General features: G+C 67.1%; 108 protein-coding genes and 1 tRNA gene (1 of these 109 only partly in view). 36 read left to right on the forward strand and 73 right to left on the reverse strand.

The features are described 5' to 3' along the window. The 7 genes from AC07O0_RS09765 to AC07O0_RS09795 form a co-directional block, all read right to left on the reverse strand. A partial coding sequence (locus AC07O0_RS09765) for a DNA translocase FtsK (protein WP_494622397.1) occupies positions 1–1,082 on the reverse strand: 1,082 nt, incomplete at its 3' end. A gap of 206 nt (positions 1,083–1,288) precedes the next feature. Next, the gene (locus AC07O0_RS09770) at positions 1,289–2,623 is read right to left on the reverse strand and encodes a YncE family protein (protein WP_494622399.1); all 1,335 of its coding nucleotides are present in this window, start codon (positions 2,621–2,623) and stop codon (positions 1,289–1,291) included. Positions 2,624–2,666: 43 nt separating this feature from the next. Continuing rightward, entirely contained in the window at positions 2,667–5,600 is a 2,934-nt protein-coding gene (locus tag AC07O0_RS09775) for an FAD-binding and (Fe-S)-binding domain-containing protein (protein ID WP_494622401.1), read from the reverse strand. After that, positions 5,597–7,126, reverse strand: coding sequence for a tripartite tricarboxylate transporter permease (locus tag AC07O0_RS09780; protein WP_494622403.1), 1,530 nt, complete (start codon positions 7,124–7,126; stop codon positions 5,597–5,599). Before AC07O0_RS09780 ends, AC07O0_RS09775 begins: the two co-directional genes overlap by 4 nt. A 10-nt stretch (positions 7,127–7,136) precedes the next feature. Then, entirely contained in the window at positions 7,137–7,637 is a 501-nt protein-coding gene (locus AC07O0_RS09785) for a tripartite tricarboxylate transporter TctB family protein (protein ID WP_494622405.1), read from the reverse strand. 161 nt (positions 7,638–7,798) lie between these two features. After that, on the reverse strand, positions 7,799–8,782 hold the full coding sequence (locus AC07O0_RS09790; RefSeq protein ID WP_494622407.1) for a Bug family tripartite tricarboxylate transporter substrate binding protein: 984 nt from the start codon (positions 8,780–8,782) through the stop codon (positions 7,799–7,801). Between the two features lie 208 nt (positions 8,783–8,990). Then, on the reverse strand, positions 8,991–9,692 hold the full coding sequence (locus tag AC07O0_RS09795; RefSeq protein WP_494622409.1) for a GntR family transcriptional regulator: 702 nt from the start codon (positions 9,690–9,692) through the stop codon (positions 8,991–8,993). 148 nt (positions 9,693–9,840) lie between these two features. Here AC07O0_RS09795 and AC07O0_RS09800 point away from each other — a divergent pair, with 148 nt between their 5' ends. Beyond that, positions 9,841–11,028, forward strand: a complete 1,188-nt coding sequence (locus AC07O0_RS09800) for a pyridoxal-phosphate-dependent aminotransferase family protein (RefSeq protein ID WP_494622411.1) — start codon at positions 9,841–9,843, stop codon at positions 11,026–11,028. A 144-nt stretch (positions 11,029–11,172) separates the two neighbouring features. Here AC07O0_RS09800 and AC07O0_RS09805 read toward each other — a convergent pair whose 3' ends face one another. Further along, on the reverse strand, positions 11,173–11,661 hold the full coding sequence (locus AC07O0_RS09805) for a MarR family winged helix-turn-helix transcriptional regulator (protein WP_494622413.1): 489 nt from the start codon (positions 11,659–11,661) through the stop codon (positions 11,173–11,175). 148 nt (positions 11,662–11,809) lie between these two features. On the opposite strand from AC07O0_RS09805, the gene AC07O0_RS09810 reads away from it, so the two are divergent. The 7 genes from AC07O0_RS09810 (at position 11,810) to AC07O0_RS09840 (ending at position 18,980) form a co-directional block, all read left to right on the forward strand. Continuing rightward, positions 11,810–12,226 carry an organic hydroperoxide resistance protein gene (locus AC07O0_RS09810; protein WP_494622415.1) on the forward strand — a complete coding sequence of 139 codons (417 nt, stop codon included), beginning with the start codon at positions 11,810–11,812 and terminating at the stop codon, positions 12,224–12,226. 81 nt (positions 12,227–12,307) lie between these two features. After that, positions 12,308–13,330, forward strand: coding sequence for an alpha/beta fold hydrolase (locus tag AC07O0_RS09815; protein ID WP_494622417.1), 1,023 nt, complete (start codon positions 12,308–12,310; stop codon positions 13,328–13,330). 130 nt (positions 13,331–13,460) lie between these two features. After that, positions 13,461–13,967 (forward strand): cupin domain-containing protein, encoded by a 507-nt coding sequence (locus tag AC07O0_RS09820; protein ID WP_494622419.1) that lies wholly within the window; start codon positions 13,461–13,463, stop codon positions 13,965–13,967. 312 nt (positions 13,968–14,279) lie between these two features. Next, the gene (locus tag AC07O0_RS09825) at positions 14,280–14,756 is read left to right on the forward strand and encodes a Csu type fimbrial protein (protein WP_494622421.1); all 477 of its coding nucleotides are present in this window, start codon (positions 14,280–14,282) and stop codon (positions 14,754–14,756) included. Between the two features lie 66 nt (positions 14,757–14,822). Then, complete coding sequence (locus AC07O0_RS09830; RefSeq protein ID WP_494622423.1) at positions 14,823–15,584, forward strand: fimbrial biogenesis chaperone; 762 nt, start codon at positions 14,823–14,825, stop codon at positions 15,582–15,584. Between the two features lie 10 nt (positions 15,585–15,594). Further along, the gene (locus AC07O0_RS09835) at positions 15,595–18,018 is read left to right on the forward strand and encodes a fimbria/pilus outer membrane usher protein (RefSeq protein ID WP_494622425.1); all 2,424 of its coding nucleotides are present in this window, start codon (positions 15,595–15,597) and stop codon (positions 18,016–18,018) included. Beyond that, the gene (locus AC07O0_RS09840) at positions 18,009–18,980 is read left to right on the forward strand and encodes a Csu type fimbrial protein (RefSeq protein ID WP_494622427.1); all 972 of its coding nucleotides are present in this window, start codon (positions 18,009–18,011) and stop codon (positions 18,978–18,980) included. Before AC07O0_RS09835 ends, AC07O0_RS09840 begins: the two co-directional genes overlap by 10 nt. A 155-nt stretch (positions 18,981–19,135) precedes the next feature. On the opposite strand, the gene AC07O0_RS09845 is transcribed toward AC07O0_RS09840, so the two are convergent. The 7 genes from AC07O0_RS09845 to AC07O0_RS09875 form a co-directional block, all read right to left on the reverse strand. Next, a tRNA-Lys gene (locus AC07O0_RS09845) sits at positions 19,136–19,211 on the reverse strand. A 194-nt stretch (positions 19,212–19,405) separates the two neighbouring features. After that, on the reverse strand, positions 19,406–20,683 hold the full coding sequence (locus AC07O0_RS09850) for a solute carrier family 23 protein (protein ID WP_494622429.1): 1,278 nt from the start codon (positions 20,681–20,683) through the stop codon (positions 19,406–19,408). A gap of 106 nt (positions 20,684–20,789) precedes the next feature. Beyond that, positions 20,790–22,160, reverse strand: coding sequence for a methyl-accepting chemotaxis protein (locus tag AC07O0_RS09855; RefSeq protein WP_494622431.1), 1,371 nt, complete (start codon positions 22,158–22,160; stop codon positions 20,790–20,792). 101 nt (positions 22,161–22,261) lie between these two features. After that, positions 22,262–24,481: a tetratricopeptide repeat protein gene (locus AC07O0_RS09860; protein WP_494622433.1), complete on the reverse strand. Its 2,220-nt coding sequence runs from the start codon at positions 24,479–24,481 to the stop codon at positions 22,262–22,264. Positions 24,482–24,649: 168 nt separating this feature from the next. After that, complete coding sequence (locus AC07O0_RS09865; RefSeq protein ID WP_494622435.1) at positions 24,650–27,079, reverse strand: tetratricopeptide repeat protein; 2,430 nt, start codon at positions 27,077–27,079, stop codon at positions 24,650–24,652. A gap of 225 nt (positions 27,080–27,304) precedes the next feature. Continuing rightward, positions 27,305–28,867 carry a 2-isopropylmalate synthase gene (locus tag AC07O0_RS09870; RefSeq protein ID WP_494622437.1) on the reverse strand — a complete coding sequence of 521 codons (1,563 nt, stop codon included), beginning with the start codon at positions 28,865–28,867 and terminating at the stop codon, positions 27,305–27,307. Between the two features lie 329 nt (positions 28,868–29,196). Beyond that, entirely contained in the window at positions 29,197–29,682 is a 486-nt protein-coding gene (locus tag AC07O0_RS09875; protein WP_494622439.1) for a hypothetical protein, read from the reverse strand. Positions 29,683–29,834: 152 nt separating this feature from the next. Between AC07O0_RS09875 and AC07O0_RS09880 the strand changes: the two genes are divergently transcribed. The 3 genes from AC07O0_RS09880 to AC07O0_RS09890 all read left to right on the forward strand — a co-directional run bounded on the left by AC07O0_RS09880 (position 29,835) and on the right by AC07O0_RS09890 (position 31,733). Continuing rightward, positions 29,835–30,476, forward strand: coding sequence for a YoaK family protein (locus AC07O0_RS09880; RefSeq protein ID WP_494622441.1), 642 nt, complete (start codon positions 29,835–29,837; stop codon positions 30,474–30,476). An 83-nt stretch (positions 30,477–30,559) separates the two neighbouring features. Then, positions 30,560–30,889, forward strand: coding sequence for a hypothetical protein (locus AC07O0_RS09885; protein ID WP_494622443.1), 330 nt, complete (start codon positions 30,560–30,562; stop codon positions 30,887–30,889). A 109-nt stretch (positions 30,890–30,998) separates the two neighbouring features. Next, complete coding sequence (locus AC07O0_RS09890; RefSeq protein WP_494622445.1) at positions 30,999–31,733, forward strand: YbaY family lipoprotein; 735 nt, start codon at positions 30,999–31,001, stop codon at positions 31,731–31,733. 10 nt (positions 31,734–31,743) lie between these two features. Here the strand turns inward: AC07O0_RS09890 and AC07O0_RS09895 are convergent, their stop codons facing one another. The 7 genes from AC07O0_RS09895 to AC07O0_RS09925 all read right to left on the reverse strand — a co-directional run bounded on the left by AC07O0_RS09895 (position 31,744) and on the right by AC07O0_RS09925 (position 38,576). Further along, a complete protein-coding gene (locus AC07O0_RS09895; protein WP_494622447.1) occupies positions 31,744–33,816 on the reverse strand; it encodes a M3 family metallopeptidase in 2,073 nt (690 codons plus the stop codon). A 172-nt stretch (positions 33,817–33,988) separates the two neighbouring features. Continuing rightward, on the reverse strand, positions 33,989–34,708 hold the full coding sequence (locus tag AC07O0_RS09900; RefSeq protein WP_494622449.1) for an NUDIX hydrolase: 720 nt from the start codon (positions 34,706–34,708) through the stop codon (positions 33,989–33,991). Continuing rightward, a complete protein-coding gene (locus AC07O0_RS09905) occupies positions 34,705–35,604 on the reverse strand; it encodes a PhzF family phenazine biosynthesis protein (protein WP_494622451.1) in 900 nt (299 codons plus the stop codon). The genes AC07O0_RS09900 and AC07O0_RS09905 overlap by 4 nt, the downstream gene beginning before the upstream one ends. Further along, the gene (locus AC07O0_RS09910; RefSeq protein ID WP_494622453.1) at positions 35,601–36,722 is read right to left on the reverse strand and encodes an endonuclease/exonuclease/phosphatase family protein; all 1,122 of its coding nucleotides are present in this window, start codon (positions 36,720–36,722) and stop codon (positions 35,601–35,603) included. Before AC07O0_RS09910 ends, AC07O0_RS09905 begins: the two co-directional genes overlap by 4 nt. A gap of 5 nt (positions 36,723–36,727) precedes the next feature. Next, on the reverse strand, positions 36,728–37,576 hold the full coding sequence (pdxY, locus tag AC07O0_RS09915) for a pyridoxal kinase PdxY (RefSeq protein ID WP_494622455.1): 849 nt from the start codon (positions 37,574–37,576) through the stop codon (positions 36,728–36,730). A gap of 99 nt (positions 37,577–37,675) precedes the next feature. Next, on the reverse strand, positions 37,676–38,083 hold the full coding sequence (locus AC07O0_RS09920; protein WP_494622457.1) for a nuclear transport factor 2 family protein: 408 nt from the start codon (positions 38,081–38,083) through the stop codon (positions 37,676–37,678). Positions 38,084–38,159: 76 nt separating this feature from the next. Continuing rightward, on the reverse strand, positions 38,160–38,576 hold the full coding sequence (locus AC07O0_RS09925; protein WP_494622459.1) for a hypothetical protein: 417 nt from the start codon (positions 38,574–38,576) through the stop codon (positions 38,160–38,162). Positions 38,577–38,812: 236 nt separating this feature from the next. Between AC07O0_RS09925 and AC07O0_RS09930 the strand changes: the two genes are divergently transcribed. Next, positions 38,813–39,658, forward strand: coding sequence for a cupin domain-containing protein (locus tag AC07O0_RS09930; protein ID WP_494622461.1), 846 nt, complete (start codon positions 38,813–38,815; stop codon positions 39,656–39,658). A gap of 160 nt (positions 39,659–39,818) precedes the next feature. Here AC07O0_RS09930 and AC07O0_RS09935 read toward each other — a convergent pair whose 3' ends face one another. Continuing rightward, positions 39,819–40,844, reverse strand: coding sequence for an ABC transporter substrate-binding protein (locus AC07O0_RS09935; protein ID WP_494622463.1), 1,026 nt, complete (start codon positions 40,842–40,844; stop codon positions 39,819–39,821). Between the two features lie 436 nt (positions 40,845–41,280). Here AC07O0_RS09935 and AC07O0_RS09940 point away from each other — a divergent pair, with 436 nt between their 5' ends. Continuing rightward, positions 41,281–41,613 (forward strand): hypothetical protein, encoded by a 333-nt coding sequence (locus tag AC07O0_RS09940; RefSeq protein ID WP_494622465.1) that lies wholly within the window; start codon positions 41,281–41,283, stop codon positions 41,611–41,613. Here AC07O0_RS09940 and AC07O0_RS09945 read toward each other — a convergent pair. The 4 genes from AC07O0_RS09945 to AC07O0_RS09960 all read right to left on the reverse strand — a co-directional run bounded on the left by AC07O0_RS09945 (position 41,610) and on the right by AC07O0_RS09960 (position 45,297). Further along, a complete protein-coding gene (locus tag AC07O0_RS09945) occupies positions 41,610–42,977 on the reverse strand; it encodes a DUF3592 domain-containing protein (protein ID WP_494622467.1) in 1,368 nt (455 codons plus the stop codon). The two genes, AC07O0_RS09940 and AC07O0_RS09945, sit on opposite strands and share 4 nt — an antisense overlap. A 117-nt stretch (positions 42,978–43,094) precedes the next feature. Continuing rightward, positions 43,095–43,559, reverse strand: a complete 465-nt coding sequence (locus AC07O0_RS09950) for a hypothetical protein (protein ID WP_494622469.1) — start codon at positions 43,557–43,559, stop codon at positions 43,095–43,097. A gap of 80 nt (positions 43,560–43,639) precedes the next feature. Then, positions 43,640–44,431 carry an ABC transporter permease gene (locus AC07O0_RS09955; protein ID WP_494622471.1) on the reverse strand — a complete coding sequence of 264 codons (792 nt, stop codon included), beginning with the start codon at positions 44,429–44,431 and terminating at the stop codon, positions 43,640–43,642. Continuing rightward, positions 44,428–45,297, reverse strand: coding sequence for an ABC transporter ATP-binding protein (locus tag AC07O0_RS09960; RefSeq protein ID WP_494622473.1), 870 nt, complete (start codon positions 45,295–45,297; stop codon positions 44,428–44,430). Before AC07O0_RS09960 ends, AC07O0_RS09955 begins: the two co-directional genes overlap by 4 nt. Positions 45,298–45,511: 214 nt before the next feature. Here AC07O0_RS09960 and AC07O0_RS09965 point away from each other — a divergent pair, with 214 nt between their 5' ends. Both AC07O0_RS09965 and AC07O0_RS09970 read left to right on the forward strand, forming a co-directional pair. Then, complete coding sequence (locus AC07O0_RS09965) at positions 45,512–46,027, forward strand: DedA family protein (protein WP_494622475.1); 516 nt, start codon at positions 45,512–45,514, stop codon at positions 46,025–46,027. A gap of 204 nt (positions 46,028–46,231) precedes the next feature. After that, complete coding sequence (locus AC07O0_RS09970; protein ID WP_494622477.1) at positions 46,232–46,591, forward strand: ComEA family DNA-binding protein; 360 nt, start codon at positions 46,232–46,234, stop codon at positions 46,589–46,591. A 59-nt stretch (positions 46,592–46,650) separates the two neighbouring features. Here the strand turns inward: AC07O0_RS09970 and AC07O0_RS09975 are convergent, their stop codons facing one another. The 7 genes from AC07O0_RS09975 to AC07O0_RS10005 form a co-directional block, all read right to left on the reverse strand. Further along, the gene (locus AC07O0_RS09975; RefSeq protein ID WP_476815753.1) at positions 46,651–46,803 is read right to left on the reverse strand and encodes a hypothetical protein; all 153 of its coding nucleotides are present in this window, start codon (positions 46,801–46,803) and stop codon (positions 46,651–46,653) included. A 25-nt stretch (positions 46,804–46,828) separates the two neighbouring features. Continuing rightward, positions 46,829–47,209 (reverse strand): DUF1127 domain-containing protein, encoded by a 381-nt coding sequence (locus AC07O0_RS09980; RefSeq protein WP_494622480.1) that lies wholly within the window; start codon positions 47,207–47,209, stop codon positions 46,829–46,831. 88 nt (positions 47,210–47,297) lie between these two features. Next, entirely contained in the window at positions 47,298–48,125 is an 828-nt protein-coding gene (locus AC07O0_RS09985; protein WP_494622482.1) for a helix-turn-helix transcriptional regulator, read from the reverse strand. Between the two features lie 281 nt (positions 48,126–48,406). After that, on the reverse strand, positions 48,407–48,628 hold the full coding sequence (locus tag AC07O0_RS09990) for a hypothetical protein (RefSeq protein ID WP_494622484.1): 222 nt from the start codon (positions 48,626–48,628) through the stop codon (positions 48,407–48,409). 26 nt (positions 48,629–48,654) lie between these two features. Continuing rightward, positions 48,655–48,840 (reverse strand): hypothetical protein, encoded by a 186-nt coding sequence (locus AC07O0_RS09995; protein ID WP_494622486.1) that lies wholly within the window; start codon positions 48,838–48,840, stop codon positions 48,655–48,657. A 248-nt stretch (positions 48,841–49,088) separates the two neighbouring features. Continuing rightward, positions 49,089–50,108, reverse strand: coding sequence for a ketol-acid reductoisomerase (gene ilvC, locus AC07O0_RS10000; RefSeq protein ID WP_061966828.1), 1,020 nt, complete (start codon positions 50,106–50,108; stop codon positions 49,089–49,091). 34 nt (positions 50,109–50,142) lie between these two features. Beyond that, a complete protein-coding gene (locus AC07O0_RS10005) occupies positions 50,143–50,793 on the reverse strand; it encodes a TetR/AcrR family transcriptional regulator C-terminal domain-containing protein (protein ID WP_494622489.1) in 651 nt (216 codons plus the stop codon). A 148-nt stretch (positions 50,794–50,941) separates the two neighbouring features. Between AC07O0_RS10005 and AC07O0_RS10010 the strand changes: the two genes are divergently transcribed. Next, a complete protein-coding gene (locus AC07O0_RS10010) occupies positions 50,942–51,496 on the forward strand; it encodes a DUF924 family protein (RefSeq protein ID WP_494622491.1) in 555 nt (184 codons plus the stop codon). Here AC07O0_RS10010 and AC07O0_RS10015 read toward each other — a convergent pair whose 3' ends face one another. From AC07O0_RS10015 to miaA, 9 genes are all read right to left on the reverse strand, one after another. Continuing rightward, positions 51,497–52,222, reverse strand: coding sequence for a haloacid dehalogenase type II (locus AC07O0_RS10015; RefSeq protein WP_494622494.1), 726 nt, complete (start codon positions 52,220–52,222; stop codon positions 51,497–51,499). It lies immediately after the preceding gene. 100 nt (positions 52,223–52,322) lie between these two features. Beyond that, positions 52,323–53,060 (reverse strand): helix-turn-helix domain-containing protein, encoded by a 738-nt coding sequence (locus AC07O0_RS10020; protein WP_494622496.1) that lies wholly within the window; start codon positions 53,058–53,060, stop codon positions 52,323–52,325. A 67-nt stretch (positions 53,061–53,127) separates the two neighbouring features. Further along, positions 53,128–53,346: a hypothetical protein gene (locus AC07O0_RS10025; RefSeq protein ID WP_494622498.1), complete on the reverse strand. Its 219-nt coding sequence runs from the start codon at positions 53,344–53,346 to the stop codon at positions 53,128–53,130. Continuing rightward, a complete protein-coding gene (locus AC07O0_RS10030) occupies positions 53,343–54,617 on the reverse strand; it encodes an FAD-dependent oxidoreductase (protein WP_494622500.1) in 1,275 nt (424 codons plus the stop codon). Before AC07O0_RS10030 ends, AC07O0_RS10025 begins: the two co-directional genes overlap by 4 nt. Positions 54,618–54,637: 20 nt before the next feature. Continuing rightward, positions 54,638–55,174, reverse strand: a complete 537-nt coding sequence (ilvN, locus tag AC07O0_RS10035) for an acetolactate synthase small subunit (protein WP_110489027.1) — start codon at positions 55,172–55,174, stop codon at positions 54,638–54,640. Further along, a complete protein-coding gene (locus AC07O0_RS10040; protein ID WP_494622503.1) occupies positions 55,171–55,884 on the reverse strand; it encodes a glutathione S-transferase family protein in 714 nt (237 codons plus the stop codon). Before AC07O0_RS10040 ends, ilvN begins: the two co-directional genes overlap by 4 nt. Before the next feature lie 103 nt (positions 55,885–55,987). Further along, the gene (locus AC07O0_RS10045; RefSeq protein WP_494622505.1) at positions 55,988–56,695 is read right to left on the reverse strand and encodes an aspartate/glutamate racemase family protein; all 708 of its coding nucleotides are present in this window, start codon (positions 56,693–56,695) and stop codon (positions 55,988–55,990) included. A 138-nt stretch (positions 56,696–56,833) separates the two neighbouring features. Beyond that, positions 56,834–58,597: an acetolactate synthase 3 large subunit gene (locus tag AC07O0_RS10050; RefSeq protein WP_494622507.1), complete on the reverse strand. Its 1,764-nt coding sequence runs from the start codon at positions 58,595–58,597 to the stop codon at positions 56,834–56,836. A 210-nt stretch (positions 58,598–58,807) separates the two neighbouring features. Further along, positions 58,808–59,803, reverse strand: coding sequence for a tRNA (adenosine(37)-N6)-dimethylallyltransferase MiaA (miaA, locus tag AC07O0_RS10055; RefSeq protein WP_494622509.1), 996 nt, complete (start codon positions 59,801–59,803; stop codon positions 58,808–58,810). Here miaA and serB point away from each other — a divergent pair. Then, positions 59,771–60,661, forward strand: coding sequence for a phosphoserine phosphatase SerB (gene serB, locus AC07O0_RS10060; protein ID WP_494622511.1), 891 nt, complete (start codon positions 59,771–59,773; stop codon positions 60,659–60,661). The two genes, miaA and serB, sit on opposite strands and share 33 nt — an antisense overlap. Before the next feature lie 3 nt (positions 60,662–60,664). On the opposite strand, the gene AC07O0_RS10065 is transcribed toward serB, so the two are convergent. The 10 genes from AC07O0_RS10065 to AC07O0_RS10110 form a co-directional block, all read right to left on the reverse strand. Then, positions 60,665–61,006: a DHCW motif cupin fold protein gene (locus AC07O0_RS10065; protein WP_494622513.1), complete on the reverse strand. Its 342-nt coding sequence runs from the start codon at positions 61,004–61,006 to the stop codon at positions 60,665–60,667. 455 nt (positions 61,007–61,461) lie between these two features. Next, positions 61,462–62,505 (reverse strand): hypothetical protein, encoded by a 1,044-nt coding sequence (locus tag AC07O0_RS10070; protein WP_494622515.1) that lies wholly within the window; start codon positions 62,503–62,505, stop codon positions 61,462–61,464. A 178-nt stretch (positions 62,506–62,683) separates the two neighbouring features. Next, positions 62,684–64,225 carry a Do family serine endopeptidase gene (locus AC07O0_RS10075; RefSeq protein WP_494622517.1) on the reverse strand — a complete coding sequence of 514 codons (1,542 nt, stop codon included), beginning with the start codon at positions 64,223–64,225 and terminating at the stop codon, positions 62,684–62,686. A 170-nt stretch (positions 64,226–64,395) separates the two neighbouring features. Beyond that, positions 64,396–64,581 (reverse strand): DUF2065 domain-containing protein, encoded by a 186-nt coding sequence (locus AC07O0_RS10080; protein WP_137879617.1) that lies wholly within the window; start codon positions 64,579–64,581, stop codon positions 64,396–64,398. A 22-nt stretch (positions 64,582–64,603) separates the two neighbouring features. Then, a complete protein-coding gene (gene hflC, locus AC07O0_RS10085) occupies positions 64,604–65,530 on the reverse strand; it encodes a protease modulator HflC (RefSeq protein WP_494622520.1) in 927 nt (308 codons plus the stop codon). Then, complete coding sequence (gene hflK / locus AC07O0_RS10090) at positions 65,527–66,723, reverse strand: FtsH protease activity modulator HflK (RefSeq protein ID WP_494622522.1); 1,197 nt, start codon at positions 66,721–66,723, stop codon at positions 65,527–65,529. The genes hflC and hflK overlap by 4 nt, the downstream gene beginning before the upstream one ends. 167 nt (positions 66,724–66,890) lie before the next feature. After that, entirely contained in the window at positions 66,891–67,406 is a 516-nt protein-coding gene (locus AC07O0_RS10095) for a dihydrofolate reductase (protein ID WP_494622524.1), read from the reverse strand. Positions 67,407–67,410: 4 nt separating this feature from the next. Continuing rightward, the gene (locus AC07O0_RS10100) at positions 67,411–67,893 is read right to left on the reverse strand and encodes a GNAT family N-acetyltransferase (RefSeq protein WP_494622526.1); all 483 of its coding nucleotides are present in this window, start codon (positions 67,891–67,893) and stop codon (positions 67,411–67,413) included. Next, positions 67,890–68,543, reverse strand: a complete 654-nt coding sequence (locus AC07O0_RS10105; protein ID WP_494622528.1) for a CPBP family intramembrane glutamic endopeptidase — start codon at positions 68,541–68,543, stop codon at positions 67,890–67,892. The genes AC07O0_RS10100 and AC07O0_RS10105 overlap by 4 nt, the downstream gene beginning before the upstream one ends. Positions 68,544–68,722: 179 nt before the next feature. Beyond that, positions 68,723–69,730: a LacI family DNA-binding transcriptional regulator gene (locus tag AC07O0_RS10110; protein WP_494622530.1), complete on the reverse strand. Its 1,008-nt coding sequence runs from the start codon at positions 69,728–69,730 to the stop codon at positions 68,723–68,725. 212 nt (positions 69,731–69,942) lie between these two features. On the opposite strand from AC07O0_RS10110, the gene AC07O0_RS10115 reads away from it, so the two are divergent. The 8 genes from AC07O0_RS10115 (at position 69,943) to AC07O0_RS10150 (ending at position 80,282) form a co-directional block, all read left to right on the forward strand. After that, entirely contained in the window at positions 69,943–71,856 is a 1,914-nt protein-coding gene (locus tag AC07O0_RS10115) for an ABC transporter substrate-binding protein (protein WP_494622532.1), read from the forward strand. Between the two features lie 76 nt (positions 71,857–71,932). Further along, positions 71,933–72,919 carry an ABC transporter permease gene (locus tag AC07O0_RS10120; RefSeq protein WP_494622534.1) on the forward strand — a complete coding sequence of 329 codons (987 nt, stop codon included), beginning with the start codon at positions 71,933–71,935 and terminating at the stop codon, positions 72,917–72,919. 7 nt (positions 72,920–72,926) lie between these two features. Continuing rightward, the gene (locus AC07O0_RS10125; RefSeq protein ID WP_494622536.1) at positions 72,927–74,066 is read left to right on the forward strand and encodes an ABC transporter permease; all 1,140 of its coding nucleotides are present in this window, start codon (positions 72,927–72,929) and stop codon (positions 74,064–74,066) included. Next, positions 74,059–75,126: an ABC transporter ATP-binding protein gene (locus tag AC07O0_RS10130; protein ID WP_494622538.1), complete on the forward strand. Its 1,068-nt coding sequence runs from the start codon at positions 74,059–74,061 to the stop codon at positions 75,124–75,126. The genes AC07O0_RS10125 and AC07O0_RS10130 overlap by 8 nt, the downstream gene beginning before the upstream one ends. Continuing rightward, entirely contained in the window at positions 75,119–76,183 is a 1,065-nt protein-coding gene (locus AC07O0_RS10135) for an ABC transporter ATP-binding protein (protein ID WP_494622540.1), read from the forward strand. Before AC07O0_RS10130 ends, AC07O0_RS10135 begins: the two co-directional genes overlap by 8 nt. Further along, positions 76,176–77,009, forward strand: a complete 834-nt coding sequence (locus tag AC07O0_RS10140) for a 5-deoxy-glucuronate isomerase (protein ID WP_494622542.1) — start codon at positions 76,176–76,178, stop codon at positions 77,007–77,009. The genes AC07O0_RS10135 and AC07O0_RS10140 overlap by 8 nt, the downstream gene beginning before the upstream one ends. 47 nt (positions 77,010–77,056) lie before the next feature. Beyond that, positions 77,057–78,895, forward strand: coding sequence for a GH39 family glycosyl hydrolase (locus tag AC07O0_RS10145; protein ID WP_494622544.1), 1,839 nt, complete (start codon positions 77,057–77,059; stop codon positions 78,893–78,895). 157 nt (positions 78,896–79,052) lie between these two features. Further along, entirely contained in the window at positions 79,053–80,282 is a 1,230-nt protein-coding gene (locus AC07O0_RS10150; RefSeq protein ID WP_494622546.1) for an MFS transporter, read from the forward strand. A gap of 49 nt (positions 80,283–80,331) precedes the next feature. Here AC07O0_RS10150 and AC07O0_RS10155 read toward each other — a convergent pair whose 3' ends face one another. The 5 genes from AC07O0_RS10155 to AC07O0_RS10175 form a co-directional block, all read right to left on the reverse strand. Beyond that, the gene (locus AC07O0_RS10155; RefSeq protein ID WP_494622548.1) at positions 80,332–80,811 is read right to left on the reverse strand and encodes a YHS domain-containing (seleno)protein; all 480 of its coding nucleotides are present in this window, start codon (positions 80,809–80,811) and stop codon (positions 80,332–80,334) included. 27 nt (positions 80,812–80,838) lie between these two features. Then, positions 80,839–81,327, reverse strand: a complete 489-nt coding sequence (locus tag AC07O0_RS10160) for a hypothetical protein (RefSeq protein WP_494622550.1) — start codon at positions 81,325–81,327, stop codon at positions 80,839–80,841. 23 nt (positions 81,328–81,350) lie between these two features. Then, positions 81,351–82,736, reverse strand: coding sequence for a tetratricopeptide repeat protein (locus AC07O0_RS10165; protein ID WP_494622552.1), 1,386 nt, complete (start codon positions 82,734–82,736; stop codon positions 81,351–81,353). A 71-nt stretch (positions 82,737–82,807) separates the two neighbouring features. Continuing rightward, positions 82,808–84,004 carry an OpgC family protein gene (locus AC07O0_RS10170; protein WP_494622554.1) on the reverse strand — a complete coding sequence of 399 codons (1,197 nt, stop codon included), beginning with the start codon at positions 84,002–84,004 and terminating at the stop codon, positions 82,808–82,810. Then, positions 84,004–85,653, reverse strand: a complete 1,650-nt coding sequence (locus AC07O0_RS10175; RefSeq protein ID WP_494622556.1) for a thiamine pyrophosphate-binding protein — start codon at positions 85,651–85,653, stop codon at positions 84,004–84,006. Before AC07O0_RS10175 ends, AC07O0_RS10170 begins: the two co-directional genes overlap by 1 nt. An 81-nt stretch (positions 85,654–85,734) precedes the next feature. Between AC07O0_RS10175 and AC07O0_RS10180 the strand changes: the two genes are divergently transcribed. Next, positions 85,735–86,406 carry a sigma-70 family RNA polymerase sigma factor gene (locus tag AC07O0_RS10180; RefSeq protein ID WP_494622558.1) on the forward strand — a complete coding sequence of 224 codons (672 nt, stop codon included), beginning with the start codon at positions 85,735–85,737 and terminating at the stop codon, positions 86,404–86,406. Positions 86,407–86,487: 81 nt separating this feature from the next. Beyond that, on the forward strand, positions 86,488–87,129 hold the full coding sequence (locus tag AC07O0_RS10185) for an NrsF family protein (RefSeq protein WP_494622560.1): 642 nt from the start codon (positions 86,488–86,490) through the stop codon (positions 87,127–87,129). Between the two features lie 93 nt (positions 87,130–87,222). Here the strand turns inward: AC07O0_RS10185 and AC07O0_RS10190 are convergent, their stop codons facing one another. From AC07O0_RS10190 to AC07O0_RS10210, 5 genes are all read right to left on the reverse strand, one after another. Continuing rightward, positions 87,223–87,924: an ABC transporter ATP-binding protein gene (locus AC07O0_RS10190; RefSeq protein WP_494622562.1), complete on the reverse strand. Its 702-nt coding sequence runs from the start codon at positions 87,922–87,924 to the stop codon at positions 87,223–87,225. Continuing rightward, complete coding sequence (locus tag AC07O0_RS10195; protein ID WP_494622564.1) at positions 87,911–88,696, reverse strand: ABC transporter ATP-binding protein; 786 nt, start codon at positions 88,694–88,696, stop codon at positions 87,911–87,913. The genes AC07O0_RS10190 and AC07O0_RS10195 overlap by 14 nt, the downstream gene beginning before the upstream one ends. Further along, entirely contained in the window at positions 88,696–89,649 is a 954-nt protein-coding gene (locus tag AC07O0_RS10200; protein WP_494622566.1) for a branched-chain amino acid ABC transporter permease, read from the reverse strand. The genes AC07O0_RS10195 and AC07O0_RS10200 overlap by 1 nt, the downstream gene beginning before the upstream one ends. A 2-nt stretch (positions 89,650–89,651) precedes the next feature. After that, positions 89,652–90,524 carry a branched-chain amino acid ABC transporter permease gene (locus tag AC07O0_RS10205; protein WP_494622568.1) on the reverse strand — a complete coding sequence of 291 codons (873 nt, stop codon included), beginning with the start codon at positions 90,522–90,524 and terminating at the stop codon, positions 89,652–89,654. A gap of 176 nt (positions 90,525–90,700) precedes the next feature. After that, positions 90,701–91,837: an ABC transporter substrate-binding protein gene (locus AC07O0_RS10210; protein ID WP_494622570.1), complete on the reverse strand. Its 1,137-nt coding sequence runs from the start codon at positions 91,835–91,837 to the stop codon at positions 90,701–90,703. A 236-nt stretch (positions 91,838–92,073) separates the two neighbouring features. On the opposite strand from AC07O0_RS10210, the gene paaG reads away from it, so the two are divergent. The 4 genes from paaG to AC07O0_RS10230 are packed head-to-tail and all read left to right on the forward strand — an operon-like array spanning position 92,074 to position 95,254. Beyond that, positions 92,074–92,859 (forward strand): 2-(1,2-epoxy-1,2-dihydrophenyl)acetyl-CoA isomerase PaaG, encoded by a 786-nt coding sequence (gene paaG / locus AC07O0_RS10215; RefSeq protein WP_494622572.1) that lies wholly within the window; start codon positions 92,074–92,076, stop codon positions 92,857–92,859. Then, positions 92,856–93,302 (forward strand): hydroxyphenylacetyl-CoA thioesterase PaaI, encoded by a 447-nt coding sequence (gene paaI / locus AC07O0_RS10220; RefSeq protein ID WP_494622574.1) that lies wholly within the window; start codon positions 92,856–92,858, stop codon positions 93,300–93,302. Before paaG ends, paaI begins: the two co-directional genes overlap by 4 nt. Positions 93,303–93,340: 38 nt before the next feature. Beyond that, positions 93,341–94,651 carry a phenylacetate--CoA ligase PaaK gene (gene paaK / locus AC07O0_RS10225; RefSeq protein WP_494622576.1) on the forward strand — a complete coding sequence of 437 codons (1,311 nt, stop codon included), beginning with the start codon at positions 93,341–93,343 and terminating at the stop codon, positions 94,649–94,651. A 6-nt stretch (positions 94,652–94,657) separates the two neighbouring features. Continuing rightward, positions 94,658–95,254 (forward strand): TetR/AcrR family transcriptional regulator, encoded by a 597-nt coding sequence (locus AC07O0_RS10230; RefSeq protein ID WP_494622578.1) that lies wholly within the window; start codon positions 94,658–94,660, stop codon positions 95,252–95,254. 28 nt (positions 95,255–95,282) lie between these two features. Here the strand turns inward: AC07O0_RS10230 and AC07O0_RS10235 are convergent, their stop codons facing one another. After that, positions 95,283–98,732, reverse strand: a complete 3,450-nt coding sequence (locus AC07O0_RS10235; RefSeq protein ID WP_494622580.1) for an indolepyruvate ferredoxin oxidoreductase family protein — start codon at positions 98,730–98,732, stop codon at positions 95,283–95,285. A 145-nt stretch (positions 98,733–98,877) separates the two neighbouring features. Here AC07O0_RS10235 and AC07O0_RS10240 point away from each other — a divergent pair, with 145 nt between their 5' ends. Beyond that, a complete protein-coding gene (locus tag AC07O0_RS10240) occupies positions 98,878–99,336 on the forward strand; it encodes an Lrp/AsnC family transcriptional regulator (RefSeq protein ID WP_494622583.1) in 459 nt (152 codons plus the stop codon). A 27-nt stretch (positions 99,337–99,363) separates the two neighbouring features. Here the strand turns inward: AC07O0_RS10240 and paaZ are convergent, their stop codons facing one another. From paaZ to AC07O0_RS10285, 9 genes are all read right to left on the reverse strand, one after another. Beyond that, on the reverse strand, positions 99,364–101,424 hold the full coding sequence (paaZ, locus tag AC07O0_RS10245) for a phenylacetic acid degradation bifunctional protein PaaZ (protein WP_494622585.1): 2,061 nt from the start codon (positions 101,422–101,424) through the stop codon (positions 99,364–99,366). 63 nt (positions 101,425–101,487) lie between these two features. After that, positions 101,488–102,252, reverse strand: a complete 765-nt coding sequence (locus AC07O0_RS10250) for a Phenylacetic acid catabolic protein (protein WP_494622587.1) — start codon at positions 102,250–102,252, stop codon at positions 101,488–101,490. Then, positions 102,242–103,315, reverse strand: coding sequence for a 1,2-phenylacetyl-CoA epoxidase subunit PaaE (gene paaE / locus AC07O0_RS10255; RefSeq protein ID WP_494622589.1), 1,074 nt, complete (start codon positions 103,313–103,315; stop codon positions 102,242–102,244). Before paaE ends, AC07O0_RS10250 begins: the two co-directional genes overlap by 11 nt. Then, a complete protein-coding gene (gene paaD, locus AC07O0_RS10260; RefSeq protein ID WP_494622591.1) occupies positions 103,315–103,818 on the reverse strand; it encodes a 1,2-phenylacetyl-CoA epoxidase subunit PaaD in 504 nt (167 codons plus the stop codon). The genes paaE and paaD overlap by 1 nt, the downstream gene beginning before the upstream one ends. 10 nt (positions 103,819–103,828) lie before the next feature. Further along, on the reverse strand, positions 103,829–104,608 hold the full coding sequence (gene paaC, locus AC07O0_RS10265) for a 1,2-phenylacetyl-CoA epoxidase subunit PaaC (protein WP_494622593.1): 780 nt from the start codon (positions 104,606–104,608) through the stop codon (positions 103,829–103,831). Then, the gene (gene paaB, locus AC07O0_RS10270) at positions 104,608–104,892 is read right to left on the reverse strand and encodes a 1,2-phenylacetyl-CoA epoxidase subunit PaaB (RefSeq protein WP_038360406.1); all 285 of its coding nucleotides are present in this window, start codon (positions 104,890–104,892) and stop codon (positions 104,608–104,610) included. Before paaB ends, paaC begins: the two co-directional genes overlap by 1 nt. A gap of 28 nt (positions 104,893–104,920) precedes the next feature. Beyond that, positions 104,921–105,925 carry a 1,2-phenylacetyl-CoA epoxidase subunit PaaA gene (gene paaA / locus AC07O0_RS10275; RefSeq protein ID WP_494622596.1) on the reverse strand — a complete coding sequence of 335 codons (1,005 nt, stop codon included), beginning with the start codon at positions 105,923–105,925 and terminating at the stop codon, positions 104,921–104,923. Positions 105,926–105,953: 28 nt separating this feature from the next. Continuing rightward, on the reverse strand, positions 105,954–107,159 hold the full coding sequence (gene pcaF / locus AC07O0_RS10280) for a 3-oxoadipyl-CoA thiolase (protein ID WP_494622598.1): 1,206 nt from the start codon (positions 107,157–107,159) through the stop codon (positions 105,954–105,956). 130 nt (positions 107,160–107,289) lie between these two features. Further along, a complete protein-coding gene (locus AC07O0_RS10285; RefSeq protein WP_494622600.1) occupies positions 107,290–108,324 on the reverse strand; it encodes a LacI family DNA-binding transcriptional regulator in 1,035 nt (344 codons plus the stop codon). A 142-nt stretch (positions 108,325–108,466) separates the two neighbouring features. On the opposite strand from AC07O0_RS10285, the gene AC07O0_RS10290 reads away from it, so the two are divergent. The 4 genes in view from AC07O0_RS10290 to AC07O0_RS10305 are tightly spaced (at most 47 nt apart) and all read left to right on the forward strand, a layout consistent with a single transcriptional unit that may run on beyond the window. Beyond that, positions 108,467–109,405 (forward strand): dioxygenase family protein, encoded by a 939-nt coding sequence (locus AC07O0_RS10290; protein WP_494622602.1) that lies wholly within the window; start codon positions 108,467–108,469, stop codon positions 109,403–109,405. 47 nt (positions 109,406–109,452) lie between these two features. Next, positions 109,453–110,259, forward strand: coding sequence for an SDR family NAD(P)-dependent oxidoreductase (locus AC07O0_RS10295; protein ID WP_494622604.1), 807 nt, complete (start codon positions 109,453–109,455; stop codon positions 110,257–110,259). 14 nt (positions 110,260–110,273) lie between these two features. Beyond that, on the forward strand, positions 110,274–111,185 hold the full coding sequence (locus AC07O0_RS10300; protein ID WP_494622606.1) for a beta-keto acid cleavage family enzyme: 912 nt from the start codon (positions 110,274–110,276) through the stop codon (positions 111,183–111,185). 23 nt (positions 111,186–111,208) lie between these two features. Further along, a protein-coding gene (locus AC07O0_RS10305) for a quinone oxidoreductase family protein (protein ID WP_494622608.1) crosses the window boundary here: on the forward strand, positions 111,209–111,708 show its start. 556 nt of this gene lie beyond the right edge of the window; only the first 500 of its 1,056 coding nucleotides appear in the window; its start codon is at positions 111,209–111,211; the stop codon falls past the right edge of the window.

Here is a 111,708-nt window from a genome sequence, read left to right on the forward strand (position 1 = left end):
TCCGCCAGCGAAATCACCCGCGACGACTTCGTCCCAGGCGCAGGCTCAAGCTCGTACAACGTGACCACCGGGCCGGGGCAGGCCTGAACCACCTCGCCACGAACGTTGAAGTCTTCGAGAATCCCTTCGAGCAGGCCGGAATTCTGCTGGATGATCTCGATCGGGATCGCGGTGGCGATCTGCGGCGGCTCGGCCAGGAACTCGATCGGCGGCAATTCGAAGCCCATCGACGCGATCGGCTTCGGCATTGGCATGGCCGCGCGCAGCTTCGGCGCCGCCGGCACGACCGAAACCTTCGGCGCTGCGGCCGCGGGCGCGACCTCCGCCTCGATGGCCTTCGGCACAGAAGCAGCGACCGGCGCGGCGGCGGGAGCGAGCTGGCCCATGATCCTGCGGCGTGGAGCCTGGGCCTTGGGCGCAGGCGCCGGGGCGACCGGCTCAGGAGCGGGCGCGACGACCTGCAGCGCAGGTGGCGTCAGGCTCAGCTCGAAACGATAGGGCTGGGTCCAGCCGAAGGTCATCGTCGCCGACGCAGGCGCGGGAATCGGAGCAGAAACCGGGCGCACCGGCTCAGCCACGACCATCGGCGCGATCGGTCGGGCCGCCTCCAGCGGCGCCCTCGCTGCGAGGACCGGCGGCGCGCTCTCGAACGCCGCCTCGTCCTCCTGCTCGGCGTCCGGGATGAACTCCCAGAAGGCCGCGTCGGAGAGGAAAGCGAATGGGGTCGAAACGGCCTCTGTCGAGCTCTCCTCCGGCAGAGGCGAATCAAGATCCGGCGCGATCAGCGCGTCTTCGCCCTCCCCCGCCATCTCAAGCTCGACCTCCGGCCCCAGCTCAGGCGCCGGCGCTTCGGGAGACCCACTACCCCAGACCTGCTGCAGCATGCGCTGGGGGGTGCGCCAATAGCGGACGCGGCCGGGATCGACAGGAGTTTCCGGCTCGGGCTCAGGCAGCGGAACAGCCACCTCGGCAGCGACGCGCTCGACCTCCTGCCGGCGGACCTTGTCAGGCGTGCGTCCGTAGCGGACGAGCCCTTGCGCGCTCTGTCCCGCGGAGGCGTGGAGATCAACCGGGGCAGGCACCGGAATATCAGCGAAATCAGAGAGTTGATCCGAGATCCGAGCCGTGGGAGAGGCGCTGTTCGTCTGGAGATTGCGATGGATTCGACGCATGATTTACGCAGGCCCGACACTCACTCGACTGGGCATCGAGAGGTACCGGCGCAGGGTTAACAGCCCCTGAATCCGCGCCGGAAATAGCTGTGGATCGTGGCCTGCGCCCTGCCCTCTCAATCGGCCTGGAAGGCGCCGATCATATAGCTCTCATTGCCGATTTCGGTGACGCGGCCCTTCACCTCGTAGCTCGCCAGATCGACGATCCAGACGACGCTGGAATTGGATTTGCCCTTCGGCGCCCCGGTGATCGCCGCATATTTCCCATCCGGCGTGATTGCGATGCCACGCGGTCGCGACGGCTCGCCACCCGGCGTCTTCAGCTCGACGCGCTTGATCGTCGCAGGCTGGCCGGCGAGCGCCTTGGCGACGTCGATGATGTCGATGTTGTTCGAGCGGAACTGCGTCGAGAGAATGCGCTTGCCGTCCGGCAGGAAGGCGGCGACGAAAGGCCGGGTCGGCGTCTTCCCGTCATCAGTACCGACAAGGACACGCGCCACCTCGGCCTTGCCGGGGTCGCTCAGCGCCTTCTCGACATCGACGATGCTGACGGTGTTGCCGGGCGTGTCGGTCTGGGCGTTCTCGCGCGAGGCATGGGCCACGAGCTTGCCATCCGGGCTGGTCGAGATGCCGAAGCCGCCAGCCTGGACCGGGATGCGCGCGACCTCCGCCCCGCTCTCGCCGGCGATCGCCTTAGATAGGCTCATCACCGTGATGTCGTCAGTGCCGCCATTGGCGCCGAAGATCGTGCCGCCGCCGAGCGGACTGATCGTAACGCCGTTGGTGTCGGGGAAGCAGCCGAATTTCGGATCGGGCGCGCGATGCGGCACCGGATTGGGCGGACAGGGGAAGCCCGGCTTGCCATAGGCCTGCTCGACCTTGCGGATGACCTTGTTGGTCGAGAGGTCGACGATGCTGAGATGGCGCCCGCCATCCTCGTCGCCCTCCTGCTCGGCATGGGCGAGGACCGCATGCTTGCCGTCTGCCGCGATGGCGAACCCGGTCGGGCCGAAACCGCCGGTCTCGATGTAGCCCTCGACCGCACCGAGCGTGCCGTTGCTGGCCGGATCGAGCGCCTTCTTGAGATCGATCACCGTCACCGTGCCGGCATGGCCGTGCTGGAAGGCGGCGGCTGCTTCCGGCGCGGTCCGGCCGGAATGATTGACGACATAGGCGCGGCGCTGATCCGGTGCGATCGCGATCGAGATCGGCTGGCCGCTCGACACCACGGTCTTGCCGTCCACCTGGATGTCCGGGGTGACGCGTAAGCGATTGACCACCGCCTTCGCCGTCCCGTCATTGGCCGGATCGATCGCCTTTTCGAGATCGATGACCAGGACGACATTGTCCCAGCGCCCGCTCGCGAGGAAATAGTCTTTCGCCATGGCCTGGTGTGCGCCTCCGATCGCGCAGAGCGCCAGCGTAGTCCCGAGAAGCCTCTTCGATAGCATGATCGTCCTCCCTCGGTGGTCCCGGTTCCGGGTTCGTCGTTCGCTATGTCGGCGTGCTTTGCTCCTTGAGGGCGGCATCCAGCACCCTGACGACATGCACGGCCTCGCGGCCGGCGCCGTCATGGATCTGGTGGCGGCAGCTGGTGCCGTCGGCGACGACGAGGTCGTCCGGCGCGGCCTTGCGCACTGCGGGCAGCAGCGAGAGCTCGCCCATCGCCAAGGAGACATCGATCGTCGCGGCGCCATAACCGAAGGCGCCGGACATGCCGCAGCAGCTCGATTCGATCGGCCTGACCTCGAGCCCCGGCACAGCGCGCAAAGTCTTCTCGACCGCACCCATCGCGTCGAAGGCCTTCTGGTGGCAATGCCCGTGCAGATGCGCGACGCGCCCGCTTTGGTCCTGCAGCGGCAGGCTGGTCCGGCCGGCAGCCATGTCGGCGGCCAGCAGCTCCTCGATCAGCAGCGCCGCCTTGGCCAGCGGCTCGACCTCCGCCTTCGGCAGCAACGCCCCGAACTCGTCGCGGAAGCTCATCAGGCAGGAGGGTTCGAGCCCGACGATCCGCGCGCCCTTGGCGACGAAGGGGGCGAGCGCATCGAGCGTGCGCCTCGCCTCGGCCCGGGCCTCGTCCACCAATCCAGCCGAGAGGAAAGTGCGCCCGCAGCAGAGCGGCCGCCCTCCCCCCGCAGCTTCGACGCGGTGCAGGCGATAGCCGCCGGCCTTGAGCACACGCTCGGCCGCCTCCAGGTTCTCACGCTCGAAATAGCGGTTGAAGGTGTCGCCGAAGAGGACGATGTCGCGGCCGTCGCCTTTAACGGCAGACAGGTTCGAGGGCGGAGCCGCCTCTCGCCAGGGCTTGCGCCAGACCGGCAGCGAGCGCCGTGCCGAGAAGCCGAGCCAGCGTTCGCTGAGCTTCGCCAGCAGCGGGATGCGGTCGCGCAGATTCATCAATGGCGCGAGCCTGGCGGCGAACGGCGCATAGCGCGGCAGATAGGCGATCAGCCGCTCCTTCAGCGGCAGGCCGTGCCTGGCATGGTAGTGATGCAGGAACTCGACCTTCATCCGGGCCATGTCGACGCCGGTCGGGCAGTCGCGCTTGCAGCCCTTGCAGGAGACGCAGAGATCGAGCGTCTCCTTCATCTCCGGCGAGGTGAAGGCGCCCTCCCCGAGTTGGCCGGAAATGGCGAGCCTGAGCGTATTGGCCCGGCCGCGGGTGAGATGCTGCTCCTCGCGCGTCGCCCGATAGGACGGGCACATCGTGCCACCCGCCATCTTCCGGCAGGTACCATTATTGTTGCACATCTCGACTGCGCCACCGAGGCCGCCCCAGTCGGACCAGTCGAGCGCGGTCTCAACCGGGACCGGCGTGGCGTAGCCCGGCGAAAAGCGCATCAGGCTGCGGTCGTCCATATGGTAGGGGCGGACGATCTTGCCGGGGTTGAGATGGTTGCCGGGATCGAAGCCGTCCTTGACCGCCTCGAAGGCGCGGGTCAGCGGCCCCCCGAACATCGGCTCGACGAAATCCGAGCGCGAGATGCCGTCGCCATGCTCGCCCGAGAACGAGCCCTTGAAGCGGCGCACCAGCTCGCAGGCCTCCTCGGCGATGCCGCGCATCGCCTTCACGCCGGCTTCCGTCTTCATGTTGAGGATCGGGCGGACATGCAGGCAGCCGACCGAGGCGTGCGCATACCAGGTGCCGCGCGTGCCATGCCGCTCGAACAGGGCGGTGACCGCGTCGGTATAGTCGGCGAGGTGCTCGAGCGGCACCGCGCAGTCCTCGATGAAGGAGACCGGCTTCCCGTCGCCCTTCATCGACATCATGATGTTGAGGCAGGCCTCGCGCACTTCCCAGACCGGCTTCTGTCTGCTGGGCTCGACGACCTCGACCACCGCATCGGGGAAGCCGTGATCGGCCATGCACTGGTCGAGCCGCTTCAGGTCCCGCTTCAGCTCGGCGAGATCGTCGCCGGCGAACTCGACCAGCAGCAGGCAGTTCGGCTTGCCCTTGGTGATGTCGGCGAGGGTGCGCACGAAGAGCGGGATGTCGGCGCCGAGCACCAGCACATTGTTGTCGACGAGCTCGACCGCGACCGGCCCGAGCGCGACGATGTGCTGCGTCGTCTCCATCGCGGCGCGGAAGTTCGGGAAATGGCAGACGCCCATGACGCGGTGCTGCGGCAGGGTCGAGAGTTTCAGCGTCGCCTGCGTCGTCAGCGCCAGCGTGCCTTCCGACCCGACCAGCAGATGCGACAGGTTCGGCCGCGGCACGATCAGCTCGTCGAGGTTATAGCCGCCGACGCGCCGCTGCACCTTCGGGAAGATCGCCTCGATCTCGTCGCGATGGCCATCAGCGAGCGCCAGCATCTGCTCCATCAGCGCTCGCGCCCGCGGCGAGGCATTGTCGCCGACCGGCCCCTCGCCGAGCGCGAAGGGCTCGCCGTCATGGAACATCGCCTTCAGCGCGATGACATTGTCGACGGTCTTGCCATAGCGCAGCGATCGCGCGCCCGACGAGTTGTTGCCGACCATGCCGCCGATGGTGCAGCGGCTCGCCGTCGAAGGCTCGACCGGGAAGAACAACCCGTCCTTCTTCACGTGGCCATTGAGCGCTTCCAGCACGATGCCGGGTGCGACCGAGACCGTGCGGGCGGCCGGATCGTAGTCACGGATCGCGTTGAAATGCCGGCTCATGTCGAGGATCAGCGCATCGCCGATCGGCTGGCCGTTCTGCGAGGTGCCGCCGCCGCGCGCGATCACCGGCACGCCATGCTCGGCGGCAATCGTCAGCGCCGCGGCGATGTCGGCTTCGCTCTTCGGGAAGGCGACGCCCTGCGGGACGATCTGGTAGATCGAGGCGTCGGTGGCGTAGCGCCCGCGGGTGAAGGCGTCGAAACGCACCTCCCCTTCCAGCGCCTGCGACAGCTTGCGTTCGAAGCCGAGATTGCGGCTGTGCGGGCGCGGCAGCGCGGCCTGCGTCATCGGGTGGCCTCGGCGGTCTCGGCGTTGGCACGGCCGCGGCCCCGCAGCGCGGCAATCGCATCACTGGCCGGCCCCCAGCAGAGCAGCAGCAGAGCGAGCACGACCAGCGTCGCGACCAGCCCGTTTGCCCAGAAGATGCCGAGCGAGCCGCCCGAGCCGAGCAGCGCCTGGCGGAAGGCATCCTCGGCCCTGTCGCCCAGCACCAGCGCCAGGATCATCGGGGCGAGCGGATAGTCGAGCTTCTTGAAGACATAGCCGACCACACCGAAGATCAGCATCAGCCAGATGTCGAAGATCGAGTTCGAGATCGTGTAGGCGCCGATCGCACAGACGATCAGAATCACCGGCGCGACGAAGGAGAACGGGATCCGCATGATCGCGGCAAAGAGCGGCACCGTCGCCAGCACGATGATCAGCCCGGCGAGATTGCCGAGATACATCGAGGCGATCAGGCCCCAGACGAAATCCTTCTGCTCGACGAAGAGCATCGGCCCGGGCTGCAGTCCCCAGACCAGCAGGCCGCCCAGCAGCACTGCCGCCGTCGCGGAGCCGGGAATGCCGAGCGCCAGCATCGGCAGCAGCGCGCTGGTGCCGGCAGCATGCGCCGCGGTCTCCGGCGCCAGCACGCCCTCGATCTCGCCCTTGCCGAAATTCTTGCCCTGCCGGGAGAAGCGCTTGGCGAGGCCATAGCCCATGAAGGAGGCGGCGATCGCGCCGCCCGGCGTCACGCCCATCCACATGCCGACGATCGCTGAGCGCAGCAGCGTCGCCCAATAGCGCGGCAGTCCGGCCCAGGTCCGCAGCACGACCATCAGGTCGATCTTGGCCTGCTTGCCCTTGAACACCAGCCCTTCCTCGACCGTCAGCAGGATCTCGCTGACGCCGAACAGGCCGATCACCACGATCAGGAAGTCGAAGCCGCGCATCAGCTCGGTCGAGCCGAAGGTCATGCGCAGATCGCCTGAGATCGAATCGAGGCCGACCGCCGCGAGCAGGAAGCCGATGCAGAGTGCGGCGATGATCTTGGCGCGGTTCTCCCGGCCCATGCCGATGAAGGAGCAGAAGGTCAGGAGAAAGACGGCGAAGAACTCGGCCGGGCCGAATTTGAGGGCGAACTGCGCGACCAGCGGCGCGACGAAGGTGATCAGCACCACGCCCGAGAGCGCGCCGATGAAGGAGGCGGTGAAGGCGGCCGTCAGCGCTTCCGCCGCCCTGCCCTGCACTGCCATCGGATAACCGTCGAAGGTGGTCGCGACCGACCAGGCCTCGCCCGGGATATTGAACAGGATCGAGGTGATGGCGCCGCCGAACAGCGCGCCCCAGTAGATCGACGACAGCAGGATGATCGCCGAGGTCGGGTCCATGCCGAAGGTCAGCGGCAGCAGGATCGCGACACCGTTCGGCCCGCCGAGGCCAGGCAGCACCCCGACGATGATGCCGAGGATGACGCCAACAGCCATGAAGCCGATATTGTGCCAGGAGAGCGCGACCTGGAAGCCGGCGATGAGGGAGGCAAGATCGTCCATTCGCTGACCCTCAATAGCCGAGCGCAGCTTCCAGCGGGCCCTTCGGCAGGGGCACGCGGAACTGCAATTCGAAGACCCAGAAGCAGATGACCGGCACGACCAGCGCCGTGATCAGGATCGACCACCAGCGCGAAGTGCCGACCACCGCCATGAAGGCGATGATGAAGATCGCCGAGGCGACATAGATCCCGAGCGGCTGGATCAACGCCACGAACAGAACGAGCGGCCCCAGCACTCTGACGACCTGGCGCAACTGCTCATAGGTGACGAAGATCCCGTCCGGCCGGCGGAAGGACTGCCAGAGGATGAAGAGCGAGGCGGCGAGGAAGATCCAGCCGACGCGGGCCGGGAAGAAGCCGTTCTGCGGGCCGCCATCCCAGCCGGCGCCGCGGCCATGCGAGTCGTAGAGCACGATGCCCGCGAGCCCGATCAGCAGCAAGGCGGTTGCGATCTCGACCGGGCGGCGCGAGATGCCGCGCTCCGGCGCTTCGGTTTCACTAGGGCTCGACATTATTCCGTCCCCTCCCATGTCATCCCGGACAAGCCGCATCAGCGGCGCCGATCCGGGATCCATGCCGGAACAGTTCAGGAATGGATCCCGGGTCTTCGCTTCGCTGCGCCCGGGATGACCCGGACTGGAGGCGGCAAAGGTTCACGTCGCGTCGAGTGGTCTCACTTCGCCATGAAGCCGGCCTCGGCCATCAGCTTCTCGTGCTTCTGCTCGTCCGCCTTGAGGAAGGAGACGAAGGCCTCGCCGTCGCGGTAATCCGCCGCCAGCGCATTGCGGGCGAGATAGTCCTTCCACTCCGGCGTCTCGGAGACCTTCTTGAACAGGTCGACATAGAAGGCCTGCTGCTCCTTGCTGACCTTGCCGGGCATGAACATGCCGCGCAGCATCTGGTAGCTGACATTCAGCCCCTGCGAGGCGCAGGTTGGGATGTCGGCCCAGGACTGCCCGTCCGCAACCTTCTCGCTATAGGCCATCTTCTGCTCGGAGAAGACACAGAGCGGACGCGTGGCACCACCGCGCCAGTTGGCGAGATCCTCGGCCGGGTTGTTGGTGGTGGCCTCGACATGCCCGCCTGACAATTGCGTCGAGGCCTGGCCGCCGGAGGTGTAGGGGATGTAGGCGAACTTGGTGCCGCCCTGCTTCTCCATGGCGAAGACGATCAGGTTGTCCTCGCGCTTGGACGAGGTGCCGCCGATCTTCAGCGCCGGGCTCGCGGCTTTCGCCGCCGTCATGAAGTCGCCGGCGCTCTTGTAGGGCGATTTGGCGTTCACCCAGAGCAGGAAGGAATCCTGTGCCAGCATCGCGACCGGGGTGTAGTCGGTCCAGTTCAGCGCCAGCTTGGTCGCCATCGGCGTCATGAAGATGCCGCTCGAGGTGGTGATCAGCTTGTGCGCATCGCCGACCGATTTCTGGATGTCGAGCATGCCCTCGGCGCCGCCGGCCGCCGGCTTGTTGACGACGATAATCGGCTGCTTGGTGAATTGCTGCTTCTGGATGATGCCCTGGATCGTCCGCGCCATCTGGTCGGACGCCCCGCCCGCCGAGAACGGCACCACGATCTCGATCGGCTTGTTCGGCTCCCAGGCGGCTGCGGGCCCGATGCCGACGGTCAGAATTGCGGTCGCGGCCAACCAGTGCTGCTTCATGATCGCTCCCTCCAATGATTGCGCTCTAACGGCGCGATGCAGGGACCTTAGACCAAAAATTTTTGCATTCAATCCAAAATTTCAGAAATAAAAAAATGAGCACGATCTTTGCTGCGTGCGCCTCACGGCGAGTGCAGCGAACCAATCCAGAGGCGCAAACTCCGCCACCCCTGGATCGCTTCGTCGCCCAGGCTCCTCGCAATGACGGTCAGGCCGAAGCCTGCGCCGCCTTCTGCTTGTTGCGCAGATGCAGGAACAGGATGTCGGAGAGTTCCGAGCCGGCGCGCCGGCGCAGCGCATCGAGGATCGCCTCGTGCTCGCGCATCGCCTCGCCCCAGCGGTCGCGGTCCTTGGCGAGATTGGCCGAATAACGCACCCGCCGGATCCGCCCGGCGAGACCCGCATAGGTCGCGGACAGCGTCGCATTGCCGGCCGCTGCGACGATCAGCTGATGGATCAACTGATTGCAGTGGAAATAGCCATGCATGTCGCGGCGCAGGTAAAACCGGTACATTTCGTGATGAACCCGCTCGATTTCGGCGAACTCCGCCTCCGAAATCCGCTCGCAGGCCAATCGCCCGGCCAGCGCCTCGAGCCCACCCATCACGTCGAAGAGCTCGCGAATATCCTCGGGGCTGAGCTGGCGCACCCGGGCGCCACGATTGGGCAGGAGCTCGATCAGCCCCTCCGCCGCCAGCACCTTGAGCGCCTCGCGCAATGGCGTGCGCGAGATGTTGAAGCGCTCGCACAGCGCCCGCTCCGGGACGCGCGCGCCATCGGCGAGATTGCCCTCGACGATGAAGTCGCGCAGCGCGACCAGCAGCCCCTCATGCAGCGAGGCGACCGGCCTCGCAGCCTCGGCCAGCGCCGGCCCCTGCTCGTCGAGGGTATCGAGAAATGGCTCGCTCATGCATCATCGCTAAGTCGGCTCGCGCCCATTGTCGAGCCCGATCACGCATTATTAGCATACAACAAGGCGATTGATCTTTCAAAAAATGAATGCAAAATATCAACCAGCGGCGCAACAGCGCCCGGCCCCCTGGGAGGAATAGAACATCATGCAAGGGCGTCACTTCCTGCACATTCCCGGCCCGAGCCCGATTCCGGACCGGATCCTGCGCGCCATCGCCATGCCGATCATTGACCATCGCAGCGCCGAATTCGCTGCGCTCGGCAAAACGGTGCTGGAGGGCAGCAAGGCCGTCTTCAAGACGAAGCAGCCGGTGGTGATTTACCCCTCCTCCGGCACCGGCGCCTGGGAAGCCGCGATCGTCAACACGCTTTCGCCCGGCGACACCGTGCTGATGGCCGAGACCGGCCATTTCGCGACATTGTGGAAGAATATCGCCACACGCTTCGGCATCGAAGTCGAGTTCATCCCGGGCGACTGGCGCCGCGGCGCCGATCCGGCCGCGATCGAGGCACGCCTCGCCGAAGACAAGGCCCGCAAGATCAAGGCGGTGATGGTCGTCCACAACGAGACCTCGACTGGCGCGACCAGCCGTGTCGCCGAGATCCGCAAGGCGATCGACGCCGCCGGCCATCCGGCTTTGTTCATGGTCGACACCATCTCCTCGCTCGCCTCGGTCGATTACCGCCACGACGAATGGCAGGTCGACGTCACTGTCTCGGGCTCGCAGAAGGGACTGATGCTGCCGCCCGGCCTCGGCTTCAACGCCGTCTCGGAGAAGGCGCTCGCGGCTTCGAAGACCAATACGCTGCCGCGCTCCTTCTGGGACTGGGAGGATATGATCAAGATCAACGCTGGCGGCTTCTTCCCCTACACGCCGGCGACCAACCTCCTCTACGGGCTGAAGGAGGCGCTCGCCATGCTGCAGGAGGAAGGGCTCGATCAGGTCTTCGCCCGCCATCAGCGCCTCGGGAGCGCCTGCCGCGCCGCGGTCAAGGCCTGGGGGCTGGAGGTGCTCTGCGAGAACCCGGCCGAGCAGTCGCCGGTCCTGACCGGCGTGCTGATGCCGCCGAGCCATGACGCCGATCGCTTCCGCAAGATCGCACTGGAGAAGTTCAACATCTCGCTCGGCTCCGGCCTCGGCAAGGTCGCCGGCAAGGTCTTCCGCATCGGCCATCTCGGCGAGTGCAACGAGCTCGCTCTGCTCGGCGCGCTTTCCGGCGTCGAGATGGGCCTGGCGGCTGCAGGCGTGCCCCATCGCAGCGGCGGCGTTTCGGCGGCGATGGCCGATCTCGAAGGCGCTGAAGCTGGCAACCAGGCCAAGGCCGTAGCCTGAGCTTCACAGAGAGCAGCCTAACACGCCCCGTCATGCTCGGCCTTGTGCCGAGCATCCACGTCTTGAACACCGCGCTCGATCGAGGAAGCTAAGGCGTGGATGGTCGGGACAAGCCCGACCATGACGGCCGTATAGGACCAAGAGCTAGTCGACCTCGGCCACTTCAGCCACCTTCGCCCCCTGCCCCCGCGCTGCCTTCAGCAGGTTGCTGCGCAGCCTGACCACGGCCTTCTGCACCACCGGAAAATCCTCGCCGAGTCCGGCCGCCGCCACCAGGTTCATCGGCAGCGCCTTCTCGCGCAGCTTCCGCCCCTCCGGCGTCAGGCTGACGCGCACCTGTCGCTCGTCGGCCGGATCGCGCTGGCGGCGGATATAGCCGAGCGCTTCGAGTTTCTTCAGAATCGGGGTCAGCGTGTTCGACTCCAGGAACAGCTTCTCGCCGAGGCTGCCGACGCTCTGGTTGTCCTCCTCCCAGAGCGCGATGATCGCGATGTACTGGGTGTAGGTCAGCCCGAGCTCATCGAGGATCGGCTTGTAGGCGCGGCCATAGGCCAGATTGGCCGAATAGATCGCAAAGCAGAGGAAATCCGCGAGTCTGGGCACCTTCGGATCGTTCGGGGTCGGAGCGGACATGGCCGGGCCTCGTCGTGAGCGCGTCATCGTCACCCCAATATATATCGCATCCGATTAAATCGGAAGGCTTGACATCGAGTGAGCCGCTTACATATAAAATCGCATCCGATTAGATCGAACACGATCTAAAAGCACAAGGAAGCTCGACATGTCCCAGACCGACAAGGTTCTCTATACCGGCCGCACTCACACCACCGGTGGTCGCGACGGCGCCGCCCGCAGCTCGGACGGCCGCCTCGAGGTCAATCTGACCTCGCCCGGCGCGCCCGGCGCCGGCACCAATCCCGAGCAGCTCTTCGCCGCCGGCTGGTCGGCCTGCTTCATCGGCGCGATCGGTTTGGCAGCGCGCGAGCGCAAGGTCGCGGTTCCCGCCGAGACCGCGGTCGATGCCGAGGTCGACCTGCGCCATGGCGAGCGCGGCTATTTCCTGCAGGCCCGCCTGAACGTCGCCCTGCCGGGGCTGGATAGCGACACGGCTCGCGCCCTGGTCGATGCCGCCCACCAGACCTGCCCCTATTCCAAGGCCACCCGCGGCAACATCGACGTCGAGATCAACCTCGTCTGACCCTACCGGAAGGCGCCGGCGGAGATCTCCGCCGGCGCCTTCCGTCCCCAGTTACGTTTCCCGCGCAGAAGGCACCCCACCATGGACAAGACCTCCGAAACCATCGATCCCAGCCGCCGCCTCTTCGTCGGAGCGATGGCGACAGCGCTCGCCGCAGCCGGGCTCGGCCCCGGCCAGCCGGCGTTGGCGGCGTCGCCCGCCCTGTCTTCCTTCGGTGCACTCAAGCAGATCGACGCTGGCGTGCTCCGCGTCTCCTACGCCGAACAAGGCCCGGCCGATGGTCCGGTCGTCATCCTGCTGCATGGCTGGCCCTATGACATCCACACCTATGTCGATGTCGCCCCGCTCCTGGCGGCCAAGGGCTATCGGGTCATCGTGCCCTCTCTGCGCGGCTATGGCGAAACCCGCTTCCTCTCGCAGCAGACGCCGCGCAACGGCCAGCAGGGCGCGCTCGCCGTCGACGTGATCGCGCTGATGGATGCGCTCAAGCTCGACAAGGTGCTGCTCGGCGGCTGCGACTGGGGCGCGCGCACCGCCTGTATCGTCGCGGCGCTCTGGCCCGAGCGCGTCAAGGGCCTGGTCTCGGTCAGCGGCTACCTGATCGGCAGCCAGAAGCTGAACGAGGCCCCGCTGCCGCCGAAGGCCGAACAGCAATGGTGGTACCAGTTCTATTTCGCCACCGAACGGGGCGCGGCCGGCTACGCGAAGAACACCCGGGATTTCGCCCGCCTGATCTGGGAGACCGCCTCTCCCAAGTGGAAATTCGACGACGCGGTCTTCGCGCGCTCGGCAACAGCCTTCGACAATCCCGACCATGTCGCGATCTCGATCCACAATTATCGCTGGCGCCTCAGCCTGGCGCAGGGCGAGGCGCAGTTCGATGCGCTGGAGGGCAAGCTCGCCGCCTTCCCGGTCATCACCGTGCCGACCTTCACCCTGGAAGGCGACGCCAACGGCGCGCCGCACCCCGACCCGGCCATCTATGCGAAGAAGTTCTCCGGCTGGTACCGGCACCGGACGCTCGATGGCGGCATCGGCCACAACCTGCCGCAGGAAGCTCCGGCCGCCTTTGCCGATGCCATCAACGCGGTCGATCGCACCTGAAGCGGCTTTGCCGACAGCGGCTCGGGAGGGTTACCCGAGCCGTTACCGGATGCCTACAAATGTGAGGAATTCCCGAGGGCCGCCTTTACCCCTCTTCCCTATGATCCCAAGCGATTTTAGGGAGGAATTGATGGCCTTGAAAATGATGCTCGCCGGAGCCGCCGCGATGATGCTGCGGCAGATTCCGTTGGCCGCCCCGGTCGAGCAAGCGCCGCTGGTGGCTCGCGGCATGGACGATCTGCCTTTGGAGCCCTCCCCGATCGAGCCCTCCTGGATCATCTCGGGCGAACCGTTCGCGCGTGTCGGCCTGCATTCGCGCGCCGGCGACGATGCCGCCTCGACCGCCATGTGGGACTGCACCGCCGGCGAGTTCCGCTGGTTCTTCGACTGGGACGAGACGGTCGTGATCCTCGAAGGCGAGGTCCACGTCACCGCGCAGGACGGCTCGCAGCGTACGCTGCGCCAGGGCGACATCGCCTACTTCGCCGGCAAGACCTGGGCGACCTGGCGGATCGACAAGTACGTCCGCAAGATCGCCTTCTGCCGCAAGCGCTTCCCCGCTCCGGTGGCGCTCGCCTATCAGCTGCGCAACATGCTGCGCGGCGACAAGGGATCGCAAGGCGGCCTCGCCGCCTGACGCATCGAGACACAGGGCAGCTTCCCCGCAAAATCGCCCCACCGAGCCGGCGCCCAGCGCCGGCTCGCGCGTGTTCGCATCAGGCAAAACATTACCTAACGTTATGAAGGCAAAATTTATTCAGAGCCAAGCAGTATAAGAGGTTCACCTAACGCGAAAACAAAAGCATGAATTGCATGCGTAGGTGATCATGAAACGAATTGCCTCCCGATAAGATTTCATTAACCACGCACGTCCATTCTCCAACCTCAGGCACACGCCTTGAGGGAAGTGGTTACGACACACCGCCACGGGTAGAAAAAGGGGGGGAGCATGCGCTCGATATGGATCGCACCGCTGATCGGCATGCTGGCGAGCGGCGCGAATGCCGCGACTGCGACGAGCACCTTCCAGGTCCAGATCAACATCCAGGCAGCCTGCACGATCGCCAGCGCCACCAACATGGATTTCGGAAACGTCGGCGTCCTCGCCAGCAGCGTCGATTCCACCAGCACGATCACCGTCCAGTGCACCGCGACGACGCCCTACACCATCAGCCTCAATGCCGGCCTCCACGGCGGCAGCGTGACGACGCGGCAGATGAACGGCGCCGGTGGCGCGGTGAACTACTCCCTGTCGCGTGACCCGGCCCGGACACTGAACTGGGGCGAGACGATCGGGACCGATACCATAGCCGGAACCGGGGCCGGCACTGCCCAGGCCTTTACCGTCTACGGCCGGGTGCCAGCACAAGCGACGCCGAGCCCGGCCCTCTACACCGACACCATCACCGTAACCGTCACCTACTGATCACTGCCGGCATCGCCGGCGCCACCGAGCTCTTCACCGATCCAGTCCAGGGCGGGCCACGCAGCCGTGGCCAATGGCGAACTGCGCCCATCGCCGGAGGAGGATGCGATGAGATATGGCTTCGCCTCGGCCATCGCCTGCGGTCTGGCCACGACAATGGCGTCGGCCGCCTCGCTGCAGGTTGCTCCTGTCCTGCTGGACGTGCCCGCTCCGGGCGCCGCCACGACGATCACGCTCCGCAACACGGATACGCAACCCATCGCCGCGCAGATCCGGGTGTATCGCTGGGTCCAGGCCGGCGGCGAGGAGCGGCTCGAACCGACCAGCGACGTCGTCGCCAGCCCACCGCTCGTCGAATTGCGCGCGCGTCAGGACTATACGGTGCGCGTGGTCCGGACCGTCAGGCGTGCCGTGGCCGGGGAAGAGGCCTATCGCCTCGTCATCGACGAATTGCCCAAGCCGCAGCAGCGCACGGGCACGATCTCGCTCGTGCTGCGCCACGTCGTCCCGGTCTTCTTTGCCAGCCAGGGCACCTCACGCTCGGATGTGACATGGGGTATCAGCAGGCACGGCCAGCACCTCGTCCTCAACGCCAGGAACCGTGGCGACACCCATCTGCGGCTGTCGGCGGTCAGCATCCGCGATGCATCCGGCAAACTCATCGGCGCCAACAAGGGGCTGGTCGGCTACGCGCTCGGACAAGGCACGATGAGCTGGCCACTTCCGACGACGGGGCCCTTGCCGCGCGCGGGCAGCAAGGTCTCGATCAACGGCTCCGGCGAAACCGGTCCCTTCAATGCGACCGCGCTCGTTCAAACGGCCCCTTAGCCGTTGGCTGGTGGTTTTGCTGGTCAACGCCAATCTCCTCCTGGCGCCTCGCAGCGATGCGGCTGCCGAGACGCGCGCGCGGGACCTCCAGCTCGACGTCTCCCTCGGTGGCTATTCCGTCGGCCTCATCGGCGCGTTCCACCAAAGTGAAACGGGCGCCCTGTCGGCACGCCGCAAGGAACTGGAGGAGCTCGGGATCAGGGTCCCGCAGCAGTTTCGACCCGACGATGACGTGCCGCTCTCCGCCATTCCCGGCCTTACCCATCGCTACGACGAAACTGCGCAGCGGATCGATCTCGCGGTGCCCGACGCCTATCGGAAGCCCAAGACCTATGACGCGATGCCGCAGCCGGATGCGCCGGCCAAGGCGGGGCAGGCAACGACCGGCGCCGTCCTCAACTATACGCTTTTCGGCAGCTCGAGCGGCGCCCAGCTCTATGATTTCTGGCGCTACCCCAGCCTGTCCGCCAGCCTGGATGGACGCCTCTTCAGCCCCCTCGGCGTGCTGTCGCAGACCGGGATCGTCGCCAACCGTTCGCTCACCACGGACAAGGCCGACATCCTGCGGCTCGACACGAGCTGGAGCTATTCCGATCCGGCCACGCTTCTGACCTATCGGGCCGGCGACACCATCTCCGGCGGCCTCGCCTGGACTCGCCCGGTCCGGCTCGGAGGCCTGCAGATTCAGCGCAATTTTGGGCTGCGGCCGGACCTTGTCACCTTGCCCCTGCCGAGCATAGACGGCAGCGCCGCCGTGCCCTCCACGGTCGACGTCTTCGTCAACGGCATCCGTACCATCTCGCAAGATGTCGATTCAGGGCCGTTCCGCATCAACAACGTGCCGATCCTCTCCGGCAACGGCAACGCCAACGTCGTCGTGCGGGACGCATCCGGCCAGCAGACCGAGACGACCCTGCCCTTCGCGGTATCGGGCAAGCTGCTGCGGCCGGGGCTGAGCGATTTTTCCGCCGAGATCGGCATGCCGCGCCTGCAATACGGGCTGCGCTCCAGCCTCTACGCCCAGGACCCAGCCGGCTCGGGCAGCGCGCGCTACGGGCTGAGCGATCGCGTCACTCTGATGGCGCATGGGGAAGGGTCCCGCAACTTCGGCAATGCCGGGTTGGGCGCCGTGGTCGGGCTCGGGCCGGTCGGGCTCGTCAGCGCCGCGGGCGCCGGGAGCTGGCGGAACGGAGCGACGGGCGGTCTCGCTTACCTCGCCTTCGAGACCCGCCTCGGCGGCTTCTCCTTCTTTGCCTCGAGCCAGCGCAGTTTCGGCGACTATCATGACCTCGCCTCCGCCACGGCTTCGCCATCGGCACTCGGTACGCTCGCATTCAACACGTCGAGCAACACCGCTGCCTCCTCCACCGATCCGCGCGGCTGGTCCTGGCTTCAGCTGCCGCCGCGTGCGGTCGATCGCATCTCTATCGGCTTGCCCGCACCTTTCATTGGCGGCGGGCTCAATCTCGGCTTCGCCCAGCTCAAGGAGGTCGGCGGGCGCACAAGCCGCATCGTCAACGCGAGCTATTCGCGCGCCCTGCCCCGGGGCGGATCGTTCTACACCACGGTGTACACGGACCTGGCGACGCGCGGCACGGCCGGCATCTTCGCCGGCTTGTCCTTCCCATTCGGCAGCAACATCACATCCTCGGCCGGCTTCACCCGGTCCGGCGGCTCCTGGGCGCTCGCAGCCGACCTGAGCCAGCCGATCCAGCAGGAGCCGGGCAGCATCGGCTGGCGCCTGCGTGACGTCGAAGGCGCCGGCAGCCAGCGCTACCGCTCGGCATCCGTCGCTTATCGTGGCAATTACGGCCAGGTCGAAGGCGGCATCTCGCAGAGCGCCGGGCGTATCGCAGGAACGGCGCAGCTCGACGGCGCGCTGGTCGCGGCCGGCAGCAGCCTCTTCCTCGCCAACCGCATCGACGACGCTTTCGCCATCGCCAGGGTCGGCGCTGCCGATGTCGATGTTCTCCACGAGAACCGCGTCGTGGCGCGCACCGGCACGAACGGAACGGCGCTGATCCCCAATCTGCGCTCCTATCAGTCCAATCGGATCTCGATCGACCCGCGCGGGCTGCCGGTCACCTCCCTGGCCGAAACGACGCAGGAGGTCGCAGCGCCGCCGGACAGGGCCGGCGTCGTGGTCGATTTCGCGGTTCGCTCGGCCGTAAACGCCGCGGTCGTCATTCTCCATGGGCGCGACGGCAGGCCCCTGCCGGCCGGCACGCGCGGCGCCCTTCAGCCGGGCCTGCGCGGCGTTGCCAGCCCGGCGCCGGATTTCATCGTGGGATATGACGGGCGCGCCTTTGTCGAGCATCTCGGCACCGACAACGAGATCCGCATCCGCCTCGCTGACGGCGAATGCAGCGCACGCTTCCCATTCGCCTCCCAGGAGGGCGTACAGGTCACGATCGGGCCCGTCCCATGCCGATGAGCTTGCCGCTCCATCGCGCCATGGCTTGCCTTGCGCTCATCCTGATCGGCATGCTCGCCGCGACAGGGCATGTCGCAGCCCAGTCCTGCTCTCTGAGCATCACGCCGATGGTCTTCAGCCCGATCGACGTGACGGCCAATGCCCAGGTCGATGCGACGGCAACCGCGACCGTCACCTGCACCGGCCTGCCACTGCAGCTCGTCGGGATCTGCATCGATCTTGGTCCGGGCACTGGCGGTGCCACCGATGCGACGAACCGTTTCATGGTCAATGGCGCACAGCAGCTACGCTATGGGCTCTACAGCACCGGCATGACGCCCTGGGGTTCGAGCAGCTGGGCCGGCGGCTCGGCCAATCCGGTGGGCTTCAATATCGTGCTCTCGGCCGGCGGCACCGGCAACCGTGTCGAAACCATCACCGGCCGCGTCCATAGCGGCCAGCCCACCGCGGCTCCCTTGAGCTATCTCAGCACCTTCACCGGCCTGGACGCCCGTATCCGCTACGGACTTCTGTCGTTCCTGCTCGGTTGTAATCTCCTGACCAACTCTCAAACCACGACGTTCAACATCACTGCCAACGTCCCGCCGACCTGCCGGGTGACGACGAACCTGCTCGACTTCGGCAATGCCGGCGTCCTCGGCAGTGCTCGGGATGCCGCAACCAGCCTGACGCCGACCTGTACCAACGGGACGGCCTATCAGGTCGGGCTCGACGGCGGCCTCGCCAGTGCCACCAATCCGACGCAGCGGCGCATGTCGAAAGGGGCGGAGTTCGTCACCTACGGGCTCTATCGCGATGGCGCCCGGACGCTGCCCTTCGGCAACACAATGGGGGTCGATACGCTGGTCGGGACCGGCTCGGGCCTGGCCCAGACCGTCACCATCCACGGTCGCGTCCCGTCGCAGGCGACGCCGTCTCCCGGCCTCTACGCGGATACCATCGTCGCAACGGTCGTGTACTAGGCATCGGCACGCCGCGCCCCGCAGCGAGCGAGGAACCGGGCGGTTTGCCTCCACTGTCGCAAATCACGGCGAAGCGCAGGTGGCGACGCGCAAAGCCATCCCGTTAGCGACAGAGCGCCCGGATACTGCTTCTCGTCGATGTCAGGAAGATTTCGTGGTGGGTGATGTAGGGCTCGAACCTACGACCCGCTGATTAAGAGTCAGCTGCTCTACCAACTGAGCTAATCACCCATACGCCACGAAGACGTTGTCGGCGAGGCGTGGACCGCGTCCCGACGGCCGGCGATGTAGCAAACACCCCCGGCCCTGTCCACCCGTTTGCGACAGAAATATGCAAACTCGTTTGGGATAATGTCGGCGCACCTCGCGACGAGGCAGTGAAAGACCTGCCGTGCGGGGGCACGGCAGGCTGCTTTCCAAGGATTTCAGGCCGCGCTGCGGCGGTTGAGCAGATGGTAGAGCGCGATCGCGGCGAAGGTCGCCGTGCCGATGCCCCCGAGCTCATAGCCGAAGATCGGCAGCTTGAGGTCGCCGGCGCCGAGAATCAGCGCAGTCGCCACCGTCAGCAGGTTCTTCGGCTCGGAGAAGTCGACCTTGTTCTCGACCCAGATCCGGCCGGCGGTCGCGGCGATCAGGCCGAAGACGACGACGGCAAGACCACCCAGCACCGCCACGGGAATCGTGCCGATCACCGCGCCGAACTTGGGCGAGAAGCCGAGCAGGATGGCGATCACGCCGGCGGCGACGAAGACCAGCGTCGAATAGACCCGCGTCACCGCCATCACGCCCATGTTCTCGGCATAGGTGGTGACGCCGGTGCCGCCGCCGGAGCCCGCGATCATCGTGCCGATGCCGTCGGCGAAAAAGCCCCGCCCGATCAGCCCGTCGAGATTGCGCCCGGTCATCACCGAGATGCCCTTGATGTGCCCGAGATTCTCCGCGACCAGGATGATCGCGACCGGCACGATCAGCGCGATCGCCTTCGGATCGAATACCGGCGAAACGAAGTTCGGCAGGCCGAACCAGGCAGCCGCGGCGACCTTGCCGAAATCGACAGGCGGCGCGCCGAAACTCGTCGCCGTCGCGGCATAGAGGATATAGGCCGCGAGCCCGCCGATCAGCACCGGCAGGCGCTGCACCAGGCCATGGCCGTAGACCGCGATCAGCGCCACCGCGACCACCGTGAACAGCGCGATCCATTTGGTGTAGGCGCTGGCCGAGATCATGTTCATCGCGACCGCGGTCAGGTTGAGGCCGATCGCGGCGACGACCGCGCCGGTCACCACCGGCGGCAACAGGGTCTCGATCCAGCGCGTGCCGACACCCTGCACGATCAGCCCGATCAGCGCATAGACCGCGCCGCAGGCGATGATGCCGCCGAGCGCGACCGGCAGGTTGGCATTGGGGCCGGTGCCGGCATAGCCGGTCGCGGCGATGACGACGCCGATGAAGGCGAAGGAGGAACCGAGATAGCTCGGCAGCCGCCCGCCGGTGATGACGAAGAACAGCAGCGTCGCGATCCCGGAGAAGAAGATCGCGACGTTCGGGTCGAAGCCCATCAGGATCGGCGCCAGCACGGTCGCGCCGAACATGGCGACGACATGCTGGAGGCCGGCGATGATCGTCTGCCCGGTCGGCAGGCGCTCGTCCGGCATGACATCGCCGGAGGTCTTCAGCGTCCAGTTCGGAAAATAGCCAGCCATCGTCCCGCTCCCAGCCATCGCGCCTGCGCGCACCGGAAGCGAATAGTGGCAAGAATCGGGCCTGCGCCAAGCGAGCCGCGCACGCCGTCCACCGCAAAACCGCGATTCAGGCGGTGAGTCGCTCGGAAACCGACCTGACGAAGCGGTTGAGGTTCTCGGCGAGGCCGGCGGCGACGGTGCCGACCGCGGCCGAGCGCGTGTTCATCTCGTCGACCGAAGCGCCGACGCGCTCCATGGCTTGCAGGGCCTCCGCTGCGAGCTTCAGCGCCGCTTCGATCTCGTCCGTGGTCGCCTGGGCGTCCTGGGCGATCCCCTCGCTGACGGCGAATTGCTGCGTGACGGCGCCGGCGACCGCGGCTGTGTTCCCGGCCATGCCGGAGACCGATTGATCGATCCGCGCCATCGCATCGACGCAGCGCGAGGTCGCCTGCCGGATTGCCTCGATCCGGCTGCCGATCGCCTCCGTCGCCCCGCTGGTCTGGGCGGACAGCGACTTCACCTCGCTCGCCACGACGGCAAAGCCGCGGCCGGCCTCGCCGGCACGCGCCGCCTCGATGGTCGCGTTGAGCGCAAGCAGATTGGTCTGCGCCGCGATCTCCGAGATCAGGCCGACGACGGAGCCGACTTCCGACACGAGAGCGGCGAGGCCTTCGATGGTCCGTCGCGCCTCTCCCGCCGCTGCGACCGTGTCGGCTGCGATGTCGGCGCTCTCCCGGGTTCGCCGGTCGATCTCGCCGATCGACTGGCGCAATTGCCCGATCGAAGCGACCGTCTGCGTCGCGCGCTCGCGTACTTCGGTCCAGCTCTGCCGACTGGCCTCGGTAGTCTCGCCCGCACGGTGCGAGGCTGCCGCCGAACTGGCTGCGACCCGGCTCAGCGTCGCCGCGGCCTCCTCCGTCTCGCTCGAGACCTGCTCGACCTGCTGGCGGAAATCATCGGCGAGCGCAGCGATATCCGTCACATAGCGCGTCGTCCGCTCGGCCCTCATCGCATGGATGTCACCGAGCGCATTGACCAGGTCGACGATCAGGAACTCCGCGAGCTTGACGCAATCGCGCGCTGTCCGCCGCGACGAGAAACGGTGCCGCCGCGCGATCTCCGGAAAGACCGAGCGGATCGCCGTCATCGCCAGGACCGCATGCGTGCGCGGGCCGAAGGGCGAGGCCGTCTCGCACAGCACGGCCCGCCGCAGCGATGCCGCATACGCCTCGTCGAATTGTCCCTCGAACAGCGTGCGGGCGTGCTGCGCCATCTCGGTGCGCAAGTCCGCTCCGTGCGCGCGTGAGGCGGCTCCCATGGTCGGGTGCGCATCGAGTCGCTCGAAATGCAGCGCCATTGCGGCGTCGATCGCCGCATCCAGCGTCGAGGCGAGTTCCCTGGCGAGCCTCAGCGTCGCATCGTCGACGCCGAAGATGGCCAGGCGCGAATTGGGCGCCGCGGGCGCGAACAGGGAATCTCTTTGCGTCTCGTCGGCCATCGCGCAGGCTCGTGTCTGACGCCAACGCTGCCTGCGAATGGTTAAGGAAGGGCCTAGAGATCCAACCGGGCCGCTGCGCTCGGCCGATGCGAGGTTTGCGATCAGGGAGCGGTCACGCCGAAGGCGCGGTAGCGTTCCTCGGCCTTCGCATCGAGCGCCTGCGCCTTGGCGAAGTCGGCCGCCGCTTCGGCCGCATCGCCACGGCGCTGATGCGCGAGGGCGCGGCCATACCAGGCCTGGCCGAGGCGGGCGTCGAGCGACAGCGCCCGGTCGAAATCGGCGATCGCCGCATCGGTCTGGCCGAGCGCCGTCCGCAGGGCGGCACGCGCTACCCAGCCATCCGGATCGGCTCGGTTGGCCGCGACCGCGGCGTCCAGATCGGCCAGCGCCCGCTCGTATTCGCGGGCATGCTGCAGCAGCAGCGCTCGGTTGAGCAGGGCCGCGGCGTTGGCGGGCGCGACCGCCACGACATCGTCATAGGCCTTCAGTGCGGCGCTGAGCTGGCCGCGCGCCGTCAGCGCCCGCGCCCGCTGGAACAAGGCCTCGATCGAGCGCGGCTCGCTGCGCAGCGCCGCTTCCGCATCGGCTTGGGCCGCCGCGAAGGCACCATTGCGGAAGCTCAGCCGGGCACGCTGCACCAGCGCCGCCGGGTTCTGCGGTTCGAGCAGCAAGGCCGTGGCAAGATCGGTCCGCGCCTGCACCTCGCGCTGCGGCTGGCCGATGCTGAACTGGGCTCGGCGGATCAAGCGCGGCACATCGAAGGCGTCGAGCGCGAGCGCCGCATCGAGCGCCACGAGCGGGTTCGCCGGTACCGGCAGGGCCGGAGCCGGCTGCACCTGAGGCCGCAGCGCGCGATAGACGCCGCGCAGTGCCGCACGTTCCTGCTCATAGGTATCACCTGCGCTCCGCAGCAAGCCTGCGAGGCGCGCCGGCCAGACCTCGATCGAGCGGCCGAGCGCCGGCAGCAGCTCTTCGCGGCGCTCGAGCGCTCCTTCATGCTCCGGATCGACCATGAGCAGCGCGCCATAGGCGGCGGTAGCGGCGCTGCGATCGCCGCGAATCTCCTGCGCCAGGCCGAGGCCGAACAGCGTGGCGCGGTCCTGCGGCTTCAGCGCCAGCGCGGCGCGATAGGCTTCCAGTGCCGGCGCAGGCCGGCCGAGCGCCAGCAGCGCATCGCCGCGCATGCCGTGCCAGGCTCCGGCGTCATGGCCGGGTCCAGCCCGGTCGAGATCGCGCAGGGCCTTGTCGTTGCGCCCGAGCTGCAGCAGCAGCTGGGCGCGATTGCGCAGCGCATTGCCGTCCCCCGGCACGAGCGCAATGGCCCGGTCGAGATCGCGCAGCGCCTCCTCGCGCCGGCCGAGCCCGGCGAGCAGGCCGGCACGATTGTTGAGGCCGAAGGCGGCCTGCGGTTGGACCGTGAGCAGCCGATCATAGGCCGCGACCGCCTCTTCGGTGCGGCCGGTCCGCTGCAACAGGAAGGCACGACGGGACAGCGACGCCTCGTGCCGTGCATCGAGCCGCAGCGCGCGCTCGTAGCTGGCGAGCGCCGGGCCGTCATGGCCGAGCGCCTCGAAAGCCCGCCCGCGCTCCAGCCAGACCTGCACGACCGTCGGCTCCAGCCGCAAGGCGCTGTCGAAGGCAGCGATTGCCTCGCGCGGCCGTGTCAGCGCCATGAGCGAGAGGCCGCGGCGGTAGTGATAGGAGGTAACCTCCGGTTCGAGCGCGAGCGCAGCATCGAAATCGACCACCGCCGCTTCGTGCTCGCCCTCGTCCTGCAGGAACCGCCCCCGTGCCCCTCGCGCCCAGCTATTGGAAGGGTCGAGCGCGATGGCCCCGTCGAGATCGGCGCGGGCCCCGGCGATGTTGCCGGCGCGCTCGCGCAGCAGGGCCCGATCGGCCAGAAGGGTCGCGCGCCCGCCGATGACCATCGCCCGCTCGATCAACGCCGCGGCTTCGACATGCCGGCCGAGTTCGGACAGCGTATGCGCCCGGCCACGCAGGGCCGCCAGGTGATTCGGCACGGCCTTGAGCGCGGCGTCGAAATCGCGCAGCGCCTCGGTGAGAGCATTCTCGGCCTCGGACAGCCAGCCGCGGCTGGCGAGCAGATCGGCCCGAATCGCGCGGTTGAGCTCGCCGGTCAGGCTCTCGTCGCAGGCTGCCCGCCGTTCGGCGCCGCCGGCCTCGATCGCGCCCATGCACAAGCGGACGCGTTCCTGCGCGCGCTCTGCCTGTCCCGGCGTGGAGGCGGGCCCATAGGCTGCGACGGGCTGCGCGCTCAGCACGGCCAAGACGCCCATCGGCAGCAGGCGCAGCAACTTCATCGACAACATCTCGCGGTGGCTCCCCCAGCCGAGATGATGAGATCGGCAAAGGGCCTGGAAGGTCCAGTGGTCGCTGTGCCGGCCAAGCAAAAATTGAGCCGGTGTGCCGCGGTCACAACACCAGGCCAAGGTGATGCCTTCCGGCTCGGCGGTTCGTCGCCCCTCGCGTCAGAACTCCAGGCCCAGCTCGCGATAGCGCTCGTCGATCTCCTGATCGAGCGCACGCGCTCTTGCGAGCGCTTCCTCTGCGAGCCCTGCCTCACCCTTGCGCAAAAGAGCGAGCGCGCGGCCGAAATGAGCGAATGCGCTTTTTGGATCGCCTGCGATGGAGCGATCGAAGAAGGCGAGCGCTCCATCGACATCGCCCTCGTGCATTTTCATCGCGCCCAGGCTGTGAAAGGTGGTCGCTCTCTGTGGGTCGAGTTTGAGCGCTTCGGCACAATCGGCGCGAGCCAGGTCGAACTCACGGCGCAGCACATGGAAGTAGCAGCGGTCGTTCCAGATCCCCACGCTGGTGACCCCGCGTTCGATCGCGGCGGTCAGGTGCGCGATGGCCGCCTGATGATTGCCTCTCCGGTAGAGCGCGATGCCGAGGTCGAGCGTGGTCCCGACATGGTCGGGCGCCAGCCGGAAAGCCTGCTCCAGATCGGCCTGCGCTTCGGCAAAGCGCTTCTGCTTGAGGTGAACGAGCCCGCGGTAGCGCCAGGAATCGTAGTCGTCAGGCTGCAACTCGATCGCCCTGCTGAAATCCGCCTCGGCTTCCGCGAACCGGCTGGCCCGCCGGTGCAGCAGCCCACGGTTGAAAATGGCTCCCAACGATTTGGGAGAAAGGGCGACCACCGTCGTATAGTCGGCCACCGCCTCCTCGTCCTGCGACAGGGCCGCCCGCGCTCGCGCCCGCCAGAAGAAGGCGTCGGACTCCTTGTGGGCTTTTGCCAGGACACGCTCCGCATCGGCTATGGTCTGCGGATAGCGCTTCTCGTCATAATGGATGCGGGCCCGCACGAGCAGCGTAGCGGCATTCTGCGGATCGCTCCGCAACAGCTGCTCGACATCGTCGAGCGCCCGCGCCCTACTTGCAGCGACTGCGGCCAGGAGGCGGGCCCGCGCCAGCCGGGCCGCATCGTCATAAGGATCGAGCTCCAGCTGCTCGTCGAGCTTGCCGAGGCGCTCCGCGGCCGACTGACCGGTCTTCGTCGCAGCCTGGTTCTGGGCGGACAGCGCCGCCCGCTTGATGGCCGCGGCCGTCTCGACGAGCCGGAGGCGCCAGATCTCGCGCTCACGCCCGAGCTTGACCAGCATTTCGTTCCGCTGGCGCACGGCGTCCTCGTCGCCCGGCTCGACCTCGAGCGCCTTGCTGTAATGGCCGAGCGCCTTGGCCCAGCGCCCGCGGAGCCTTTCGGTCAGGCCGCGATTGTAGTGACCGTACATCGCGGTCGGGGCCTGCCTGATCACCTCGTCGAAATCCGCCGCCGCATCGTCATAGCGCTTCAAGCCGAGCGCGGTTCGTCCGCGCATATTGATCAGCTCGGTCGTCTTGTGGCCAAGCGCCGCGGCGCGCTCGAACGCGACTCGAGCCTTACGGTAGTCCTCCTTCTCGAAATAGATCAGCCCTCTGACATGGTGAGGCTGCCCGTTCTTCGGATCGAGCGAGATCGCCCGATTGGCATCACGCATCGCGGCCGCATACTCACCTTTTTGCGAGAGATGCCAGGCGCGGTTGCCATAGCCAGCTGCGGCCTCAGGATGGGCCGCTATCAGCGTATCGTAAGCCTTGATCGCAGCATCGTCCCGGTGAAGCATGGAGAGCACGAGGGCCCTGCGAAACAGCAGGCTCCGGTGCCCCGGCGTTTGCTTGAGGCCCAGATCATAGGAGCGCAGGGCTCCAGCATAGTCGCTTCGGCCTTCCTGCACCGAGCCTCGCTGCACCCAATTGATCGCATCCTCCGGCTCGATCGCGACGAGGCGATTGAACGCCAACAGGGCGGAGCGCTGCTCGCCTTTTTCGCTTAGAGCCCGCGCATACCAGTACAACGCCGATGGATCCTTCGGAGCGATCTTCGTCGCTGCGTCGAGATCGACGAGTGCCGCCGCGTGGTCCTGTCTGTCGAAGGCCAGCCGGCCGCGCTGAACCAGCGCATCGACATAGTCCGGCGCGAGTTGAAGTGCCGCATTGAAATCGGCGAGAGCCTGCTCGCGCCGGCCGTCGCGGCGACGAACGAGACCACGATCGAGATAGATGAGCGGGCGCGTCTCGTTTTCGACGAGCATCGCCGTGAACGCCTGCTCGGCCTCGTCATAGCGCCCCAGATCCGAGAGCATCACGCCCCGCCCGCGCAGCGCCGCATCGTTGACCGGCACGATCTTCAGGGCTGCCTCGAAGTCGCGCAGGCTGCCATTCCGGTCTCCGGCACGGCGCTTCTGCCAGCCACGCGCGGTGAGCAGCGACGCCCGATATGCGGGGCGCACTTCCAGACCGAGGGCCTTGTTGCAGGCGTCGATGCGGTTGCCGATAGCCCCGGTTTCGGAGCGACATTCGCCCCAGAACTCCGTTGAGCCGTCAGGTGATTGCCGGAAATCGGCGAAGGCTGATGCCAACAGGCCCTGCGCGCAAACGACCACGACCGACGACCAAAGCAGCCGACGCCTCATCCAGCCCCCCAAAGCCTGCATCGCGCAAAGCTATCATCGTTTCGCGAGCACGGAACATGATTCTCGCGAAATACGATTACCGAGATGCTGTCAGGGCTGGCTGCAGCTGGACCCATGTCTCGACCGCCACCTCGAGCCGAGGCGGCGGTCGATCATGTCCTGCCCAGAAGCTTACTCCGCCGCTTGCGCGTGCACGCGGCTGCCGCGGGCGACCAGCTTGTTGAGCGCCGCCAGATAGGCCTTGCACGACGAGACCAGCGTGTCGGGATCGGCGCCGCGCCCGGTCACGGCCGCGCCGTTCTGGCCGAGCCGCACGGTCACTTCCGCCTGCGCGTCTGTGCCTTCGGTGACGGCATGAACATCGTAGAGCTCCAGCACCGCCTCGTGCGGGACCAGCGCCTTGACCGCGTTGAACACCGCGTCGATCGGGCCGTTGCCCTCGGCCTCCTCGGCGACGACCCGGCCATCGATGTCGAGCTTCAGCATGGCGCGCTGCGGGCCGCGCGTGCCGGCGATCACCGTCAGCGAAACCAGCTTCACCCGGTCATGGGCGGTGGCGAGGTTGTCGTCGACCAGCGCCTCGATATCCTCGTCATAGACATGCTTCTTGCGGTCGGCGAGCGCCTTGAAGCGGGTGAAGGCATCCTCCAGCTGGTTGTCGCCCAGCTCGTAGCCCATCTCCTTCAGCTTCGAGCGGAAGGCGGCGCGGCCGGAATGCTTGCCCATCACCAGCGAGGTCTTGGTCACGCCGACCGAGGCCGGGGTCATGATCTCGTAGGTCTGCTGGTGCTTGAGCATGCCGTCCTGATGGATGCCGCTCTCGTGGGCGAAGGCGTTCCGGCCGACGATCGCCTTGTTGTACTGCACCGGGAAGGAGCAGGCGCTCGAGACCGCCTTCGAGGCGCGCATCAGATAGGTCGCGTCGATGCCGGTGTCGTAGGGCATGACGTCACCGCGCACCCGCAGCGCCATCACGATCTCCTCCAGCGCCGCATTGCCGGCGCGCTCGCCGATGCCGTTGATGGTGCACTCGACCTGGCGCGCCCCACCCTCGATCGCCGCCAGCGAATTGGCGACGGCGAGGCCGAGATCATTGTGGCAATGCGCCGAGAAGATCGCCCTATCGGCATTGGGCACGCGCTCGCGTACCGCCCTGAACATGGCACGGTACTCGTCCGGCGTGGCGTAGCCGACCGTGTCGGGCAGGTTGATCGTGGTAGCCCCTGCCTTGATCGCGGTCTCGACCGCCCGGCAGAGATAGTCGATCGGCGTGCGGGTCGCGTCCATGCCCGACCATTCGACGTCCTCGACCAGATTGCGGGCCTGCGTCACCGTCCGGGTGATGATCTCCAGCACCTCCTCCTCGCTCTTGCGCATCTGGTGCTGCAGATGGATCGGCGAGGTCGAGACGAAGGTGTGGATGCGCGGCCTGGCGGCATGGCGCACCGCCTCGCCGGCGCGGGCGATGTCGGCGGGGATGGCGCGCGCCAGGCCCGCGACGGTCGCGCGCTTGATCTGGCCCGCGATGGCGGAGACCGCTTCGAAATCACCATCCGAGGCGATCGGAAAGCCGGCCTCGATGATGTCGACGCCCATCGCGTCCAGCATGTCGGCGACCTCGAGCTTCTCCTCGAAGGTCATGGTCGCGCCGGGGCATTGCTCGCCATCGCGCAAGGTGGTGTCGAAGATCAGGACGCGGTCCTTGGCGGACACGGTATTGCTGGGATTGCTCATGGTCTTGTCCCTGGTCAGGGCGCGCCACGTCTCGGTTTCGGGCTGGCGCGCGAGGTCTAGAAGCCTGTTCTCGTCATCCCCTGAGCGCCCAGGCACACGTGCCCGGCCGGCCCTCAGGGGCTGGTAAGAAGAAGCAGCTGACCAAGGAGCGAGGGAGCGCACATGCCGGCCATCCGCGCAGTGGCGCGGTTCTGGCTCTCGGCATGGGTGGCGAATGCGGCCACGAACGATCCTCTCGTCGACGGAAGCTGTCTACCGGATCGCAGCCTAGGAAGGCAAGCCTCGGAGGTCTTGAACGTTCGTGCAGGATGATGCCCAGAGAGGGCGGATCACCCCGCGGCGCCGGCCCGCTCCTTCAGCGTCCTGGTCTTGCCGAATGGCGCCGGCCAGACCTGCAGCCGGTAGAAATCGTCGCCCTCCAGCCCGTCATCGCTCAACGTCTCGAGCCCGACATAGGAGACCCGCAACCGATAGCCCCCGGGCGCGAGCGAAAAGCGCGCCCGCTCCTGCGGGGAGCCTTCGGTACAGCCGATCACCATCATCTGGCCGGAGCGCACGCGGAACGAACACTCATTGACCAGCTCCCATTCGCTGAAATCGGCCTCCGGGGCCGCATCATGGACCGAGAGCACGACCGGTACGTTCATGTTCCTGGCGGTGGCGATACCGACCGAGCATTCACCGACGGCGAGCATTCGCTCCACCGTCTCATCGGTCCAGAACGTCCCCCAATCCTCGTCGACCGCCTCGTCCTGGAGATAGAACTGGAAGTAGTCGGCGAAGATTTCGAGCTCGGTGGTGTGCAGCACGGTCATGGCGGCCAGCGTTCCGTCGAATTGTGACGGGAGTAAGTGCGGAGCCTCTTGCGGCCCTGGCATGACGGCAGCGCGCATGGCTTAACCTGACCCGGCGCGATTCGGCCGGCTGTCGCGCACCTCGGAGACCGGCCCACCGGAGTGCCGCGACGATGCAGCACTATGATCGTCCCGCCATCGGGCTCGCCATCGGCCTCTCCGGGTTGGCCGGCTTCGTCGATGCGCTCGGTTTCCTCAGCCTCGGCGGCTTCTTCGTCTCGTTCATGACCGGCAACACCACGCGCCTCGGCATCGAGCTGGCGGAGGGCCGCATCGACGGCATCCTGGTCGCCGGCATGATCATCGTCCTCTTCGTGGTCGGCGTGATCTGCGGCTCGCTCGCCGGCCATCTCGGCGGACGCCGGCGCCAGGCCGCGGTGCTCGCCTTCGTGACCCTGGCGCTGGGCCTGTCGGCCGGGCTCGACACAATCGGTCTCGGCATTGCCGCCGCCGGTGTCCTCGCTCTGGCGATGGGCGCCGAGAACGCCGTCTTCCAGCGCGATGGCGAGGTCACGATCGGCCTGACCTATATGACCGGCACGCTGGTCAAGATGGGGCAGCGCCTCGCCGGCGCCCTGCTCGGCGGGCCGAAGCTCGCCTTCCTGCGCCATCTCACGCTGTGGCTCAGCCTGCTCGTCGGCGCGATCCTCGGCGCCATCGCATATGGCCAGATCGGCTTGAACGCGATCTGGCTGGCGGTCGCGGCGGCAGGCTGCTTCACCGTCGTCGCCCTCTTCATGTCCATTGAGGACTGAGCGACCCTTCTGTCTCAGCGGAGACCTTTGCCTTGCAGATGGAATCACCCATGGTTCGGTTTCGACCAGCCGGAGCCCCGTCCATGCGCGCCGCCCTCCTCGCCGCCGCCCTTGGCCTTTCCCTCGCCGCCTGCCAGACGGCGGCCCCGCCGCGGGCGCCCTCGCCCGAGCAGGCGCCGACCGGAGTCACGCCGAACACCTTCCGCATGCCGACCGGCTCGGGCTGCGCCGGCGAGGTCGACCGCTTTCAGGCGGTGATGGACAACGACCTCTCGACTGGCCACACCACCAAGGGCGTCCACACCCGCGTCAGCGCCGAGATCGACACGGCTCGCAAGAGCTGCGCCGCCGGCAATGATGGCGGAGCCATCTCCCAGATCCGCGCGACACGGACCAAGTTCGGCTATCCGTGAGCCCGGCCTCTCTTTGGTCACGGGGCCGGTGCATCTGATTGCGGCGCTCCCTCGGCACTGACAGGCTTCGCGGGGCGAATGCCGACAGGAACCGAGGGAAGGCCTGACTATGATCACCCGTCGCATCTTCGCTGCAGCGCCCCTTGCTCTGGCTGCGCTGCCGCTGCCCGCGCTCGCCGCGCCGCGTACCCTTTCGGGCACGGTCACCTATCGTGAGCGGATCGCGCTGCCGCCGGGCGCCGTGGTGGAGGTCAGCCTGCTCGACGTCTCGCTCGCCGACGCCCCGTCCCGCACCATCGCCCGCGCGCGCATCGCCGCGCGCCGACAGGTGCCGATCCCCTACCGCCTGCGCTTCAACGACGCGGTGATCCGGCCCGGTCACCGCTATGCGCTGCGTGCCGAGATCAGGGTCCGCGGCCAGCTCTGGTTCACCACGACAGAACATCACGCTGCGCTGGTTCCGGGCGCGAGCGGCGAGATCGTCGTCCAGCGCATCGCACCGCCGGCCGAGGTCGGCGGTCCCACCGGCTCCTGGCTGGTCCAGAACCTGCGCGGCCGGCCGCTGCCGGCGGGCGTCCGCGCCACGCTCAAGATTGAGCCGGACGGGCGCGTCTCCGCCCATAGCGGCTGCAACGGCATGGGCGGACAGGCGACGATCCGAGACCGCACGATCCGCTTCGGACCGCTGGTCGGCACGCTGATGGCCTGCCCCGAGCCGCGCATGCAGGTCGAGCGGCAGTTCCGCGAGGCGTTGGAAGCGACGCGGAGCTGGCGGATGGAGCGCGGCGCGCTCACTTTGCTGAGCGGACGCGGCGCGCGTATGGTCGTGCTGGCGCGGGAGTGAAGGCGGCGACTTAAGCCGCCAGCCCCCGCTTCTCCAACAGCGCATCCGGCGTCGGCAGGCGGCCGCGGAACAGCGTATAGGCCTCGGCCGGATCGCGCGTGTCGCCGGCCGAATAGATGTAGCGCTTGAGCTTGCCGGCGACCTCCGGAGCGAAGACATCACCCGCCTCGATGAAGGCGTTGAAGGCGTCGGCGTCCATCACCTCCGACCAGAGATAGCTGTAATAGCCGGCCGAATAGCCATCGCCCGAGAACACATGCGAAAAATGCGGCGTGCGGTGGCGCATGGTGATCTCGCTGGGCATGCCGATCCGCGCCAGCTCCTTCGCCTCGAAGGCCAGCGGATCGACCTGCGCCGGTGCCTCCAGCGAATGGAAGGCGAGATCGACCAGCGCCGAGGAGGTGTATTCCACCGTAGCAAAACCCTGGTTGAAGGTCTGCGCCCGCTTGATCTTCTCGATCAGCGCATCCGGGATCGGCTCGCCCGTCTCGGCATGCAGGCAGAAGCGCTGCATCACCTCCCTGGTCAGGAACCAGTGCTCGTAGAGCTGCGAGGGCAGTTCGACGAAATCGCGCGAGACCGAGGTGCCGGCGAGCGAGCCGTAATGCACGTCCGAGAGCAGGCCGTGCAGGGCATGGCCGAACTCGTGGAACAGCGTGCGGGCATCGTCGATCGAGAGCAGCGCCGGCTTGCCCTCGGCGGGCTTGGCGAAGTTGCAGACGTTGACGATGATCGGCCGGACCTCGCCGTCGAAATTGCGCTGGCCGCGATAGGCGCTCATCCAGGCGCCCGAGCGCTTCGAGGCACGGGCGAAATAATCGCCGAGAAAGAGGCCGATATGCCGGCCGCTCGCGGTCTCGGTCACCTCGAAGACGCGCACATCGGGATGATAGCCCTTGAGCTCCCGCCGCTCGGCGAAGGATAGCCCGAACAGCTTGTCGGCCGTGTCGAAGGCGGCGGCGATGATCCTGTCGAGCTGGAGATAGGGCTTCAGCACGGCCTCATCGAGCGCATAGGTCTTCTGCCGGACCTTCTCGGCATAGAAGCGCCAGTCGGACGGGCGGATCGGGCCGTTCTCGCCCTCGCTCTGGGCGAGCGCGGCAAGGTCGGCCGCCTCCTGCCCGGCGCGGGCGCGAGCCGGTTTCCAGACCAGTTCGAGCAGGTTGCGCACGTTCTCCGGCGTCTTCGCCATGGAATCGTCGAGCTTGAAATGGGCGAAGGTGGCAAAGCCCAGGAGCTTGGCCTTCTCGGCCCGCAGGCTGACCATCTCGGCGACGATGGCGCGGTTGTCGGTCTCGCCGCCGTTCTCGCCACGCTTGCTCCAGGCGGTGAAGGCCTGCTCGCGCAGCTCACGCTTTGTCGAGAAGGTCAGGAAGGGCTCGATGATCGAGCGCGCCAGCGTCACCGCATGCTTGCCCTCCTGGCCACGATCGGCGGCGGCACGCGCCATCGCCGCAACGACGAAGGGCGGCAAACCGTCGAGATCGCCCTCGTCCTCGATGATCAGCGCATAGCTCGCCTCATCCTTGAGCAGGTTCTGGCCGAAGCTGGTACCGAGGCCCGCCAGCCGCTCGTTGATCGCGGCGAGCCTCGCCTTGGCCTCGCCTTCGAGCCTGGCACCCGAGCGGATGAAGCCGCGATGCGTCCGCTCCAGCAGGCGGAGCTGCTTTTCGCTCAGTCCCAGGCTCTCGCGCTGAGCGAACACGGCATCGACGCGGGCGAAGAGGTCGTGATCCATCATGATCGCCGACCAGTGCCGCGACATCACCGGCGACATCTCGCGCTCGATCGCCTGCAGCGCCTCGTTGGTGTCGGCCCCGGCGAGATTGTAGAAGACGCCGCCGAGCCGGCTCATGCCGCGGGCCGAGCGCTCCAGCGCCTCGATCGTGTTGGCGAAGCTTGGGGCCGCAGCCTCGGCCTTGATCGCCTCGACCTCGGCCCGGTGCTGCTCCAGCGCTGCCGGATAGGCCGCCTTGATGTGCTCGGGCGTGATCTCGGCAAAGGGCGGCAGGCCGAACGGCGTCTCCCAGGCGCGCCCGAACGGGTTGCCTTCAGGCAGGGCAAGGACTTCGGTTGCGGTCATGGGCTGGCCTTTCAGCACTGCGACATCGATCAAAACGGAGTGGTCGTCCCGGGCGGAGCGAAGCGAAGACCCGGGACCCATGCCTGAACCTCTCTCGGAAAGGCTCAGGCATGGATCCCGGATCGGCGCGGCTTCGCCGCTTGTCCGGGACAACCGCGATCCAGGAGAAGGATCACTCGCCCCTGAACATATGTGCGAGATAGGACGTCATGAAGGGCGGCATGTCGTAGGCCGCACAATCGGCGAGATTGCGGACGATCACGATGTCGGACAGTTCCGGTTCGTCCTGCCGCGCGATCCGCTCCAGCATCAATTCGCGTGCCGCCTCAGCGGCCAGGTCGATCCCGACCGGCCGCATGAAGGCGACCCGTCCCGGCACGATCACCGCCGTCCAGCGTTCCTCGACGGCAATCTCGTCGAGTGTCAGCCCGGTCTCCTCGCAGAGCTCGCGGGTGACGCTGCCGGCGAGATCGAGCGTGCCGTCGGGGCGCACATCCTCCTCGTCCGGGGTGCCGGCGGCGAAGTAGACCTTGCCGGGATTGGCGGTGTGATCGCCCATCCGGCCGAGCAGGAAAGCGCCGTCGGCTGAACGCAGCGCCGCCATGGCGAAGCCGTTGCGGATCGCAGGCTTCGGCAGGCCGAAATCGCGCCAGGCCAGAAAGGCGGCGTAGTCGGCACCGAAATAGCCGGCCCGGAACACCCCGCCTTCGATTCCGGCGCGATGTTGCAGCATGATCCGGCCGTTGAACATCGACGGCTTGCCGATGGTGAGCTTGGCCCAATGCGCCGTGATCTCGTCGGCGCGCTCGCGGGCAAAGGCCCAGTCGAAGGCCTCGACCCGCGCCTCGACGCGATCGAGCGCGACGATCTCGCCATCGACGACACCATTCACAGCAGAACGCCCTCGCTCATCACCACCGCAGCGCCGCCGATGGTCGCCGAGGCCAGCGCGCCACCCGTGACGGTCAGTGTCAGTTCGATCTGCGAGGGCCGGCCCATCTCATAACCCTGCTCGATGACGAGGCGGTGCGCGCCATCGCCCGGCCGGTCGAACGCCATGATCGCGCCGGCGAAGGCGGCGACGGCCGAGCCGGTCGCGGGGTCTTCAGTGATGCCGGCTTCGGGCCAGAACAACCGAGCGTGGTAGTGATGCCCTGCTTCTTCCGTCTCGCGACAATAGATGAAAGCATTGCCGTTCTGGGCTGCCGCCATGGCCTGAGCGAAGGTCCCGCCGACTTTGGCCCGTGCGATCGCCTTGCGGCCGGTAACCGGCACCATCGTATAGGCGACACCGGCCGAGAAGGCGCTCGGCCGATGTCCCTCGAAACCGAGATCGGCCATGTCCAGCCCCAGCGCTTCCGCCAGCGCCGCCTCGGCGATCGGCTGCGCGATCTGCTCCGGCAGTTTCGGCAAGGTGAAGGTGGCGCGGGCGCTGCGCGCATTGCCGAGCGCGATCACGCAGGGCACCAGCCCGACCTTCTCCTCCAGCACGAGCCGGTCCGCCGCCCGCCCCTCGGCCGCATCGCGCAGCGCCAGCAGTGCGGCGGTGCCGACCGTCGGGTGGCCGGCGAAGGGCAGTTCCTGGCCCGGCGTGAAGATGCGGACCGCGGCGCGATGGGCCGGGTTGGCTGGCGGCGCGACGAAGACCGTCTCCGACAGGTTGAACTCGCGGGCGATCGTCTGCATCGCCGCGGCGTCGAGCCCTTCGCTGTCGAGCACCACCGCGAGCGGGTTGCCGGCATGCGGGCGCGTGGTGAACACGTCGAGCGTGACGAAACGGCGGCTCATGCGGTCTCCTTCGGAATAGTCAGCTCGATCGTCAGCGGGCAATGGTCGGAGGCCTTGGGCCGGTCCCAGCCGACGCGCGGATAGCGGTCATGCGTCAAGGCGAGCTTGGCCATGGAGCGGTCGGCCTCGCGCGGGTCGAGCGGGACGCGATAGGGGAGACCGCGCCGGATCATCTGCATCGCCGGGTTCGGATTGGCGGCAGCGAGCGCCGGCGAGAGCAGGATATGGTCGAGCGGCATATGGCTGTCGATCAGGCTCTGGCGCTCCTCCGACCAATAGCGCCGGAAATGCGTCCAGCGCTCATGCGGCGGCAACGCCTCCATCGGGTCGACGGCGAAATCCTCCAGCAGCGGCTCAATGCCGCTATCGCCCTCGTCGACCGGCGCCGCCAGCGGCCCAAGCCCAATGCGGTAACCGTTGAGATCGCCGAGGATCGCCCAGTTCGCCTCGCGCCAGCCAGGACCGAACCAGTCCTTGATGATCTTCTTCACCGCCAGCGCCTCGGCCCGGCGGATCGGCAAGGTCGCCTGCCGGCCATCGTCGCGGCCATTATTCATCGACTTGAGATGGCAACCGAACAGGGTGAGCCGCCGGTCGCCGAGATCGAGTTCGACCGCGAGGCAATCGCGGGCGAAGACCTTGTCGCGCGGCTCGATGCCGAAGGCGGCGACCTCGGGTGAGAACGCCTCGGCATCGGCGAAGCTCATGCCCTTGTAGGAGCGCACCGTGACCTGCGGCGGCTTCACCAGATCGCGCCGCGCGGCGAAACCGATATCGATATTGCGCCGGTCATTGCCGTCGAGCAGCGTGAAATGGCCGTAGCGATGGTCGGCGATGCGGTGGACGTAATTGGCGAAGAAGGCCTGCAGGCTGGCAAGCGAGTCGACCTCCTGCAGCATCCAGAGATCGGCATTGGCCTCGGCGATGGCGAGCGCCGTCATCTGGCGCTTGTCGTCCTCGAGCGCGACGGCGAGCGAGCGCTCGACCGCGTCGCGCTCATCGGCGCGCGGGAAATGGAACAGCGACATCGCCGCCGCCGTCTCGGTCCGCCCACCGGGCTCGAAACGATGGCGTGTCAGCAGATTCTCGACGTTGAAAGTGCCGAGGCGAAGCTTCATGCGCGTCAGACCGCTTCCGGCGCGAAGAGCTGCGAGGGCGTCACGAACTCGTCCTGCGCCGCCACGGTCAGGATCTCGCGCGAGCCGGCTTCCTTGGTCCGCTTCAGCAATCCGTAGATCGAGGAGGCCGCCTTGCCGAGCGCGCTCGCAGCCGAGCCGTCGCGCAGATAGTGCACGAAGAACAGCGCCGCGATCGCATCGCCGGCGCCGTTGATGTCGATGTCGATCTTCGGCGTGCGCACGCGGTAAGTGCCCTGCCCGTCCGCCGCCATCAGGTCGATCGAATCGTCGGGCGTCTCGTTGGTGATCAGCGATGTCACGAGCACGACCTTCGGCCCGGCATCGCGCAGCGCCTCGACGGCGCGGTGCGCATCGGCCAGCGTCCTGACCTCGACATCGGTGAGCAATTCGAGCTCGAACTGGTTCGGCGTGACGATGTCGGCGGCCGGCACCGCCTGCTCGCGCATGAATTCCGGGATGCCCGGCCGCACGAAGACGCCCCGGCCGACATCGCCGATCACCGGATCGCAGCAATACATCGCCTTGGGATTGGCCTCGCGCATCCTGGCGACAGCCGAGAGGATGGCGTGGCCGATATCGGCCGAGCCCATATAACCCGAGAGCACGCCGTCGCATTTGGGAAGCACGCCGCGCTCGCCGATGCCCGCCATCAACTCATCGATCGTGGCGCCGTCGAAGACCTGCCCCTTCCAGGCGCCGTAGCCGGTATGGTTCGAGAACTGCACGGTATGGATCGGCCAGACCTCGACGCCGAGGCGCTGCATCGGGAACACGGCCGAAGCATTGCCGACATGGCCATAGGCGACATGGGACTGGATCGAGAGGATGTTCATGGAGGTTAGGCCAGCCTTCGACGACACGACGCGGCGAACCTAGCGGCTACGGCGTCGCAGGCAAATCGAAAGCGGTGATGGTCCCGATCAGCGTGGATGCTAGGGACTTGAAAGCCGCGCCACGCCGGCGGTGTCAGTGAACTGCGTCACGCTCTTCAGCTTGCCATCGGCGATGGTGAACACGTCCATGATCTCGAAGGAGCCGGTACGGCCGGTCGGCTTGCATTCGACGTCGGCACGCCAGTGCAAGGTGGCCGTCTCACCATCGACCGTCATCGCCAGCTCTTCGATGTTGCTGAAGACATAAGTCGCGATCAGTCCGGCCATCTGCTCGCGGACAGCTTCGACACCGTCTGGTTGCACGAAGATTTCGGCAGCCTGCGGCCCGCCGGCCAGCCGATAGCTGCAATCGGAGTGCATGTATCCCATCAGGGCATCGAGATCGCCGCGATGGCGCGCGGCATAGGCATCTCGGATCAGGGCTTCGACGGCAGCGCGATCGGTCATGGCGCCTCTCCTTGCGTCAACCGCCACTCTCGCGCCGCGGCGAGTGCAAGTCCAGCGTGCCGTCAGGCGAACCTGATCAGACCGGCGTGCCCATGATGTAGGGAATGCAGCCGATGACGACGGCGAGCTGAACCGCATTGCATGCCATGCCGCTATAGTGCAGCCGGCGCAGCCGGCGACCGACATCGCTGGGCCAGCTATCGATCTGGGTGTCCAGCCGCGCCAGAAGCCAGCGGCGCACCATCAGCGTGGAAGCCAGGACGCCGACGCCGATGACGAAAGCCCAGCGCTCGGTCAGCGCGAAAACGATCGTTCCTACGACCGCAGCCACGACCAGCACCTGGAAATAGGCGCTGAACATCATGCGCATGAGCCGGGCGACCGGCAGGACGTCGAGCTTCACGAACAGGAAGCCGGGCGCCGCCAGCAGCAGATAGCCCATCGGGAGGATCATGATGACGAAGGCGAACAGGGCAGCGGCATTCGGCGACATGCAGGCACCTTCCAGCCTTCTCCGCCAGAAGGGACCTCCAGCAGACGCGCCGAAATATTCACCCGCCTACAACTGCAAACAATTGAACTTTAGGCGGAGTGAACTCAGCCGACTACCGGTCGAATACGTGAAGACGACGCCCGAAAGCGAGCCATCTCGCTCACTTCACCGGCATGCACCAGAATCCAGGCCACCAACCTGAGCAAACGATGAGCCTAAGGTCTAGCTGTAGAAGGTTGAATTCTTCATCCAAACTGAAAAAACGAGGCATTTCCTCGCTGAAGCAGAGCGATGCTCGGCACGACAGCGAAAAAGACAAATATCGGAACAGGGAGGGGGAGACGATGAGCAGGTTCTCTTGGTTCTTGCGACTGCGGAACAAGACCAAATCCTTGGTCGATACGAAGCCCTCTGCCCGGCAGCCTGAGCATAGCGATCGGCGCCAACTGCTCCAGGCGCTCTCCGCTCTGGCCGGCGGCGGCGCCCTGGCCGCGGTCTCTCAACCGGCCGAAGCGAAGGATTCCAGCGAGCTGCCGCCACCAAAGCGGGCACTCACCGGCCGTGACGCAGCCGGCAAGTCGGTGTTCAAGTCGTTCGACGTCACGTCCAAGGTGGTGGAGATCGACTCCAATCCGGGGCTGACCTTCTACGAACTCTACATGACCGAGGGCGTGCCGCAGCTGACTGGCCTGGAACCCGATCCGATGCTGAAAGGCACGGTCGCCTTCCCAGGGCCCGGCGGCACGATGTTCCGCCTGATCTCCTATCCGCCGCGGCGGCCCGAGGGCTGGAAGCCGCCAGCCGGCGTGACCTTCAAGAGCGCGCTGCAGGAAATGTCGGAGAAGGTCCCGCGCATGGGCGACCACTTCGATCTCAGCGCCCCGGGCATGCACACCTCCGACACCATCGACTACGGCGTCGTGGTTCGCGGCGAGATGACGCTTGAGCTGGACGACGGACAAATCGTCCATCTGCGCCAGGGCGACTGCATCGTGCAGAACGGCACCCGGCACCGCTGGCGCAACCCGCTGCCTGAACCCTGCCTGATGGCCTTCATCTCGGTCGGCGGGAAGCGGGGCTGAGATCCTTCCCTTCTCCCCTCGGGGGAGAAGGTGTCTGCGAAGCAGACGGATGAGGGCAGTGCGACCGGGTGAGACGAGAAAGGGCCGCTCGCGCGGCCCTTCCCTCATCCGTCAGCGCTTCGCGCTGCCACCTTCTCCCCCAAGGGGGGCTCCCTCGCGATTACGACCCCGCAGCCGCCTTCTTGGCGAAACTGTCGATGAAGGTCTTGGTCAGGTCGACATTCGAGTTTGTCAGCTCCGGGTCGAGCAGCTTGAGCGAGTCGTACATGCTCTTCATCGCGTCGGCGGTCGGGATGCCGGTGCGCGAATAGCTCTCCTGCGAGTTCTTCACGGCGGTCAGGTAGAGCGGCTTGTCGCCGAGATGGTATTCGGCCGGCACGAGATCGGCGACATCCTCGGGCTTGGCCGTCTCCAGCCATTTCAGCGACTTCATCAGCGCGTTGACGAGCTTCTGCGTCGTCACCGGGTTCTTCTCGGCGAAATCGTTCTTGAGATAGAGCACCGCCGCCGGGTTCGAGCCACCGAACAGCGCCTTGGTGCCGGCTTCGGTCCGGGTGTCGATCAGCGAAACGACATCGCCGTCCGATTCCAGCTTCGAGGTGACGGGATCGAGATGCGAGATCACGTCGACCTGCTTCTGCTTGATCGCGGCGACCGCGCTGGCGCCGGCGCCGACGCCGATGATCGGAGCATCCGTCGCCTTGAGACCGGCCTTGACCATGGCGTATTGCGCGGTCAGCGCAGTCGAGGAACCGGGCGCGGTGACGCCGATCTTCAGGCCCTTGAAGTCGGCGGCGGACTTCACCTTGTCGGCGAGGTCCTTGCGCACGGCGATGGTGATCGCCGGGAAGCGCCCGAGCTCGATCACGGCGCGGATGTCCTGGCCCTTGGCCTGCATGCGGATGGTGTGCTCATAGGCACCCGTGACGACATCGACCGAGCCGCCGACGAGCGCCTGCAGCGACTTGGCGCCGCCGCCGAAATCGTTGATCTCAACGTCGAGCCCCTGATCCTTGAAGAAGCCCTTCTTCTCCGCGACGGTCAGCGGAAGATAGTACAGCAGCTGCTTGCCGCCGACGCCGAGCGTCAGCTTGGGCTTCTCGGCATTCTGGGCGAAGGCCGCCGAAGCGCCGAGCGCGGTGGTGAGGGCGAGCGCAGCGAGCGCCGCGCGGCGAGTGAAAATCATGGAATTTCCTCCGGTTGAGCGATGACGCGCTTCGAAAAAGGCGCGATTTCGCGACGAAGATAGGCGCATTGCGGCGAACGGGGCAAGCGTGGGCATGTCGCGGCGCAGACCATCAAGCCGACGCCGATCGCCGCGGAAGCGACGGGAAAGATTCAAGGCTTGTTAAGGCCCAGCTTTCACATTGGCCGGATGCGGTGACGCCCGACGACGCATCGACGACGGCTTTCGACCAGAACGGACGAAACAGGAGACGGTCATGGTGGACGCAGTAGCGGCCCGGACTGCGCCTTCCCCTTATGAACTCCCGCAGAGCGCGCCATCAGCAGGCGTGCCTGCTCCGGATAGGGCGAACTCTTCGCCTGTCGCCATCCCGTCGGCAACGCCTGATCAAGACGAAGCCGTCATCCTCGACCTGTCGGACCAGGCTCGCACCGCCATGGCTCAGGGCAGCGCCACAGCGCAGACACCAGGAGCCCGTGTCGACGACCCCGCCGAGCCGAGCTGGGTCGAAAAGCGCTTCAAGCTGATGACCGAGTACACGGCGCTGCAGCAGGAACTCGTCTGGCTCAGCGACCGCACAACGGCCCATGCGCTCGACGAGATGTTCCAAGGCAGCGCCGCACCGCAGGACGAGAGCAGCGTGGCGGACAAACAGGCGCAGTTCGACCGCGACATGCAGCGGCGCGAGGAGCTGATGCCGCGCTATGCCGAGCTGATACGGATGCTCGGAGCCTCGCCGGGCCAAAAGAGTGCAGACGAATCGAGCTAGCGGAAGACGCGGCTCGCATAGAGCGCGATGGCGAAGCAGGCGAGCGCGACGCCGAGCAGGATCCAGTTCGTTTCCGTCGGGTTTTCAAGTGCCGCGTTCGACGGGTCCTGCGGGTCGTAATGCACCTCGACCGGCGTGCCGGCCGGATAGCGATCGACGATCCCTTGCGCGAGGCTCTCCGAGCCCGAGACCTCCAGGCCGAGCTTCACCTGCCGGCTGTGCAGGCGATTGCCACCGACCGAATAGGCGAACTCGACGACGGGAAGATAGGCCCTGCGCGTCTTGCCGTTCTCTGTCGAGCTGCGCTGCTCGACCACGCTGGAGACGATCTCGCCCTGCGTGACCGGCCAGGCGTTGGCGCGCGCCAGATAGCGCCGGTGCCCGACGAAGAACAGCAGTGCCATCAGGCCGAACAGCGCGGCGAACAGCATCACCGGGACATCCGCATCCGGCATCCGCGCCTTGAGAGTCTCGGCGCCCTGCGTCAGCGCCCAGTAGAACCCGCCGCCGAGCAAAGCCAGGACGAGCAGCAGGAAGCCGCAACCCTTGACCGCTCCCTTCGGCGCCTCGCGCTCCAGCACACACTCGCCGGGATCGGCCGGATCGTAGAAGACGGTCACCATCTTGCCGACCGGATAGCGTGCCAGCGCTTCCTGCGCATATTTACCGCTGATGTCGCCGAGACTGACGCGCGTGCCGCGATAATCTTGCCCGCCGACCCTGAAGCTGTAGGCGACGTCCGGGACGTTCACGACCGTGCCGATCTCGTTGCCTGCGGGTGGACGCCGCACCGCCATCCGCGACAGGGTGATGCGCCCCTGCGCCTGCGCCCAGCCCTTGGCCCGCCGCACCTTCAACATCGCGTTGATGATCATCGCGGCGACCATCACCACCATCGGCAGCGCGATCAGCGCGATGTTGCCCATGGTCGTTCCGGCGAAAGGCAGGCGCTCGCCCCAGCTCTCCGGCAGCACCTCCGCGATCACGAAGATCAGCGCCAGCGAGGCGACCACCGCCACCACCGCCCAGACCGGCGGCTCGCCTCTGGCCTCAGCCGCCTTGGCGGGCGAGGCCTTGCGCTGCCAGCCCAGCTTGCCGCGCCAGCTTAGATCGCCGCCGAGATAGGCGAGGAGAATCCGCTTCAGCGTCGCCGCATCGACCGTCTCGGCGGCGTCGAACCGCGCCTTGCCGGAATGGTAGGCCAGCCGGAACCGGCCCTTCCCTTCCAGCTCCGCTTCGACATAACCGTCATCGTCGGAGAGGTTGATGAACCAGTCTGGGTCGTCGCCGCGCTGGTCGATGGCATGGACGATGTCCTCCCGCGTCGGATCAGCCGTGATGCGATCGCAGACATCGAGCTCCATGACCGCCCCCCGACGATGGAAAGGCGAGGATGGCGCTCGTTCGTGCCCGGAATCAAGTGACGCCTATTTCATCTCCAGGAGGGTCCCTTCCCGCCTTTCCTGCAGCGTTCCGCCTCCTCAAGACAGATCATGTCGCCATTGACGGTAGCCCACGAAAACGAGGGACAAGGAACCGGCGAGAAGCGATGCGAAGCGCCACCACTCCGGCAGATCCGACCCGTAAGACCAATAACCGACGCCGATCGAAAGTGCGCCGCCCGCGATCACTCCGGCCGCAATGGCCGGGACAGGCAGGAGAGCGCCAGCCAGAATAGCAAGGGCGCCGAGAACGGTTGTCACCAGCACACGGACCTTGGAAAATTCGCGCATCGCAGCTCCAAACAGCTGCTGTTTGCGCTGCTGGTCTTCCGCCTGCGCCTTGCGTTCCTCCTGTGTGGCATTCTGCGGAATCAAGATTTGTGGCGTCGGTCCGAAAAATGCCTCGCGCTTTGGCTGAGGATAGATCGACGTGATGCCGTGATAGATCAATCCCGGGAGCATGACGGCAAGGCCAATTCCGATGACGATTGCGCGCGCCAGCATGGATACCCCTTTTCGTCGCATCATCCGCGGTCAAAAACTATCGCGCCAAATCTGCACGTCTAGAATCTGGCAGCAGATGCTCAGCTTGTCGTCGTACTGCTCTGCCCCGGCCGCCAGACCAGCAGCCGGTTCTCGACCAGCGTCACGATCGAATCGATCAGGATCACGAAGATCGCCAGGATCAGCATGCCCGAGAACACGCCGGTGACGTCGAAGACGCTCTCGGCCTCGTGGATCTTGTAGCCCAGGCCCGCAGACGAGCCGAGATATTCGCCGACCACCGCGCCGACCAGCGCAAAGCCGACCGAGGTGTGCAGCGACGAGAACATCCAGGTCAGCGCCGACGGCCAATAGACATGGCGGAAGAGCTGGCGCTCGTTCATGCCGAGCATGCGGGCATTGGCCAGCACCGTCGGCGAGACCTCGCGCACGCCCTGGTAGACGTTGAAGAAGACGATGAAGAACACCAGCGTGAAGCCGAGCGCCACCTTCGACCAGATGCCGAGGCCGAACCAGAGCGCGAAGATCGGCGCCAGCACGACGCGCGGCAGGGCGTTCGCCGCCTTGATGTAGGGGTCGAACACCGCCGCCAGCAGCGCGTTCCGGGCGAAGGCGAAGCCGAAGAAGATGCCCGCCGCCGAGCCGATCACGAAGGCGAGCACCGTCTCGGTCAGGGTGATGCCGAGATGGTAGTAGATGTCGGCGCCGGTGAGCTGCTTCCAGGTCCGCGCCAGCACGTCGGCCGGCGTCGAGAAGAAGAACTGCGTCGTCTTGATGTCGCCGAACAGGCTGGTGGTGGTGACGACATGCCAGATCGCCAGGAAGACGATCATCACCAGGATCTGGAGGGCCAAGAGCTTAACGCGGCTCATGACGCGGCTCCTTCGACCAATTCCCTGCCCTCGCCCATGGCGTAGGCCTTCTGCACCTCGACCCGAAGCGAGGCCCAGATGTCGCGATGGATTTCGTGGAAGGCTTTTTCCAGCCTGATCTCGGCGATGTCGCGCGGCCGGGCCAGCGGCACATGATAGTCGGCGACGATGCCGGCAGCAGGGCCCGCCGTCATCACCACCACCCGGTCGGACAGCGCGATCGCTTCTTCGAGATCGTGGGTCACGAAGATCAGCGCCTTGCGGTCGCGGCTCCAAAGATCGAGCAGGAGATTGCCCATGATCTGGCGGGTCTGCGCGTCGAGCGGCCCGAAGGGCTCGTCCATCAGCAGGATCTCGGGATCGCGAATCAGCATCTGCGCGAGGGCCACGCGCTTGCGCTGGCCGCCGGAGAGCATGTGCGGATAGCGCTCGACGAAGGCGCGCAGGCCGACGCGCCCAAGCCAGTCGCGCGCCCGCTTGTCAGCCTCGGCATCGGAGACGCCCATCGGCTCCAGCGCAACCTTGACGTTGTCGAGCGCCGTCTTCCACGGCATCAGCGCGTCCTGCTGGAAGAGATAGCCGGCGCGGCGGTTGAGGCCGGACAGCGGCTGGCCGAAGATCGAAACCTTGCCGGCCGACGGCGTCAGCAGCCCGGCGGCGGCGTTGAGCAAAGTCGACTTGCCGCAGCCGGTCGGCCCGACCACCGAGACGAATTCTCCGGGCGCGACGGATAGGTCGATGCCCTTCACCGCCTGGTAGCGGCTGCCGCCCTTGAGATGGAAGGTGATGTCGATGCCGGCGAGCCTGACCGCCGGCTGCTCTCCTGCCGCGCCCCTGTCGCCGGGCGGGCTGACCTTGGACTCCATGGATTATCCCGTCCCCTGCCGTCGCTAGCCTTCCGGCGCGCGCCGCTTATTTCCGTTCGTCGCGAACACTAGGCAATCAATCCGCGAAGGCAACCCGCCCGCGGCATCCCGTCCCGGCAGCCTGCTGGCTGGTAGCGAAAAGTCGACGCTTCTGCTCTATCGCTGGCCTGATCGCAGGAGGAATCACCGGCCCATGCCCCCGCTTGAGCAATGGATGCACGAGCTTGTCGCGTTCATGCGCGTCAACCAGTATTGGGCCGCGCCGATCGTCTTCCTCATCGCCTTTGCCGAATGCGTCGCGATCCTGTCCTGGCTGGTGCCCGCCACGGTATTCTTCACCGCCTTCGGCGCGATCGCCGGCGCTTCCGGCCTCAACCTCGTGCCGCTCTCGCTCGCGGCTGCACTCGGCGCGGCCTCCGGCTTCTGGATTTCCTATTGGGTCGGCTTGGTGCTGGGCCCGCGTGTCGGAGACCATTGGCCGATACGCAACAACCCGGCGCTGCTCCAGCGCGGCCATGACTTCTTCGAGAAATGGGGCGTGCTCGGCGTCGCCATCGGCCATTTCTTCGGACCGATCCGGGCGGTGATCGCGCTCGTCGCCGGCATCGTGAAGATGCCGTTCTGGCCGTTCCAGCTGGCGAACTTCGCCGCCTCCTTCGCCTGGGGCTTCGGCCTGATCTACGGCGCCGGGCGCTTCTCCGAATACGTTATCCAGTTCACCGGCAAATAGCGCTGGCCAATCGCGGCGAAAACCCGGCGAAGAGCACAACGGCAGCTGAACACTCGCCTCAGATCGCGTTCAGCCGCGCCAGCCGAAAGTCCAGCCATCGCGTCTGGACCGGATCCTCGGTTCGCAACGGCGCGGCGGCGCGGACGGCCCGGCATCCGTGCAGCTCAGCTCCCCCCGGGCAGGACTTAAACAGGAGTCCACGCCATGACGATGTCTCGTTTCGCTATCGGCCTCGCCGCGCTCGCTCTCGCTGCCGGCCCGGCCCTCGCACAGACGGCGACCCAGCCCACGACCCCGGCCAAGCCGACCGCGCCCGTGACGACGCCCGCCGCCCCGGCCGCGAAGCCGGCCGCGCCGACCACCCAGGCCCAGACCAAGAAGATCAACATCAACACCGCCAGCGCCAGCGAGCTCGAGCAGCTCAAGGGCATCGGCGAGGCCCGCTCCAAGAAGATCGTCGAGGAGCGCGCCAAGGCGAAGTTCAAGAACTTCGACGATCTGGTGAAGCGCAGCGTGCTGCCCTCCAACGTCGAGGCCGAGATCAAGGACCAGGTCACCTTCTGACCCCATCTGGAATCGACGAGCCGGCCGCTTCCGCGGCCGGCTCTTTCGTTTGCAGCAGTCTAGTGGCCGCTCGCCTGCGCCTGCGAGGCATCAGCCTCCCGCAGCGCCTGGGCGCAATCGTCGCAGCAGACCTCGACCGTATTGCCGCCGATCGTGACCTTGATCGGGGTCTCGTCGAGCTCGCAATCGCAGGCTGCGCAGGTTCCACTCATGGCCTTCCTCCTTGTCGGGGGCCGCTCATTCGGCCGCCCTGAGAAAGACCACCCGGCCACCTCCGGCGCTGTCGGATTCTTTAGCGATCCGCTCTGGCTGAGCCCGCGCTCCGGCGCTTAAGCCGCGCAGGACCTCGTCGACGCTTTCCCCTCCCGCCAAGCCGCGCCGCTCGTCCACGCGAATGGCGATGATCCCGGTCGGGTCGCCAAAAAAGGGCGCCGCCGTGGCATCGCGCAGATCGCTGTCCCGCAGCCCGAGATCGCGCAGGTCGCGCTCGGTCATGTCGCAGAGGGTGCGATAGTCGCGGCGCGACTGCAGCCAGTGGCCGATCGCCCCGAAAACCCGGCCAAGTGCGTCGACCACCGCGAGCACAGGCTTGGCCGATCCAATGATGAAACTGATCATGACCTGTCTCCGTCGTTGTGAGACGGAAGTGGACACCTTCAGGCTGACAGCTGCTGTCAGAATCTTTCGCGTTCAGTGACAGCTTCTGTCAGCGGAGTTTGAGCGAGCGCTGGAACTCCGCCGGCGTGCGGCCATAGGCCTGCTTGAAGGCAGCACTGAAGTGGCTGTGGCTGGAGAAGCCGAGCTCGAGCCCGAGCTGGGTCAGGTCGTCATAATCGCCGAGCAGGTCGAGCGCCCGCGCCAGCCGCAGTCGCAATTGGTAGCGATAAAGTGGAACAGCCTCGACCTGTGCGAAGACCTGGGTGAGATAGACCGGCGAGACGCCGACTTCGCTTGCGATCTCGGCCAGCGTCCAGCGCCTGGCGAGATCGGATGCCATCACGAGCTTGGCCCGGTCGACCAGCTTGCGCCGGCCGGGCGAGGCGCCGGCGGCATGCGAGGTTCGTTCGCCCAACGCCCGCCGCACCAGGGTCAGCGCGAGCGTCTCCGCCTCCAGCGGCTCGGCGACGCCGCGCTGCAGGCTGTGCCGCAGCAGGGCGACGAGCGCCTGCGCGCGCGGATCGATCCGGCGGCGCTGCATCAGGAAGGCGCTCGTGCCGCTGCGCAGCAACTCGGCCGGCGCGAGTTCGTGCAGGACGCCTTCGCCCAGGCGCAGGTCAAGACAGGCATCGCCGCCCGCAACGGGGTGGCTCACCTGGTAGCCCTCATGCGGGTTGAAGAACAAGACCTGGTTGCTCTCGGCCACCGCATCGTCGCGCCCGACATGGCGTACGAAGATGCCGCGATAGGGGAAGACGAGATGGGTCGCGTGCGCGCATTCCTCGTCGCTGCGATGCCGGCACTCGCCGGAGCAGACGACATCGCGCACCAGCACGATCTCGCTGTCGAGCAGCTTGCTTACCGAGAATTGCGACATGCCTGCCTTTCGCGGCGCTCAAAGAGAGAGCCGGCACAAAGATCAGGCTACTTTGGCCTGAGCCGGCCGGCTCTTGCGCCATGGCGAACTACAGCACGCCAAAGACGATCAACGTCAGCAGGGCGAACGAGGCGCCCAGCGCCAGATGAGCGACCTTGAACTGAACCCCCTGGGACGCAGGCATCGATCGGATCGGTGTCATCATCGCCTCCATCTGTTCAGCTTGAATCTGCTTCGTCGGGAAATGTCTTCCGTCTCGGAAATGTCAGGTCGCGGTCGGCTCAATAGGCCCACATCTCGGCGACGCCCCAACCGAGGATCGCGAGCGCCAGCCCGGCGACCAGGACCACCAGCACGGGCCGGTCGAGGAAGCCTTGCCGCGCCTCCACCGGCGTCTCGACCGCCGGATCGGCGTCGGAGTGGACATCCGCCCGCATCGGCGGGATCGGCTCGCCGCCCTTTTCCGGAATGCGCGCCTCGCGCACCTTGACGTCGTCTTGCATGGCGGCCTCCGTCTGGCTCTGGGCCGTCAGCCGCCGACAGCGCGCATCAGCACGCTCGCCAGCAGCGTGACGGCGAGAAATCCACCCAGCAGCAGGACGGGGAGCTGATCGTCCCAGGACGCAGGCTTGGCGACGTCGGCCAACCCGTGACGGGCCTGGCGCTGATGCAGCCGCTCGATCGCCCTGTGTTCCAGTTCGTCCTGGCCGGTCATCGCACGCTCCTGCTTCCATCGACTGGAGCATCAACGCCTACCGCGGGAAGCGGTTCCCCAGACGGGTCCCTTCAACGCGAAACGGGCGCCCTTGCGAGCGCCCGTTCCCTTGATTCTCAACCTCTTATCGTCATTCCGGCCGCAGCGGACCAGAGTGCCGGAATCCATCGTAGGGAACTGTACTCTACGATGAATTCCGGAGCTGCGCGGCTAAAGCCGCTTGTCCGGAATGACGGAGCGGAGTCCGCTCAGTTCTTGGTCTTGTCGACCAGGGCCTTCGCCTTGATCCACGGCATCATGTCGCGCAGCTTGGCGCCGACTTCCTCGATCGGGTGAGCGGCATAGCGGGCGCGGGTCGCCTTGAACGAGGTCTGGTTGACCTTGTTCTCCAGCATCCAGTCCCGGGTGAACTTGCCCGACTGGATGTCGGTCAGCACGCGCTTCATCTCGGCCTTGGTCTCGGCCGTGATGATCCGCGGGCCGGTGACGTACTCGCCATATTCGGCCGTGTTCGAGATCGAGTAGTTCATGTTGGCGATGCCGCCCTCGTAGATGAGGTCGACGATCAGCTTCACCTCGTGCAGGCACTCGAAATAGGCCATCTCGGGGGCGTAGCCGGCCTCGGTCAGCGTCTCGTAGCCGGCCTTGATCAGCTCGACCAGGCCGCCGCAGAGCACGACCTGCTCGCCGAACAGATCGGTCTCGCACTCTTCCTTGAAGGTGGTCTCGATGATGCCGGCGCGGCCGCCGCCATTGGCCGACGCATAGGAAAGGCCGAGGTCATGGGCATTGCCGGTCGCGTCCTGATGGATCGCGATCAGGGTCGGCACGCCGCCGCCGCGCTGGTACTCGGAGCGGACGGTGTGGCCCGGGCCCTTCGGCGCGACCATCAGCACGTCGAGGTCCTTGCGCGGCTCGATCAGGTTGAAATGGACGTTGAGGCCGTGCGCGAACAGAAGGGCAGCGCCTTCCTTCATGTTGGCGTGCAGCTCGTCGCGGTAGATGTCGCCCTGCAGCTCGTCGGGGGTCAGCATCATCATGATGTCGGAGACCTTGGCGGCCTCGGACGGGGTCATCACCTTGAAGCCGGCCTCTTCGGCCTTCTTGCGGGTGGCCGAGCCGGCCTTCAAGGCGATGATGATTTCCTTGACGCCGGAGTCGCGCAGGTTGAGCGCGTGCGCATGGCCCTGCGAGCCGTAGCCGACGATGCAGACCTTCTTGCCCTTGATCAGATTGATGTCGGCGTCGCGATCGTAATAAACGCGCATTGGATGCGTCCTTCCTTGGGTTGATCTCTTGGCTTCAGGCTTTCGGTACGGCACCCTGCCGTCCGTGAAGGGCGAGGAACTGGTCGGTAGCTCGGGCCGCGTCGCGCTGGATCTCGACCTTGCCGGCGGCGAGCGCATCGCCCAGCAGCAGCCTGATCTGAACATCGCGGCCGACCAGGCCGAAAAAGGTACGGAACGCCGTCTCGGCGTCGTCGAAATCGAGCAGCCCGGCTGCGCGCCCGGCTTCGAGCAGCGGGGTCAATCGTGCTCCGATGGCGAAGCGGCCATTGGCCAGGACGATGCCGCCGAGATTGCTCTTGCCCGAGGCGGCATGGCCGATGGCGGCGCGATTGAGCGCGATCGAGGTCTGGCTCGTGATCACGCTCAGCCAGTTCTCGGCGAAATCCCGCAGGCTTTTGCGCAATGTCGCCGCATCGAGTGCCTGGCGGTCGTAGTTGTCGGCGCGGACCTTCGAGGCCTGCCACTGAACCGTCGCGGTCAGCAGACCATCCCGGTCGCCGAACCATTTGTATAGCGTCTCCTTCGAGCAGCTGGCGCGCCGCGCCACCGCCGTCATGGTAAGCTGGTCGCCCTGCTCCACCATCAGCGCCAGCACGGCGTCGAGCACGGCCTGCTGCCGCTCGCTCAGCGCCTCGCCTTGGCTATGGGTCGCGATCTCGCTCATCGATCCGGAGAGTACCGTACGTTACGGTTCTGGCATCTACCGTAGGTCTTGCCGGGGCGCAAGGGCGCGCTGGAGAAATTTCATCGTCCAGGCGCCGCAGAGGCAACTATATCTCTCTCCAACGAGAATGCCTGATCCGGAGCGACAAATGACCCAGCCGACCCCGCCCGCAGCCGCCGAGGTCCTCGCCTTCTGGCGACAGGCCGGCCCGGACAAATGGTTCGCCAAGGACGACGCCTTCGACGCTGAGATCGCCAGGCGCTTCCGGCCATTGGTCGATGCCGCCGCGCGTGGCGAGCTTTCGGAGTGGGAAGAAACTCCGGAGGGCGTCTACGCGCTGCTGATCCTGCTCGACCAATTCCCGCGCAATCTGCATCGCGGTTCAGCCCATGCCTTTGCGGCCGATCCGCTGGCACGCGAGGTCGCCGGCCGCGCGATCGCGCGCGGCTTCGATGAGGCCTTCGACAATCCCGAGCGGCGCTTCCTGTACCTGCCGTTCATGCACTCCGAGGATCTCGCCGACCAGGAGCGCTGCGTCGCCTTGAGCGAGGCTTCTGGCGATGACGACTCGGTCAAATACGCCATCATCCACCGCGACATCATCCGCGATTTCGGCCGCTTTCCGCACCGCAACGCCGTCCTCGGCCGAGAAAGCTCGGCCGAAGAGAAGCGTTTCCTCGACGATGGCGGCTTCAACGGCTGATCAGCCGCCGATGGCTTTCCGATGAGCCTCGGCCAGTTCGGCCATGCTCTTGAAATGAAAGTCGACCTTCGGCTGGTTCGCGGGGATTTGCGTCGCACCGCTGCCGGCCATGCCGAAGCGCCGGTCGATCCAGGCGCGCGCCAGCCCGGCCCGCTCCGCCGGGACATGGTCGTGGAACAGGCTCTGCGCGGTGTGCAGCACGTCGCCCGCTTTCAGGCCGAGATCGGCCCCCAGATGCGCCAGCAGATAATCGAAGTTGCGCGGATCAGGCTTGTAGGAGCCGATGTCCTCGGCGGTGTAGATCGCGTCGAAGGTGACGCCGAGCTTGCGGTTGCTCGCCGCGAAACTCGTGCGATCGACATTGGAGAGGATGACGAGCTTGTAGTGCCGCTTGAGATAGGCCAGCGCCTCGGCCGAGTCCGGAAAGGCCGGCCAGTCCGGCACCGAGCCGCCGAAACGCTCGTTCAGATCGGCATGGATGTCGACGCCCAGATCCTTGGCGAGGCGGGCATGGACGGCGGCGAGCAATGTCGAATAGCGCAGCGACGGCCCCGCCTCTTCAACTTCGCTCTCGATACGGCCGAAACGCGCCAGCGCTTCCTCACGGCCAAGGTCGAGCCGGCCGGCGCTGATCAGTGGCTGCAGCGCGTTCCAAATCCCGGTCTCCCAGTCGATCAGCGTGCCGTAGCAGTCGAAGGTCAGAACCTTGAAATCGGTGAGTTTCATAGCCGGCGGTCCTCGTGGGGTGCGGAGTCGCGTGGACCATAGCGAGCACCCGTACCGCCGTGATGAGGCGAAGCTCCGAACGGCTTGACCGAAGCTGCGCTTATCGGCTCCGGCTCGCGGCGCGGAACTCGGACGGCGTCAGGCCGAAGCGCCGCCTGAACTGCCGGTTGAAGGACGAGGCGTTCTGGTAGCCCAGCCCATAGGCGATCTCCGAGATCGGCAGCGCCGTCACGACCAGTTGCTCGGCGGCCTCGTCGAACAGCCGGGTCAATTGCGATTGCTTCGGCGACCGCCCGGTTGTCGCGCGGAACAAGGCATGGAACCGGCTCTGGCCGAGGCCGGCGGTCCGCGCCATCTGCGCGACGCTCCCAGCCCCGCCCGAGCGGGCGACATCGATGACCCGTCCTTCCGCCCGCGACAGCGGCCGGGGCATGGTATTCGGCGCGACCAATTGCAGCCCCGCCATGGCCATCCGCGCGGCATCGCTCGGCCGGCAGGCGCCAGCTTCGACCTCGGCGCCGAGTTGGCGGAACATCCGCCACAGCCAGGGCTCGACCCGCGTCAGCGATGGGACGGGATCGCGCAGCAGCGCCGGCTCGGCTTCGCTGGCGAAAGCTCCCGCCTCGACATCGAGGATCAGCATGCTGCAATCGGCCGTCGGCTCGAAATCATGCTCATGCTCGCGCGGGATGATGGCGACGCAATTGCTCGACACGACGCTGCGATGCCCCTCGACGTCGAGCCGCATCGCGCCCTGCATCGGCAGCAGGATCTGGCTGTAGTCGTGGCGGTGGCGGTCGCCGCCGCGATAGCTGCGGAGTTCGAGATGGATCGACATCATCCACTCATGCGCAAGAGGTTATGCAGCCCATTTGCCGCCGATCGGCGCAGGCGATCAAGAGGCCTCAGCCGCCGGCCGCCTGCTGCGCCACGATCCGCTGCAGGAAGATCGCCGCCACCGTCAGCACGAAGCCGGCCCACCACAGCGGCGAGCGCAGGCTCTTGCCCGAGCCGAGCGGCTCGGCTTCGGCCTTGCCGGTCAGGCGCTGATAGATCGGCCAGGCGAAGCAGGCGAAGCCGATCGCGCCGAGGCCGAGCGAGATTTCATTCAGTCCGATCGTCACCGCTCCGCCCCCTCTCCGGCGAGCGCCGGTCGATCGCTTTCAGCAGCAATCGCGGGCTCCTTCAAGCCCAGCCGCCGCAAGGGATCGCCGATCAGCCCCGAGACCAGCAATGCCAGCATCCGGTCGATGCCCGGCAGCCGCGCTAATGGCGGCACCACCCGGTCGCGGATCAATGGCAGCACGGCGCTGTCCGACTGGTAGAACGGCGTGAACATCCGGCTCGCCGCCTGGTAGAGCCGGACATGCCAGCGACGAAGCTGGGCATAGCGGCGCAACGCGGCATCAAGATCACCGGCCTGATCGAGTGCCACCGCCAGGGCATAGGCATCGAGCAGGGCCATGTTCGCCCCCTGCCCCAATTGCGGGCTGGTCGAATGGGCGGCGTCGCCGATGAAGGCGATCCGCTTGCCGTAAGGCTGCGGCAGTGTCTGGTGGCGATAGCTCGCAAAGGTCAGTTGCTCGGGGGCGGTGATATGCGCGAGCAATGGCGCGGTCGCTGGCCAAACCCGCTCGACCTCGGCCTTCCATGCTGCGAGTCCAGCGCTGCGCCAGGCATCGAGCGCATCCGCTTTCAGACTCCAGAACAGCGCTGCCTGCGGCTCCGGCTCCTCGCCTTGACGCCCGATCGGCAGCACTCCGACCATCACGCTGGCGCGACGATAGCGCTGTTCGAGCGCATGGCGGTCGAAGCCGGTGCCGGCGAGCGGGACATTGGCCCAGAGCGCACCATAGCTGAGCGGCACCCGTACTGTTGGCCCGGCGGCATGACTGAGCAGGGCTGAGCGCGTGCCGGACGCATCGACGACGAGATCGAACGGACCGATGCGGCGGCCGCCCGCGGCAAGCAGCGAGACCTTGCCGTCCTCTGTGGTATCGATGTCGCCGACCTCGATACCGGTCTCGATCGTGACCGCCTGCTGCTGCACGGCAACGAACAGCGTCTCGAACAGCGCCGCGCGGTGGATGCCGACACCGAAGCGCTCGCGCTTCAGCGCGGCGTAGCGCACATCGAGCACGACCGAGCCCGTATCGGCGTTCAGCCCGAACAGCCGGTCGATCCGGCTGCCGGCGGCGATCAGCGGCGCCGCGAGCCCGAGTTCGTCGAGGACGGCGAGTCCGCTCGGCTGCAGGATCAGGCCAGAGCCCAATGGCTGCGGCTCGCTGAAGCGCTCGACCAGCGTGACCTTGTGGCCGGCCCGTTCGAGCAGGAGTGCGGCAGCCAGCCCGGCGGTGCCGCACCCGATGATCGCGATCGTGAGGCTGCGACTCATGCCGCAGTCAGCTTATCGGCTCACATCGCCTCTGCGCCACGGCTCATCGCCGCGATGCCGGTACGCGAGACCTCGGTGAGGCCGACCACGGTCATCAGCTTGATGAAACGCTCAATCTCCTCGGTCGCGCCAGTGAGCTCGAAGACGAAGGAGGTCAGCGTCGCATCGAGCGTGCGCGCGCCGAAGGAGGCGGCGAGTCGCATCGCCTCGACGCGGTAGTCGCCCTTGCCGACGACCTTGACCAGGCAGAGCTCGCGCTCGATCGCCTCGCCCTGCAAGGTCAGGTCGACGACGCGATGCACCGGCACCAGCCGGTCGAGATGCGCCTTGATCTGGTCGATCACATTCGCCGTGCCGGAGGTGACGACGGTAATGCGCGAGAGGTGCTTCTCGTGCTCGGTCTCCGAGACGGTGAGGCTCTCGATGTTGTAGCCGCGGCCGGAGAACAGGCCGGCGATGCGGGCGAGAACGCCCGGCTCGTTGTCGACGATCACCGCCAGCGTATGGCGGGCGATCGGCTGGGCAGTCGGGGCGCTTGGGTAATGCGTCGTGTTCATGTCTGGGCTCGGCTTCGGCTGAGATTCGGGCGGAAATCGGTCTGGATCGGCTCGTCGACTTCGTCTTCGGATACGATCCAGGGCTCGGCCAGCGCGGCGTCGCGCCAGGCCTGGAAGCCAGCAGTGCCCTGTACGGCCGCGACATAGGCAGCGCTGACGGGGTCGAGTGCGATCGAATAGGTGGTGAAGCGGGTGGTGACAGGCGCGAACATTGCGTCGGCCGCGCTGAACTCGCCGAACAGGAACGGACCGTTCGCCCCGAAGCGCTGACGGGCATCGCGCCAGATCTCGGTGATGCGCGCGACATCGGCCGCGACCGCCTCGCCGCGGTCGCGCGCCGGGTGGACCCAGGCGAGATTCATCGGGCAGGCGCCGCGTAGCGCAGTGAAACTGGAGTGCATCTCCGCCGAGATCGAGCGAGCCAGCGCCCGTGCCGCCTTGTCGCGCGGCCAGATCGGCAGCTCCGGATGGGTCTCGGCGATGTATTCGATGATGGCGAGCGAATCCCAGACCGCGATCGCGCCGTCGACCAGCGAAGGAACCTTGCGGGCAGGCGTGTATTCTGCGACGGCGCGCTTCCAGCCGGGATCGTCCATGGTCGGCCCGAACGGGATCAGGATCTCCTCGAAGGGGATGCCGAACTGCTTGAGCACGAGCCAAGGCCGCAGCGACCAGGAAGAATGGGTCTTGTTGGCGATGATCAGCTTCATGGCGCGCTCCGTCCGTCGAAGGGAGCACGGACGCTAGCGGCGCACGTGACGACGATCCCGCGCCTTTTCGTGATCTCACTCATGATGAGCAGCGATCGCCTGGTCACGCCGCCTGCTCCATCGCCAGCGTGAAATCGAGCGCCGCCTCGACATGCAGCGCCGTGGTGTCGAAGGCCGGGATGTCGAAATCGGCCTGCGAGACCAAAAGGCCGATCTCGGTGCAGCCGAGGATGACGCCATCGGCGCCCTGCTCCTTCACCGCCTTGGCGACGATCTCGCGATAGCGCGCCTTCGACGCCGGCGAAACCTGCCCGCGGCAGAGCTCCTCATAGATGATGCGGTGAACGTCGGTCCGCTCCGCCTCGTCCGGCACCAGCGCCTCGACGCCGAAGGCACCGAGCCGGTCGCGATAGAAGCGCTGCTCCATGGTGAAGCGCGTCGCCAGCAGCAGCGGCCGGCGCGCCGCGGTCTTGCGGATCGCCTTGGCTGTGACGTCGGCGAGATGCAGGAAGGGCAGGTTCGTCGCCTGGGTGATATGGTCGGCGAGCTTGTGCATGGTATTGGTGGCGAGGACGATGCAGACCGCGCCGCCCTGCTCGAGCCGGCGCGCGCTCGACGCCATCGCCGCTCCGGCGCGGTCCCAGTCGCCCTTCGCCTGCATTTCGGCGATCGGCGAGAAGTCGACGGAATGCAGCAGGACGTCGGCCGAGTGCAACCCGCCCTGGCGCGCCCGCACGCCCTCGTTCAGCAGCCGGTAATAGACCGCCGTCGATTCCCAGCTCATTCCGCCAATCAGGCCGATGGTCGCCATGTGGTCCCCCTGAAGCCGATGCCGTCATTCTCGGGCGAAGCGAAGTGCAGACCCGAGAATCTCCCGACGAGAAGGCGCCGGCCGGCGCCTCCCACTGTTCGAGATGCTCGGGTCAAGCCCGAGCATGACGATGCCCTATCAAACCAGCTGCTTGCCCTTGGCGTCGATGATCTCGCCGGTGTCGCCCTCGAAATCGGGCAGGATCATCTCGTTATGCGCCTTGCCCGATGGGATCATCGGGAAGCAGTTCTCTTCCTTCGCCACCAGGCAGTCGAAGATCACCGGGCCGGGCGTCTCGATCATCTCCATGATGGCGCGGTCGAGATCGGCCGGGTCGGAGCAGCGGATGCCGTGCCCGCCATAGGCCTCCGCCAGCTTGACGAAGTCCGGCAGCGAGGCCGAGTAGCTCTCCGAATAGCGCCCGCCATGCAGCAGTTCCTGCCACTGGCGCACCATGCCCATGTACTCGTTGTTGAGGATGAAGATCTTGACCGGCAGCCGGTACTGCACCGCCGTCGACATCTCCTGCATGTTCATCAGGATCGAGGCCTCGCCGGCAACGTCGATGACCAGAGCCTTGGGATGCTTCATCTGCACGCCGATCGCCGCCGGCAGGCCGTAGCCCATCGTGCCGAGGCCGCCCGAGGTCATCCAGCGGTTCGGCTCCTGGAAATGCAGATACTGCGCCGCCCACATCTGGTGCTGGCCGACCTCGGTCGTGATGTAGGTGTCGCGATCCTTGGTCAGCGCATAGAGGCGCTCCAGCGCATATTGCGGCTTGATGATCGTGTCCGAGCGCTTGTAGCCGAGGCTGTTGCGCGCCCGCCAGGCGTCGATTTGCGTCCACCAGGCGGTGAGCGCGGTCTTGTCGATCTGCGGCGAGGTCTCGCGCCAGATCCGGACCATGTCCTCGAGCACATGGGCGCAATCGCCCACGATGCCGATATCGACCTTGACGTTCTTGTTGATCGAGGACGGGTCGATGTCGATGTGGATCTTCTTCGAGCGCGGCGAGAAGGCGTCGAGCCGCCCCGTGATGCGGTCGTCGAAGCGCGCGCCGATGTTGATCATGACGTCGCAGTCATGCATGGCGAGGTTCGCCTCGTAGGTGCCGTGCATGCCGAGCATGCCGAGCCACTGCCGGTCCGCGGCCGGGAAGGCGCCCAGCCCCATCAGCGTCGAGGTCACCGGGTAACCGGTCAGACGCGCCAGCTCGCGCAGCAGCGCCGAGGCGTGCGGGCCGGCGTTGATGACGCCGCCGCCGGTGTAGAACACCGGCTTCTTCGCCTTGGCGATCAGCTCGACGGCTGCCTTGATCTTGTTCAGGTCACCCTTGACCGTCGGACGATAGGTCTTGTGCTGGTTGTCGCGCGGGCGGCTATAGGCGCCGGTCGCGAACTGGATATCCTTGGGGATGTCGACCACGACCGGGCCCGGCCGGCCATTGGCGGCGACATAGAAGGCCTCGTGCAGAACGCGCGGCAGGTCGGCGATGCTCTTCACCAGATAGTTGTGCTTGGTGCAGGAGCGGGTGATGCCGACCGTATCGCATTCCTGGAAGGCGTCCGAGCCGATCAGATGCGTCGGGACCTGGCCGGTGATGACGACGAGCGGGATCGAATCCAGCAGCGCGTCGGTCAGGCCGGTGACCGCGTTGGTCGCGCCGGGGCCGGAGGTGACGAGCACGCAACCGACCTTGCCCGGTGCCGAGCGGGCATAGCCCTCGGCGGCATGGACAGCGCCCTGCTCGTGGCGGACGAGCACGTGCTTGACCTTATCCTGCTGGAAGATCGCATCGTAGATCGGCAGCACGGCGCCGCCGGGATAGCCGAAGAGATGCTCCACGCCCTGGTCCTGGAGGGCGCGAACGACCATCTCGGCGCCGGTCATCATCTCGCTCATAACGGTCTCCTGCGGAGGTCTGTCTGTCAGTGTCGGTCGGAAAAAGGCAATAAAAAAGGCCCTCGGAGGGGCCTGGGCGTGCGCTGGCGTCGGGGACGCCCGGTTGTTAAACCGGCCCCTACCAGCGCACCTGTACGATAATAAGCTTGCGCATGTCGCAGCCCTGTCGAAACGAAAGTTGCCGGACGCTAGACGAGCAGCGCCGCATGGTCAAGCGGGATTAGAGCCGGCAAGCGAGGGCCTGTCGGCGCAAGCGGCCAGTGCGACATCCAGCGCCGCTTCCGGTGCAGCCGCTGTCCAGCCCTCCATCTGGTGGCGGAACCAGGTCATCTGCCGCTTGGCATACGCGCGGGTGTCAGCTTTGCCGCGTGCCACCGCTTCCTCCAGCGAAAGCCGGCCATCGAGATAGGCGATCAGCCCCGGCACGCCATGGGCGCGCATCACCGGCAGCAGAGGATCGAGCCGACGCTCGCGCAGGGCCGCGACCTCGTCGAGCGCGCCTTGGCCCATCATCACGTCGAAGCGCTGATCGATCCGGGCGCGCACCAGCTCCCGCTCCGGCGCGAGGAAGAGCTTGAGCAACTCCTGCCCAGCCAGCGGCCCCGGTCGCCTCGAACCCTGGAAGCTCGCCAGCGAGCGTCCGGTTGCCTCGAACACCTCCAGCGCCCGCATCACCCGCAAGCGATCGCTCGGCCGCAGGCGCGCTGCCATCTCCGGGTCCTTGCCGGAGAGCTCGGCATGTAACTCATTCGTCTCGCGCTGCTCTGCCCGGGCCCGGAAGGCGATGCGAACCTCCTCGGGCACCGGTGGGATGTCCGAAAGCCCCTCGGTCAACGCCTTGAAATAGAGTCCGGTGCCGCCGACCAGCACCGGCAGGGCGCCCTGCCCCGCCAGCTCCTGCAATAGCGCTGTGACCTCGGCCGCATAGGCCGCGGCGGAATGGTTCACCGCGCCGTCGATATGGCCGTAGAGACGATGCGGCACTTCGCCCATCTCCTCCGGCGTCGGCCGGGCGGTGATGACCTGGAGGTCGCGATAGACCTGCATCGAGTCGGCATTGACCACGACGCCGCCGAAACGGCGGGCGAGTTCGACCGCCAGCGCCGACTTGCCGCTCGCGGTCGGACCTGCGATGAGCACCGCGCTGTATCTCACTTCGCTTCCGGCTCCTTCATGACGCTCGTCGCCACCTTCGTCTCCGCCCATGGTCAGGCCCTGCTCGACGATGGCCTGCTCGCCCGCTTGCGCGCCGCCGCGCCCGCTCCGGCGACAGTCGAGCGCGTGGACGGAGAGATCGCGGCCGACCTCTTCGCGGAAGCGGACGATGCGCGCAAGCTAGAAGCGGTTCTGCGCGAGGCACTGGGCGGCGCTCCCGTCGACATCATCGTCCAGCCTGCCGCCACCCGCCGCAAGCGCCTGTTCCTCGCCGACATGGATTCGACCATGATCGGGCAGGAGTGCATCGACGAACTCGCCGCCTATGTCGGCCTGAAGGAGAAGGTCTCCGACATCACCGAGCGCGCCATGCGTGGCGAGCTCGAATTCGAGCCGGCGCTGCGCGAGCGCGTCGGCCTATTGAAAGGCATCGCACTCGGCGTCGTCGACGAGATCATCGCCAGCAACATCACGCTGACGCCGGGTGGCAGCGCGCTGGTGCGCACCATGCGTGCCCATGGCGGCTACACCGCGCTGGTCTCGGGAGGCTTCACCGTCTTCACCGGTCCGATCAGCCGCACCATCGGCTTCGACGAGCACCGCTCCAACACCCTGCTGAGCGAAGGCACCCTGCTCTCGGGGCTAGTCGCCGAGCCGATCCTCGGCAAGCAGGCCAAGCTCGATGCGCTGATCGAATTGCGCGCCCGCTTCAACCTGCCGAACGAGGTGACACTCGCCGTCGGCGACGGCGCCAACGATCTCGCCATGCTTGATGAGGCCGGGCTCGGCGTCGCCTATCGCGCCAAGCCGGCGGTCGCGGCTGCCGCCGATGCCCGCCTGGATCATGCCGACCTCACCGCTTTGCTCTACGCCCAGGGCTATCGCGGCGACGAGATCGTCAGAGACTGAAGTTCAGTCAACGATGAACAGCCGCGCGCCCTGCGGTGCGCGCGAGCGATGTGGCTCGGCATTGTCGGCAACCTGATAGCTCATCCCGGCCCGCAACAGCATGACCCGGCCATCGGCCAGCGTCGTCTCGAGCTCGCCATCGAGGCAGAGCAGGATGTGCCCCTTCTCGCACCAATGGTCCGAGACATAGCCCGGCGAATATTCGACCATCCTGACGCGGATCGGATTGTCCGCTGGCCCGAAGCGCCTCGTGCGCCAAGTCGCCCGGCCCTCTTCACCGGGAAAATGCTCCGGTTCGACCGAAGACCAGTCGGTCGTGCCGAAGGGAATCTCGCTCATGCGCATGGAAAGCAGCTCCGCCGGTCGTCAGGACCTGCGCGAGATGCTGCCACGGCTGCCGTTCGCGAACCAACGCGCGGAACTGATCGCACTCATTCGGCGCCCTGATGCACGGTGCCGAAACAGTTGCCGCTAAGTGGTCCAGCCTGGATCTCGCGGGAGCTTGAACGAGCGGGGATCCACTGGACCGGGCCCAGCCCATTCCTGGATCTTCGGATCGCCGGGTTTCTGGCCATAGGCCTTGAGCCCCCCACCGGGCGCAGCCGGTGGAAACGGCAGGAAGAATATGCGGCAGGTGGGTTGTGGCACGCATTGATCCGCTCCGCTTTGCGGTTTCGCAGCATCTGCCTCTGGGGGCAGCACCAGGCGGGGCGGCGGGGCTGGCAGCTTGGCCTCACCCTCCTGAGCCCGCCCGGCTGAAACCGGCAGGACGCTCAGCAGAACGATCAGGATGGCAGGTCTCACGGAGTGCCCTCCTCTCTCGGCTGCGATGCCGGGATCGCGATCGAGATTGCGCGGAAGCCGAATACGACCGGCCGACTGAAGACCTGGTCGAGCTGAGCGCTGTCGCTGCTGGTGCGACCATACGCGACGGATGGTGCAGTGGTCTCTCCGGCGGGCCGCTCGGCCGCCTGGCCGAGTGCCACGGCCTGCGCTACGTCGCGCCCGCGCTTCTGCTTGATCTCGCGTGTCATGAACACCTGGTTGATCAGGCGCAGCTGCAGCTTCACCTGATAGGCGCCTTCTCGCGTGGCGAGCACGATGTCGCCGACGGAGTATGCCATCACGCGTCGGATGAATTCGTCGCGGCAATAGAGCCTGGTCGCTTCGGCGCCGCACCACTCGCTTAGCCTGCCGCCGGCGACGGGTGCCGAAACGCCGTAGGTTTCGGCCACGGGAATCCGCAACTCCTCGATATCGGACTGGCTCTCGCCGAAACCCAGCGCCGTCCAGAAGGCAGCAGCCTGACCGCCTCCCCTCAGGCTGCGTGTGATGGTGACTCCGGGAAAGGCCGCAAGCGAAAGCCGGAGCCGGCCATCGCCATTTCCTGCATCCTCGAGCTCCGACTGCCCCCTGGCCGGCTGTCCGGGTTTGGCCTCGGCCGTGGCGGCGAACACAGGCCGCCCCGCCGCTTCCCGGGCGATATCTGTGCGCAGGTCGATATGACCGATGCGAACGCCCCGCCCGAGTAGCGGCCTGTCTTCCGCTCCGGCCACGACAGCCCAGACGTCGCCGACGCGGATGTCCTCGGCCGGCGGGAAAACCGGCGAGATACCGAGTCTCGCGATGCTGGCGTTCCAGACTTCGGCGAGCTCGGTCTCGTCGAGGTCGAGGCTGCGCTGGCTCAGGACCCGGAAGGCTACGACGAGCAGGAACGCCAGGGCGAGGACCAGAAAAGCCTGGCGATAGCGACTGACGGCGCCGCCTCGCAGCCAGGAAAACAGGCTTGCGAGCGCAGCCTTCAGCCGGTCAAGCCATCCCCGCCAATCGATCCCGAGCGGCATTGAGCGCAATCCCGTACGGCGGGATGACCCAAGACAAGGCACCGGCAGGGCCCACCTGACCTACCGTCAGCGCCGTCGACTGAACCACCAAGCAGCGGTGATTGCAACTGCGCCGTGCAAGCAAAAAAGGCGCTCCTCGCGGAGCGCCTTTCGAGACGGGCAGCAAAAAAGTGGGGCGTCAGCTCATCGTCACCGCGACGAAGCGGACCTCGCCCTGGCCGTTCGAGACCAGCAGCAGGGCCGACTTCTTGCCCTCCTTCTTCAAGGCGTCGAGCCGCTTGGTGACGTCCTCCGGCGAGTTCACCGGCTCCTGGCCGACCTCGACCACCAGCTCGCCGACCAGGATGCGCTTGTCGGCGGCGTTGGAGTTGGCGTCGACCTTGGTGATCACGACACCCTTGAGCCCGTCCTTGATCGAGTAGCGCTTGCGCAGCTCCTCGTTCTGGGCCGAGAACTCGAGGCCGAGCGCAGAGGCGGTCACCGGCTTGGCAGTCTCGCCCGAAGGCTTGTTCGCCGAGGCCTGCTGGACCTTCTCGCCATCCTCGAGCCGGGCGAGCTTGACCGTTTTGGCGAGCTCCTTGCCCTTGCGCATCACCTGGACCGGCACGTCCTTGCCGACCGGGGTGGCGGCGACGATACGCGGCAGCTCGCGCGAATCCTTCACGTCCTTGCCGTCGAACTTGACGATCACGTCGCCGATCTCGAGGCCGGCCGGCTTGGCCGGGCCCTTCTCGTCGATGCCGGCGATCAGAGCGCCGCGGGCCGTGCCGAGGCCGAGCGCCTCTGCGGCAGCGTCATCGACGTTCTGGATGCGCACGCCGAGCCAGCCGCGACGGGTCTCGCCGAACTCGCGCAACTGGTCGACGATGTTGGTCGCGAGCGACGACGGCACGGCGAAGCCGATACCGACCGAGCCGCCGGTCGGCGACAGGATCGCGGTGTTGATGCCGATCACCTCACCGGCCATGTTGAACAGCGGGCCGCCGGAATTGCCCTTGTTGATGGCCGCGTCGGTCTGGATGTAGGTGTCGTAGGGACCCTGGTTGATGTCGCGGTTCCGGGCCGAGACGATGCCCGACGAGACCGAACCGCCGAGGCCGAACGGATTGCCGATCGCCATCACCGGATCGCCGATGCGGGCCTTGTCCGAGTCGCCGAACTTGACGAAGGGCAGCGGCTTGTCGTGCTTCACACGAAGCAGAGCGAGGTCGACCTTGGTGTCCTTGCCGACGACCTCGGCCTTGAGGCGCAAGCCGTCGCTGAACACGACGGTGATCTCGTTGGCGTCGCCGATGACGTGGTTGTTGGTCACGACCAGACCTGACGGGTCGACCACGAAGCCCGAGCCTGCCGATTGCGAGCGGCGCTGCTGCGGCGCCTGACGCTCGCCTTGCTGCCCCTGCTCGCCACCACGGCCGCGGCGGTTGAAGAATTCCTCGAACAGATCACCGAACGGGGTGTCGGGACCGAGCTGCGGCAGCTGCGGCAGGTTGCGGCCGCGGGTGTCGCTGGTCGTCACCGCCGCAATGTTCACCACCGCCGGCATCACGCGCTCGGCGAGGTCCGCCAGCGAGATCGTGGCGCCATGGGCCTGCGGCGCGGCCTGGACGTTGCCGGGCGCCGGCGTCGCCTGGCCGAAGGCAGGCACCGTCGCGAGCGCCATGCCGGCGACAGTCGCGATCCGCGCCAGACGGTAGGCGTGGGAATGTGTGAGTGCCATCGATGTCCTCATGATCATGATGATGTCGCCAAGAGATCGACATTGACGAGATTGGCCTTGGCGGCATTGCAGCGCAGCCGGATTCCGAACGCAACTTAAGAACCGAAAAATGCGGCGGAAGGGCGACACAAGATTGCGTCATAACGCCGTGATCGCCCGAACAGGGCTGATCAGCTCCGAACCAGCCAGACCAGGCCGACGCCGACGATCGCCGAGACGATGCCGATCAGGCGCATCCGCTCGACCGGCGTCTCGGAGGCGCTGCGCAGCGCCTCCTTGGCGATCTCTGGAATAGAGGCGAAGAGCAGTCCCTCGATGGCGAAGACCAGGCCGAGCGCCGCGAGGAAATCTGTCATGCGCAGCGCTCGGTCATTGGCATCAGGGCTTCGGCGCAGCCGGCGTCGCCGGAGCGGCGTCGGTGCCGGCGCCCGAGCGGCGGCCGGCGGGGTCGTTGAAGAAGCGGAAGAACGGCGAGTCCGGGGAGAGCAGCATCCGCGTGTCGCCAGCCTTCAGGCTCGCCTCATAGGCTTGCATCGACCGGTAGAAGGCGAAGAACTCCGGATCCTTGCCGAAGCCCTCGGCGAAGATGCGGTTGCGCTCGCCTTCGCCCTGACCGCGGACCTCGTCCGATTTCCGCTGCGCCTCGGCGACGATGATCGTCGCCTCGCGCTCGGCCTTGGCCCGAATCTCCTGCGACTGCTGGCCGCCGAGCGCGCGCGCTTCCGCCGCCTCGCGCTGACGTTCGGTCTGCATACGCTGGAACACCGCCTGCGAGTTGGCCGCCGGCAGGTCGACCCGGCGCAAGCGGACGTCGACCACGGTCATGCCGAAGCGGCCAGCCTCGCGGTTCACGTCGTCGCGGATGCGGTTCATCAGCCGCGAGCGATCGGTCCGGACCATCGCGGTGAAGGTCGCCTCGGCGAGAACCGAGCGGACATTACCGTTGACGATCGAAGCGAGCTGCGAATTGGCGCGCGGGATGTTGTTGACCGCCTGGAAGAAGCGCAGCGGATCGGAAATCCGGTAGCGCGTGAAGGCGTCGACCACGAGCCGCTTCTGGTCCGAGGCGATGATTTCCTGCGCCGGCAGGTCGAGGTCGAGAATGCGGTTGTCGAGATAGGTGACCTGCTCGAACGGCGCCGGCAGCTTGAGATAGAGCCCGGGCTCGGTGACCACGCTGCGCACCGCGCCGAAGCGCAGCACGATCGCGGACTGGGTCTGCTGGACCACGAAGGTCGCGGCGTAGAAGACGATCGCGACGATGGCGACGACAGCCAGCACGCCGATGCGAATGAAACCGCTCATCGCGTCGCTCCCTGCTGGGCCTGGCCCTGGTTCTGGCTCTGGCCGGCCGGCCGACGCTGCTGCTGCTGGTGCTGGCCGAGCTCGCCGAGTGGCAGATAGGGCACGACGCCGTTGCCGGAGCCGCTCTGGTCGAGGATCACCTTGTCCATGCCGCCGAGGACACGCTCCATGGTTTCGAGGAACAGGCGCTCGCGGGTGACGCCGGGCGCGTTCTTGTATTGCTCATAGACCGAGTTGAAGCGGCTGATCTGGCCGCGCGCCTCGGCGACGGTCTGATCCTTGAACGCCTCAGCCGACTGGACGAGCTGCGCCGCCCGGCCGCGCGCCTCGGGCACGACCTGGTTGGCATAGGTCTCGGCCTGGTTGCGCAGGCGCTCCTGGTCGGCGCGTGCCGCCTGGACGTCGCGGAAGGCGTCGATGACCTGCTGCGGCGGGTCGACCTTCTGCAGCTGCACCAGCCTGATCTGCACGCCGGCGCGATAGGTGTTCAGCGTATCCTGCATCAGCTGGCGGACTTCGGTCTCAATCTGGCCACGATCGGTGGTCAGCACCGGCTGGATGTTGCGCCGGCCGATGATCTCGCGCACCGCGCTTTCGGCCACCGCCTTCACGGTGCCGGGCGGATCCTGGATGTTGAAGACATAGTTCTCGGGCGCGCCCGGATCGATCTGCCACTGCACGATCACGTCGATGTCGACGATGTTCTCGTCGCCGGTCAGCATCAGGCTCTCTTCACCGACATCGGTCTGGCGCGAGGTGCGTGCCGATTCGATCGTACGGAAGCCGACCTCGGTGGTGATGACGTTGGTGACCTGCGGCTTGACCACACTGCCGATCGGATAAGGCAGGTTGTAGTTCAGGCCCTGCCCGGTCTTGCCGACATATTTGCCGAAGATCAGGTTGAGGCCGACCTCGTTGGGCCGCACCGTGTAGAAGCCGGTGGCGAGCCAGAGCAGCACCAAGCCGAGCCCGACGAGCAGAAGCCCGCGCCCGCCGAGATTGCCGCCCGGCATGAAGTCCTTCAGGCGGTCCTGGCCGCGCCGGATGATCTCCTCGAGATCGGGCGGCGTATTGCCGCCAGATGGGCCACCGCCCCACGGGCCGCCGCCATTGCCGCCGCCGCCGCGCTGCCCCCAGGGGCCACCGCCACCGCCGCTGCCGCCACTCCCGCCGCTCTGGTTACTCCAAGGCATGCCTCAGCCGTTCCTCACTCTTTGCTTCGACCGTGCATAGCTGAACGGTTGAACGCTGTCAGCGCCATCAGGCGCAATGCGCGTTGAATTGGGCATCGGCCACGGATTCGTCAACGATGCAAGCTTCTTTGGTCGTAGACCGTTCGTCGCAGTTCTCGGTTGCCGGTTCAGGAGACCCGCTCGAAGGTCGCGAAAGCGAATGAAAATTCGTCCTCGGGGCCCGCTGGATGCTCGCTGCGCGCGCTCTCGCGGAAGGCCGCGCGGTCGAATGCCGGAAAGACCGCATCGCCCTCGGGCCGGGCCTGGACGAAGGTCAGTTCCAGCCGGTCGGCGACCGGCAGTGCCTGGGCATAGATCTCGCCGCCACCTGCAACGATGACGGCGCGCGCGCCCATCGCTTGGCCGAGCCGCTGGGCCGTATCGAGCGCCTGATCGAGCGTGGGCACGACATGGACGCCTTCGGGCTGGAAGGTCGCATCGCGTGACAGCACAACGGTCTGACGGCCGGGCAATGGCTTGCCGATCGACAGGAAGGTCTTGCGGCCCATGATGATCGGGCAGCCCATGGTCAGCTCGCGAAAACGGCGCATGTCGGTCCGCAGCCGCCAGATCAGCTGGTTGTCGCGGCCAATCACGCCATTCTCGGCAATCGCCGCGATCAGGACGACGGGAAGCTTCGCCATCGGCTCAGCCTCCGCCGGCGAGCTTGCGCAGCGCGTCACCGTCGAGCCGCTTCACCGTCCACTCGTCCTGCGCCACCGCGCCGATCGAGCGGTAGAACACCCGCGACGGCTCGTTCCAGTTCAGCACCCACCAGGCGAAGCGCGACAGACCCTCGTCGACGCAGCGCTTGGCGAGGCGCACCATCAGCGCCTTGCCGATGCCGCGGCCGCGCTGGTCCGGGCGGACGTAAAGGTCCTCGAGCCAGATGCCGTGACGGCCGGTGAAGGTCGAATAGGTGTAGAACCAGATCGCGAAGCCGGCCGGCTGCCCGTCCCATTCCGCGATGTCGCAGAACACCTTCGGTTCCGGCCCGAACAGGGCCGCCGCCATGTCGGCCTCGCTGGCCTCGACCTCGTGTAGCAGCTTCTCGTATTCGGCGAGCTCGCGCACGAAGCTGAGCACCAGCCCGGCCTCATCGGACCGGGCGGGACGGATTGAAAGGCTCATAGAACAGTCCCCGCGACGACAATCGCCAAGTTCATGCAGGCATGCAGCAGAATCGGCAGACCGATTCCACCCGAAACTTCGCGTGCATAGCCCAGAAACACGCCCGCCGGCAGAACCGAGACGACGTGCAGCAAACCGTTCTCGGCATGCAGCAGCCCGAAGGCCAGCGTCACCATCGCCAGAACCGGCCATGCGGAGAAACGCTGGCGCAAACGCGTGAACAGCAGGCCGCGGAACAAGGCCTCCTCGACGATCGGCGCCAGAACCACCGCGTTCAGAAAGCCGAGCCAACTGCGCTCCGAACTGGACATTGCCTTGAGGTCTTCGATCGACCCCAGAAGCCCTGATGCGGCCGCGATCGCCTCGACGGCCAGCACGAGCAGCAGCACCGCCACGAACCGGATGACGATGCGCCGATCCGCTGGCCATGACAGGGCCAAAGCCCGGCCCAGCGCCCGGTCGCCCAAGCCCCGTGCTGCCAACACCGTGCCGAGCCCGACACTCAGGAAGAAGGCGGTTTCACGCGCATCGAAGCCGACAGGGGCACCAAGGAGCAGGTTGGCCAGGATCGAGGCAGCGGCCACGCCCGCATAGCCGAGCCCGACCGCGAACAGGACCTGCCCGAAAGCCTGGAGGACGACGCGGTCCATCAACCCACGATCGGCGCCTTGATCGCCGGATGGGAACGACAGTTTGCGCTCACAATGCCTCCAGATCGGTCGGCCGAGCGCGAATCTCGTAGCGCCAGCGAAAGATGCTTACACCACGGACCGGAGCTTGCGCACAGGCGTCGCCGGCGCGTCGTCGCAAAGCCGATGCGCGCTACCTCTCAGCCACCGGGCGTCGTCGCCCGCCAGATCGGATCCGGCTCGATCACGATGCCCTGCTGGGCGTTGCGGCCGGCAATGCGGTCGAGCAGCATCCGCATCGCCATCTCGCCGAGATCCTGCTTGGCGATCCTGAGCGTCGTCAGCGCCGGAGAGACCAGCGACGCGGCGGGGATGTCGTCGCAACCGACGATGGCGATGTCGTCCGGTACCCTGATCCCGGCCTGCGCCAGCGGCTGCATCAATCCGAGCGCGATCAGGTCGTTGTAGCAGATCATCGCATCGACTCGCGCCGCCTCGGGCAGGAAGCGACCGGCGATCTCGGCGCCGCCCTGGAGGTCAGGGGTGCAGGGCAGATCGAAGACCAGCGACAGCCCGTGGCGCGCCAGGCCCGCCTCGATCCCCTCGCGCCGCTTGCGTCCGCCATGCGAGGCGGCCGGCCCGGCAGCGAAGCCGAAGCGCCGTCGGCCCTGAGCGACGAGCTGCGTGACCACGGCCTCGACGCCGGCGCGATAATCGACCTCGATCGTGCCGGCATGGCGCTTGGCGGCGGCGCGGTTGATCAGCACCACGGCCCGGTGCGGCGCGATCGCGCGCAGGAGGCGCTCCTCGTCGAGGCGGGCGCTGCAGATGATCAGGCCGTCGACGCGCTTGTCGAGCAGCATGCCAAGCACCTCCTCCTCGCGCTCGGGATCCTCGACGACATTGCAGGAGAGCAGCGTGTAGCCCGCCGGCCGCGCCGCGAGCTCGGCGCCGCGGATGATCTCGGGGAAGAACGGATTGACGATGTCAGGCACCACGATGCCGACCGTGTTCGAGCGGTCGTTCTTCAGGCTCTTGGCGAAGGCGTTGGGGCGATAGTTCAGCGCCCGGGCCGCCTCCAGCACGCGCCGGCGCGTCTCCTCGCCGGCGCCGCCGCGGCCGTTCAGCACGCGCGAGACGGTCATCGGCGAGACCCCGGCCGCTTCGGCGACATCGGTGATGGTGGAGGGCCGCAAGACCGGATTCATATCCATATCACCTTATCTCACGATAACGATATCTTTTGCCAGCGCTTCTTTCGTCACCGATTTCCGTCAGTTCTGGCACTTAATCTCTCAATTTTCTAGCTGCACGGCTGCTTGAGCAATGGCAGGCAGCGAGGCTTGACGTCTCAATTGAGATAACGATAACGTAGCCTCCATAGCGCCCGCCATGAGCAGAAGGCGCAGCGGAGGAAACGATGGCAGCTTTCCCTGGGCGCGCCCTGCGTGGCGCTGCACTGTCCCTGCTTCTTGCCCTCTCCGGCGCGGCTCATGCCGCCGAGTACAAGGAAGCGCCGGGGCTCTCCGAACTGGTCAAGGGCGGCAAGCTGCCGCCGGTGGCGCAACGCCTGCCGGAGGCGCCGCTGGTGCTCGCCCCAGTCGAGAAGGCCGGCAAATATGGCGGCACCTGGCGCCAGGCCCTGATGGGCGGCAGCGACTCGCTGATCGAGCGCTCGGTCGGCTACACCCGCCTCGTCCGCTGGAACCGGGCCTGGACCGCAGTCGAGCCCGATGTCGCGCAGAAGGTCGACGTCAAGCCTGACGGCACCGAGTACGTCTTCCACCTGCGCAAGGGCACGCGTTGGTCCGACGGCGCACCGTTCACCGCCGACGACCTGGTGTTCTGGTACCAGGACGTGCTGATGAACAAGGAGCTCACGCCGTCGGTGCCGCGCTGGCTGCGCAGCGGCAACGATCCGGTCATCGTCGAGAAGATCGACGACGTCACCGTGAAGTTCCGCTTCACCGGGCCGAACGGCATGTTGCTGGAGAACATGGCGACGACCTTCGGCTCGGACATCCTGGCCGCAGCGCCGGCGCATTACCTCAAGCAGTTCCACAAGAAGTACAATCCTGATGGCATCGATAAGCTGGTCACTGACGCCAAGGCGGCGAACTGGTCCGCCCTCTTCCTCAACAAGATCAGCTTCCCCGGCCGTTGGCGCGCCACCGGCCGGCCGGTGCTCGACCCCTGGCAATTGACCGTGCCCTATGGCGGCACGACGCAGGTCGTGCTCGAGCGCAATCCCTATTACTTCAAGGTCGATCCCGAGGGACGCCAGCTCCCCTATATCGACCGCGTCACCTTCGACATCATGGGCGACCAGCAGGCGATCGTGCTCAAGGCGATCAATGGCGAGCTCGACATGCAGAACCAGCGCCTCAACGGGCTGGAGACGCGGATCGTGCTGGCGCAGAACCGCGAGCGCAGCGGCTATCGCCTGTTCAAGGCTCAGCCCGCCTGGTCGAACGCGATGTGCATCTCGCTCAACCAGACCAGCAAGAACCCGGCGCTGCGCGAGGTCTTCCGTAATCGCGATTTTCGCGTCGCGCTCTCGCTCGCCATCAATCGCGACGAGCTGAACGAGCTGATCTATGCCGGCCAGTCGCAGCCCTATCAGGCCGCGCCGCGCCCAGGCACCGCCCTCTACGATGCTGAGATGGCGACGCAGTACACCAAGTTCGACCCGAAGGGCGCCAACGAGCTGCTCGACAAGGCCGGCTTTGCCAAGCGCGACGGGCAGAGGTTCCGGCTCGGCCCGGACGGCAAGCGCATCTCCTTCGCCGTCGATGCCGCGACCTCGCGCCGCTACCAGATCGACGCGCTCGAGCTGATCAAGAAGTACTGGGCCGCGGTCGGCATCGAGATGCAGGTCAAGACGATCGAGGAATCCTTCGCTTTCGCCCGCATGCTCGCCAATGAGCACGACGCCATGGTCTGGATCGGCGGCGGTGGCTACGACTTCCTCGGCGTCCTCGATCCGAAATGGTACTTCCCCTACGAGAACCAGGCGGCCTTCGCCTCGGCCTGGGGCATCTATTTCCAGAACCCGAATGATCCCAATGCCGAGGAGCCGCCGGAGCCGGCCAAGCGCCAGCAGGCGCTCTATGTCGAGATGCAGAAGACGCCCGGCACCGCTGGCCAGTTCGAGGTGATGAAGAAGATCCTCGCGATCACCCGCGAGCAGTTCTACGTGATCGGCACCAATATGGACGCCGACAATTACGGCGTCGTGAAGAACAACATGCGCAATGTGCCCGAATTGATGCCGGACACCTTCTTCTACATGACGCCGGGCCCGACCAATCCGGAGCAGTATTTCTACGAATAGCTTCGGCCATCGAAACCGGAGCCCGCGGCCGCCGGCTCCGGGCTCCCCGCCCCGCCCGACGCATCGGAGGCCTGTGATGCTCCGCTACATGCTGAGACGGCTCGTCTATACGCTGGGAACGCTGGCGGCGGTCTCGGTCGTCGCCTTCCTGGTGATCCAGCTGCCGCCGGGCGACTTCCTGACCTCGTTCAGCGCCAAGTTCGCCGAGCAGGGCGGCTCGCTCGACAATGACTCGCTGACTGCGCTGAAGCTGCGCTACGGGCTCGATCAGCCCTGGTATGTGCAATACTGGCTCTGGATCTCCGGCATCCTCTTTCGCGGCGATTTCGGCGAATCCTTCGAGTGGAACAAGCCGGTCTCCGAATTGATGTGGGACCGCTTCGGCCTCACCGTCCTGCTCTCCGGCATCACCCTCGTCGTCACCTGGCTCGTCGCCCTGCCGATCGGCATCTACAGCGCGGTCCGGCGCTATTCCTGGCTCGACTATGTCGTGACCTTCCTCGGCTTCCTTGGCCTGGCCATACCAAGCTTCCTGCTGGCCTTGGCGCTGATGTACGTCTTCTCGCGCTATTTCGGCATGAACGTCAGCGGCCTGTTCTCGCCTGAATACGTCAACGCGCCCTGGAGCCTCGCCAAAGTCGGCGATCTCGTCATGCATCTCTGGCTGCCGGTCTTCGTGCTGGCGACGCATGGGACGGCGGCGCTGGTCCGCGTCATGCGCGCCAACCTGATCGACGAGCTCTACAAGCCCTATGTCCAGACCGCCCGCGCCAACGGGCTGGGCGAGGCGGAGCTGCTGTTCAAGTACCCGGTCCGGGTCGCGCTCAACCCCTTCGTCTCGACCATCGGCTGGGTGCTGCCGAACCTCGTCTCCGGCGCGATCGTCACCTCGGTGGTGATGAGCCTGCCGACCGCCGGGCCGCTGCTGCTCTCGGCCCTGCTGGCGCAGGACATGTACCTCGCCGGCAGCTTCATCCTGATGCTGAGCGTGCTCACCGTGATCGGCACGCTGATCTCCGACCTCCTGCTCGCGTGGCTCGATCCGCGCGTGCGCTACGCCTGAGGCCGCGATGAGCGACGTCGCCGCCCCCACAGCTCCCGAGACCGTCGCCCCGGCGGCGCGCCGCTTCGCCGAGGCCGGCCAGTGGACGCTGATCTTCCGCCGCTTCCGCCGGCACAGACTGGCGTATGCCAGCCTCTTCGTCGTGCTCGGCATCTATCTCGTCGCGCTGCTGGCCGAGTTCGTCGCGCCCTTCTCGCCCGACAGCTACAATGCCCGCTTCACCTACGGCCCGCCGCAGACGCTGAGGTTCTTCGGCTCGGACGCCGCTGGCGAAACTCACTTCATGTACGTCAACGGCTACCGGATGAGCTTCGATCCGGTGGCGCTGAAGCGGACCTTCGTCGTCGACGAGAAATCGGTCCACCCCGTCGTCTTCTTCGCCAAGGGCGAGCCTTACAGGCTGCTCGGCCTGATCCCCTGGGACCGGCACCTGATCGGGCCGGCCGATCCCGCCCAGCCGATGTATCTCTGGGGCGCCGACCGGCTCGGCCGAGACGTGCTCTCGCGCACCATCCATGGCGCCCGCATCTCGATGTCGATCGGCCTGGTCGGCGTCGCCGTCAGCCTGTTCCTCGGCCTGCTGCTCGGCGGCATCTCCGGCTATTACGGCGGCTGGATCGACGAGGTCGTGCAGCGCTGCATCGACTTCCTGAAGTCGATCCCGACCATTCCGCTCTGGATGGGGCTCGCCGCCGCGGTGCCGGCCAATCTCGATCCGCTGCTGGTCTATCTCTGGATCACCATCATCCTCTCGCTGATTGGCTGGACCGATCTCGCGCGCGTCGTGCGCGGCCGCTTCCTCTCGCTGCGGACCGAGGATTTCGTGCTGGCGGCGCGGCTCGACGGCTGCTCGCGCCAGCGCGTGATCTGGCGGCACATGGTGCCCTCCTTCACCAGCCACATCGTCGCCTCGGTGACCCTTGCGATCCCGAGCATGATCCTGGCCGAGACCGCCCTCTCCTTCCTCGGCATCGGCCTGAAGGAGCCGGTGGTGAGCTGGGGCGTGCTGCTCAAGGACGCCCAGAGCATCCTGGCGCTGACCACCGCGCCCTGGCTGCTCGCGCCCGGCGTGGCGGTCGTCGTCGCCGTGCTCGCCCTCAACTTCCTCGGCGACGGAATTCGCGATGCGGCCGATCCCTATGCCTGAGCCCATGCCCGAGCGCGGGACGGCAGCGCTGGCAGCACCCTCGCCGCTCGTCGCCGTCGCCGACCTCAAGGTCCAGATCGGCACCGATGACGGGCTGGTGCGCGCGGTCGACGGCGTCACCTTCGACGTGCCGCGCGGGCGCACGCTCTGCATCGTCGGCGAATCCGGCTCGGGCAAGAGCGTCACCGGCCGGGCCCTGATGAACCTGTTGCCGCCGAGCGGGCGCATCGCCGCCGGCAGCATCACCTATTCCAGCCGCGACGGGCAGGCGGTCGACGTCACCAGGCTCGATCCGCGCGGCCGCCAGATCCGAGCCCTGCGTGGCAAGGAGATCTCGCTGATCTCGCAGGAGCCGATGGCGGCGCTCTCGCCGGTGCACACCATCGGCCAGCAGCTCGTCCCGGTGATCCGCCGGCATCTCGGCCTGTCGAAGAAGGCGGCGCAGGCTCGCGCCATCGAGATGCTCGGCCGCGTCGGCATCCCCCGGCCGGCCGAGCGATTGAACAACTACCCGTTCGAATTCTCCGGCGGCATGCGCCAGCGCGTCTGCATCGCGCTCGCCTTGTCGTGCCGGCCGCGCCTGCTGATCGCCGACGAGCCGACCACGGCGCTCGACGTCACCACCCAGGCCAACATCATCGACCTCCTGCAGGAATTGCAGCGCGAGGACGGCCTCTCCATCCTGTTCATCACCCACGACCTCGGCGTCGTCGCCGAGATCGCCGACGACGTCGCGGTGATGTATCTCGGCAAGATCGTCGAGCGCGGCACGGTCGACGAAATCTTCGCCGATCCGCGCCATCCCTACACAAAGGCGCTGCTGAAATCCGTGCCGCGGCTGGGCGCCGGGCGTGGCTCCAGGCTCGCCGCCATCCGCGGCATGGTGCCCTCACCCTTCGAGCGGCCGCGGGGCTGCGATTTCCACCCGCGCTGTGATTCCGCCCGCGAGGGCGTCTGCGATGTCGCCGATCCCGGCACGATCACGATCGGCCCGCGTCGCGACGTCCGCTGCGTTCTCGCGCGCGAAGCGACCGCCATCGGAGGTGTCGCCCATGGCTGAGACCCCGGCGCTGCCCCCCGAAATCCTGCTCGACGTACGCGGACTGACCAAGCTCTTCCCGCCGCGGCGCAGCCTGTTCCAGCGCAAGGCCTCAAATCCGGTGCGCGCGGTCGAGGACGTCTCCTTCGAGATCCGGCAGGGCGAGACGCTCGGGCTGGTCGGTGAATCCGGCTGCGGCAAGTCGACGGTGACGCGCCTCTTGCTCGGCATCCACCAGCCGACCGCCGGCACCATGCGCTATCGCCGCAAGGATGGCGGCAGCGTCGATCTCGACACGCTCTCGGAGGATGAGCGGCTCGCCTACTGCACCGATCTGCGCATCGTCTTCCAGGACCCGCAATCCTCGCTCAATCCGCGCCTGCAGGTCCGCGACATCGTCGGCGAGGTTCTGAAGGTCAACAGACTGGTGCCGTCCGGCGAGATCGACGCCAAGGTCCGCGAGCTCCTCGCCAAGGTCGGCCTGAGGCCCGAATATGCCCGGCGCTATCCGCATGCCTTCTCCGGCGGCGAGCGCCAGCGCGTCGGCATCGCGCGGGCGCTCGCAACCCATCCGCGCCTCGTCGTGCTCGACGAGGCCGTCTCGGCGCTCGATGTTAGCGTTCGGGCGCAGACGCTCAATTTGCTGCGCGACCTGCAGGAGGAGTTCGGGCTGACCTATCTCTTCGTCAGCCATGATCTCAGCGTGATCGAGTACATCTGCGACCGCGTCGTCGTGATGTATGTCGGCCAGGTCGTCGAGATCGCGACCTCCGAGGCGCTCTTCGCCCGGCCGTTGCACCCCTACACCGAGGCGCTGCTTTCGGCCCTGCCGATCCCCGACCCCGCCCAGCGCCGGCAGAACCGCCGCATCCGCCTGCCGGGCGAGGTCGCCGATCCCGCCAACCGCCCTTCCGGCTGCGCCTTCCATCCGCGCTGCCGCTTCGCCAGCGAGGCCTGCCGCAGCACGCCGCCACCCTTGCGCGATCTCGGCGGCCGCAGCGTCGCCTGCCACCACGCCGAGGCGCTCGAGCTCAAGGGCGTCGAGACCATCCAGACCGGACATCCCGCCAATGCCTAAGCACATCCGCGCCCGCAACAACGCCAACCGCGCCATCGTCCATGACGACCCCGGCCTGCCGCATGTCCATTTCAACCTGCTGCGCCTGCAGCCCGGCGAGAGCCTGGAACAGGCCTTGCCGGGGCATGAGAGCGTGCTCGTCGTGCTCTCCGGCACGGTCGACATCTCCGCCGACGGCGAGCGCTTCGCCGCGGTCGGCAAGCGGGCCGACATCTGGTCGGGCGAGGCGGATTCGGTCTATGCCCCGCCGGGCGCGACCGTCCGGCTCGATAATGCGACCGGTCCCACCGAGGTCGCCGTCGCCGGCGGGCTCTGCGAGGAGACAGGGCTGAAGCCCTTCCGGATCGCGCCGGAGGAGGTCGCGATGGTCGATGTCGGCTCGCCGGACAGCCATAGCCGCCGCCGCATCTTCCATATCCTCGGCCAGAACGGGCAAGGGCGCGCCGGTAATCTCCTGGTCAGCGAGCTCTATGCCGATCCTGGCTGCTGGTCCGGCTATCCCCCGCACAAGCACGATACCGACCGCGCCGGCGAGACCGCCCATGACGAGCTCTACCATTACCGCTACCAGCCCGGCAGCGGCTTCGGCGCCCAGATCGTCTATGCCGACGGCAAGTCCGACTGCTTCATGGTCGAGAACGGCGATACCGTGCTGGTCGATCGCGGCTACCACCCGACTGTCACCTCGCCCGGCCATCGCGCTTACATCTTCACGATCCTGGTCGGGAAGACGCAGCGCGGGCTGGTCCAGCATTTCGACGAGCGCCACGCCCATCTGATGGCGGCGATCCCCGGCATCCAGTCGATGCGCGACAAGTTCAAATAGCCCCCAATTCCTCCGGCATTTTTCCCGCCTTGAGCGAAGGACCAGCCATGTCCGACACGACCCGCATCCGGATCGATCTCTCCGCACCGACCACGCCCTTCCGGCGCTTCTGGCGCAGCACCGGCTTCTCGCCGGCCGAACTCTTGCTGGAGCCGGAGATGCGGCAGACGCTCGCTTTTGTCGGCGGCGTGCCCAATCGCGGCATCGAATACATGCGCGTGCACTACATGCTCGACCTCGTCACCGCCTCCAGCTTCGGCACATACGACTGGTCGCGGCTCGATGCGGCGATCGACGTGATGCTGGAGCACCGCATCCGGCCCTTCTTCGAGCTGATGGGCAATCCCTCCTACATCTACAGCGATTTCAACGACGTCGCGCAGGCGCATCACTGGCGCGACTTCATGAGCGAGATGGCGCAGCGCTACCAGGCCCGCTACGGCGCCGAGGAGCTTCGCGCCTGGTATTTCGAGACCTGGAACGAGCCGGACATCTGGTGGAAGCTCGGCGGCGAGACCGGCTTCAACAACTATTACGACGCCTGCTCGGAAGCGCTGAAGGCGGTCGATCCCCAGCTCAAGCTCGGCGGCCCCGGCGTCGCCCGGCGCATCCCGCCGATCTTCAAGAGCTTCCTCGCCCATTGCGACACCGGCACCAACCTGTTCACCGGAGAGACCGGCGTGCGGCTCGATTTCATCTCGGTGCACGAGAAGGGCGCCAAGAAGCATGCCGAGGACCTGACGCCGAACAGCCTGTCGATCATCCGGCACGAGATGATGGCGGTCGACTATATCCGCGAGCACCATCCACGCTTCGCCGGCCTGCCCTTCGTCAATGACGAATGCGACCCGCAGATCGGCTGGCATCTCTACCATACCTGGCACGGCACGCCCTATTTCGCCGGGCTCGCGGCCAAGATCGTCGACCAGCACCAGCGCCTGATGATCGACGGCGAGGGCGTCGACTACGAGGTCCTCAGCAACGACAACGGCTTCGTCGGCCATTGGGGCCACCGCACCCACCTGACCTATTTCGGCAAGCGCCCGGTGCGCGCCGCCCAGGCCGAGCACAAGACCGACATTGCCGCGCTCGAAGCCCGCCGGGCCGAGCCCGAGCCGTTCGACCTGGTCAAGAAACCGGCGCTCAGCGTCATGGAGCTGCTCGGCCTGCTGAGCGAGCACCGCTTCGACCTGGGCGGCCAGGGCCTCGATCCCGACCGCAGCGGCCTCGGCGCGATCGCGACCGCGCTCGGAGGCGCCGCGGAACCTTCGGGCGCCAGTGTCCTGCTCTACAACAGCGTCGATCGCATCTGGCAGTCGGGCGAGAGCACGGTCGCGCTCGGCTTCTCCGGGTTGCAGCCCGGCGCCTATGCACTCGCCACCTTCCGCATCGCCCATGGCAAGGGCGATCCCTTCACGGTCTGGGAAGATCTCGGCGCGCCCGATCTGCCGAATGCGGCCGAGCTCGCAGCGATGCGCCTGGCGCAGGAACCGGCCCTGAGCGTCGAGCATCTCCAGATCGGTGGCGCGAAGGCGCAGTACGAACTCAAGCTCGACATGCCGCTTCCCTCCGTGGCGCTGGTTGCGCTGGTCCGGCGTGGCGATGATGCCCCCGCCGCTCCTTCCGCCCCCAGGATCAGCCATTTCGGCGGGCTCAACGGTACTAACCGCATCCTGTTCTGGGAGCCGACGCCCTATGACGGCGTCCAGCTCTTCGACGTGCTCTGGAGCGCCGGGGAGAGCGGTCCGTGGCAGGTGATCAACCCGGTCGGCCTGCTCTCCAGCGTCTATCTCGATACGAACGCCAAAGCCGGCTTCTATCGCGTCCGCGCGCGCGATCTGTTCGGCCGCGCCAGTGAAGAAAGCGACATGATATCAATATCCTGACAGGCAAACGCATGTCTGCCGGCATCAGCCCCGGTCGCGGGCAGCGAACAGTCACCGCTTCCATCGACATTCAGATGAGAACCGGAGCAATCCGCTTTCCCGAGCTTGGGTGAGCTGCTAGCCTCGCCTGAATCGGCTTTTGGGACACGGCAAGGCAGTGACAGAAAAAGCCCATGGCGGTTCTGTCGCCGCGCTCGGTGCCATCGTTGCGGGTGCCTTGATCCTGCAGGTTGCCGGCACGATCGTGAACACGGTCGTACCGCTGCAGATGGCGATCGCGAACCAGCCGCCGCTGCTGATCGGTCTCGTCGCCTCGGCCTATTCGCTCGGCTTCCTGATCGGCTGCTTCGTCAATCCTTCGCTCGTCCGCCGGGTCGGGCATATCCGGGGCTTTGCGGTGTTCGCCGCGCTCCAGGCCGTCTCGACGCTGAGCTTTCCGTTGCTGCCGGAAGCCTGGTGGGGGGTCTCGCGACTAGTCATGGGCCTGGCGGCGGCCGGCCACGGCATCTGCATCGAGAGCTGGATCAGCGGGCAGGCCAACCGGGCCCAGCGCGGCCGCATCTTCGGCATCTACCAGATCCTCAACCGCGTCGCGCTGATCGGCTCGCAGATCGGCGTCGGCTATGTCGCGATCCAGTCTCAGGACGTCTTCCTCTTCGCCAGCATGGCCTTCTCGATCGCGCTGGTCCCGGTCGCGCTCACGCGTGCCCGCGGCCCTGAATCGAGCGAGATCGTCTCGGTCGGGCTGCGGACGCTGTGGCAGCAGGCGCCGGCCGCCGTCGTCGGCTGCCTCTATGTCGGCATGGTGGGCGGCCCGCTGACGAGCGTGACCCCGGCCTATGGCATTCTGTCCGGCCTCGATCAGCGCACCACCATCCTGCTCACGGCCGGCATCCAGATCGGCGCCCTCCTGCTGCAATGGCCGATGAGCCTGCTCGCGGACCGCGTCGCCAGCCGCCTGATCATGCTGATCGCCACCAGCATCGTCGCGATCACGGCGGCCGGACTCTCGACTCTCCTGCAGGTCGACCCGGCCCATGGTCGCCTCTGGCTCTTCGGCCTGTTCGCCCTGATCGGCGGCTGCAGCATCCCGCTCTATACGGTCGCGGTGACGCACGCCTATTTCCGCATGGGGCGCGACCACGCCGTCGGCCTTTCGGCGCAGTTGCTCTTCCTCTGGGGGACGGGCTCGGCGATCGGACCGCTGGCCGCGACCTTGCTGATGCAGCTCGCGGGCCCGCAGGGCATGCTGGTCTATCTGCTCGGGCTGTCGGTCGCCGTCGCCATCTACATCGCGCTGCGGATTTCGCGGAACCCGTCTCCGCCACTCGTCGAGGGCGGTGCCACTGCCCCGACGATCCCCGACATCGAGATGGCCAAACGCTAGGAGGCAGGGCGGCGCTTCGATGCTGCCGCCATGCCGCAACTTGTCCGACCTAGCGAATATCCGTCGAGGTCAGGCGTGGCCAACTGCCGTCGGCACGGGCGATGTATGTCTTCGGCTTGCCGAGCCAGGTCTTGCGGACGCCGAGATCGTAGTTGAGGTAGAGCCGGCCATCGACGATCGACCAGGCCTCCGGTTCGATCTTGACGAGATAGCCGCGCGAGGTGCCGTAGGCGCAGAAGCCGCCATAGGCCGGCAGATAGCGCCCAGGATCAGCCTCGAACGCCGCCTTGTTCTCGGCGCTGGCGAAGCGCCAGCTGGCGCCGCCATGGTTGACCGAAAACTCGGCCTTGCCGAGCCGCGGTCCGCCCTCGCGGAAATAGGCGACGGGATCGTAGCCGCGAATGGCGATACCGTCGGGCGAGCCGAGCGTGTTGACCGGGCGGAGGGTGTCGGCCTGGGCAAGCGGTGCCCAGATCGCGGCCGTGAAGGTCCCGGCAGCGATGCGGATGAAGCTGCGCCTGTCGAACATGGCGGTTCTCCTTGCTTACAGCGGCGATCAGCGCGAGCGCGCTTCGAGCGCCTCGAAGACATGGGCTGCGAGGTAGCCATAGATGGCGTGCCCGATCAGGCTCATCAGCGAGAGCCGCGGCACGTCGCTCAGCAGGAAATGCTGGCCGGCGAGCGGGGCGAAGAAGCCGAGCGCGATGAGGTAGGTGATCACGCCCCAGATCCAGCCATCGACCGGCATGCCGAAGCTCTTCACCCAGCGGGTCAGGATCCAGTAGCCGAGCGGATAGAACAGGAAGCCGGTGAGGAAGTGGAGCAGCTTGGCCACCGGCGTCGACAGCGTCAGCCCGAACTGGTGCGCGAACAGCGATTTCACCAGCTCCGGCGGCTCCAGCGGGAACTCGGCGAACCAGGCGGTCGGGACGGCGGCGAACAGCTCCCAGAAGCCGAGCCCGGCGAAGCCGCCGAGCATGAGATGGCCCAGCGTCCGGCTCGACGGCAGGGCGAAGCTGCGGGGCATGGCTGCTGTCGTGGTCATGATGTCGTTCCTTCCTTGTGGGATCAGTGGGCGATGGCGAGGGGGGTGGCAGCAATGGCGAGGGCCGCGATGCGGCCTGCCGGCCGGCGCTCGAGCAGAGCGAGACGGCAAGCGGCGAACAGGTTGTTGCCGCCGCGGCGGGCCAGCCGCTCCGTCAGGATCAGGCCTGCTCGCTCATGGTTGCCGGAGCGGATCAGGCTCTCGACATAGGCCTGCTCGAACAGGTCACGCTGGGCATGGCTGCCGCCGATGGCGAGCAGCCTGCCGCGGGCGGCGCCGAGGAGGCGTGCGGCCTCGGCGTAGTCCGCTTCCTTGAAGGCGATCAGCCCGAAGGCCGCGAGCACGCCGCCCTGGGCGGCCTCGATGCGCTCGCCGCTCGGATGAGAGCAGGCGTCGAGGACGAGGCTGCGCGCGATCGCCTCGGCGTCATGCGGGCGGCCGGCGCCGAGCAGCGAGAGCACGTAATGCAGATCGGCGAAGACGAGGCGGCCGTCGCCGACACGGCTTTCCGCCTTGGCGGCGAGCTCCTCCCAGCGCATCCCGACATCGACGCCGGCATAGTCGAGCCGGGCCAGGAGCGAGGCGCCATTGGCGATGTCGCGATAGTCGTCGGTCTGCTCGGCCCGGATCTCCTCATCATAGAGCCGCAGAACCTCGGCGATCTCGCCGCGCTCGAGATGAAACAGTGCGAGATGCCAGAAGATGTGGAAACGCAGGTTGTTGGCATGGGCGAAGCTGCGCCCGTCGCCGAGCCAGGCAACCCCTTCATCGGCGCGGCCGGTCATTTCCAGCACATGGGCGACAGCATGGCGGCCCCAGGCGTCGCGTGGGCTCAAGGACACGGCACGGCGACCGACGCGCTCGGCCTCGGCGTAGAGGCCGCGCTCCTCCAGGGCGAAGGCGTAGCAACCATGGACATAGCCGGCGAGCGGGTGGTGCTCGCCGAAACCGGGCGCGGTGCGGTGCAAGGTCGCCAGCATGTCCCGCTGGTCGCCGAGCATGAAGCGGATGGCGTGCGAGAGCTTCAGCGCCAGCACGTCGCGCGGATGGTCCTCCAGGACAGCTTCCAGCCGCTGCGCCGCCCGCCGCGGCGCCTCGTCGAGCCAGAGCGCCAGCGCCTCGGTGACCATGCGCTCGCGCCGGGTAACGGGGCGCCGTGCGGCCGCTGCATAGGCCTGATCGAGACAATCGCGTGCCGGGCCGAGCAATTCGGCGCGGGCGAGCGACATCAGCATCAGCCCCTTGGCGGCATGCGCCAGCGCGAAATCGGGATCGGCGGCAAGCGCGCGGGCGAGATGCTCCGGCGCCGCCACGGCATGCGCCAGTACCGCTTCGAGCGTGTCGTTCCATGCGAGCCTTGCGGCATCGTTCGCGACGGTGACGCGGTCGCCGGAGAGATCGTGGTGCATCGGTAGGCTCCTTTGCAGCGCTCGCGACGAGCGCTCATCGGGGAGTTCGCAGGCGGGCGATCAAACGGCGATCAACTCGCTTCACGGACGCGTGTCGGCAGTGGCAGGCCGGCCATGGCCGAGTCGGGCGGCTCGGCTGCAGGCTTTGGCGTCGCTCCCGCCCAGGGTGCGCGCTTGAACCAGCCGACGAGCACCGCCGCGGCGAGGATCAGCGCGAAGCCGGAGAGGTTGAGCGCCGCGACGACCAGCTCGCTGTGCCCGGCCAGCTCGGCGATGCTGCCGGCGAGCCGGGCGAGGACGACGCTGGCGAGGAAGGCGGCGAGCGATTGCCGGCCGATCAGGACGAGGAGGTGGCCCGCCCCCTTGTCGAGCCGATCGCGCACCGGCTCGATCAGGCTGAGGACCAGATAGGCCAGAGCGAGGAAGTGCAGCGGGCGCAGGAGATGGAGATTGCTCTTCTCGCTGGCGGGCAGGACGAGATCGCGCAGCGCCTGCGCCGCTGGCCAGTGTTCGAGGACACCCCAGAAGGAGAGCGGCACGGAGAGCAGCAGGATCGCGGCGCAGGCCCCCATCAGCCGCCGCTCGCGCAGGCGCGGCGCCGGCAGCCAGCCCATCCCGAGGAAGAAGCCGATGAAGAAGATCAGTTGCCAGGCGAAGGGGTTGAGGAACCAGCCGGCGCCGTTCCAGGGATTGCCGGTGAGGTTGAGACCGCTGGTCCAGACCAGCGCATAGAGCAGTCCGGAAAGTGCGAAGGGCAGCGCCGGATGCAGCAAGCGCGCCGCCATCATCACCGGCACCAGCGCCAGGATGACGAGATACATCGGCAGGATATCGAGATAGTCCGGCTGCCAGGTCAGGGTGACGAGGCCGAGGATCGCGCCTGCGGGGTCGCTGAGGAGCGGCCCGAACTGCTCGGCGAGCTCGGCCATGCCGAAGCTGCGATCGATCAGCGCGGCAAGCGCGATCGCGGCCAGGACGAGCCCGAGCTGGGCCCAATAGACCTGCCAGATCCGATAGGCGATGCGCGCCGTCCCGAGCAGGAGGCCGCGCCGGGCGAAGACGCTGCCGAAGGCGAGCGCGCTGGCGAAGCCTGAGATGAAGACGAAGAGTTCGGCCCCGGAGGAGAAGCCGAAGCGGGCGGGGATGAAGGCGTTCCAGCTGTTCTGCGGCAGATGCGCCACGAAGATGATCAGCATGGTCAACCCGCGAAAGACATCGAGCCGCGCGTCGCGCGGCCGCTTCTCCAGCTTCTGCTGGGCCTGGCTCATCAGAATGCCCCCTCGTAATCGGCGGCGTCGATGCGGCAGGCCAGCACGGTGAAGCCCTCGCGGCCGAAAGCAGCGGCCGCCTCGCGCCGCAAACCGGCGCGATCGGTGACCGTGGCGCCATGGCCGCCGATCGCCCGCGCGATCGCGGCGAAATCGGTCGCGCCGAAATCGACTCCTGTTCGCTTCAATCCGAGCTGGCGCTGCTTCAGCGCGATCAGGCCGAGGCTCGCATCGACCAGGACGACGATCACCACCGGCAGCTTCAGGTCGCGCAGCGTGGCGAGCTCGCCGAGCACCATCTCCAGCCCGGCATCGCCGACGAAGCAGAGCACCGGCCTGCCCGAACCAAGCGCAGCCCCGGTGGCGAGGGGCAGCGCACAGCCCATGGTGCAGAGCCCCGTCGATTGCAGCAGCCGGCGCGGCCCGTCGCAGCGCCACATCTGGCTGAGCAGGATACGATGCGCGCCGGAATCGGCGGTCGCGACCGTTCCGGCCGGCGCGACCTCGCGCAGCGTCTCGAACACGGCATGCGGCCCCCAGGCGGCAGGCGCCGCAAAAGCAGCGTGGAAGCGCGAGCGGGTTTCACCCGGTTCGCCCCCCGGCCACGGCGCCTTGGTCTGCTGGCCGTCCGTCAGTGCATCCAAGGTCGCGCCGAGATCGCCCTCAAACAGCAGCGTCGCCGCGTGCATGCCGTGCTGCAGCGGTTCGGCGACGATATCGATGACGCATTTGCCGGCGGGCCAGGGATTGCGCCAGCCCTGGCGCATCTCGATCGGGTCGTAGCCGGCGAGCACGATCAGATCGGCCGCATCGATCAGCGGCTGAACGATCGCGTCGGCCTTCGGCGAGAGCCCGACGCCGCCGATGACGCGCGCATCGTCCTCCGGCAGAAGTCCCTTGGCCTTGTAGGTCGTGAGCAGGGGCGCTCCGGTCCGGTCGAGGAACCGGTCGAGCGCGGTCGCGCCGCCCTGATTGACGAGATCGAGCCCGGCGATGACGAGCGGCCGGCGCGCCTGTGCGAGCAGACCGCGGGCGAAGCCGAGATCGGCCGGGATGACCGGCTGCACCAGGGGCGTCACCGGTGGGTCCCGCCAGGGAGTGCGCGCCTCGGCAACGGAGATCGGCAGGTCGATATGGACTGGGCCCGGACGGCCGCGCCGGGCGAGCGCCACGGCTTTCTCGACGACCAGATCCTCGGTGCCTGGCCCGGCACGAAAGCTCGCTTTGACCAGCGGGCGGAGCACGGCCTGATGGTCGAAGACCTGATGGGTGTAGCTCTCGGCCAGGGCCTGATCGACACAGCCGGTGACGAAGACCAGCGGCACGCGGTCCTGCTGCGCATTGGCGACGACGTTGACCGCATTGGCGACGCCCGGCCCCAGCGTCGCGATCAGGACTGGCAGTGCGCCGGTCGCGTGCCAGAGCCCCTCGGCCATGAAGCCGGCGGCGTTCTCGTGCCTGGCCAGCAGGAAGCGGATACCGGCGCGCTCCAGCGCATCGACCAGAGCCAGCACCTCGCCGCCGGGGATGCCGAAGGCATGCGTCGCACCGGCCGCCCGGAGCCGCGCAGCCAACAGATCGGCACCGGTCACCAACGCTGGAGGATACGCGCTGCCGCTCGTCTCATGCGATCCGAATTCCTGGCGCATATGCCCTCTCCCGCCTGCCGCCACAGCGGCTTGCAGGGGAGATCGCAGCGGAACGGGGATTGGTTACAGGCTCACGCCGATGTGAGGTTCGGGCTGACGCCGGGGCGGCGCCGGCTTGTGGGCAGGCCCACGCCGTGTCACGGAGTGGCAAAGCTCGCGCCACTGCGGAAAAGTGCTGAAGCCTTGTCGCTCGACGAACTCGAAACCGAGCTCCGGCCTGTCTTTCTCGCCGCTCTCGCCGGCGATGGCGCCGCGTACAAGGTCTTCCTCGATGCGATCAGCGCGCGTCTGCGCGGTTATCTGCGCCGGATGCTGGCGCGCAGCGGGCGCAGCGAGCCGAGCGAGGCCGAGGACGTCCTGCAGGAGACGCTGCTGGCGCTGCACCTCTCCCGCCATACCTACGAGCCGTCGAGCCCGGTGACGGCCTGGGCCCACGCGATCGCGCGTTACAAGCTCGTCGACCATCTGCGCCGGACTGGCCGGCACGCCGGGCACCTGCCGCTCGACGACGAAGCCGAGCGAATCTCCGCGCCCGAAAGCTCCGCCGCAGACGCCCGGCTCGATCTCGAACGCGCCATGCAGGCCCTGCCGGAGCGGACGCGGAAGCTGGTCGAACAGGTCAAGCTTCAGGGCTCCAGCGTCGCCGAAGCGGCGAATGCGGCGGGAATGACGGAAAATGCGGCCAAGGTCGCGATCCATCGCGGGCTGCAGGCAATGGCTCGGCTGCTGTCCAAGACGGGTCGGCCACCCTGAAGCCGCCGCCCCCATCATCCGTGTAACCTTTCGCCGGCTTGCGGCGAATTCCCCTTCAGCCACTCCCCGGCGAACCCGAGCATGAAGACCGACGAGCTGATCTCCCTCATGGCCGCGAGCCACCAGCCGGTGGACACCGGCCGGCTGCGCCGCGCGACCTGGCTCGCGGCAGCGGCGGCAGTCGCCGCGACGATGGTACTGCTCGTCGTCACGCTCGGCGCGCGTCCCGATTTCGCCCAGGCGCTGACGACCACGCCGGTCATCGCCAAGCTGGTTTTCGGGGCCGGCGTGGCCGGGATCGCGCTCGCCCTGTTCCAGCAGAGCCTGCGGCCGGGGCTGCAACCAAGACGGTTCCTGCCGCTTGCTGCGATTCCGGTGGCGCTGATCCTCGCCTGGGCGCTGATCACGCTGGCGCAGGCTCCGGCCGGGCAGTGGAACGCACTGGTCTTCGGCCGCTACTGGCGCAGCTGCCTCGTCAATGTGCCGCTCTATGCGCTGCTGCCGCTGCTGGTCATGCTGCTGCTGGCCCGCCAGGGCGCGCCGGTCGAGGGCCGCCTGACCGGAGCATTGGCCGGCCTCGCATCAGGAGGCCTCGCCGCGATCGCCTACGCCCTGCACTGCCCCGACGATACGATTCCGTTCCTGGCGACCTGGTACACGATCGCGATCGCGCTGGTCACCGGCCTTGGCGCGCTCATCCTTCCGCGCTTCCTGCGCTGGTAGCAGCCACGAGCATCGCCCTCGAGCCCAGCCGGCGAAACCAGCGATAGCCCGGGTTCAAACGCCGCCCCTGGCGCAGCGCCTTTCGGGGGCCGCTCAAATGCCCAGATAGGCCTCGCGGATGCGCGGATCGGCGATCAGCTCGTTGGCCGTGCCGCTGATGATGATGCGGCCGGTCTCCATGACGTAGCCGCGATCGGCGATCTGCAGGGCGGCATAGGCGTTCTGCTCGACCAGCAGCACGGTGACGCCGAGCGACTTCAGGTTCTTCACCACGTCGAGGATCTGCGCCACGAGGATCGGCGCCAGCCCCATGCTCGGCTCGTCGAGCAGCAGGCAGGCGGGCCGGGCCATCAGGGCGCGCCCGATCGCCAGCATCTGCTGCTGGCCGCCCGAGAGCCCGCCGGCCGGCAGGTTGCGCTTCTCCTTCAGGATCGGGAACATCGCGAAGGCGTCGGCCATGTCGCGCTCGACCCGCTCATCGGCGAAGAGATAGGCGCCGAGCCGCAGGTTCTCCTCGACGGTCAGGTTGGTGAAGATCAGCCGCCCTTCCGGCGATTGCGACAGGCCTAAGGCCACGCGGCGATGGGCCGGGATCGCCTTCAGCGCCTCGCCGCGGAAGATGATCGCGCCGCCGCTCGCCGGCTGCACGCCGGAGATGCAGCGCAGAAGCGTCGTCTTGCCGGCGCCGTTGGCACCGACGACGGTGACGATCTCGCCCGAGCCGACTTCGAGGTCGACGCCGTGCAGGACCTCGATGCGGCCATAGCGCGAGCGCAGGCCCTCAACCGACAGCATCGCCTGCCTCCGTCGCCTGCGTGCCGAGATAGGCCTCGATCACCCTGGGATCGTGCGAGACGGCGGCCGGCGCTCCCTCGGCGATCTTCTCGCCGCGATCGAGCACGACGATGTGCCTGGAGATGCGCATCACCATCTTCATGTCGTGCTCGACCAGCAGGATGGCGACGCCGGACTTGGCGACCTCGGCGATGAGATGGTCGATCTCCTCGGTCTCGACCGCATTGCAGCCGGCGGCCGGCTCGTCGAGCAGGAGGATGCGCGGCTCCAGCGCCAGCGCCCGGGCGATCTCGAGCCGCTTGAGTGCGCCATAGGAGAGCGAGGAGGCCTCGCGCTCGGCGGCGCGCGCCAGGCCGACCCGCTCCAGCAGCTCGCTCGCGCGGGCCCTGGCCGCGGCGCTGCGGCGGCGCGAGGACGGCAGGCTGAGGAGGTCGCCGAGGATCGGCCCGCGCTCCCGGAGGTGGCAGCCGGTCATGGCGTTCTCCAGCACGCTCATGCGCTGGAAGATCTGCAGGTTCTGGAAGGTGCGCGACAGCCCGCGCTCGGCCAGCCGGTTCGGCGCCATGCCCGTGACGTCGTTGCCATCGAGCGCGATCTTGCCGCGCTGGGGCTGGTAGACGCCCGAGATCATGTTGAACAGCGTGGTCTTGCCGGCCCCATTGGGGCCGATCACCGAGACGATCTCGCCCGGCGAGACCGAGAAGCCGACATCGTTGACGGCCCGCAGGCCGCCGAAATCGATGCCGAGGCCTTCGACGGAGAGAAGCGTCATCACCCCCTCCCCTTCAGGCGGCGCATGATCGAGGGCAGCAGCCCCTCGCGCATGAAGATCATCACCAGCATCATGATCAGGCCGAGGATGAGGTTCTCGTATTGCTGCAGCACGGTCAGCGCCTGCGGCAGCAGGGTCAGCGTCGCGGCGCCGAGGATGGCGCCCGGCACCGAGCCGACGCCGCCGAAGACGGTCATCGTCACCAGCTCGACCGAATGCAGGAAGCCGGCGACATCCGGCGTGATGAAGCGGTTCATCAGCGCCAGCAGCGAGCCGGAGAGCGAGGCATAGACCGCCGAGATCACGAAGGCCGAGAGCTTCAGCCGGGCAACGTCGACGCCGACGGTGCGGGCCGCAACCTCGGAATCGTGCAAGGCGCGTAGCGCCCGGCCCGACGGGCTGTCATGCAGGTTGAGCGCGATCCAGGCGCCGGCGAGCATGGAAAGGCCGGTGGCCGCGTACCAGAACTGGGCATTGCTCAGGCCGATGCCGATCGAGGCGAGCGCGCTGCGCAGGCCGAGTTCCGCGACCTCGCGCCCGTCCGGCCCGCCGGTGATCTTCGCCTCATTGGCGAGCACCATCGAGACGAGGATGCCGAAGCCGAGGGTGGCGACGGCGAGGTAATAGCCCTTGAGGCGCAGGATCGGCCGGCCGATCAGCCAGGCGACGCCGCCGGAGAGCACGGCGCCGAGCAGCATGGCGAGCCCGGGATGCAGGCCGAGATAGCCCGGCGCCAACGCGCAGGCATAGGCGCCTATCCCGGCAAAGCCGGCATGGCCGAGGCTGATCTGGCCGGCGAAGCCGATCAGGACGACGAGGCCGGTGACAGCGAGCCCGTTGACGAAGATCAGTGCGCCGATGCGGTAATAGAAGTTCGACGGGAAGAGCGCAGGCGCCAGCGCGATCAGCACGGCCAGCACGATCAGGGTGAGATGCTTGCTCGACAGGCGCATCGTCACACCCGGTCCATGGCCTTGCGGCCGAACAGGCCCTGCGGCCGCACGAACAGGATCACCAGGATCAGCACGAACGCGACGGCGTCCTTGTAGACCGAGCTGACATAACCGGCCGTGAGCGCCTCGATCAGCCCGAGCAGCAGGCCGCCGACCAGCGCTCCGGCCGGAACGCCCATGCCGCCGAGCATGGCGGCGGCGAAGCCCTTCAGCGCCATCGCAACGCCAAGATCGTAGCTGGTCAGGGTGATCGGCGTGACCAGCACGCCGGCGAGCGCTCCGATCGCGGCCGAGACGGCGAAGCTCAGGGTCATCATGTGATTGGGGTTGATGCCGACCAGGCTCGCCGCGATGCGGTTGTTGGCGCTGGCGAGCACGGCCTTGCCGGTCAGCGTGCGGGCGAAGAACAGCCAAAGAGCGAGGAAGATCGCGACCGCCCCGGCAATGACCCAGAGGCCCTGCGGTAGGATCGTCGCGCCGAAGAGCCTGAGCGGATCGTCGCCGGAGAAGCTCGGGAAGCGGTGAAGCTGTTTGTCGAAGACGAGCTGGGCGCTGCCGCGCAGGAAGATCGAGGCGCCGATGGTGATGATGATCAGGCTGGCGACCGGAGCGCCACGGGCCGGCTCGATCGCCAGCTTGTTGAGGAGGACGCCGATCGTCGCCGCCGCGAGGATGGCGAGCAGCGCCGCCAGTGGCAGCGGAATGCCGGCCTGCCAGGCGAAGAAGGTGATCATCCCGCCGAGCATGACGAACTCGCCCTGGGCGAAGTTCACCACGTCGGAGGCGTTGTAGATCAGGGTGAAGCCGAGCGCGACCAGCGCATAGACCGCCCCGACCGTCACGCCCGACAACAGATATTGCAGAAGTTCGGGCACTCTATGCTCCCCGTGGCCAGATCAGGTGCTGAAGGCCAGTCCAGTCGTCTTGCTCGCCCTTGTGGCGAGCATCCACGTCTTGAAGCCGCCTTGCCCGAAGGTAGACGTGGATGGTCGGGACAAGCCCGACCATGACGGGAAGGGCTGCGCTCAACGGCCTCGGGTCGCGTCCAGATTTACTGCACCAGCGCCCAGTTGCCGCCCTTGATCTCGAGCATGCGGAAGGCGGAGAGGTCGAGGCCGAGATGGTCTGATGCCGCCATGTTGAAGGTGCCGGTCACGCCGACGAAGCCTTTGGTGCCCTCGAGCGCATCGCGGATCGCCTTCGGCTCGGCCTTGCCGGCGCGCTTGATCGCATCGACCAGCAACCGCAGACCGTCATGCGCATAGCCACCGAAGGTCGAGGCAGGCTGGTTGAACTTCGCCTGGTAGGCGCTCGTATAGGCAGAGACGACCGCCTTCTGCGGGTCGTTCGCCGGCAGGAGATTGGCGACGAGGACGGCGGTGCCGGGCAGGCGCACGCCTTCCGAGGCCGGGCCCGCGAGATCGATGAAACTCTTCGAGGCGACGCCGTGCGACTGGTAGAGCGGCGTCTTGATGCCGAGCTGGCCGTAATTGCGAGTCACGATCGCCGGGCCCTGGCCGAAGCCGGGATTGAGGATCGCCTGCACATCGGCCTTGGAGCGGATATTGGTCAGCTGCGGGGTCATGTCGGCGTCGTTCGGGCCGTAGGTTTCTTCGGCCAGCACGGTGATGCCGAACTCGCCGATGACCTGCAGGCACTGCTTGCGCATCGAGGCGCCGAAGCCATCCGAGCCGGAGATCAGGGCGATCTTGCTGAAGCCCTTGGCCTTCATGTCCTCGAAGATCTTGCGGCAGGCCATCCGGTCGGTATGCGGCGTCTTGAAGACGAAGGGCTTGACCGGGTCGATGATCTCGATCGCGCCCGCCAGCGAGATGAACGGGATCTTGGCGTTCTCGACGACCGAGATGATCGACATGGTGGTGCCGGTGGTCGAGCCGCCGACGATGGCGACGACTTCGTCGTCCTCGACCAGGCGGGTGGCGAAGGTGCGCGCCTTGTTCGGGTCGCCGCCGTCGTCATAGAGAAAGAGCTTGATCTTCTGGCCGAGCACGCCGCCGGCGGCATTGATCTCGTCGACCAGCAGCTTGAGCGTCTTGGCCTCGGGATCGCCGAGCGAGGAAGCCGGGCCGGTCTCGGAGACCGAAGCGCCGATCTTGATGTCGGCGAAGGCCGGGCCAGCGAGGCCGAGCGTCAGCGCGAGCGCGCTGCCGAAGACTTTGAACTTCATCATTTCCTCCCGGTACCACGTATTTTTATGTCGTTCGTCGTCGCGCGGCTGAACGCTCAGAGCGCGGTCGTCGTCGTTCCCGCATGGCGCTTGGTCGAGTCTCGGGGCAGGTTTGCAACCTTCACCTGAGACCCATTCGCGCCTTCGTTGGATTAATAATTGACCGACCGTTCGGACTATGCAAGGGATTTTTTGAAGCGACGGCTCAAGGCCGCGATTGCATGGGAGGAAAGCGGATGTCCGATACGGTCAAGGTGGTGCTCGCCGACGGCCTGCTCAGGCTGACGCTCAATCGCCCGGACAAGCTGAATTCCTTCAACGAAGAAATGCATCTGGCCTTGCGCGCCGGCTTCCAGCGCGCGCATGACGAGAGCGAGATCCGCGCGGTCCTGCTGACGGGCGCCGGTCGCGGCTTCTGCGCCGGCCAGGACCTGGGTGATCGCGACCCGCGCAAGGAGACGGCGCCGGATCTCGGCCGCACGATCGAGACCTTCTACAACCCGCTGATCCGCCAGATCCGCAGCCTCGACAAGCCGATCGTCTGCGCGGTCAATGGCGTCGCCGCCGGCGCCGGCGCCAATATCGCGATCGCCTGCGATATCGTTCTGGCGGCCCGCTCGGCGAAATTCATCCAGGCCTTCTCCAAGATCGGCCTCGTCCCCGATTCCGGCGGCACCTGGAGCCTTGCGCAGCTGCTCGGCGAAGCCCGTGCCAAGGCGCTCGCCCTGACGGCGGAACCGCTGACGGCCGAGACCGCCGCCAACTGGGGCCTGATCTGGCGCGCCGTCGACGACGCCGAATTGATGAACGAGGCCGAGGCGCTCGGCAGGAAACTCGCCGCCGGCCCGACCTTCGGCCTCGGCCTGATCAAGCAGGCGATCCAGGCCTCGGCCGGCAACACGCTCGACCAGCAGCTCGATCTCGAGCGCGACCTGCAGCGCCAAGCCGGCCGCAGCGCCGATTATGCCGAGGGCGTCCTCGCCTTCCTCGACAAGCGCCAGCCGAAGTTCACCGGACGATGAGCCTCGACTTCTCCGATCCCATCGCCGTCGCCCGCGCTTCGGCCGCCGCGATGTGGGAGAAGGACCTTGCCTCCCGCAGCCTCGGCATGAGCCTCGATGCCGTCGGTCCGGGCGAGGCGCGGCTGTCGATGACCGTCACGGCGGCGATGACCAATGGCCACAAGACCTGCCATGGCGGCTACATCTTCACTCTGGCGGATTCGGCCTTCGCCTTCGCCTGCAACAGCTACAACCAGAACACCGTCGCGCAGCACTGCTCGGTGACGTTCCTGCGCCCAGCCTTCGAGGGCGACCGGCTGACCGCCAGCGCCGGCGAAGTCTCGCGCATCGGCCGCGGCGGCATCTACGACATCAAGGTGACGAATCAGAACGGCGAGCACGTCGCGGAATTCCGCGGCCACTCCCGCACCGTCAAGGGCACGCCGATCCCCGAGCCGGGCTGAACGTTCCGGCCGAAACAAGACAAGAGCGGAGGAAACCCATGGAAGACCTTTCGCCCCGTCCGGGCGATCTCGATCCCATCGAAACGGCCTCTCGCGACGAAATCTCGGCGCTCCAGCTCAAGCGCCTGAAGACGACGCTCGACCACGCCTATCGCAATTCGCCGCATTACCGGGCGCAGTTCGACAAGGCCGGCGTCCATCCTGATGATCTAAGGACGCTGTCAGATCTCGCGAAATTCCCGTTCACCGTGAAGAAGGACCTGCGCGACACCTATCCGTTCGGGATGTTCGCGGTGCCGCGGGAAAAAATCGCCCGCATCCACGCCTCCTCCGGCACCACCGGCAAGCCGACCGTCGTCGGCTACACCCAGAACGACATCGAGATGTGGGCGACCTGCGTCGCCCGCTCGATCCGGGCGGCCGGCGGCCGGGCCGGCGACATCTGCCATGTCGCCTATGGTTACGGCCTGTTCACCGGCGGGCTCGGTGCCCACTACGGCGCCGAGAAGCTCGGCTGCACGGTGATCCCGATCTCGGGCGGCATGACCGAGCGCCAGGTCTGCCTGATCCAGGACTTCAAGCCGCGCATCATCATGGTGACGCCGTCCTACATGCTGTCGATCCTCGACGAGTTCCGGCGCCAGGGCATCGACCCACGAAGCTCCTCGCTGGCAGTCGGCATCTTCGGTGCCGAGCCCTGGACCAATGCGATGCGCGAGGAGATCCAGCAGGATTTCGACATGCACGCCGTCGACATCTACGGCCTGTCGGAGGTGATCGGCCCGGGCGTCGCCAGCGAATGCGTCGAGACCAAGGACGGGCTGCATGTCTGGGAGGATCATTTCTATCCGGAGATCATCGATCCGGAGACCGGCGCTGTCCTGCCCGACGGCGAGCTCGGCGAACTCGTCTTCACCTCGCTGACCAAGGAGGCGCTGCCGATCATCCGCTATCGCACCCGCGACCTGACGCGGCTCCTGCCGGGCACGGCGCGGGCGATGCGCCGGATCGAGAAGATCACCGGCCGCTCAGACGACATGATGATCTTGCGCGGCGTCAACATCTTCCCGACGCAGATCGAGGAGCAGCTCCTGAAATGCGGCGGCCTCGCCCCGCATTTCCAGATCGAGCTCGTGCGCGCCGGTCGCATGGACGACATGGTCGTGCATGTCGAGGCGATGCCGCACGCAGCCGATGCCGCCGCGCGCGCCTCGTCAGCCAAGGAACTTGCGCACCACATCAAAAGCGTGGTGGGGGTGAGCACCAAGATACAGGTCGGCGACCCCGATTCGGTCGAGCGTTCGGCCGGCAAGGCCAGGCGCGTCGTCGACAACCGGCCGAAAGGATAACAGGCGATGGCCCGCACCAGGGCTGCGGATTTCGATGAGAAGCGGCGCAGCATCCTCGACAGCGCCGCGGCCGTCTTCGCCAAGCTCGGCATGGAGCGCGCCTCGATGGCGCAGATCGCCCAGGAGAACAACGTCTCCAAGGCGCTGCTCTACCATTACTATCCGAGCAAGGACCTGCTGATCTTCGATATCGGCCGCACCCATCTCGTCGAGCTGGAGGCAGCGATCATCGAGGCCGACCGGCCCGACCTCGAACCGCGGGCGCGTTTGCGCCATCTGATCGGCGGCGTGCTGGAGAACTACCGCACAGCGTCGAACTTCCACCAGGTCCTGCTCAACGGCACCGGCTCGCTCACCGAAGCCCAGCGTCTGGAGCTGCGGGAGATGGAGCGCCGCATCGTCAAGGCGTTCTCGGACGTGCTGGTCGACATCAACCCGGCGCTGGCGGACAACCGCGCCGGGGTGACGCCGGTCACCATGTCGCTCTTCGGCATCCTGAACTGGGTCTACACCTGGTTCCGGCCCAGCGGCGCGCTGAGCCGCGAGGGCTATGCCGACATGGTCACCGCACTGTTCCTCGACGGTGCCGCGGCGCTGAAATAGCAGCCCGAACCGATTTCAAAAGCACCGATCAGGCCGCCTGCTTCGCAGCAGGCTCCGACGCGTCCTTCCTCAGCCGGGCCACGGTCGCCTTGACCTCTGCGACCGCCGCCTCCTTCACCGGGCCGTAGCCGCGGATGTCCATCGGCGCCCTGGCGAGCGCCAGCAGTGAATCGGGCGCCCGCGCAGGCAATTGCGCCAGCATCTCGTCGATCAGCCCTTCGTACCAACCGATCAGCGCGCGCTCCATCTTGCGCTCCGCCGTGTAGCCGAAGGGATCGAAGGCCGTGCCGCGCAAGCCCTTGAGCCGCGCCAGCAGGCGCAGCGGCGTCTGGACCCACTGGCCGAAGCTACGCTTCAACGGCCGCCCGCGCGCATCCTTGTCCCCGCCGAGGAAAGGCGGAGCAAAATGGTAGTTCACCTTGAAGTCGCCATCGAAGCTGCGCTTCAGCTCGTCAAGGAAGCCGGTGCCCATATGCAGCCGCGCCACTTCGTACTCGTCCTTGTAGGACATCAGCTTGAACAGCGAGCGGGCAACTGCGTCGGTGAGGGCTTCGCTGCCAAACGGCCGCTCAGCCGCACGAACCTTGTCGACGCCCGCCCGGTACCGCCGCGCCCAGGCCTCGTCCTGATAGTCGACGAGGAAGCGCTGGCGGCGAGCGATCACCTCGTCCAGGGTTTCCGGCGTGGCGGTGGTCGGGGCCGACGCAAAGGCTGTGGGATCGGCAGCCGCGAGCCGCCCGGCGGCAAAGGCCTGCCGGTTGCGCTCGACCGCGACGCCGTTGAGCTCGATGGCGCGATGCAGGGCGTCGAGCCCGACGGGAACCAGCCCCTGCTGCCAGGCATGGCCGAGCATGATGATGTTGGCGAACACCGCATCGCCGAAGAGCTCTTCCGCCAACCCATTGGCATCGAGCGCGCGAACGTTCTCGGGCCCAGCCACCTGCTCGATCTCCTTCAACCGGCGGCGCGTCGCGAGGTCGGCGTCGCGACGGCGCACGATGTCGCCGGTCGGCATCTCGGCCGTGTTGACGAGCGCCCGCATGCCGGAGCGGTAGGTGGCGGAGGCCTTGGGCGAGGACGATACGACGATGTCGCAGCCGATCAGCGCATCGCTCGAGCCATTGTCGATGCGGACCTGATTGACCGCCTCGGGCGTTTCCGCAAGCCGCAGGAAGGACAGCACCGGCCCGAACTTCTGGGCGAAGCCGGTGAAGTCGAGGACCGAGCTGCCCTTGCCCTCGAGATGGGCCGCCATCGCGATCAGCGCGCCGACCGTGATGACGCCGGTGCCGCCGACGCCGGTGACGAGCAGATCATAGGGCCGGTCGAGCGTCGGCAAGGTCGGTCTCGGCAGCAACGCCGCCCGCCCGACGAAGTCGCTTCCGCTCGCCTGGCGCTTGCGGCGGGTGGCGCCTTCCACCGTCACGAAACTCGGGCAGAAGCCATCGAGGCAGGAGAAGTCCTTGTTGCAGTTGGAGAGGTTGATCTGCCGCTTGCGGCCGAACGGCGTCTCCTTCGGCTCGACGCTCAGGCAGTTCGACGCCACCGAACAATCGCCGCAGCCCTCGCAGACGAGGTCGTTGATGGTGGCAAAGCGCTGCGGGTCGGCCATCGTGCCGCGCTTGCGCCGGCGTCGCTTCTCGGTGGCGCAGGCCTGCTCATAGATCAGCACCGAGACGCCCTTGATCCCGCGCAGTTCGCGCTGAACCGCATCGAGCTCGCGGCGGTGGTGGATCGTGATGCCGTGCGGCAGGCCGGCAGGCGTGAACTTTTCCGGCTGGTCCGAGACCAGCGCGATGCGTTCGACGCCCTCGGCGCGGACTTCCTGCGCGATCGCGTGGACGCTGATCGGCCCGTCGACCGGCTGGCCGCCGGTCATGGCGACAGCGTCGTTGTACAGGATTTTGTAGGTGATGTTGGCCTTGGCGGCGATCGCCTGGCGGATCGCCATCGAGCCGGAGTGGTAATAGGTGCCCTCCCCCAGGTTCTGGAAGATGTGGCCCCTGCCGGTGAACAGGGAGGATGCTGCCCAGTTCACGCCCTCGCCGCCCATCTGGATCAGCGAGGTGGTCTCGCGATCCATCCAGCTCGCCATGAAGTGGCAGCCGATGCCGGCCAATGCCTTCGAGCCTTCCGGCACCTTGGTCGAGCTGTTGTGCGGGCAGCCGGAGCAGAAATAGGGCGTCCGGGTTGCGCCCGGCACCTGGATGATGCGCGAGGCCTCAGGCACGAGAGCCGCAGCGCGCTCGGTCAGGCACAGGTCCGGGAACAGCGCGTCCAGCCGCTTCGCCACGATCGGCGCGAGCAGGCGCGGCGAGAGTTCGCCAATCCATGAGATCAGGCGGTTGCCGTCCTCGTCGCGCTTGCCGACCATGGAATGCGGCTTATGGCCTGGATAGTCGTAGAAGTACTCCTTGAGCTGGCTCTCGATGATGCCGCGCTTTTCCTCGACGACGAGAATCTCGTGCTTGCCGCGCACGAATTCCAGCGCGGAGCGGCGGGCCAGCGGCCAGACCATCCCGACCTTGTAGATGTCGATGCCGTGGCTGCGGCAGGCTGCTTCGTCGAGGCCGAGCAGGCGCAGCGCCTCCATCAGGTCGAGATGCGCCTTGCCGGTGGTGACGATGCCGAAGGAGGCATCGGGAATGTCGTAGATGCGCCGGTCGATCGGGTTCGCCTCGGCGAAGGCGAAGACGGCCATCTTCTTGGCCTCCATGCGCTCCTCGATCTGCGGTCCCGGCAGGTCCGGCCAGCGATAGTGCAGCCCGCTGGCGGGCGGCGTGTAGTCGGGCTGGTTGAACTGGCGCGGCGCCGGCAACTCGACCGACTGGCCGCTCTCGACCGTTTCCGAGATCGCCTTGAAGCCGACCCACATGCCGGAATAGCGCGACAGCGCATAGCCGTATTCGCCGAAGGCGAGGTATTCGCCGATCGAGGCGGGGTTCAGCGTCGGCATGAACCAGGCCATGAAGGCGACGTCGGACTGGTGCGGCATCGATGACGAGACGCAGCCATGATCGTCCCCGGCGACCACCAGCACGCCGCCATGCGGCGAGGAGCCGTAGGCGTTGCCGTGCTTCAGCGCGTCGCCGGCGCGGTCGACGCCGGGGCCCTTGCCGTACCAGAGGCCGAAAACGCCCTGCACCGTCCGGTCCGGATTGGTCTCGACCTGCTGCGAGCCGAGCACGGCGGTCGCGGCGAGGTCCTCGTTGACGGCAGGCAGGAACTCGATGCCGTGCTGCCCCACCAGCTCCTTGGCGCGCCAGAGTTCGAGATCGACGCCGCCAAGCGGCGAGCCGCGATAGCCGGAGATGAAACCGGCCGTGTCGAGGCCTGCAGCGCGGTCGCGGCGAGCCTGGTCGAGCGCGATCCGCACCAGCGCCTGGGTGCCGGTCAGGAACACGCGTCCGGTGGTTCTGGTGTAGCGGTCGCCGAGCGCATAGTCGGCGGGCGAGCTGGTCGATGAGGTGCCGGCCATGGCGTGGCCTCCCGAAAGATTTATTCGGGAGATTCTAAACTCGGGCGCCTGGAAAAACTTGCCTGGTTTGCCGATTCGGATTGCCGATTCGATAAAATTGACCGACAATGCCCTATATTGAGGATAATCCTTTCAGGACACAGCGATGGAGCTCACCGAGCAGGACCGCAAGCTGATCACGCTGCTGCAGGCGGATGCCCGCATCTCCAATCAGGAGCTGGCGGAGGGCGTCGGCATGTCGGCCTCGGCCTGCTGGCGCCGGGTGCGGGCGCTCGAGGAAGCCGGTGTGATTTCGAGTTATCGCGCGATCGTCGATCCCGCCAAGGCCGGGCTCGCCTTCAGCGCGGTGGTGCACGTCGCGCTGGTGCGCCACGAGGCGGACCATGTGAAGACGTTCATCTCGCGCGTGACCGGGCGGCCCGAAGTGCTGGAATGCTTCGCGACCACCGGCGAGGCCGACTACCACCTGCATGTCGTCTGCCGCGACAAGGACGCCTATAACGACTTCCTCGAGCACTTCCTGTTCAGGCTGCCGGGCATCGCCAATGTCCGCACCAACCTCGTGCTGCGGGAGATCAAGGTTCACGGACCGGTGCCGGTGTGACCGGCACCGTTATCCTCAGCGTCGAGACTATTGCGGCCAGTTCTTCGCTACCATCGTCAGCACGTCGTACTGCGCGACGAGCTGGGCCTCCTGGTTGCTGACCGCGCAGTCCCAGCGCACCTCGCCGTACTCTTCGGTCTCGCGCGGATTGATCTGCTTGCAGGTCAGCGTCACCTGCAAAGCATCGCCCGGATTGACCGGCGTCAGGAAGCGCAGCGCGTCGACACCGTAATTGGCGAGCACCGGGCCCGGCGCCGGATCGACGAACAGCCCGGCGGCGAACGAGACGATCAGATAGCCATGGGCGACGCGCCCGTCGAAGAACGGGTTCGCCTTGGCGGCCTCCTCGTCCATATGGGCGTAGAAGGTGTCGCCGGTGAAATGAGCGAAGTGCTCGATGTCCTCCAGCGTCACGGTGCGCGAGGCGGTGACGAGCTGGTCGCCGATCTCCAGCTCGGCGAGCGACTTGCGGAAGGGATGGACGCCGTCGCGCCGCGCCTTCGCGCCCTGCATCCAGCGGCCAGTGACCTCCGACAGCAGCCAGGGCGCGCCCTGGATGGCAGTGCGTTGCATGTAATGCTTGACGGCGCGCATGCCACCAAGCTCCTCGCCGCCGCCGGCCCGGCCCGGCCCGCCATGGACCAAGACCGGCAGCGGCGAGCCGTGGCCGGTCGAGGACTTCGCGCTGACGCGATTGCCGAGCATGACTCGGCCATGCCAGGGCCCGAGCGCCTGCACGGCCTCACGCGCGAAGGCGGCGTCGTTGGTGAAGACCGAGGCGACGAGGCTGCCCTTGCCGCGCCGCGCGAGCTCTGCGGCCTCCTCGGCAGTCTCATAGGGGATGATCGTGCTGACCGGGCCGAAAGCCTCGACATCGTGCACCGCCCGGGCCGAACCAGGCTTGTCGCAATAGAGCAGCACGGGGCTCAGGAAGGCGCCGGCCTGCGCATCGCCCGACGTCAGATTGGCTCGGGTTGGATCGCCAGCGACGATCTCGGCATCCCCTTGCAGTTCCGCGATGCGGGCCCGCACCTCGTCGCGCTGGGCGAGACTGGCGAGCGGGCCCATCCGCGTCGCCTCCTCGCCGGGATTGCCGAGCGCCGTCTTGGCGAGCCGCTCGCCGAGCGCCTTGATCAGCGGCTCGACCGTGGCCCGCGGTGCGATCACGCGGCGGATCGCCGTGCATTTCTGCCCGGCCTTCACCGTCATCTCGCGGGCGACCTCCTTGACGAAGAGGTCGAACTCCTCGGTGCCGGCGACCGCATCGGGGCCGAGGATCGCGGCGTTGAGCGAATCCGCCTCCATGGTGAAGCGCACGGAATTCTCGACGATCGCCTTGTGCGCCTTGAGCTTGCGGCCGGTGGCGGCCGAGCCGGTGAAGGTCACGACATCCTGGCAGTCGACATGGTCGAGCAGGTCGCCAACCGAGCCGCTGATCAATTGCAGCGCGCCCTTGGGCAGGATGCCTGTCGCGATGATCCTGCGCACCATCAACTCGGTCAGATAGGCGGTCTGGCTCGCCGGCTTGACGATCGCGGGCATGCCGGCGAGCAGCGTCGGCGCCAGCTTCTCCAGCATGCCCCAGCACGGGAAATTGAAGGCGTTGATGTGGATCGCGACGCCTTCCAGAGGCGTCAGGATGTGCTGGCCGGAAAACGTGTTGTCGCGCGACAGGAGCTCGACATCGCCGTCGACGAGAGTGCGCGTGTTCGGCAGCTCGCGCCGGCCCTTCGAGGCGAAGGACAGCAAGGTGCCGATACCGCCCTCGATGTCGATCCAGCTATCGGTGCGCGTCGCGCCGGTCGCGGTGGAGAGGGCGTAGAACTCCTCCTTCGCCTCCATCAGCGCCTGGCCGAGCGCCTTCAGCATCAAGGCGCGCTCATGGAAGCTGAGCTTGCGTAGCGCCGACCCGCCGACCTCGCGGCCATGAGCCAGCGCACGCTTCATGTCGAGGCCGCTCGCATCGATCAGCGCGACCTCCGCGCCGGTCGCCGCATCGAGCAGCGGCACGGCCTTGCCGGCGCCGCGGACCCAGTCTCCGACGATGAAGGATTCGAGCTGGCGGACGGTCTTCACTGGCGCGTTCATCCCTTGAGATCCCTTGTCGATCGCGGTGTGCGGCTTGGCGCCGTCGTGGGTCGTATGTGCTGGTTAGGCCATCCCGATGGCGCGCAGCAGCTCGTCCACCTGCCGCTCCCAGGCGGCGGCGAGTTCGGCATTGCCGGTGTGGCGCAGGCCGAACTTCTTCTGCGTCTCGAAATGCGCCGAGCTGCCGCGGCCGAAGCTGACGGCGACGCGCGGGCGCCAATAGGCGAGCGCAGCGGCGACCTGCGGGCGGTTGCCTGCATCCTCCAGCAGCTTCCGCAAGCCCTCTTCGCCGAGCTCCTTATGCCGGCGCTCGCGCGGCAGGATGGCGCGGAAGATCTCGCCGAGCGGCTGGTAGGAGAGCCCGGCGAATTCCTCGATCTGGATCACCACCGCCTGGCCCATCAGCACGTTCATCACGACCGCATCGAGCCAGCCCTGCAGCGGATAGTGCAGCACGGCGAGCCGCATGTCGGCGCCGTGGCGGGCAGCGCCGAGATCGCTGTCGCGCGCCACGCGCTCGGCCCAGGGATGGTGATTGGCGTAGCGCGAGATGTCCGCGCCGAACTCGCCCATCACCGCAAGCACGCGCTCGGCATGGTCGAGCTTCTCCAGCACGATGCGGGAGGCGGCGATGCGCTCCTTGATGCCCGGCCCCTGGTTGATGATATCCGCGAAACCGGCAGCGCCGGCGAGCTCGCTGTCGACGAAGGTCGCCATCAGCCTCAGCAATTCGCCGCGATAGCGCGGCGGCGCGTTCTCCGGCGTGGTCAGCTTGCCGCCCTGCGCCAGATAGGCCTCGAGCGGCATGGTGTCGGCGTCACTGGTCATAGGTCACCACCACCCGGTCGGAGAGCGGATAGCACTGGCAGCTCAGCACATAGCCCTGGCGGACCTCGTAGTCCTCGAGGGCATGGTTGGTCGCCATCTCGACCTCGCCCTCGACGACCATGGCGCGGCAGGTCGAGCAGACGCCCGCCTTGCAGGCATAGGGCGCATCGAGACTGGCGCCGAGCGCCGCCTCCAGGATGGTCTGCCCGGTCTTGGCCATCTCGATCACCCGCGTCGTGCCGTCGAGGGTGATCGTCGCGGTGCAGGTCGCGGCCTTGCCGTTGTCGGCGGCGGTCCTGACGACATGCTTGCCGCGGCGCGGTGCCGAGGCGAAGAGTTCGAACTTGATCTGGTCGTCGCGCAGGCCGTGCTCGCGCAGCGCCGCCGCGATCGCCAGCATCATCGGCTCGGGCCCGCAGATGAAGGCCATGTCGATGGCGGCGATGTTGATCCAGCCCTTGAACAGCCGCGCGCATTTCTCGGCGTCGATGCGGCCGGAGAACAGCTCGACCTCCTGTGCCTCGCTCTCCAGCACATGCACGACGTTGAAGCGACCGAGATGGGTGTTCTTGATGTCCTCAAGCTCCTCGCGGAACATGATCGAACTGACCGAGCGGTTGCCGTAGACCAGCGTGAAGCGCGATCCCGGCTCGCGCGCCAATGTCGTCTTGATCAGCGAGAGCACCGGGGTGATGCCGCTGCCGCCGGCGAAGCCGAGATAATGCCGCTTCTCCTCCGGCTTCAGCGGCACGTGGAAGGCGCCCATCGGCGGCATCGCCTCGACCACGTCGCCGGGCTTCAGCTCCTCGTTGGCCCAGGTCGAGAAGGCGCCGCCGTCGACGCGCTTGATGCCGACCTTGAGGACGCCCTCGTCCTTGCCGGCGCAGATCGAATAGGAGCGGCGCAGCTCCTCGCCCTCGAAGTCGCGGCGGAAGGTCAGGTACTGGCCTTGGGTGAAGTCGAAGGCGGCGCGATCCTCGGAGCGCGGCGCGAGGGTGACGACGACCGCATCGCGCGTCTCGCGGCGGATATCGGCGACCTCCAGCGGAAAGAAGCGTGCCATCAGATGCTCTTGAAGTAGTCGAACGGTTCCAGGCAGTCGGTGCAGCGGAAATGCGCCTTGCACGGCGTCGAGCCGAACTGGCTGATGCGCTCGGTCCGCGCCGAGCCACAGCGCGGACAGGAGACCTCGAGCGGCACAAGCGCTCCGGCGCAGGCGGCCGTGCCCTCGACCGGCGGCGCGATGCCGTATTCGCGCAGCTTGGCGCGGCCCTCGGCGCTGATCCAGGCGGTGGTCCAGGCCGGCGACAATTGCCGCTTCAGGACGAGCTTCTCGATGCCGTGCTCGCGCAGGCCGCGCTCGATCTCGAAATTGATGACGCCGGTCGCCGGGCAGCCGGAATAGGTCGGCGTCACCGTCACTTCCAGCATGTCATCGGCCCAGGCAACGTCGCGGATGATGCCGAGATCGACCAGCGAGATCACCGGGATCTCGGGATCCGGAATCTCGCCGAGCCAGGACCAGATCTCGGCGACGGCCGGGCGGGAGATGGTGGCGGCGTCCATCAGCGCCTCCTCACCAGCTTGCGCCGGGATAGGCGCGCTGCAGGAACTGCATCTCCGCCAGGATGTAGCCGAGATGCTCGGAATGGACGCCGCGCCGGCCGCCTTTCTGGGCGAAGCTCTTCTCCGGTGCTTTCAGCGTCGCGTCGGCGAAGGAGCGGGTGACATGCTCCTGCCAAGCCGCTTTGAGCGAGCCCGGCTCCGGAGCGAGGCCTGACACCGCCAGCTCCTCGTCGAGCGCATCGGCGATGAACATCTCCCCCGTATAGGGCCAGAGGAAGTCCACGGCCGCCTGCATGCGGGCATGGCTCTCCGCGGTGCCGTCGCCGAGGCGGACGACCAGATCGGCGCTGCGCTCGAGATGATAGGCGACCTCCTTGGAGGCTTTCTCGGCGATCTCGGCGATGCGCTTGTCGGCCGAGCCCATCAGCACCTTCAGCAGCGGCAGATGCCAGGCGTCGAACAGGTATTGCCGCATCAGCGTGCGGCCGAAATCGCCATTGGGCTGCTCGACCAGCAGGAGATTGCGATAACCGGAGACGTCGCGCAGGAAGGCGATCTCATCGGGCGTGCGACCCCTGCCCTCGGCCTCGCAGGCGAGCCCGAGCCAGAGCTGGGTCTGGCCGATCAGGTCGAGCGCGGTGTTGGCGAGCGCGATGTCCTCTTCCAGCGCCGGGGAATGGCCGCACCATTCCGAATTGCGATGGCCGAGGATCAGGCAGTTGTCGCCCATGCGCAGCGCGAACTCGGCGACCGCCGAAGAAACCGCAGAGGAAGAGGCCGGGGCGCTCATCACATGTGCCCCACTTCATCCGGCACGTCGAAGAAGGTCGGGTGCCGGTAGACCTTGGCGTTGGCGGGATCGAACAGCGGCCCCTTGTCGGAGGGCGCGCTGGCGACGATGTCGGCCGAGCGCACCACCCAGATGCTCACGCCCTCATTGCGGCGCGTATAGACGTCGCGCGCGTTCAGGATCGCCATCTCGGCGTCGGGCGCATGCAGGCTGCCGACATGCCGGTGGTTGAGGCCGTGCTGGCCGCGGATGAAGACCTCCCAGAGGGGCCATTCGCTCGACATCGCTTCGTTTCCTTCCGCTGGCGGAGCGCTATTCCGCGGCGATCCTGGCGGCCTGGCGCCGCGCCGCCTGCTTCTCCGCATGGGCGGTGAGCCCGTCGCGGAACCAGGCGCCGTCGTTCCAGGCCTTGCGGCGCGCCTCCAGCCGCTCGCGATTGCAAGGGCCCTCGCCGGCGATCACCGCGAAGAACTCGGTCCAGTCCGGCTCGCCGAAATCATGGCCGCCCTTCGCCTCGTTCCATTTGAGCGCGGGATCCGGGACGGTGAGGCCGAGATACTTGGCCTGCGGCACGGTCTGGTCGACGAATTTCTGGCGCAGCTCGTCATTGGAATCCTGCTTGATGTTCCAGGCCATCGACTGCGCCGAATGCACCGAGGCGTCGTCCGAGGGGCCGAACATCATCAGCGACGGCCACCACCAGCGGTCGAGCGCATCCTGCGCCATCGCCTTCTGCTCCGGCGTGCCCTTGGCGAGCACGGTCATGATGTCGAAGCCCTGGCGCTGGTGGAAGCTCTCCTCCTTGCAGATGCGCACCATCGCCCGGGCATAGGGCCCGTAGGAGCAGCGCTGCAGCGGCACCTGGTTCATGATCGCGGCACCGTCGACCAGCCAGCCGATCGCGCCGATATCGGCCCAGCTCAGCGTCGGATAGTTGAAGATCGAGGAGTACTTCGCCTTGCCGGAATGGAGCTGCTCGTACATCTGGTCGCGGCTGATGCCGAGCGTCTCCGCCGCGCAGTAGAGATAGAGGCCGTGGCCGGCCTCGTCCTGCACCTTGGCGAGCAGGATCGCCTTGCGCTCCAACGTCGGCGCACGCGTGATCCAGTTGCCTTCCGGCAATTGGCCGACGATCTCGGAATGGGCGTGCTGGCTGATCTGCCGGATCAGCGTCTTGCGGTAATCCTCCGGCATCCACTCCTTCGGCTCGATCTTCTGGCCGGCGTCGATGCGCTCCTGGAAGGCGCGCTCCTGCGGCTCCATCTCGTCGAGGCTGCGGACCCGCTTTGCCTCGGTCTTGACCATCTGGGCATACATCGGCCTGCCTCCTGTTCCGCCTCGCGCGTCAGACGCGCTCGAGGATCACTGCAATTCCCTGCCCCACCCCGACGCACATCGTGCACAAGGCGTAACGCCCGCCGCTGCGCTGGAGTTGCCACGTCGCCGTCGTCGCCAGCCGGGCGCCGCTCGCGCCCAGCGGATGGCCGAGCGCGATCGCGCCGCCATTCGGGTTCACCTGCGGGGCATCGTCCGGCAGGCCGAGCTCGCGCAACACAGCAAGACCCTGCGCCGCAAACGCCTCGTTCAGTTCGATCACGTCCATCTGTCCGAGCTCCAGCCCGGCGCGCTGCAGCACCTTGCGCACCGCTGGTACCGGGCCAATGCCCATGATCCGCGGCGCGACGCCGGCCGCGGCCATGGCGACGACGCGGGCACGTGGCGTCAGCCCGTTCGCCTTCACGGCCTTCTCGCTCGCCACGATCAGCGCCGCCGAGCCGTCATTGACGCCCGAGGCATTGCCCGCGGTCACGCTGAGATCAGGGCCGTTGACGCCTTTCAGCTTGGCCAGCTGATCGAGTGTCACGTCCGGGCGCGGATGCTCGTCGCGATCGACGACCAGGGGATCGCCCTTCTTCTGCGGCACGGAGACCGGCACCATCTCATCGGCGAAGCGGCCGGCGGCCTGGGCGGCGGCCCAGCGCTGCTGGCTGCGCAGCGCGAACGCGTCCTGGTCGGCGCGCGAGACACCGAAATCCGCTGCCACATTGTCGGCCGTCTCGGGCATGGAATCGATGCCGTAGGCCTTCTTCAGCTTCGGGTTGACGAAGCGCCAGCCGATCGTGGTGTCGTAGACCGCATTGGCGCGCGAGAAGGCTGTATCCGCCTTCGGCATCACGAACGGTGCGCGCGACATGCTCTCGACGCCACCGGCGAGCATCAGCTCGCAATCGCCGGCGCGGATCGAGCGCGCGGCGAGGCCGAGCGCATCGAGACCCGAGCCACAGAGCCGATTGACCGTGGTGCCGGGCACCTCGACCGGCAGTCCGGACAACAGCACGGCCATGCGCGCGACATTGCGATTGTCTTCGCCGGCCTGGTTGGCGCAGCCGAAAATGACATCGTCGACCCCGGCCCAATCGACGGAAGGATTGCGCTGCATCAGAGCGGTGAGCGGGATCGCCGCCAGGTCATCGGCACGGACGCTTGAAAGCGTCCCGCCATAACGGCCGACCGGCGTGCGAACCGCATCGCAAATGAAAGCGTCCGCCACGATCTCTCTCCCCGAAATCCGTCGTTTCGTTTTTATCAACCGACCGGTCGGTCATTTAATTGCACGAATTCGAGCGGAGATCAACAGGGCCCAACGTGCTGTTACGGCCGGCGACGTTGAAAGCCTGTCCTCAGGCCGGTTCCCGCGTCGACGCCCGCATGATGAGTTCGGCCGGCACCAGCGTCACCGACGCTTCGGCGTTCGGATCGGCGAGGCGCTCCAGCAGCCGCTGCGCCGCCGCCTGCCCCATTTGCGCATGGGCGATCCGTACCGTGGTCAGCGGCGGATCGACCATGTCGACCAGCGGCATATCGTTGTGTCCGACGATCGAGATGTCGCGCGGGCAGGACAGCCCTCGCCGCTTCAGCTCCTGATAGGCGCCGAGCGCAAGCAGGTCGTTGCTGGCGGCGATCGCGGTCAGGCCGGGCGTTGCATCGAGCAGCGCGGCGCTCGCCGCCTGCCCCTCCGTCCGGCTATAGGCCCCGGCAACGGCAATGGCGGACGGATCGAGCCCGGCCGCGCGCATCGCCTGCTCGAAGCCCTGGCGGCGCAGGATGCCGGTCGAGAGCCCCTCGGGGCCAGCCAGATGCCCGATCCGGCGATGGCCGAGGCCGGCGAGATGCTCGACCGCGAGCCGCATGCCGCAGATGTCGTCGGAGACGACGCTCGAGGCTCGCGGCTGATCCTCGGCGCGGTTGACCAGCACCGTCGGCACGCCCGCATCGAGGCAGACGCTGAGCACCGGATCGCTCCGCCGCGCGGTGGCAAGCACCAGCCCGTCGACGCGGCGGGCGATCAGCTCCTCGACGATCGCGGTCTGGCGCGCAGCGTCGGCGCCGCCATCGGCGACCAGCATCGAATAGCCCGCCTCGGCCAGCGTCGTGCCGACACCATCGAGAATGGGCGCGAAGACCGGATTGGCCAGATCGGGCAGCACGACGCCGACCAGACGCGAGCGCCCGGTCCGCAGGGAGGCCGCGATTGCGTCGCGCCGATAGCCCTGCCGCAGCGCCTCCGCCCGCACTTTCTCGACGACCTCGGGCGAGATCCGATGCGCCTGCGCCGGATCGAGCGCGCGCGCCGCCGTCGAGCGATGCACGCCCGCCGCCTCGGCGATCGACTGCAGGGTCGCGCTGCGCAAGGCAGCTGATGCTGCTGATTTCATTGAGATTCGAAGATCCAGATCAGGGCCGCAACAGATCATGATTTGGTCGGCTTGACAATATGCGATCGATTGCACGATTATCAATGCAATCGATCGCACAGAGCACGCACGGTGCGCATCCGCAGCGACGGAGGAAACGACCATGACAGCGAAGGCCGCCGCCGTGGGAGCGGAGCCGGGACTCCGCTCCCACATCATCGAGACCGAGGCGGCGGTGACGCCGGTGGTGCTCGACGCGATGTCGCGGGCGCCGGATGCCCGCCTCCGGGAGGTGATGGCCTCCTTCGTCCGGCACATGCACGCCTTCGCCCGCGAGGTCCGGCTCACCGAGGACGAGTTCGAGCTCGGCCTCGATGCCCTCAACCGCATCGGCCAGGCGACCAATGACAGCCACAACGAGGCCGTGCTCTTCTCCGACGTGATCGGCTTCTCGACGCTGGTCTGCCTGCTCAACAACGGCCAGAACGGCGCCACCGAGACGGCCGCAGCCCTGCTCGGCCCGTTCTGGCGGATGCATTCGCCGGCCACCGCCAATGGCGGCTCGATCATCCGCTCGCAGACACCAGGCCCCGCCCTCTTCGCCAATTGCCGGATCACCGATCCGCAGGGGCGCCCACTCGCCGGCGTCGAGGTCGACGTCTGGCAGGCCTCGCCCGTCGGGCTCTACGAGAACCAGGATCCGGACCAGGCCGAGATGAACCTGCGCGGCAAGTTCACGACCAGCGCAGAGGGCTGCATTTCGTTCCGTTCGGTCAAGCCGGCCGGCTACCCCGTGCCGACCGATGGCCCGGCCGGCGAGCTGCTGCGCGCGCAGCAGCGCCACCCCTACCGGCCCGCCCATCTGCACTTCCTCGCCTACAAACCGGGCTACAAGACCCTGATCACCCAGGTCTTCGTCGATGACGACCAGCATCTGGAAAGCGACGTCGTTTTCGGCGTGACCCGACATCTCATCGGCGACTTCCGGCTGGGCACCGGTCCCGCGCCGGAAACCGATGTCGAGGGTCCCTGGTATCTGTTCGACTACGCCTTCGTGATGGAGCCCGGCGAAGCCAAGCTGCCGGCGCCGCCGATCCGCTGACCCCTCTCGATCCGCCCATTTCGCCCCTTTCAAAGACAGGGAACGCCATGTCGCATCTCACCCAACCGGACACAGCCGTCACCGCCACGCCACGGCCCCGCTATCCGCGCTCCCTGCAAGGCAAGGTCGCGCTCGTCGTCGGCGGTGCCGGCGCGATCGGCGCTGCCACCAGCCGCATGCTCGCCGCCGCCGGCGCGACCATCGCCGTCACCCATCTTGACACGGAGCGCGACACGCAAGGAGCCAAGGCCCTGCTCGCCGAGCTCGGCAACGGTCACAGCACCCATGTCGCGGATGTCGCCGACACCGCCTCGCTGATCGCCTTGCGCGATCAGCTGCAGGCCCGCTACGGCCGGCTCGACATCCTGATCAACGCCGCCGGCTACACGAAGCCGGTGCCGCATGCCGATCTCGACGCGCTCACCGACGAGCTGATCGACCGGATGCTGCAGGTCAACTGGCGCGGCCAGTTCGCCACCATTCGCACCTTCGCGCCGATGCTGAAGGCGTCGGGCGACGGGCTGGTCGTCTCAATCTCGTCGATCGCCGCCTTCACCGCGATCGGCTCCTCGATCGCCTATTGTGCCGCCAAGGCCGGCATCGACGTGATGACCAAGGCGCTGGCGCGGGTGCTGGCGCCGGAGGTCCGCGTCCTCGCGGTCTCGCCGGGCGTGGTCGACACCGAATTCGTTCCCGGCCGCGGCGCCGATTTCAACGACAAGGTCAGTGCCTCCACGCCGCTGAAGCGCATCGGCGCGGCCGACGACATCGCCGCCGCGATCACGGCCTGCGCCACCATGCTCGGCTACTCGACCGGACATATCGTCCAGGTCGATGGCGGCCGCGCGCTCTGACGAAAGACGCCATCATGCGCGCACCGCTGCCCAAGGTCTTCATCACCTGTGCGATCACCGGCAACCTGACCCGGCCGGAGCAGAGCCCGCATCTGCCGATCACGCCTGAGCAGATCGCCAGTTCCGCGCTCGAAGCGGCGGAAGTCGGCGCCGCGATTGCCCATATCCATGTCCGCGATCCCGCAACCGGCCGCCCCTCCATGGAGCTTCCGCTCTATCGCGAGGTGGTCGAGCGCATTCGCGCCGGCAATCCCGACCTCATCATCAACCTGACCACGGGTCCGGGCGGGCGCTTCGTCCCCTCCGAGCAGGATCCGAAGCTCGCCGGCCCCGGCACGACGCTGATGGTGCCGGAAGAGCGCGTCGCCCATGTCGCGGCGCTCAGGCCCGACATCTGCACGCTCGACCTCAACACCATGAATTCCGGCGGCGAGGTCGTGATCAACACGCCCGGCAATGTCCGCCGCATGGCGAAGGTGATCGCGGAAGCCGGCGTGCGCCCCGAGATCGAATTGTTCGATTCCGGCGACATCGCCCTGCTGAACGACCTGATCAAGGACGGCACGCTGCAGCCCAGGCCCCTCACCTCCTTCGTGATGGGCGTGCGCTACGGCTTTCAGCCTTCGCCGGAGACGGTGCTCTATGCCCGTGGCCTCCTGCCGGAGGGCGCGCTGTTCACCACGATCGGCATCGGCCGCTCGGCCTTTCAGAGCGTGGCGCTGTCCTATCTCGCCGGCGGCCATGTCCGCGTCGGGCTGGAGGACGGCGTCTATATCGACCACGGCGTCCTCGCCCCCTCGAACGCCGCGCTGGTCGAAAAGGCCCGCCACATCGTCGAGGACCTCGGCGGCCAGATCGCCAGCCCGCAGGAAGCCCGCGCCCTCATCGGCCTGCCTGCCCGCGCCGACGCCAGGCACGTCGCGTGACCCTCAATCAGGATCGAACCGCTATGTCCCTCGCCCCCGACACCATCGCCGGGAAAGCCGACACCCACGGCACCCCGCTCGCCAATCCACCGACCGTGCGCAGCCTGCGGCTCCACGCCAAGGCCGCGAGCTATGAAGAGATCGCGCTGCCGATTGAGGAACGGCCTTTACGCCCCCTCGCCGCCCATGAAGTGCTGGTCGAGATCCGGGCCGCAGCGGTCAACCCGTCCGACGCCAAGGCCGCGACCGGGCTGATGCCTTATGCCGTGTTCCCCCGCACCCCCGGCCGCGACTTCGCCGGCACGGTGGTGGCCGGGCCCGACGCCTTGATCGGCAAGCAGGTCTTCGGCTCCTCCGGCGATCTCGGCATCCGCCAGGACGGCGCCCAGGCGAGCCATCTGATCGTCGAGGCCGAGGCGGTCGTCGAGATCCCCGCAGGGGTCAGCCTCGAGGAGGCGGCCGGGATCGGCGTGCCCTTCGTCACCGGCTGGGAAGGCCTGCGTCGCGCCGGCCTGCCGCTGGC

The sequence above is a fragment of the Allobosea sp. GW821-FHT10B12 genome (assembly GCF_059415545.1).

Excerpts from the sequence above, each read along its gene's own strand:
- AC07O0_RS09905 (WP_494622451.1), bottom strand. The coding sequence starts at position 35,604 with ATGAGCCGCCGTTTCGTCACGCTCGACGTGTTCACCACGCGCCCGCAT.
- AC07O0_RS10240 (WP_494622583.1), top strand. The coding sequence starts at position 98,878 with ATGGAGCTCACCGAGCAGGACCGCAAGCTGATCACGCTGCTGCAGGCG.
- paaC (WP_494622593.1), bottom strand. The coding sequence starts at position 104,608 with ATGAGCGCCCCGGCCTCTTCCTCTGCGGTTTCTTCGGCGGTCGCCGAG.
- AC07O0_RS10165 (WP_494622552.1), bottom strand. The coding sequence starts at position 82,736 with ATGCACCACGATCTCTCCGGCGACCGCGTCACCGTCGCGAACGATGCC.
- AC07O0_RS10130 (WP_494622538.1), top strand. The coding sequence starts at position 74,059 with ATGCCTGAGCCCATGCCCGAGCGCGGGACGGCAGCGCTGGCAGCACCC.
- AC07O0_RS10040 (WP_494622503.1), bottom strand. The coding sequence starts at position 55,884 with ATGAAGCTGATCATCGCCAACAAGACCCATTCTTCCTGGTCGCTGCGG.
- AC07O0_RS10125 (WP_494622536.1), top strand. The coding sequence starts at position 72,927 with ATGAGCGACGTCGCCGCCCCCACAGCTCCCGAGACCGTCGCCCCGGCG.
- AC07O0_RS10070 (WP_494622515.1), bottom strand. The coding sequence starts at position 62,505 with ATGCCGCTCGGGATCGATTGGCGGGGATGGCTTGACCGGCTGAAGGCT.
- paaI (WP_494622574.1), top strand. The coding sequence starts at position 92,856 with ATGAGCCTCGACTTCTCCGATCCCATCGCCGTCGCCCGCGCTTCGGCC.
- AC07O0_RS09855 (WP_494622431.1), bottom strand. The coding sequence starts at position 22,160 with ATGGCCGACGAGACGCAAAGAGATTCCCTGTTCGCGCCCGCGGCGCCC.
- AC07O0_RS10020 (WP_494622496.1), bottom strand. The coding sequence starts at position 53,060 with ATGTCGATCCATCTCGAACTCCGCAGCTATCGCGGCGGCGACCGCCAC.
- ilvN (WP_110489027.1), bottom strand. The coding sequence starts at position 55,174 with ATGAACACGACGCATTACCCAAGCGCCCCGACTGCCCAGCCGATCGCC.
- AC07O0_RS09925 (WP_494622459.1), bottom strand. The coding sequence starts at position 38,576 with ATGTCGCCGAATGCCGCTGCCCTGTTCGCCTTCGTCATCATGATCCTC.
- ilvC (WP_061966828.1), bottom strand. The coding sequence starts at position 50,108 with ATGCGCGTTTATTACGATCGCGACGCCGACATCAATCTGATCAAGGGC.
- AC07O0_RS09810 (WP_494622415.1), top strand. The coding sequence starts at position 11,810 with ATGTCCCAGACCGACAAGGTTCTCTATACCGGCCGCACTCACACCACC.
- AC07O0_RS10065 (WP_494622513.1), bottom strand. The coding sequence starts at position 61,006 with ATGCGCATGAGCGAGATTCCCTTCGGCACGACCGACTGGTCTTCGGTC.
- AC07O0_RS10175 (WP_494622556.1), bottom strand. The coding sequence starts at position 85,653 with ATGCGCCAGGAATTCGGATCGCATGAGACGAGCGGCAGCGCGTATCCT.
- hflC (WP_494622520.1), bottom strand. The coding sequence starts at position 65,530 with ATGAGCGGTTTCATTCGCATCGGCGTGCTGGCTGTCGTCGCCATCGTC.
- AC07O0_RS10210 (WP_494622570.1), bottom strand. The coding sequence starts at position 91,837 with ATGAAGTTCAAAGTCTTCGGCAGCGCGCTCGCGCTGACGCTCGGCCTC.
- miaA (WP_494622509.1), bottom strand. The coding sequence starts at position 59,803 with ATGGGCGGAGACGAAGGTGGCGACGAGCGTCATGAAGGAGCCGGAAGC.
- AC07O0_RS09800 (WP_494622411.1), top strand. The coding sequence starts at position 9,841 with ATGCAAGGGCGTCACTTCCTGCACATTCCCGGCCCGAGCCCGATTCCG.
- AC07O0_RS09860 (WP_494622433.1), bottom strand. The coding sequence starts at position 24,481 with ATGAAGTTGCTGCGCCTGCTGCCGATGGGCGTCTTGGCCGTGCTGAGC.
- paaA (WP_494622596.1), bottom strand. The coding sequence starts at position 105,925 with ATGTATGCCCAGATGGTCAAGACCGAGGCAAAGCGGGTCCGCAGCCTC.
- AC07O0_RS10045 (WP_494622505.1), bottom strand. The coding sequence starts at position 56,695 with ATGGCGACCATCGGCCTGATTGGCGGAATGAGCTGGGAATCGACGGCG.
- AC07O0_RS10010 (WP_494622491.1), top strand. The coding sequence starts at position 50,942 with ATGACCCAGCCGACCCCGCCCGCAGCCGCCGAGGTCCTCGCCTTCTGG.
- serB (WP_494622511.1), top strand. The coding sequence starts at position 59,771 with ATGACGCTCGTCGCCACCTTCGTCTCCGCCCATGGTCAGGCCCTGCTC.
- AC07O0_RS10200 (WP_494622566.1), bottom strand. The coding sequence starts at position 89,649 with ATGCGCCTGTCGAGCAAGCATCTCACCCTGATCGTGCTGGCCGTGCTG.
- AC07O0_RS10140 (WP_494622542.1), top strand. The coding sequence starts at position 76,176 with ATGCCTAAGCACATCCGCGCCCGCAACAACGCCAACCGCGCCATCGTC.
- AC07O0_RS10075 (WP_494622517.1), bottom strand. The coding sequence starts at position 64,225 with ATGGCACTCACACATTCCCACGCCTACCGTCTGGCGCGGATCGCGACT.
- AC07O0_RS10005 (WP_494622489.1), bottom strand. The coding sequence starts at position 50,793 with ATGAGCGAGATCGCGACCCATAGCCAAGGCGAGGCGCTGAGCGAGCGG.
- AC07O0_RS09850 (WP_494622429.1), bottom strand. The coding sequence starts at position 20,683 with ATGGCTGGCTATTTTCCGAACTGGACGCTGAAGACCTCCGGCGATGTC.
- AC07O0_RS09960 (WP_494622473.1), bottom strand. The coding sequence starts at position 45,297 with ATGGAGTCCAAGGTCAGCCCGCCCGGCGACAGGGGCGCGGCAGGAGAG.
- AC07O0_RS09965 (WP_494622475.1), top strand. The coding sequence starts at position 45,512 with ATGCACGAGCTTGTCGCGTTCATGCGCGTCAACCAGTATTGGGCCGCG.
- AC07O0_RS10250 (WP_494622587.1), bottom strand. The coding sequence starts at position 102,252 with ATGACCAGTGACGCCGACACCATGCCGCTCGAGGCCTATCTGGCGCAG.
- AC07O0_RS10230 (WP_494622578.1), top strand. The coding sequence starts at position 94,658 with ATGGCCCGCACCAGGGCTGCGGATTTCGATGAGAAGCGGCGCAGCATC.
- AC07O0_RS09820 (WP_494622419.1), top strand. The coding sequence starts at position 13,461 with ATGGCCTTGAAAATGATGCTCGCCGGAGCCGCCGCGATGATGCTGCGG.
- AC07O0_RS09940 (WP_494622465.1), top strand. The coding sequence starts at position 41,281 with ATGGCTCAGGGCAGCGCCACAGCGCAGACACCAGGAGCCCGTGTCGAC.
- AC07O0_RS09985 (WP_494622482.1), bottom strand. The coding sequence starts at position 48,125 with ATGTCGCAATTCTCGGTAAGCAAGCTGCTCGACAGCGAGATCGTGCTG.
- AC07O0_RS09980 (WP_494622480.1), bottom strand. The coding sequence starts at position 47,209 with ATGATCAGTTTCATCATTGGATCGGCCAAGCCTGTGCTCGCGGTGGTC.
- AC07O0_RS10185 (WP_494622560.1), top strand. The coding sequence starts at position 86,488 with ATGAAGACCGACGAGCTGATCTCCCTCATGGCCGCGAGCCACCAGCCG.
- AC07O0_RS10050 (WP_494622507.1), bottom strand. The coding sequence starts at position 58,597 with ATGAGCGAGATGATGACCGGCGCCGAGATGGTCGTTCGCGCCCTCCAG.
- hflK (WP_494622522.1), bottom strand. The coding sequence starts at position 66,723 with ATGCCTTGGAGTAACCAGAGCGGCGGGAGTGGCGGCAGCGGCGGTGGC.
- AC07O0_RS09975 (WP_476815753.1), bottom strand. The coding sequence starts at position 46,803 with ATGAGTGGAACCTGCGCAGCCTGCGATTGCGAGCTCGACGAGACCCCG.
- AC07O0_RS10135 (WP_494622540.1), top strand. The coding sequence starts at position 75,119 with ATGGCTGAGACCCCGGCGCTGCCCCCCGAAATCCTGCTCGACGTACGC.
- AC07O0_RS10100 (WP_494622526.1), bottom strand. The coding sequence starts at position 67,893 with ATGAGCCTTTCAATCCGTCCCGCCCGGTCCGATGAGGCCGGGCTGGTG.
- AC07O0_RS09840 (WP_494622427.1), top strand. The coding sequence starts at position 18,009 with ATGCCGATGAGCTTGCCGCTCCATCGCGCCATGGCTTGCCTTGCGCTC.
- AC07O0_RS09990 (WP_494622484.1), bottom strand. The coding sequence starts at position 48,628 with ATGCAAGACGACGTCAAGGTGCGCGAGGCGCGCATTCCGGAAAAGGGC.
- AC07O0_RS09945 (WP_494622467.1), bottom strand. The coding sequence starts at position 42,977 with ATGGAGCTCGATGTCTGCGATCGCATCACGGCTGATCCGACGCGGGAG.
- AC07O0_RS10145 (WP_494622544.1), top strand. The coding sequence starts at position 77,057 with ATGTCCGACACGACCCGCATCCGGATCGATCTCTCCGCACCGACCACG.
- AC07O0_RS09775 (WP_494622401.1), bottom strand. The coding sequence starts at position 5,600 with ATGACGCAGGCCGCGCTGCCGCGCCCGCACAGCCGCAATCTCGGCTTC.
- AC07O0_RS09790 (WP_494622407.1), bottom strand. The coding sequence starts at position 8,782 with ATGAAGCAGCACTGGTTGGCCGCGACCGCAATTCTGACCGTCGGCATC.
- AC07O0_RS09955 (WP_494622471.1), bottom strand. The coding sequence starts at position 44,431 with ATGAGCCGCGTTAAGCTCTTGGCCCTCCAGATCCTGGTGATGATCGTC.
- AC07O0_RS10110 (WP_494622530.1), bottom strand. The coding sequence starts at position 69,730 with ATGAATCCGGTCTTGCGGCCCTCCACCATCACCGATGTCGCCGAAGCG.
- AC07O0_RS09870 (WP_494622437.1), bottom strand. The coding sequence starts at position 28,867 with ATGAGCAATCCCAGCAATACCGTGTCCGCCAAGGACCGCGTCCTGATC.
- AC07O0_RS10115 (WP_494622532.1), top strand. The coding sequence starts at position 69,943 with ATGGCAGCTTTCCCTGGGCGCGCCCTGCGTGGCGCTGCACTGTCCCTG.
- AC07O0_RS10285 (WP_494622600.1), bottom strand. The coding sequence starts at position 108,324 with ATGAAATCAGCAGCATCAGCTGCCTTGCGCAGCGCGACCCTGCAGTCG.
- paaK (WP_494622576.1), top strand. The coding sequence starts at position 93,341 with ATGGAAGACCTTTCGCCCCGTCCGGGCGATCTCGATCCCATCGAAACG.
- AC07O0_RS09895 (WP_494622447.1), bottom strand. The coding sequence starts at position 33,816 with ATGACCGCAACCGAAGTCCTTGCCCTGCCTGAAGGCAACCCGTTCGGG.
- AC07O0_RS09780 (WP_494622403.1), bottom strand. The coding sequence starts at position 7,126 with ATGGACGATCTTGCCTCCCTCATCGCCGGCTTCCAGGTCGCGCTCTCC.
- AC07O0_RS10155 (WP_494622548.1), bottom strand. The coding sequence starts at position 80,811 with ATGTTCGACAGGCGCAGCTTCATCCGCATCGCTGCCGGGACCTTCACG.
- AC07O0_RS09805 (WP_494622413.1), bottom strand. The coding sequence starts at position 11,661 with ATGTCCGCTCCGACCCCGAACGATCCGAAGGTGCCCAGACTCGCGGAT.
- AC07O0_RS09815 (WP_494622417.1), top strand. The coding sequence starts at position 12,308 with ATGGACAAGACCTCCGAAACCATCGATCCCAGCCGCCGCCTCTTCGTC.
- AC07O0_RS10160 (WP_494622550.1), bottom strand. The coding sequence starts at position 81,327 with ATGACCACGACAGCAGCCATGCCCCGCAGCTTCGCCCTGCCGTCGAGC.
- AC07O0_RS09825 (WP_494622421.1), top strand. The coding sequence starts at position 14,280 with ATGCGCTCGATATGGATCGCACCGCTGATCGGCATGCTGGCGAGCGGC.
- AC07O0_RS10030 (WP_494622500.1), bottom strand. The coding sequence starts at position 54,617 with ATGAGTCGCAGCCTCACGATCGCGATCATCGGGTGCGGCACCGCCGGG.
- paaZ (WP_494622585.1), bottom strand. The coding sequence starts at position 101,424 with ATGAACGCGCCAGTGAAGACCGTCCGCCAGCTCGAATCCTTCATCGTC.
- paaE (WP_494622589.1), bottom strand. The coding sequence starts at position 103,315 with ATGGCACGCTTCTTTCCGCTGGAGGTCGCCGATATCCGCCGCGAGACG.
- paaD (WP_494622591.1), bottom strand. The coding sequence starts at position 103,818 with ATGGACGCCGCCACCATCTCCCGCCCGGCCGTCGCCGAGATCTGGTCC.
- AC07O0_RS10195 (WP_494622564.1), bottom strand. The coding sequence starts at position 88,696 with ATGACGCTTCTCTCCGTCGAAGGCCTCGGCATCGATTTCGGCGGCCTG.
- AC07O0_RS09920 (WP_494622457.1), bottom strand. The coding sequence starts at position 38,083 with ATGACCGATCGCGCTGCCGTCGAAGCCCTGATCCGAGATGCCTATGCC.
- AC07O0_RS10170 (WP_494622554.1), bottom strand. The coding sequence starts at position 84,004 with ATGAGCCAGGCCCAGCAGAAGCTGGAGAAGCGGCCGCGCGACGCGCGG.
- AC07O0_RS09795 (WP_494622409.1), bottom strand. The coding sequence starts at position 9,692 with ATGAGCGAGCCATTTCTCGATACCCTCGACGAGCAGGGGCCGGCGCTG.
- AC07O0_RS09890 (WP_494622445.1), top strand. The coding sequence starts at position 30,999 with ATGATCACCCGTCGCATCTTCGCTGCAGCGCCCCTTGCTCTGGCTGCG.
- AC07O0_RS09970 (WP_494622477.1), top strand. The coding sequence starts at position 46,232 with ATGACGATGTCTCGTTTCGCTATCGGCCTCGCCGCGCTCGCTCTCGCT.
- AC07O0_RS09910 (WP_494622453.1), bottom strand. The coding sequence starts at position 36,722 with ATGAAGCTTCGCCTCGGCACTTTCAACGTCGAGAATCTGCTGACACGC.
- pdxY (WP_494622455.1), bottom strand. The coding sequence starts at position 37,576 with ATGAACATCCTCTCGATCCAGTCCCATGTCGCCTATGGCCATGTCGGC.
- AC07O0_RS09785 (WP_494622405.1), bottom strand. The coding sequence starts at position 7,637 with ATGTCGAGCCCTAGTGAAACCGAAGCGCCGGAGCGCGGCATCTCGCGC.
- AC07O0_RS10080 (WP_137879617.1), bottom strand. The coding sequence starts at position 64,581 with ATGACAGATTTCCTCGCGGCGCTCGGCCTGGTCTTCGCCATCGAGGGA.
- AC07O0_RS09885 (WP_494622443.1), top strand. The coding sequence starts at position 30,560 with ATGCGCGCCGCCCTCCTCGCCGCCGCCCTTGGCCTTTCCCTCGCCGCC.
- AC07O0_RS10190 (WP_494622562.1), bottom strand. The coding sequence starts at position 87,924 with ATGCTGTCGGTTGAGGGCCTGCGCTCGCGCTATGGCCGCATCGAGGTC.
- AC07O0_RS10095 (WP_494622524.1), bottom strand. The coding sequence starts at position 67,406 with ATGGCGAAGCTTCCCGTCGTCCTGATCGCGGCGATTGCCGAGAATGGC.
- paaB (WP_038360406.1), bottom strand. The coding sequence starts at position 104,892 with ATGTCGAGCGAATGGCCCCTCTGGGAGGTCTTCATCCGCGGCCAGCAC.
- AC07O0_RS09935 (WP_494622463.1), bottom strand. The coding sequence starts at position 40,844 with ATGATTTTCACTCGCCGCGCGGCGCTCGCTGCGCTCGCCCTCACCACC.
- AC07O0_RS10300 (WP_494622606.1), top strand. The coding sequence starts at position 110,274 with ATGCGCGCACCGCTGCCCAAGGTCTTCATCACCTGTGCGATCACCGGC.
- AC07O0_RS09880 (WP_494622441.1), top strand. The coding sequence starts at position 29,835 with ATGCAGCACTATGATCGTCCCGCCATCGGGCTCGCCATCGGCCTCTCC.
- AC07O0_RS10120 (WP_494622534.1), top strand. The coding sequence starts at position 71,933 with ATGCTCCGCTACATGCTGAGACGGCTCGTCTATACGCTGGGAACGCTG.
- AC07O0_RS10105 (WP_494622528.1), bottom strand. The coding sequence starts at position 68,543 with ATGGACCGCGTCGTCCTCCAGGCTTTCGGGCAGGTCCTGTTCGCGGTC.
- AC07O0_RS09770 (WP_494622399.1), bottom strand. The coding sequence starts at position 2,623 with ATGCTATCGAAGAGGCTTCTCGGGACTACGCTGGCGCTCTGCGCGATC.
- AC07O0_RS10295 (WP_494622604.1), top strand. The coding sequence starts at position 109,453 with ATGTCGCATCTCACCCAACCGGACACAGCCGTCACCGCCACGCCACGG.
- AC07O0_RS10235 (WP_494622580.1), bottom strand. The coding sequence starts at position 98,732 with ATGGCCGGCACCTCATCGACCAGCTCGCCCGCCGACTATGCGCTCGGC.
- paaG (WP_494622572.1), top strand. The coding sequence starts at position 92,074 with ATGTCCGATACGGTCAAGGTGGTGCTCGCCGACGGCCTGCTCAGGCTG.
- AC07O0_RS09875 (WP_494622439.1), bottom strand. The coding sequence starts at position 29,682 with ATGACCGTGCTGCACACCACCGAGCTCGAAATCTTCGCCGACTACTTC.
- AC07O0_RS09995 (WP_494622486.1), bottom strand. The coding sequence starts at position 48,840 with ATGACCGGCCAGGACGAACTGGAACACAGGGCGATCGAGCGGCTGCAT.
- AC07O0_RS10015 (WP_494622494.1), bottom strand. The coding sequence starts at position 52,222 with ATGAAACTCACCGATTTCAAGGTTCTGACCTTCGACTGCTACGGCACG.
- AC07O0_RS10290 (WP_494622602.1), top strand. The coding sequence starts at position 108,467 with ATGACAGCGAAGGCCGCCGCCGTGGGAGCGGAGCCGGGACTCCGCTCC.
- AC07O0_RS09950 (WP_494622469.1), bottom strand. The coding sequence starts at position 43,559 with ATGCTGGCGCGCGCAATCGTCATCGGAATTGGCCTTGCCGTCATGCTC.